The sequence below is a fragment of the Caenimonas soli genome, from assembly GCF_013155545.1.
GTDB lineage: Bacteria > Pseudomonadota > Gammaproteobacteria > Burkholderiales > Burkholderiaceae_C > Ramlibacter > Ramlibacter soli.
This window is the reverse complement of the sequence record NZ_JABJVV010000007.1, coordinates 226,668-316,226: the sequence shown is the minus strand read 5'-3', so window position 1 is coordinate 316,226 and position 89,559 is coordinate 226,668. Positions and strand designations below refer to the sequence as shown.

The window sequence follows — 89,559 nt, the reverse complement described above, 5'->3', positions numbered from 1 at the left end:
GGACAACGGCAGCGCCTACCGCTCCAGGCTGTTTGCCAAGACCTGCCAGGCCCTGGGCATCAAGCACACCTTCACCAGGCCGTATAGACCGCAGACCAACGGCAAGGCCGAACGGTTCATCCAGACCTGCCTTCGTGAATGGGCCTACGGGCGCACCTGGAGCAACAGCGCTGAACGCACTGGCTGGTTGCCCGCGTTCCTGGCCTACTACAACGCCCGCAGGCCCCACTCGGCCCTGGGCTATAAGCCTCCAGCTTCCCGTCTCGGCGGGAACAACCTATTGCAACTCAACAACTAGCCGGCGCCGGACGCGGCGTCACAGCTTGCCGAATTTCTTCTTGGCGTCGGCGACGCAGGTGTCCTTGGCCGCGCCCGTCATGGTGTCGCAGCGCTCTTTCGCGGCCGCATACTGGGCATCGGCCTTGTCGTCGCGAGCGTCCTTGGCCTTGGCTGCGGCCTTTTCAGAGCCGGCGCCCTTTTCGCTCACCGCCTTGCTGACCTTTGCGTCACCCTTGGCGCTTTCGAAAGCCGCCTTGGCGTCCTTCTTGCACACGTCCTTGGCGTTGCCAGTCAGGTCGTCGCATTTTTCCTTGGCCACATCGTAGGTGGCATCGGCCTTGGCCATCTTTACTTTCTCGTCCGCACGCGGACTGGGCTTGCTGGAAGCCTCGAGTTCCGCCTTGGCGACCTTCTGCTTGCCCTTGGCTTCGGCCTTGCAGATGTCCTGCGCGTTGGCCTTCAAGGCCTTGCAGGTGTCGCTGGCTGCCTTGTAATCAGCCTCGATCTTGTCCTTCTGGGACTTGTATTCGTCCTTGGTGAGGGCGGCACCGGCGCTGCCAGCGAAGGCCAGGCAGGTGGTAACAGCGAGTGCTATGAGCGTTCGACGCATGCGTTACTCCTTGTCAAACCGGTACTCCGGGTTGCGCTTTTCGAAAGTCTCGATCTGGCGCTCGGCCTCGTCCTTGGCGATACCGTGCCGTTCCTGGATGCGTCCCAACAATTGATCGCGCTTGCCGGCAATCACATCCAGGTCGTCGTCGGTTAGCTTGCCCCACTGCTCCTTGATCTTGCCCTTGACTTGCTTCCAGTTTCCCTTGAGACGGTCCTCATTCATGGTGCTCTCCAGTTGGTTGATTGGCTACAAAAACTTTAGGATTCGCGCAATTCCAGCTGGGTAGGACGGCCGGGGTAACAACAGTAGGGACATGCCTACACCTTTTTGGGGCGCGGCGATTCGTTATGCTCGGCAGCACAGGAGACAAGAACGATGAAACTGATACGTTGGGCCCTGGCTTCGGCTCTGCCGCTCGCCTGGCCACAGCTGGCTGCTGCAGCCGAACTGGACGGCAAGCAACTCTCGGCCCTGTGGGGCCTGCCGTTCGCAGGCATCCTGCTGTCGATTGCCGTGTTGCCGCTGCTGGCTCCGCGGTTCTGGCATCACCATTTCGGCAAGGTGTCCGCTGCCTGGGCGTTGGCGTTCCTCATCCCGTTTGGGCTGATGTTCGGCCTGCCCACAGCCGGCATCAGCTTCGCGCATGCCCTCGTGGCTGAGTACATTCCTTTCGTCATCCTGCTGACGGCGCTGTTTGCGGTATCCGGCGGCATCTACATCCGGGGCAATCTGCATGGCAGCCCCGGGCTCAACACGGCGATCCTGGCGATCGGGGCGGTGCTGGCCAGCCTGATGGGGACCACCGGCGCGTCCATGTTGCTGATCCGGCCGTTGATCCGCGCCAACGACAACCGCCGGCACAAGGCGCACGTGGTCGTGTTTTTCATCTTCATCGTTTCCAACGCCGGCGGCTCGCTGACGCCGCTGGGCGATCCGCCACTGTTCCTGGGCTTCCTGAAGGGCGTGGACTTCTTCTGGACCGTGAAGCAGATCTTTCCAGAAACGCTTTTCCTGGTCGGCGTATTGCTGGCAATCTTCTACGCCCTGGACTCGTGGTTCTATCACCGCCGGGAAGAGTTGTTGCCCGTTGATCCCACGCCCGATTCGCGCGCGATCGGCTTCGACGGCGCGCGCAATTTCTGGCTCTTGGCAGTCATCATGGGACTGGTGTTGCTCAGCGGTGTCTGGAAGTCGCCTGTGGCTTTCAACATCGCCGGCACCGAGGTCGGCCTGCCGGGCCTGGTCCGCGACCTGGGGCTGATCGTCGTGGCGTGGCTGTCGATCCGGATCACGCCGGCCGCAGTGCACGAGGACAACCAGTTTTCGTGGGGTCCCATGCTGGAAGTGGCCAAGCTGTTCGCGGGTATCTTCCTGACCATCATTCCTGTCATCGCCATGTTGCGCGCGGGCGTGGATGGACCATTTGGGGCGGTGGTTTCGGCCGTGACCCGGCCGGACGGATCACCCGACCCGGCCATGTATTTCTGGGCGACGGGAGCGCTGAGCTCTTTTCTGGACAACGCGCCCACTTACCTGGTGTTCTTCAATACCGCGGGGGGTGACCCCCAGGCGCTCATGACAACCTTTGCGCCTACCCTGGCCGCCATCTCGGCCGGTGCCGTGTTCATGGGTGCCAACACTTACATCGGCAACGCCCCCAACCTCATGGTCAAGGCCATCGCCGAGGAGCGCGGTGTCAAAATGCCCAGCTTCTTCGGCTACATGGCGTGGTCGGGCGCGGTGCTGATCCCGCTGTTCATCGCCATCACTTTTATCTGGTTCCGCTAGCATGACCAAACCCCGCATTCTCATGGCCCGCGCAGTTTTCCCCGAGCTGATCACCCGGCTCGAGCAGCACTTCGAGGTGGAGCACAACCAGGCCGACGAGGCGTGGACCACGCAGCAACTGGCCGCGAAGTTGCACGACAAGGTGGGGCTCTTCACGACCGGCAGCGAACGGATCGACGAGCAGGTGCTCGCAGCCGCGCCCAAGCTGAAGATCTGCGCCAACATGGCTGTGGGCTACAACAACTTCGACCTGCCGGCAATGACGGCACGCAAAGTCCTGGCCACCAACTCGCCCGATGTCCTGACCGAAACCACGGCCGACTTCGGCTTCGCCCTGCTGATGGCCACGGCTCGCCGCGTGACCGAGAGCGAGCATTACCTGCGCGCCGGCAAGTGGCAGCGCTGGAGCTACGACATGTTTTCCGGCTCGGACGTCCACGGCAGCACGCTCGGCATCCTGGGCATGGGCCGCATCGGGCAGGGCATTGCCCGGCGCGGGGCGCACGGCTTCGGCATGGACGTGATCTACCACAACCGCTCGCGCCTGGCGCCCGAGCTCGAAGCGGAATGCAAGGCGCGCTATGTCGGCAAGGAGGAATTGCTCCGCACGGCGGATCACCTCGTCCTGGTGTTGCCGTACTCACCCTCGTCGCATCATGCGATCGGCGCGGCGGAGCTGGCGCTGATGAAGCCTACGGCGAACCTGATCAACATCGCCCGCGGCGGTATCGTGGACGATGCGGCGCTGGCTGCGGCCCTGCGGGACAAGCGGATCGCGGCGGCGGGTCTGGATGTGTTCGAGGGGGAACCCAAAATCCACCCCGACCTCCTGACGGTGCCCAATGTGGTGCTGACCCCGCATATCGCCAGCGCCACGGTTCCCACGCGCAAGGCGATGGCCAATCTTGCGGCTGACAACCTGATCGGTTTCCTGGTACACGGCAAGCCGCTGACGCCCCTGAATCCCGAAGTACTGAAGTAAGGCACGCGTGGAAATCTGGACTCTGGTTGCGTTGGCGATCGCCAACCTGGTGCTGCTCTTGATGCTGTTGCTGCGCAAGCCGCCGGCCAATGATGCGGCTCGCATGGAATTGCTGGCCGCGAACGAGCGCATGGAGCGTGAGCTGCGCCGCGAAATCAGCGAGTCGTCGCGCGGGGCGCGCACCGAACTGACGCACACGCTCGGCACCTTCCAGGACGCCATCGTCCGGCAGGGCGCCGAAACCACCCGCACCCAGAACATCCAGATCGACGCCTTCGCCCAGCAGCTCACGCTGCTGCAAAAGACGCTATCGGACACGCTGTCGCTGCAATTGCAGAACCTGGGCGAATCGAACGCCAGGCGCATGAACGAAGTGCGCGCCACTCTCGATTCGCAGCTCACCCAGCTGCAGCAGACCAACGCCGCGAAGCTCGACGAGATGCGCAAGACGGTGGACGAGAAGTTGCAGACCACGCTGGAGACACGCCTGGGCGAAAGCTTCAAGCAGGTGGCCGACCGGCTGGAGCAGGTCCACAAGGGCCTGGGCGAGATGCAGACGCTGGCTCAGGGCGTGGGCGATCTGCAGCGCGTGCTGACCAACGTCAAGACCCGCGGCATGTTCGGCGAGGTGCAGCTGGAAGCATTGCTCGAACAGGTGCTGACGCACGAGCAGTACGCCAAGCAGGTGGAAACCAAGCCGCGCAGCAACCAGCGGGTGGACTTCGCCATCCGCTTTCCCGGCCGCAGCGCCGACGGCACGCCGGTTTGGTTGCCGATCGACGCCAAGTTCCCGCGCGACGACTACGAGAGATTGCTCGACGCGCAGGATCGGGCCGACCCGGCAGCGGCCGACATCGCCGCGCGCGCCCTGGAAGCGCGCATCCGCACCGAAGCCAAGTCCATCAGCGAAAGCTATTTGTGCCCGCCGCAGACCACGGATTTTGCCATCCTGTTCCTGCCCATCGAGAGCCTCTATGCCGAGGTGCTGCGCCGGCCAGGCCTGATGGACAGCTTGCAGCGCGACTACCGGGTGACCTTGGCCGGGCCGACGACGCTGCTGGCGATGCTCAACAGCCTGCACATGGGCTTCCGGACGCTGGCGCTGGAGCAGCAAGCGTCCGAGGTCTGGAAGGTTTTGGGCGCGGTCAAGACCGAGTTCGAGCGCTACGGCGAATGGGTAGCCCGCATCAAGGAGCAGGTGCAAAAAGCCTCCGACACCTTGGACAAGGCGGACAGCCGAACGAAGATGATGCGGCGAGCTCTCAAGGTGGTGGAGGCCTTGCCTGAAGCGCAGGCCCAGGCGCTGCTGCCCCAGGTGGCGGAAGGGGACGACGCAGCCGAATGACCGGTGGTGGCCTCAGCCCCGCGCTTGCCCGACTCATCGCCGGCCATATCTTCCTGCATGCGTGCATGGCCGGCACCCGCATGGCCGCGCCGCTGCTGGCACTGCGGCAGGGCCACAGCGAGGCCGCCGTCGGCGTGCTACTGGCGTTGTTCGCGCTGACCCAGGTTTTCCTTGCGCTACCGGCCGGGCGTTACGCCGACCGGCACGGCCTCAGGCGGCCCATGGGGTTGAGCGTGGTGGCTGCGACCGTTGGGGCTGGCCTGGCCGTGGCCTTTCCGGTGTTTCCGGTGCTTTGCCTGAGCGCCTTGCTGACCGGAGGCGCGACCGGCGCGGCGTCGATTGCGCTGCAGCGCCATGTCGGCCGGGCGGCGGAGAACCCGACGCAACTCAAGCAGGTGTTCTCATGGCTGGCCATCGGCCCGGCCATCTCGAATTTCCTGGGGCCGTTCAGTGCCGGCCTGATGATCGACCACGCAGGCTTTCGGCCGGCCTTCCTGCTGATGGCTGCGTTGCCACTGGTGTCCTGGTTCTGGGTGAAGTCGGTGCAGGACTTGCCGCCCGTCATCCCGTCCGACAAGCACCGCGGGGGCAAGGCCTGGGACCTGGTGCGCGAGCCCATGTTTCGCAGGCTGCTGCTGGTCAACTGGTTCCTGTCTTCGTGCTGGGACGTTCACACCTTCGTGGTTCCGGTGCTGGGCCACGAGCGCGGCCTGTCGGCGTCGGTGATCGGCTCCATCCTGGGGGCGTTTGCCATCGCCGCGGCGCTGGTGCGCGTGGTGCTGCCGCTCATCGCCGCGCACCTGCGTGAGTGGACGGTGATCGCGGGTGCGATGATCGCAACGGCGCTGCTGTTCGGCATCTACCCCTTGGTGCATGCCCCCCTGGCCATGGGCATGTGTTCCATCCTGCTGGGGCTGGCCTTGGGTACGGTGCAGCCCATGATCATGAGCATGCTGCACCAGATAACGCCCGAGCACCGTCATGGCGAAGCGGTGGCCCTGCGGATGATGGCAATCAATGCCTCCAGCGTCACCATGCCCATGCTGTTCGGCCTGGCGGGCACCGCCATCGGAATTTCCGGCGTTTTCTGGATCACGGGCGCCATCGTCGCCGGGGGCTCCCGACTGGCCTTCAAGCTCGGCGAGGCCCGCGCGCCCTAGAGGCGATAGAACCCCTTGATGATGTCCCAGGCGGTCTCGGGGTCGTCGGCATACTGGAACAGGTCGAGATCGGCTGCGGAGATCACGCCTTCTTCGATGAGCACGTCGAAATTGATCAGCCGCTTCCAGTAGTCGGTTCCGAACAACACGATCGGCACCTGCTTGGCCTTGCGTGTCTGCACCAGGGTGATCACTTCGAACAGCTCGTCCAGCGTGCCGAAGCCGCCCGGAAACGCCACCAGAGCCTTGGCGCGCATCATGAAATGCATCTTGCGCAAGGCGAAGTAGTGGAACTTGAATGACAGTGCCGGCGTGACGTACGGATTGGCGCTTTCTTCCATCGGCAAGGCAATGGACAGGCCCACGCTGATGCCGTCGCCCTCATACGCGCCGCGATTCGCGCCCTGCATGATCCCGGGGCCGCCGCCAGTGCAGATGAAGAGCATGTCCTCGGGGTTCTTGCCGGCGCTGTAGTGCGCCACCAGCTTGCCGAAGGCGCGCGCCTTCTCGTAATAGTGGGCGTTGCGTGCGAGGGCCCGGGCGCGCCTGATCTGCACTTCGTCGCCCGAGCTTTCGGCTGCGACGACCAGCGCGGCCGATTCCTCGTCGCTGCGGAAGCGGGCGCTGCCGAACACGACGATGGTGTTCTCTATGCCGTGGGCCTGCTGCTCCAGGTCGGGCTTGAGCAGCTCGAGCTGGAAGCGGATGCCGCGCGTTTCGCGGCGCAGCAAAAACTCGGGATCGGCGAAGGCCAGCCGGCTGGCGTCGGGGTCCAGCGGCAGGCCCTCGCTGGAGTGGGCTTGGAGCGTGGCCCAGGCGTCGGCCAGGCGGCGGTCATGGATATTGCGGGTAGAAGGCATGGCGCCATTCTGCGGCAATCCGGGCCATTTCTCCGCTATCCTTGCGTCCAAAGAATCTGAGGGGACAGAGTTGGACCAGACGATCTATCACGTCCTGCTCGAGGGACGAACGGTGGGGCCCTACGATCGCAGAACCATCGTTGGCATGCGCATCAAGAAAGCGCTGACCAGCGATCACGTGCTCATCGGCACCGACGGTGGCCAACTGACGGTAGCGGACCTCATCCACCAACCCCGGCCGGCTTCCTTCAATCCCGAACGCAGCGGCAGCTTCTCCGTGGTGCAAGCCAGGTTTTCCGCAAGTGTGCTACAGGTCGAGGGGCGAGGACTGGACATCCCCCGGTTCAAGGGAGAGATCGAGGTACGGGTTCAAAACAACGTGCTGCGGCTGGCGGGCAGGTTCCGCCAGGGGTTGGGCTTGAAGGAAGGCCGCGTGAAGATTCCCATCAAGGACGTGGTCCACGCACGCGTTACGGGCTCGCAGGTCGAATTGGGGCTGCGTTGCGACCCGGCGAAGAAATTACAACGTGTCGCGCTCGAACTGTTCACGCCGGAGTCGGCGATGGAACTGGCGCAATGGCTGCCTGCCGCCACCCCGTTCACCGAACCCGCGCCGCTGGGGCCCGATCTGGTTGCGCCACGCGGTCCGTCGGCGCACTCTCTGTATATCGCGCTGGCCGGTGTGGCGCTGGTCATCGGCCTGATGCTGCTGCTGTACCGGCGCGTGTACTGAGCATCAGGCACGGGGTCCCAGCCAGCGCAGCAAGCGATCGCGCGCCTCGCCCAAATTCTTGTAGTCGAGAACCGCTTGCGACATCGAAGCCAGCGAATCGCGCAGGCGCGCCGCCGCGCCGGGGGCTTGCACGGCTTGCGCCAGGGGCTGGATCATCACTCGGATGGCGAAGACCGCCTGCCGCGTGCCCTGGCCCACGGGGAAGAACACCTGGCGCTCGGCGCGCAGCCAGCACTGGCCGGCAAAGACTTCCGGGTCCGTGGTGGCCGGCCAAGGCGTGCGCGCATGGCGGCGCGGATGCTGGTCATGGCGTGCAGAGGGACTGATGGTCCAGACAAAGCGTTCCCAGCAATCGCCCGAAGTGGCCAGTGCCACCAGTTGCTGCGAGGCCGCCACGAGCGCGGCGTTGTCGGCCACCGGACCATGCACGGCGGCAAAGTCCAGGCCCAGCTTGTCCTCGGGCACCCAATGCGAAGGCACGCAAACGCACAGCCAGGGCAGGGTGCCGGTCGCGCCATCGAGCACGGCGAAATCTTCCTCGAACGCCAGCTCCGGCGGCAGTTGGGCATGAGCAGGTCCTGCGGCCCGCGCCGCGATGGCTCGCAGAGCCGGGGCCGGATCGAAGCCCGGCAAGGCGTGCCGTGACTGCCCAGCCTCCAGCACAGCCCGCTTTTCCGCATACAGGGCGCTTCCAGTATCCAGGGGGGTCAGGCGGACCTCATCCCCAGCCACCCGCCGCAGGCCCGGCTGCATGCGGAAGGGCACGGCGATCTGGCTGAAGTCGAAGTTCATGGGCTGAAAAAACAAAGGCCCCTTGCGGAGCCTTGTCGTGGGTGTTGGTGTGGCGGCCGGCGCGGCGGGTTACACACGCCTTCTGTATTCGCCGGTGCGGGTGTCGATTTCGACCTTGTCGCCCTGGGCCACGAAGATCGGCACGCCGATCTCGAAACCGGTCGCGATCTTGGCGGGCTTGAGCACCTTGCCCGACGTGTCGCCCTTGACGGCCGGCTCGGTCCAGGTGATCTCGCGCTCCACGCTGGTGGGCAGCTCCACGGACAGGGCCTTGCCTTCGTAGAACACCACTTCGGCGGGCATGCCGTCTTCGAGGTAGTTCAGGGCGTCGCCCATGTTTTCGGCCTCGACTTCATACTGGTTGTAGTCGGCGTCCATGAACACGTACATCGGGTCGGCGAAGTAGGAGTAGGTGCAATCCTTCTTGTCCAGCACGATCTGGTCCATCTTGTCGTCGGCCTTCAGGACCACTTCGGTGTTGAAGTTGGCGATCAGGCTCTTGAGCTTCATGCGCACCGTCGCGGAATTGCGCCCGCCGCGGCTGTATTCGGTCTTCAGGACCACCATGGGGTCTTTGCCGTGCATGATCACGTTGCCGGCGCGGATTTCTTGAGCGATTTTCATAGCGATGTATTCAGGGTTGGGCCGGGCTGCTCTTTGCAAAGCCCCGGAGATAAGCATTGCGCTTGGGTTGTGCACCCGCAGAACTGCGCAAAGCCTTGGATTTTAACGGTTTTTCCGTACCCCTCAAAGAGGCATGGCCTGCGGGCCGCGTGCGGTGAAGCCCATGAGCTGTGTAACCAGGTCGTCCTGGCCCTGCAGCCGCGTGCGGCTCTGCTGTACGCAGGTAGCCCATGCCGGTGCATCAACAGGAGGCAGTAGCTCGCCGATACCGTTCCAGGCCCCGTAAAACGCCCGCAAGTCCGCGGGCGCGCCCAGCCAGTCCAGGAAGGCTGCGAGCTTGGCGTGGTGCGCCTCGTCGTGCTGCGGGTAGATCTGCCAGACCATGGGCTTGCCGGCCCACAAGGCGCGTATCAGCGAATCCTCGCCGCGCACGAAATTGAGGTCGCAGGCCCACAGCAGGTGGTCGAAATCGGGCTGGCTGAGCAGTGGCAGCCAGGTGATCGACAGCAGCGACGCGCTGTTCCAGGAAAGATCGGCGTGCTGCTTTTTTTCTACCGCGGCGCGCACCGCCGCCGTGGCGCGCCCCGCAGTCACCAGCACATGGGTAGGAGCGGGGCCCGCGGCCCATTGCGTGAGCATCTGGTCGAGCGCCGGGGGCTCGTAACAGAACAGGCTGACCAGTTGGGCCTCGCCGCGATGGGCGATGCGGTGTTCATGCAGCCACGCCGCCCGATCGAATGCCGCCTGGCGCTGCTCGAGGTCGGGCTCCCGCAGCAAGCCGCCGGTGCGCGGTGTGAAACCCGGGTAGAAGAAATGCTTGGTCAGGCCCGCCGCCGGGCCTGACAGCACGGGCGAGGGCAGGCCATGGCTGCGCTCGGCAAAGGTTTCGGCCGTCAGGTACTCCAGGTTGATCCATGCCGGCTGCCGGCCCCGGACCTGGGCTTTTGCGGCAATGGCGGCCTGGAAGCGCAGCGTGAGGTCGCAGCCGAAGGCCTCGATCACGACCTCGCCGGGCTCGATGGTGGCCGAACCCTCCCAGCCCGACACCTGCACCCGCGGATGGCCTTGCGGGGCCATCCAGGCCAGCGCCGAAGCATCATCCACCCACAGGCGCACCGACTCGCCCCGCTCGGCGAGCTGAACCGACAGGCGCCAGCACACGCCGATATCGCCGTGGTTGTCGATGACCTTGCAGAAGATGTCCCAGAGCATGAGGTGGCGATGGCCTTTTACGGATTGTCCACAATAGCGGTTGTATGTCCGAGGTCCATTCCGATCAATTGCTGGCGCAAGTCGCCGCGCTGCCCCCGTTGCCGGGCGTCTATCGCTATTTCGACGCCGACGATGGCGTGCTCTACGTGGGCAAGGCGCGCAACCTGAAAAAGCGAGTCTCCAGCTATTTCCAGAAGAACCACGGCGGCACGCGCATCGGCCACATGATCGGCAAGATCGCGCGGCTGGAAACCACGGTGGTGCGCTCCGAGGCCGAGGCCCTGCTGCTCGAAAACAACCTGATCAAGACGCTCAACCCGCGCTACAACATCCTGTTTCGCGACGACAAGAGCTATCCATACCTGAAGATCGCCGGTTCGGACAAGGTCGGAACCAGCGAAGTTGCGCCGCTCACGGCCTCGACCTTCCCGCGCGTCGCCTACTACCGTGGCTCGGTCGATCGCAAGCACCGCTATTTCGGCCCGTACCCCAGCGCCTGGGCCGTGAAGGAATCGATCCAGCTGCTGCAGAAGGTGTTCCGGCTGCGCACCTGCGAAGACACGGTGTTCGCCAACCGCACCCGGCCCTGCCTGCTCTACCAGATCAAGCGCTGCTCGGGACCCTGCGTGAACTTCATATCGCCGCAGGACTACGCGCAGGACGTGCACAACGCAGAGGCTTTTTTGCGCGGCGAAACCCAGGCCGTACTGGCAGCGCTGGAGGCGCGGATGATGCAGCACGCCGACAAGCTGGAGTTCGAGCAGGCCGCCGAACTGCGCAACCAGATGAGTGCGCTGTCGAAGGTGCTGCACCAGCAGTCGGTGGAGACCATTTCGGACAAGGACGTGGACATCCTGGCGGTAAAGGTACAGGGCGGCAAGGCTTGCGTGAATCTGGCCATGGTGCGCGGCGGCCGCCACCTGGGCGATCGGGCCTACTTCCCCACCCATGTGGAAGATGCAGCCGCCGTGCAGGACTTCGACAACATCGCGGACGAAGGCGCCGCCGCCGCCCCGCCGCAGCCGGTCGAGGTGCACGTGCTGGAGGCCTTCATCGCGCAGCATTACATCGGCGTGCCGGTCCCGCCCGCACTCATCACCAGCCACGCAGTGAGCCGCGAGCTGATCGATGCATTGTGCGAACAGAGCGGCATCAAGATCAGTGCCGTGCACAACCCTCGGGAACAGCGCCGCCTGTGGCTGGAGATGGCGCAGAAAAACGCAGACATCCAGCTCGCTCGGTTGCTGGCCGAGGAAGGCTCGCAGCAGGCCCGCACCCGGGCCCTGGTGGACGCGCTCGACCTGGCGCCGGACAACCTGGACACCTTCCGCATCGAGTGCTTCGACATCTCGCACACGGCCGGCGAGGCCACCCAGGCGTCCTGCGTGGTGTTCCACCATCACAAGATGCAGAACTCGGAATATCGCCGCTACAACATCGACGGCATCACCCCGGGCGACGACTACGCCGCCATGCGGCAGGTCCTGATGCGCCGTTACAGCAAGCTGGCGGAGGCGGGCCGCGATCCGCCGGACGCCACGCCCGCGCGCGCAAGCGGTGGCGGCGCCGGCCGGCTGCCGGACCTGGTACTGGTGGACGGCGGCAAGGGGCAGGTGAGCATGGCGCGCGAGGTGTTCGCCGAGCTGGGGCTGGACCTGGCTGTCATCGTAGGGGTGGAAAAAGGCGAGGGCCGCAAAGTCGGCCTGGAAGAACTGGTGTTTGCCGACGGACGCGACAAGGTGTACCTGGGCAAGGATTCGGCCGCGCTCATGCTGGTGGCCCAGATCCGCGACGAGGCGCACCGCTTCGCCATCACGGGCATGCGGGCGCGCCGCGCCAAAGTCCGGGTGGGCGGCAGCAGCCTCGAGGAGATTCCGGGCATAGGCGCCAAGAAGCGCGCGCGCCTGTTGCAGCGCTTCGGCGGCGTGCGGGGCGTGGCGGCCGCCGGCGTGGACGACATCGCCAGCGTGGAAGGCATTTCGCGCGAACTGGCAGAAGAGATTTATCGGGCGCTGCATTAGAAGCTTGGGCCATGCCAGAATCGGGGCAATGTTCTTCACCATCCCCACGATATTGACCTGGACACGCATCGTCGCGATTCCGCTGATCGTGGGCGTGTTCTACCTGGGGTTGGCGCATCCGGTGCAGAACCTGATCGCCACGGCGATGTTCATCACGTTCGCCCTTACGGACTGGCTGGACGGCTACCTGGCCCGCAAGCTCAATCAAACGTCGTCATTCGGGGCCTTCCTGGACCCGGTGGCGGACAAGTTCCTGGTCTGCGCTTCCTTGCTGGTGCTGGTGCACCTGCAGCGCGCGGATGTCTTCGTGGCGTTGATCATCATTGGCCGGGAGATCGCGATTTCGGCGTTGCGCGAATGGATGGCGCAGATCGGTGCGTCCAAGAGCGTGGCGGTGCACATGCTGGGCAAGGTCAAGACCACGGTCCAGATGATCGCCATCCCTTTCCTGCTGTTCGACGGCAGCATCCTCGGCCTGATAGACACCGGCTTGTGGGGCACTTGGCTGATCTGGCTGTCGGCCATCCTCACGGTCTGGTCCATGGTGTACTACCTGCAAAAGGCCCTGCCGGAAATCAGAAAACGAGTGAAGTAGGGCAGGAATGACCTCAGTCTCGCGGCAGGACCGCCTGGTGGCGGCGATGCCCGTCGTCTTCGTGTTGATCTGGAGCACCGGCTTCATCGTGGCACGCTACGGCATGCCGCATGCACCGCCGATGAAGTTCCTGGCGGTGCGCTACCTTCTTTCCGTCGCCTGCTTCGCCGTGTGGGCATTCGCCGCGCGGGCCCCGATGCCGGCCAACCGCACCCAGGTCAAGCACCTGGCGGTCACCGGAATCCTGATGCACGCCGGGTACCTCGGTGGGGTGTGGGCCGCGGTCAAATTGGGCATGGGCGCCGGCCTGGTGGCGTTGCTGGTGGGCCTGCAGCCTGTACTCACCGCCGTCTGGGTGTCTTCGCGCGGCGGGGCGGTATCGCCCCGGCAATGGGCCGGTTTGGCGCTTGGCTTTGGCGGGCTGGCCCTGGTGGTGTGGCAGAAGCTGGGGATAGGCGAGATTCATGGCCTGAACTTCCTGCTGGCGCTGGGGGCCTTGCTCAGCATCACTGCCGGCACCCTCTATCAGAAGCGCTTCCTCGCGCCTTGCGATGTGCGCACCGCGAGCCTGGCGCAGTTGTGCGCTGCCTTCGTCGTGACCTTGCCGCTGGCCCTGCTGGAACCCGAAGCGATGAACTGGAACGGGCAGTTGGCAGGCTCGATGGCCTGGTCGGTGCTGGCGCTGACCTTGGGCGGCAGCTCGCTCTTGTATCTGTTGATCCAGCGCGGAGCGGCCACGGCCGTGACCAGCCTGCTGTACCTGGTGCCGCCCTGTACCGCGGTGATGGCCTGGCTGCTGTTCGGCGAAGCGATCACCGCTTTCACTGTCGCGGGCATGGCCCTCACGGCGGTCGGCGTGAGCCTCGTGGTGCGATCGCCTCCGGCGCCGCGTCCTTGAGCTTCCAGGGTTCGCCGCGAAAGCGTTCCGCCAGGAAGTCGATCAGCAGCCGCACCCGCTTGGGCGTTTGCGCGCGATGCGGTGCGAGCCAATGGATGTCGGCGTCGGGCATGGCGTAGCCCGGTAGCACCCGAACCAGCTCGCCAGAGGCCAGCCGGGGCGCGACGTCCCATAAACTGCGCAGCATGATGCCGTGGCCCCCCAGGCACCAGTCGCGCGCCAGTTCTCCGGAGTTGCCGGACAGCGGTCCCTTCACCCTGACCCGAATCTCGGCTTTCTGGCGCTCCTTGCGCAGCGCCCATGTGTCGAAGCGCTGTTCGTGTTCGCGCACCACCAGGCAGGCGTGCTGCGCCAGGTCCTCGGGCCTTTGCGGCGTACCGTGCCGCCGCAGGTACTCGGGGGCGGCCACCAGCACGCGCTGGTTGCGGGCAAGCCGCCGGCTCACCCATTCCGAGGCGCGGCGGCCCTGCACCGACCACAGCCATACCGCCCCGTCATAGCCTTCGACGGCGAGGTTGGGCAACTGCTCGGTCAGCTGTAGCTCGACCTGCAGCAGCGGATGTCGCGCCTGGAATTCCGCCAGCGCCGGACCCAGCCACAGGCGCCCGAAACCGAAGGTGGCGGCGATGCGGATCAGGCCGGACGGTTCGCTGCGGCGTTCCTGCAGATCGGCTTCGAGCTGCGCGAAAGCCTGCAGCAGTTCGCCGGCGCGGCCGCAAAGGGCTTCGCCTTCGGCGGTGGCAATGATGCGCCGGGTGGTGCGCTGGAACAGCTTGAAGCCGAGCCGTGCTTCCAGGGCCGCCAGCTTCTTGGTGATGACGGAGGGGACCACGCCCGCCTCGGCGGCGGTGGCCGCAAGGCTGGGGTGGGCGCGCACCGCCAGCAGCAGTTCCAGATCGGCACGGTCGAGCAGCTTGTCCAATTGTTGCCAGTACGGAAATAAAAGATTGCCGGATTATTGCTTGCTGCGCCGGGGGCGGCAATGCCAGAATGAGCGCCATGTTGGAGTCGTTCGAAACGTTCGTGGTCGTGCGCAACGGCGTGCGCCTGTACGGGCGGCGCGCCGGTCGGGGCCGTCCGTTGCTGCTGCTGCACGGGCACCCGCAGACGCATGCGATGTGGCATCGCGTGGCGCCTGCCCTGGCCGAGGAGTTTTCCGTCGTGATGATGGACTTGCGCGGCTACGGCGACTCCGCAAGGCCCGAGCCCGGCGAGGGCAGCTGCGCGTACAGCAAGCGCGAGATGGCGCTCGACGCATTGGCGGTGATGGAGGAACAGGGCTTCCAGCGCTTTGGCGTGCTGGCCCATGACCGAGGCGCGCGAGTGGCCCATCGGCTTGCCGCGGACCACGCCCACGCCGTCGATCGGCTGATGCTGCTGGACATCGCGCCGACGCTCGCCATGTACGAACAGACATCGCTGGCGTTCGCGCAGGCCTACTGGCACTGGTTCTTCCTGATCCAGCCGCCGCCGCTGCCCGAGGCGCTGATCGAGTCCGACCCGGTCCGCTACGTTCGCAGCGTCATGGGCAAGCGCCATGCCGGGCTGGCGGCCTTCGCGCCCGAAGCCCTGGCCGAGTACGAGCGCTGCGCCGGCGTGCCCGGCACCGCGCAAGGCATTTGCGCGGACTATCGCGCCAGCGCGGGAGTCGACTTGGAGCATGACCGCGCGGACATCGCCGGCGGACGCCGCCTCGAGATGCCGCTGCACGTGCTGTGGGGAGAGCACGGCGTGGTGGGGCAATGCTTCGACGTGCTGTCGCTCTGGCGCGAGCGCGCAAACCAGGTCACCGGCCGCAGCGTGCCTTGCGGCCACTACATCGCGGAAGAGGCGCCGCCTCTTCTGCTTCACGAAGCCTTTGAATTTTTGAGGAAACAACCATGAGCACCCAGAGAATCGCAGTGATCGCCGGCGACGGCATCGGCAAGGAAGTCATGCCCGAGGGCATCCGCGTGATGGAAGCGGCGGCCACGAAGTTCGGCATCGACCTGGCATTCGACCATTTCGATTTTTCCAGCTGGGACTACTGCGAGAAGCACGGCAAGATGCTGCCCGACGACTGGAAGGACCAGATCGGGGGCCACGATGCCATCTATTTCGGCGCCGTGGGCTGGCCCGACAAGATTCCGGATCACGTTTCGCTCTGGGGCTCGCTGCTGTTGTTCAGGCGCGAGTTCGACCAGTACGTGAACCTGCGGCCCGCGCGCCTGATGCCGGGCATCATCGCCCCGGTGGTGCGGCGCGACGGCAGCGCCCGCCAGCCCGGCGAGATCGACATGTACATCGTGCGCGAGAACACCGAAGGCGAGTACTCCAGCATCGGCGGGCGCATGTATCCGGGCACCGAGCGCGAGATTGTCATGCAGGAGACGGTGATGTCGCGCATCGGTGTGGACCGTGTATTGAAGTTCGCATTCGAACTCGCCCAGTCGCGGCCGAAGAAGCACCTGACCAGCGCAACCAAGTCCAACGGCATCGCGATCACCATGCCTTACTGGGATGAGCGGGTCGCCGAAATGGCGAAGGCCTACCCCGCCATCAAGCAGGACAAGTTCCATATCGACATCCTCACCGCGCATTTCGTGCAGCGCCCGGACTTCTTCGACGTGGTGGTCGCGAGCAACCTGTTCGGCGACATCCTCAGCGACCTGGGGCCGGCCTGCACCGGCACGATCGGCATCGCGCCGAGCGCCAACCTCAATCCGGATCGGAAGTTTCCGTCGCTGTTCGAGCCGGTGCACGGCTCCGCGCCGGACATTGCCGGGCGCAGCATCGCCAACCCGATCGGGCAGGTATGGTGCGGCGCAATGATGCTGGAGTTCCTGGGTCACAAGCAGGCGCACGATGCCGTGCTGGCCGCGATAGAAAAAGTGCTGCATCCGCAAAGCGGCGCGCCCCGCACCCCCGACATCGGCGGCACTGCGAGCACCGCCGACCTGGGCCGCGCGATCGCTTCCGCGCTTTGATGCGTGCGCACGATCGAGTGTCTGAAAATTGCGCAGTGCCGCATGGAAACCGGCCCGCAACCCGCATGGAACCTAGTCAAAACAGACTAGAATCCGCCTCCGCGCTGTTGTAAAGCCGCCCGTCGTATTGACACCGTGTTGCCGCGTGGCTTTAATCGGCCGGTGGCTTGAAGCCGCGAAAGAAGTGACCCGCATCTCGCTTCAACCCATCGCTCGGTGGCTGCAGGATGGGGGAACATAAATTCAATGACGAGACACTCCTGTCAACTCTTTCTCTCTACGAGGGGCCCTTGTGAACAAGACCGAACTGATTGAGCACATCGCAAAGCATGCCGATATTTCCAAGGCCGCGGCCACCCGCGCATTGGAATCGATGATCGGCGCCGTGAAGACAACCCTTAAAAAAGGCGGCGCGGTTTCGCTGGTGGGCTTCGGCACGTTCGCGGTAGGCAAAAGGGCTGCTCGCAGCGGCCGCAACCCCCGCACCGGCGCAGCGATTAAAATCAAGGCAGCCAAGGTTCCCAAGTTCCGTCCCGGCAAGGCGCTCAAGGATGCGCTGAACTGAGCGGCCAGTTATCGGTGGGGTGCTTAGCTCAGCTGGTAGAGCGGCGCCCTTACAAGGCGTAGGTCGGCGGTTCGATCCCGTCAGCACCCACCAACCCAAGCGAAGGCGAACAGTTGTTCGCCTTTCGTGTTTTTTGTCTATCGAGTTTGAGCATGTTTGATTTCGTTCGCAAGCACACCCGGGTCATGCAGTTCCTGCTGTTCCTGCTGATCTTCCCGTCGTTCGTCCTGTTCGGCCTGGAAGGCTACAACCGGTACAACGAAAAGGGCGAAGCGGTAGCCAAGGTCGACGGGGTCGAAATCATGCAGGGCGAGTGGGACGCCACGCACAAGCAGGAGGTGGAGCGCATTCGCCAGCAGATGCCCACGCTCGATGTCAAGCTGCTCGATTCGCCGGCCGCTCGCTACGGCACGCTGGAGCGGATGATTCGCGACCGCGTGGTTGCCGCCGCCGCTGCCAAGGCCAAGTTGATGACCAGCGACCAGCGTCTGGCTCGCGAGCTGCAGCAAAACGAAACGATCGCCTCCTTGCGCGGACCCGACGGCAAGCTGGACATGGCGCGCTATCGCCAGCTCGTGGCCGCACAGGGCATGACGCCCGAAATGTTCGAAGCCGGTGTCCGGGCCGACGTGTCCGCGCGCCAGGTACTGGCGGGCCTGGGCGGCACGACCTTCGCCACGCCCGCGCAGGCCGCGCTTGCGCTGAACGCCTACTTCGAGACCCGCGAGGTGCAGGTTGCGCGTTTTGCACCCGCAGCCCACGCAGGCAACGTCAATCCGACCGATGCCGAGATCGAGGCCTTCTACAAGAGCAACGCGGCGCTGTTCCAGGCGCCCGAACAGGCCAACATCGAATACACGGTGCTCGACCTCGACAGCGTCAAGAAGAGCATCACCGTCAATGAGCAGGACCTCAAGACCTACTTCGAGCAGAACGCCGCGCGCATCAGCGGAAAAGAGGAACGCCGGGCCAGCCATATCCTGATCACCGCAGCCAAGGACGCATCGGCGGCTGACCGCGCCAAGGCCAAAGCCAAGGCAGAGGAACTGCTCGCGGCGGTGAAAAAGGCGCCCGACACCTTCGCCGAGGTGGCGAAGAAGAACTCGCAGGACCCGGGGTCCGCGGCCAACGGGGGCGACCTCGATTTCTTCGCGCGCGGTGCGATGACCAAGGCATTCGAAGACGCGGCCTTCGCACTGGGCAAAGGCGAAATCAGCGGCGTGGTGGAGACGGAGTTCGGCTATCACATCATCAAGGTCACGGATGTGAAAGCCCCGAAGCAGCGCAGCTTCGAGGAAATGAAGCCCGAGCTCGAAGCCGAACTCAAGAAACAGCAGGCGCAGCGCAAGTTCGCCGAAAGCGCCGACGCGTTCAGCAACGGCGTTTACGAGCAGGCAGACAGCCTCAAGCCGGTCGCGGACCGCCTGAAGCTGGAAATCAAGACGGCGAGCAACGTGCGCCGCGCGCCCGCGCCGGGTGTCACCGGCCCGCTGGCCAATTCGAAGTTCCTCAACGCCCTGTTCTCGCCCGACAGCGTCGAGAAAAAGCGCAACACCGAAGCCGTGGAGATTGCGCCCAACACCCTAGCCGCCGGGCGCGTGGTGCAGTACGCACCGGCGCGCACCCTTCCGCTCAACGAAGTGAAAGACCGCGCGCGCGAGAGGCTGGTCGCAGCCCGCTCCGCCGAACTGGCCAAGAAAGAGGGCACGGAGAAGCTGGCTGCCTGGAAGGCCAATCCGGCGAGCGCCAGCCTGCCGCCGGCCGTCCCGGTGTCGCGGCAGGAGACGCAGAAGCTACCGGCGGCAGTGGTCGAGACGGCGCTGCGTGCCGACCCGGCGGCATTGCCGGCGTTGGTGGGCGTGGACCTCGGCGACCAAGGCTATGCCGTGGTGAAGGTCAACAAGGTGCTGCCGCGCGAGACGCAGCCACCGGAGGTAGCCAAGCAGGAGATCCAGCAATACGGCCAGTGGTGGGCCTCCGCGGAAAACCTGGCTTATTACGAGCTGCTGAAGGAGCGATTCAAAGTGCAGGTCAAGGTCCCCAAGCCGACCGGGACCGAGGCATCGCAGACTCAATAGTCGCTGGGCCGACAAAGCGCAGGCCCCATGCGCTTTGTCCTACAGGCTATCAACCTTGTCCTACAGACATCGGTGGTGTGGGCCCCTAAGGTGCGTGCCAAGCCGCATGTCCGGCAATCGACAAAGCCAGTCACGAGAGTTTGCGCCAGTGAAGAACCCACAAACCATCAGCAAGAAATCCGCAGGTTCGCCTGAAGATATCAACGAAGCCGAGGAAGGGACCGCAGAAGGGTCCGGCAGCGAAGGGCGTTCCGGTCAAGGATCAGAAAGCGCGCTGGCCCACCTGCGCGACTTCGAGAAGCGGCGCATAGATAAGCCCGAAAAGGCCACTAGCGCCGGCGATTCAGATGGGGAAAGAAAGAGTGGGGTGGCTGATGGGACTCGAACCCACGACGACAGGAATCACAATCCTGGACTCTACCAACTGAGCTACAGCCACCGTAGAGACTGCGATTATAGCGGGCGCGAACGCACCGTTAGGTGACCATCACCAGTTTTCCCTTGACGCCGCGTGAACCCATGTGGGCATAGGCTGCCTTGAGCTCGGCCATGGGCATGGTGCGGTCGATCACGGGTTTGATCTTGCCCTCGCCGTACCAACGGGCCAACTCCATCATCATTGCGGCGTTGGCCTTGGGCTCGCGCTTGGCGAAGTCGCCCCAGAACACGCCCACCAGCGAAGCGCCCTTGAGCAGCGGCAGGTTCAGCGGCAGCGCCGGGATAGGTCCGGAGGCAAAGCCGACGACGAGGTAGCGGCCGCGCCAGGCGATGGAGCGGAAGGCCGGCTCGGCGAAGTCGCCACCTACCGGGTCATAGATCACGTCAGGGCCCTTGCCGCCCGTGGCCGCCTTGATGGCATCGCGCAGGTTCTCGCGCGTGTAGTTGATGGTGGCGTCGGCGCCGATCGACTTGCACAGTTCGCATTTCTCGTCGGTGGAAGCCGCGGCGATGACACGCGCACCCATCGTCTTGGCGATCTGGATGGCCGAAGTGCCCACGCCGCCGGCTGCGCCCAGCACCAACACGGTTTCGCCCGCCTTGAGCTGGGCCCGGTCCACCAGCGCGTGGTGGGACGTGGCATAGATCATGATGAATGCGGCGGCATCCACATGCGGAAAGCCCGGAGGCAGCGGCATGCACAGCGCAGCGGGCGCGATCGTATGGGTGCCGAATCCGCCGGTGCCCGACAGGCAGGCGACGCTCTGGCCGACCTTGAGCTGCGTCACGCCTTCGCCGACGGCCTGGATCACGCCGGCGTACTCGGAGCCCGGCACGAAGGGCAGGGGAGGCTTGATCTGGTACTTGTTCTGCACGATCAGCAGATCGGGGAAGTTCAGGCTGGCCGCCTTGATCTCGATCAGCACTTCGCCGGCCTTGGGCTGGGGCGTGGGCATTTCCTTCCACTGCAGCGCCTCGACGCCCACAGGGTTCTCGCAAAGCCAGGCTTGCATGGGTGTTCCTTCAGTAAAAACTGACGCAATGATAGGCGGATGAAATAGGCACAAATGTCTCTGGGGTGACCCCTTGCCGCCCTACAATCTTTTGAATCCCTACGCCGATGAAAATACTGCTCTCCAACGACGACGGCTACCAGGCGCCCGGCATCGTCGCCCTCTACGAAGCGATCAAGGACCTCGGCGACGTCGAGGTCGTTGCGCCCGAACACAACAACAGCGCCAAGTCCAATGCGCTCACTTTGCACTCGCCGCTCTACGTGCACCAGGCGGGCAACGGCTTTCGCTATGTCAACGGCACGCCCGCCGATTGCGTCCACGTGGCCTTGACGGGGCTGCTCGGCTATCGGCCCGACCTCGTCGTGAGCGGCATCAACAACGGCGCCAACATGGGCGACGACACCATCTACTCGGGCACTGTCGGCGCGGCGATGGAAGGCTATCTGTTCGGCATTCCGGCCATCGCTTTCTCGCAGACGCAAAAGGGCTGGGCCCACCTGGACGATGCAGCACGCATGGCGCGCGAGCTGGTGCAGCGGATGCTCGCGAAGGCTGCGGCAGACAAGCCCTGGTTGCTCAACGTGAACATCCCGAACCTGCCCTACGGGGAGCTCAAGCCCTTCAAGGTCTGCCGCCTCGGCCGCCGCCATGCCGCCGAGAAAGTGATTTCGCAGACCAGTCCGCACGGCGAGACCATGTACTGGATCGGCGGCGCGGGGCCGGCCAAGGACGATGCCGACGGAACCGATTTCCACGCCACGGCCCAGGGCCATGTGTCGATCACGCCGCTGAAGGTCGACCTGACCGACCACGACGAGTTGGCCTCCTGGGCCGCGGCCATCCAGGCGGGGCGCTAATGTCGCGCCGTCCCAGTTTCCCGGCACGGCTGGGCCCCCCACCCGTGGCCAAGAAGCCGGTGAGTTTTTCGCCGGTCATGCCCGGCGGCATCGGCCTGGACTCCCAGGCGGTGCGCGCGCGCATGGTGCAAAAACTCGCCGCCCAAGGCATAGCCGACGCACAGGTGCTCGCCGCGATGGGGTCCGTGGAGCGGCATCGCTTCGTCGACAGCGCACTGGTGAACCAGGCCTACGAGGACACCAGCCTGCCGATCGGCCTGGGCCAGACGATCTCCAAGCCCAACGTGGTGGCCCGCATGATCGAATTGCTGCTGGGGGGCAAGCGCGATGCTTCCGGCAAGCTGGGCCGCGTGCTGGAGATCGGCACAGGCTGCGGCTACCAGGCCGCCGTGCTCGGCTTGGTGGCTTCCGAGGTGTACAGCATCGAACGGCTGCGTGGCCTGCACGACAAGGCCCGTGAGAACCTGCGGCCGTTCCGCCTTGCCAACGTCCACCTGCTTTTCGGCGACGGCATGGTCGGTTATGCCAAAGGTGCTCCTTATGCCGGAATCATCGCGGCCGCCGGTGGCGATGCGGTGCCGGCCGCCTGGATCGAGCAGTTGGCAGTGGGCGGACGCATCGTGGCGCCCACGGTCATGCCCACCGGACAGCAAGCATTGGTAGTTATGGAAAGAACCGCCCGCGAAATGAAACAAACTGTGCTTGAGGCTGTCCACTTTGTCCCCCTAAAATCGGGAATAGCTTGAAGGAAATTAACAAGATGCTCGAGTTGCGCGGTCAGGGGTGGAAGTGGGCGGGGTTGGTGCTGGCAGCGGCTTTGCTCGTCGGGTGTGCCTCGGGCTCACGCGCGCCGGCGCCGGTGGAGGACCGCGGCGCCGGGGCGCGTTCGCAGCCCGCGGTCGTAGCCGATCCCACCAAGATACTGCCCGGCGCTGAAAACGCCGGCAAGCCGGGTTACTACACCGTGCGTCAAGGCGATACGCTGATTCGCATTTCGCTGGACAGCGGCCAGAACTGGCGCGACATCGCGCGCTGGAACAATATCGACAATCCCAATGTCATCGAAGTCGGCCAGGTGCTGCGTGTGATTCCGCCGGTCGGCTCGGTCCCCGAGGTTGCCGGTGCCCGGCCGGTGACCCCCAGCGCCTCGGCACCCGTCGCCGGCACGCCGACCGCAGCTGCCAGCGCGCCCCGTGGCACGGCTTTGGCGCCTGTCGCCGTCGCGCCGCCCGCGAACAATGTGCCTGCCGTGTCGGCCGGGGAAGACGACCTCCCCTGGGGCTGGCCGACTTCGGGCGCTGCCATAGTGCTGGCCGGTTTCGACGAGCAACGCAATAAGGGTCTTGACCTGGCGGGCAAGCCGGGTGATCCTGTGCTCGCATCTGCCGACGGGCGCGTTGTATATGCAGGCGCCGGCCTTCGCGGCTATGGCAACCTGATCATCCTGAAACACAACAACACATTCCTTTCGGCATACGCTCATAACCAGGCCCTGTTGGTCAAGGAAGATCAGACCGTGCGCAAAGGACAGAAGATTGCCGAGATGGGAAGCAGCGACGCCGATCGCGTCAAGCTTCATTTCGAGATCAGGCGGCAGGGCAAGCCCGTCGATCCCGCCAAATATTTACCCTCGAGGTAGCATGAAAAAGCGCAACGGATACAGCAAGCCTGCCGTTCCGAGTGCGCCTCTGGACGACGGCGCGCCTGCGCCGGGCGCCATGGCCGAAGGCGGATCGAATGCCGCCCAGGATGTGCCGGAGATCAACCCCCGCGACATCCCGGCCGAGATCGCAGGCGAATCCAGCGACACGCTGACGCTCTACCTGCGCGACGTGCGCCGCACCCAGCTTTTCACGGCGCAGGAAGAGTTCGAGACCGCCACCCGCGCTCGCGGCGGCGACTTCGCCGCCCGGCAGTCCATGATCGAGCACAACCTGCGCCTGGTGGTGAGCATCGCCAAGGGCTACCTGGGACGAGGCGTGCCGCTGTCGGATTTGATCGAGGAAGGCAACCTCGGCCTGATGCATGCGATCGACAAGTTCGAGCCCGAGCGCGGCTTCCGCTTCTCGACCTATGCCACCTGGTGGATCCGCCAAGCGGTCGAGCGCGCGGTGATGAACCAGGGCCGCGTGATCCGGCTCCCGGTGCATGTGGTGCGCGAGCTGCAGCAGGTGCTGCGTGCCCGCCGTACGCTCGAGAACGATCCCGCCTTTGCCGCGACGCGCAACGGCTTCGAGGGTGAAGGCGTTCGTGTGGAGGACGTGGCAGCTTTGCTGGGCCGCGACGTCCAGGAAGTAGCGGAGTTGCTGGCCATGGCCGAGGCCCCGCGGTCCCTGGACGCAGCGATGGACCGCATGGACGACGAACACACCCTGGGCGATTCCATGGCCGACGAGCTGGCGATCGACCCCACAGGGGTCACGCAGAACCACGAGGTCGAGCGGCTCCTGAACAACTGGATCGAGGCGCTGTCCAACCGCGAAAAGGAAGTGCTCGAGGGCCGGTTCGGCCTGCATGACCGCGAGCCGGAAACGCTGGAAGTGCTCAGCGACCGGCTGGGACTCACGCGCGAACGCGTGCGCCAGATCCAGAACGAGGCCCTGCTCAAACTCAAGCGCCACATGGTGCGCAACGGCATCAGCAAGGAAGCGCTCTTCTAGCTGATAAAGTCGGGCGCATGAGCTGGCCTGTACTTGTTTTCGACATCGAATCGATCCCCGATGTGGCGGGCTTGCGCCTGCTGCGCAACGCTGTTCCCGAGACCTCCGACGAGCAGGTCTATGCGGGCTGGTGCCAGGAGCGCAAGGACAAGGGCCAGAACGACTTCATGCCGCTGCACCTGCAGCGCGTGCTCGTGATCAGCTGCGTGTTCCGCAACGCCGAGGGCCTTCGCGTGCATTCCTTCGTGGACCGCGACAATGCGAGCGAAGGCAAGGTCATCCAGACGTTCTTCAACACGCTGGAGAAACATGTGCCCCAGCTGGTCAGCTGGAACGGTGGCGGATTCGACCTCCCCGTTCTGCACTACCGGGGTTTGCGCCACGGCGTCGTCGCCGACAAGTACTGGTGCATGGGCGAGGAGGGCGGCTCGGATGCGCGCGAGTTCAAGTACAACAACTACATCAGCCGCTACCACACGCGCCATCTGGACCTGATGGATCTGCTCGCGATGTACCAGCCCAAGAACAACGCGCCGCTGGATGCCATGGCCAAACTTTGCGGCTTCCCCGGCAAGCTGGGCATGGATGGTTCGCAGGTCTATTCCGCGTTCCTCGAAGGCAAGCTCGAGGACATCCGCCGCTACTGCGAAACGGACGTCATGAACACCTACCTCCTGTACTGCCGCTTCCAGAAGATGCGCGGCGGCCTCACGGAGGCGGAATACGACCAGGAAATAGCGATGGTCAAGGCAACTCTGGGAAATCTCGCGCCCCAGGAGCAGCACTGGCAGGAATACCTAGCCGCCTGGGGACAGTAACTCGTCGTACCCGCGACCCCTGAACTCCAGCAGATCCAGGCCGTGGCCAAACGGATCGGCCAGGTTGGCCATCCGGCCCCATTTCCTCTCCTGGATCGGGCGCTCCAGCGTGGCGCCCTGGCTCACCAGCTTCTGCACGACGCCATCCAGTTCGGTCACTACGAAATCAAGATGGATCGGCGTCCAATGGCGCGCGTAATCGCGGCGTTGGGGATGGCTTTCTCCCAGGGGCGCCGTATCCGCGGCGTTGGCCAGCAGGTCGATGGTGCTGCCTGCGCCTAGCAGTTCGACCCAGTCATTGCCCAGCCGCCTGCCCATGCGCAGGCCCAGGCCCTGCGTGTAGAAGGCGATGCCGCGTTCCAGGTCGTCGACGTCGATGCAGATGCGGATCTCCATGCGTTTTCCCCTTCGGTTCGGGCAGAAAGTATGCACCTGAGAGAATCGGGGGATGACAGTAGAGATCGAGAAAAAGGCCGCCTTGCCCGAAGGCTGGTTACTAGTGGACGCGCTCGACATCGACGCGCAGGGCGTGGCACGTCGAGCGGACGGCAAGGTGGTGTTCATCGACGGCGCCCTGCCGTCCGAACTGGTGTCCGCCAACGTCAACCGCAAGAAGAACAACTGGGAGCAGGCGAGCCTGACGGCGATCCACCACGAGTCGTCCCAGAGGGTGCGCCCGCGCTGCCCGCACTTCGGATTGCACGAGGGCGCCTGCGGCGGCTGCAAGATGCAGCATCTGCACGTGGGTGCCCAGGTCGCGATCAAGCAACGGGTGCTCGAGGACAACCTCTGGCACCTGGGCAAGGTGAAGGCAGAAACCATCTTGCGGCCCATCGAAGGGCCGGCCTGGGGTTACCGCTGGCGGGCGCGGTTCTCGGTTCGCCACGTGCGCAAGAAGGGCACGGTGCTGGTCGGCTTTCATGAACGCAAGAGCCGGTACGTGGCGGACATCCGCGAATGCCACGTCGTGCCACCGCATGTGAGCGATCTGCTGCTGCCGTTGCGCGTGCTGATTGGCTCGCTGGAGGCCATCGAAACCTGCCCGCAGATCGAGTTGGCTTGCGGCGACGAGGTGACGGCACTGGTGCTGCGTCACCTGGAGCCCCTCAGCGACGGCGATCTGTCGAAACTGCGGGCATTCGCGGCAGATCACCCCGGCGTCCAGTGGTGGCTGCAGCCCAAAGGGCCGGACACCGTGAAGCTGCTGGACGAGGGCGGGCCCGCACTCAGCTACTCGCTGCCCGAATTCGGCATCACCATGCCTTTCAAGCCCACGGATTTCACCCAGGTCAACCCGTACATCAACCAGGTGCTGGTTTCGCGCGCCTTGCGGCTGCTCGACGCGCAGCAGGGTGAGCGTGTCATCGACTGGTTTTGCGGGCTCGGCAATTTCACGCTGCCCATTGCCACCCGGGTGCGCGAGGTACTGGGGATCGAGGGCAGTGAAACGCTGGTGGCGCGCTCCCGCGAAAACTATGAGCGCAACAAGTCGATGGTGCGGAAAGGGCCACCGCTGGGAACTGCCCTGTTCGCGGCACGCAACCTGTTCGAGATGACGCCGCAGCAGCTCGTCGCCGACGGGGTGGCGGAGCGCTGGCTGGTGGATCCGCCGCGGGAGGGCGCCTTCGCGCTGGCCAAGGCAATGGCGGACCTGCACCAGCAACCCGAACTGGGAGTCGGCTGGACGCCGCCTGCCCGCATCGTCTATGTCAGCTGCAACCCGGCGACCCTGGCGCGCGACGCCGGTCTGTTGGTGCACCAGGCGGGTTACCGCTGCACGGCGGCGGGCGTCGTCAACATGTTCCCGCACACGGCGCATGTTGAAAGCATGGCGGTTTTCGAGCGGGTATGAAAAAAGGGCCCGCAGGCCCTTTTTCCGTTTGGTGGCGTGACGCTTACTCGCGTTCGCCGCCGGCAAGCCCCAGCAGCGCCAGCAGGCTCTGGAACACGTTGAAGATGTCCAGGTACAGGGCCAGGGTGGCGCTGATGTAGTTGGTTTCGCCGCCGTCGATGATCTGCTTGAGGTCATACAGCATGTAGGCGCTGAAGATGCCGATTGCCATCACGCTGATCACCATCATGCCGACGGTGGAACCGACGAACACGTTGATGATGGCGCCGATCATGATCGCCAAGGCGCCCACGAACAGGAACTTGCCCATTCCCGACAGGTCGCGCTTGATCACCGTGGACAGGCTGGCCATCACGAAAAACACGCCAGCCGTACCGCCGAAGGCCGTCATGATGAGGCTGGGACCGTTCTTGAATCCCAGCATCACCGCGATAAGGCGCGAAAGCATCAGGCCCATGAAGAAGGTGAACGCCAGCAGGACCGGAACGCCGGCCGCGGAGTTCTTGGTCTTCTCGATGGCGAACATGAAGGCGAAGGCGCCGCCCAGGAAGACCATCAGGCCAATGCCGCCCGTCAAGCCCCGGGTGACGCCGGTGGCCACGCCGACCCAGGCGCCCAGCACCGTGGGCAGGAGGCTGAGTGCGAGTAGCCAGTAGGTATTGCGCAGGACTCTGTTGCGCTGCTCCGCCGGGAGGGCGTAGCCGTAATCTACGGTGCGAACTTGCTCATTCATATCCAACTCTCCTATAAGCCTGACGGCAGTTAGATGGGCGCATTCTAGGTTGGTTCAAGCCCAAGGCGCCAGGGGGAGTTCTTTTTTCTCAAGGCGGGGCAGCCGTTATGCTCGCAGTTTCCCTTTCGCAACCGACGCTCATGAAAAACAAAGCCACCCTCGAACTCGCCGATATAAAGGCCATCGCTGCCGCTGCCGAAGCTGAGGCGACCAAGAATCAATGGGCCGTGTCGATCGCCATCGTGGACGACGGCGGCCACCTCCTGTGGCTGCAGCGCCTGGACGGCGCGGCGCCCATTTCCGCGCATATCGCCCCCGCCAAGGCCAACACCGCCGCGCTGGGCCGGCGCGAAAGCCGGGTCTACGAAGAAATGGTCAATGGCGGCCGGGTATCTTTCCTGAGTGCGCCGGACCTGAAGGGCCTGCTCGAGGGCGGCGTGCCCATCATCAAGGACGGCCAATGCCTGGGCGCCGTGGGCGTGAGTGGCGTGAAGTCCACCGAAGATGCCCAGATCGCCCGCGCCGGAATTGCCGCCCTGGGCCTCTCTTAGTCAGTTTATTTGGTCAGGATGAGTTTGCCCAGCCGGGTGGCCTGGAGACGGTAGACCGCGCCGTTGTGGCTGATTTCGACGCTCTTGGCGCCGCGCAGGAGCTTGGAACTGTCCAGGGGCCCGCCCTGTGCCGGCTGCGGAGCCTGTGAAGATTGGGCCTGAGCCTGACCGACGACGCCGTTTGTTTCGCTCTGGGTCACGGCAGGCCTAGTTCGCTTTGGGCTCGGTGATGAACCCGATCTTGCGCAGGCCCGATTGCTGCGCGGCCGCCATTGCCTGGGCGACGCGCTCATAGCGCACTTCCTTGTCGCCGCGGATGTGCAGTTCGGGTTGGGGGTCCTTGGCCGCCTCCACTTTGAGCAGGCGCGGCAGGTCCTTGTCGTCGATGCGCGCTTCATTCAGGAAGTAGGCGCCCTGGGCATCCACGGACAGGCGCAGAGTTTGCGGCTTCGGGTCCTGCGGCTGGCTGCTGGCTTGCGGCAGATCCACGTTGACCGAGTGCTTCATCACCGGCACCGTGATGATGAAGATGATCAGCAGCACCAGCATGACGTCGACCAGGGGCGTCATGTTGATCTCGTTCATGACGTCGTCTGTTTCGTCTTGGGTTCCGAAGGCCATGTCAGCTCCGGTTCTTCATCGGGACGACCTTCGTGTCGCCGTTGGAAGACACCCGCGCGCCGGTCAAGAAGTAGGCATGCAGGTCGTGCGAGAAGCGATTCAGCTTGTTCAGGATGGCCTTGTTGCCGCGCACCAGGGCGTTGTAGCCGAGTACGGCGGGAATTGCTACCGCCAGGCCCAGTGCCGTCATGATCAGCGCCTCGCCAATCGGCCCGGCTACCTTGTCGATGGTGGCTTGCCCGGCCGCGCTGATGGACATCAGCGCATGGTAGATGCCCCACACGGTGCCGAACAGGCCGATGAATGGCGCGGTGGAACCCACCGAAGCCAGCACCGCCAGGCCGGCTTGCAGTCGAGCGGTGGACTCGTCGATGGAATTGCGCAGCGAGCGGCTGAGCCATTCACTGACGTCCAGCGAATCATGCAGCTGCTGCTGGGCATGGTGGTGTGCCGTGGCCTCGCGGCCCTCCACGGCCAGCGCGCGAAAGGGATTGGCCGGATCGGCGCCCAGCTTGTTCAGGCCGTCGGCAAAGTCGGCGGCGTGCCAGAAGCTTTCCGTGGCCCGGGCCTGGGCGGCGATCTTGCGCAGGTCCAGCGCCTTGATGATGATCACCATCCAGGTTGCAAGCGACATGGCCAGGAGCAGCAGGGCGACGCCCTTGGTGATGAGGTCGCCCTGGGTCCACAGGTTGATCAGGCCGAATTGAGTGTTCATGTTGTTGTTACTCGCAAGACTATTCAAGAACGAAATTGACCGGGGCTTCGTGCCACATGGCCTGCGGCACCCCTGCCACCTTGCCTGGCACGTAGCGGCATTTCATGACGTATTCGAGGGCCGCGCGGTCCAGGCGATCAAACCCGCTGGAGCGCTTGAGCTCCGCCTTCTGCGGCGTGCCATCCGCGCCGATAAGAACGCGCACCAGGACCTTGCCCTGCTCGCCCAGGCGCTTGCTCATGGGCGGGTAGCTGGGCGCCGGGTTGCGCAAGTAGTCGGCGTCGCTCGAGGGCAGTTCCACCTTGGCGGGGGCAGGGCTGGGCGCGGGTGACGCCGCGGTGACCGCGGGGGCGGCAGGAGCAACTGGGGCCTGTGTTTCCACGCCAGTAGGCGCCTGGGGCGCCGGGGCGGGGCTGGGGACGGCCACGGGCTGTGGAGTGGGCGGCTGGGCGCGTTCTACCTTGCGGACCACCGGCTTGACGGGCTCAGGCGGCTTGGGCACTGGCGGCTGCGGCACCGGCTCGGCTTTGGGCATGGGCGGCGTGACGATATCGCTCAGGATCGCGACCGGCACCACGATTTCCACGGCGCGGCGCAGCAGGCCGCTTTGCAAGGCCCACAGCGCGGCGACGTGGAACAGAACCACACTGCCGCCAATGACGATGTTGCGGTTGAGTTGTCGCACCGGCAGGTAGGAGGAAACGGGCAATGCCATAGTGTAGGAGGGCACAGGCTGCGCGCTAGCCGCGCAGAACCCACCGTGCAGCAATCACTACCAGGATCAGACTGGCCCCAAGGCCTGCTGCGAAGTCCATGCTCTGCCTTCCGTGATGGAGGAAGCGAGCTGGATGGCGGCCACCGGTGCGGCGGCGCTGCACTGGGCCACCACGTCGCGGGCGCAGCTTTCGCATTGGCCGCACTGCGTGGCCACGCCCAGCTCGAACTGGATGTCGTCGAAATCCATCCCGGCTCGAACATGGCGGGCAATTTCGCGGTCGGAAACGCGGTGGCAAACGCAGACGATCATGGCGGGAAAGGCTCTGGCTGGGCTAATTGATGAAGTGGGTAGAGTATAAATGCGAATCGATCGCATTTGCAATAACCCTGCTTGGGTTGCGGCCGCTCGGGCTCAGGTTTCGGCCCACATCCGCAGCAGGTTGTGATAGGTGCCGGTGAGAGCGACGGTGGTGTCGCTCTCGCCGTCCCGCCCCCTCAGGTCCGTCAACGCCAGATCGAACTCGTGCAGCAGGCGGCGCTGCGCATCGCTGCGCACCATGCTTTCGATCCAGAAAAAGGCGGCCAGGCGCTCACCTCGGGTGACCGGCGTGACCTCGTGGACATGCGTTCCCGAGTACAGCACCGCGTGGCCCGCCGGCAGCTTGATCTGGCGCGTGGTGCCGGCCTCGTAGACCGTGAGCTCCCCGCCGTCGTAGTCGTCCGGATCGGAGAGAAACACGGTACAGGAGATATCGGTACGCACCCGGACACCGCCCTCGGTGAAGCGGATGGCGCTGTCGACGTGCCGGCCGTAGTAGTTGGCGCCGCCGCTGTACCGATTGATGCGCGGCGGGAAGACCTTGCGGGGCAGGGCGGCCGCCAGGAATTGCGGCGAACGGTCGAGCGCGCCCAACACCAGCGCGCCCACCGCTCGCGCGGCATCGCAGCCGGCGGGCAGTTGCTCGTTGTTCTTCACCTGGGCGGCCTGCGGCCCGGCGCTGACGCGGCCGTCGGCCCAGGGAGCGGTGGCCAGGACGGCGCGGGCTTGCGCCAGTTCGCTGTCGCTGAGGAGTTGGGGAAGGATAAGAAGCATGGCGGCGGCTTTGCTGTGGATGGTTAGAACCTGGCGGTCAGGGCTACTTGCAGCAGCCGCCCCGCGCCCGGCACGTAATGGCCTCGGTAGAGCGATTCGGCATAGAGTTTGTCGGCCACGTTGCTGAGGTTGGCTTTGACGCTGAACTGCTGGTTGATCAAGTACTCGGCCATCAAATCGGCCGTCACGAAACCGGGTGCCTCCCAAGCCGGGGCGGTCACATCGGCGGGCGCCTGTTTGCCACGGAAGGTCAGGCCGCCGCCGACTCGCCATTGCGGCGTGAGCTGGTAGGTCGTCCACACCGTGCCGCTGTGCTTGGGGCTGAGGCCCGGGCGGTCGCCGACACGGTTGCCCGCGGTGGTAACGGTCGAAGCGGCCACATCGACGCGTGCGATTGGCATCCACGTGTACGAGCCGAAGACTTCCCATTGGGGCGTCAGCCGGCCGACGACATCGACCTCGAAGCCCGCGGTATGGCGCTTGCCGGAAAGCAGCAGGCGCGTGGCGGCGGTGTCGGGGTCGGTGTTGCGTTCGTTCTTCTTGGTTGCGCGGAAGATGGCGAAGCGGGTGGAGAAGCGCTTGTCGGCCGAATCTATCTTGGCGCCCAGCTCGATGTTCTCGCTTTGCTCCGGTGGCGTGTTGGCGCTCAGGGCGTTGTACGAATACGTGTCGCCCGATGTGTTGAACGACGTGCCGTAGGAGAGATGGAACGAATGCCGGTCGGAGGGCTGGAAAAGCAGGCCCAGGCGCTTGCTGACCTTGGAGATCTTCTGGCTGTAGCTCGTGGCCGTCACCGGGCCGGGCGCGGCCGTCGGGATGGCGAGCGAATCGTATTGGCCGTCGAGGTTGTCGTAGCGCAGACCGCCCAGCACTTTCCAGTGCGGCGCGACCTGCACCAGGTCCTGCGCGTAGACGCCCCAGCTCTTGGCCACGAACTGGTTGCCCACCCGCAGCACGCGTGTGGCCTCGTCGATCGCGGCGCCGTCATCCGGTGTTCCTGCCCGCGTGTCGGGCTTGACCAGGTTCACGCCCCCTTGGGCCGCCGTGCGCGCCAGGTGAACGGTCTTTTCTTCGCGGGCGAAGTCCACCCCGGTCTGCAAGTCGTGGTTCACGCCGAGGACCTGGAAGCGGGTGCTGAGATCGCTCTGTGCGTGGAGCGTATCCACGTCCTGGATCTTCAGCGGCGTGCCGCGGCGAAACGCCGTGTTTGGTCCAAAGTTCGTCAGATCGGTGGCCGCCGATGCGAAGCGAATGGTGCTGGCGCGCTGATCGCGTTCGAAGCGTCCCTTGCGCACCTGCGTTTTCAGCTCGCTGGCGAGCCCGAAGCGGTGCACGTGGCTGAAGGTCGCCATCGTCGCGCTGCCGGCGTTGTAATCGCTGGCCATGCCGTAGTAGGCCGTGGGATCCAGGCTGCCGATGATGGTGTTGGCTGCGCTGGTGTCGCTTGCGCGCGGCTTGATCCAGGGCAGGCCGTAGTTGATGCCGTTGTCGTTGTTCAGGTAGTAGAGGCTCGCCATGAACTCGTCGGCCGTTCCAATGCCGAAGCGGTACGCGGCGGCCAGGCCATTCTTGTCGATGCTGCTGCCGGCCCCGTTGTTGTCGGCCTTGGTGGCCATGGCATTCAGGCGCAGTGCCGCGTTTTCGCCGGTCTTGATGTTGAAGTCGCCCGTGACCCGGCGATACGAATGGCTGCCTAGCGTGGTCGTGACCTCGTGTTCCGTGATGAGGCGCGGCACCTTGCTCACCTGGTTCACGGCGCCGCCCGTGGAGCCGCGCCCGAACAGCATGGAGGCCGAACCGCGCAGCACCTCGATGCGGTCGTTGTTGAAGGTGTCGCGGTCGTAGAAGGCCGGGTCGCGCATGCCGTCGACGAAGATGTCGCCGGTGCCGGCCAGCGAGAAGCCGCGCAGGCGGATGTCCTCCTCGCCACCTTCGGCCGCCTGGAAGGTGATCCCCGCCGTGTTGCGCAGCACGTCCTTCATCGTGTCCAGGTTGCGGTCGTCGATCAGTTTCTCGGTGACGATGGTGATCGACTGCGGGATATTGCGCAGTTCCTGGTTGCCCTTGCCGATGGTCGTGGTGGTGGCGCGTAAGGCTTCCTTGCCCTCGGGCGCCTCGGCCTTTTCCCTGACGGTAACGGCCGGCAGCGTCCGGGCGTCGGAGGGAGTGGTCTGGGCCCAGCTGCTGACCGATGCGGCCAGCATGAGCGCGCCCAGGGGGAGGAGCGAAGAATCGGAAACGGAACGAGCAGGACTGTGCGCCAAGATGGCCTCCAAACGAAAGCCCGCGCGATGCGGGCTGGGTTCAACAAGAGGCTGGCTGGCGCACGAACCGTGCGAAATACTTGGCTGGCCGGGTCAGGCCGGATTCTACATTAAATGCGAATCAATCTTATTTGCATCCGAGTAGATCGAGCTGCGACGGGGAGTCGTGATCGTCGGGCGCGGGCCCGCTGGCGCTGCCCAATTGAGCTTCCAGCGACTCGATGAGGCCGTGCAACGGCAGCTCGAGTTCGACCAGCCGCATCTGCAAGGCCTCCAGCGGTTCGCCGCCGCGAATGGCCTCCTCCAGCACTGCGGCCTGCTGCTGGACATGCACGGCGCCGATATTGGCCGACAAGCCGTTGAGCGCGTGCGCGAGCTTGTGCGCGGTGGCGCGATTGCCCCTGCCGAGGGCGCGCCGCATCTGCGAGCCGATTTCGCGTTGGCCGTCGACATAGCGCCGAAGAATGGCCATGTACAAGCCCGTCTTGCCCGCCATGTTCGCCAAGCCCAGAGCCGTGTCCAGGCCGGCTATGTCCTCCGGCAGGTCGACACGCGGATACTGGGCGGCGGGCGAGGGGGCGGTCCGGCATGGGGGTATCTGCCGCCGCAGGTAGACGTCAAGGTCCTGCGTGCCGGGATGCCGGGCCGCACCCATGGCGCTCATGGTCGCGTCGAACAGCAGCGAGGGGCTGACCGGCTTGGTCAGGACGCTCGTAATCCCGTCCTGTGCCGCCTTCTCCAGCGTTTCCTCGCCGTAGGCAGGAACCATCAGCAGCAAGGGCGGCAACTTCAGGCCCAGGGCGCGGATTTGCCGCGCCGCCTCGATGCCGTCCATTCCGGGCATGCGCCAATCCATGTACACGATGTCGTAAGGCCGGCCTTCACCGGCGGCACGACGCACCGCGTCGACCGCCGCCGCCCCGTCGGCGCTTTCCGCGGTGGTGAACGTCATGGCTTGCAGCATCGCCGCGATAGACGCGCGCGCGTGTTCGTTGTCGTCCACCACCAGGGCACGCCGGCCGCGCAAGTCGGGGCTGGGAAGCAGCTCGCGCCCGGCAGCCTGGCCGATGCCCAGCCGCGCCGAAAACCAGAAAGTGCTGCCACTGCCATAGCCGCTTTCGACGCCCACTTCGCCTCCCATCAGGGCGGCCAGACGCTTGCAAATGGCCAGACCCAGCCCGGTGCCGCCGAACTTGCGGTTGGCGGACGCGTCGCCCTCGGTAAAGCTCTGGAACAGCCGCCCCTGCTGTTCGCCCGTGAGTCCGATCCCGGTGTCGCGCACTCGGAAGTGCAGCAGCACATCGCGCTCGGTGCGCTCGCTGGCACGCACCGAGACGAGAACTTCTCCCTTGCGCGTGAACTTGACGGCGTTGTTGGCGTAGTTCAGCAGAATCTGTCCCAGCCGCAGCGAATCGCCAACCAGGCGGCCCGGAACGTCCGGGGCGACGTCGAACACCAGTTCCAGTCCCTTGGCATGGCATTTTTCGCTGACCAAGCTAGCGGTGTGGCCCAGCAGCTGTTCCAGCTGGAAGTCCTCGTTCGCCAGGTCCAGTTTGCCCGCCTCGACCTTCGAGAAGTCCAGGATGTCGTCGACGATGCCGAGGAGGTACTGACCGGAAGCCCGCACCTTCTGGATGTAGTCGCGCTGGCGCGGGGCCAGCCCGGTCTTCAGGACAAGGTCTGACAGCCCGATGATCGCGTTCATAGGGCTGCGGATCTCATGGCTCATGTTGGCCAGGAGCTCCGACTTCATGCGCGTGGCTTCCTCCGCCATATCCCGGGCCCGGCGAATCTCCTGTTCATGGCGCCTTTGCTCGGTGATGTCGCGGAAGGTGACTACGCTTCCCACGCAACGACCAGCTATACGCTGCGGCAGGACATGACACTCCAACGCCCGGCTGTCCTTCAGCTCGACCACGCAGCGGTGTTCCTCGTCCGGGTTGTCGAGGCAATGCTGTGCACGCTGGAGCCAGCCCTGCGGGTCCTTCACCCGGGTCAGTTGGAAGTCCGCCAGCGCCTGCACGTCCATGTCGCTGAGCTTGTCCTCGGGGATGCCCCACAGCTCGACGAACCGGATGTTGTAGAAGAAGGCGTTGTCCGAATACTGGAGCGTGAGGATGCCGTTGCTGGCGGCATCCAGCGTGGACAGCAGCAGCGCTTGCGACTGACGCAGCGCCGCGAGCGCTTCATGCGCCCGGGCGAGTTCACCCTCGATCGCCGCCGTGTACGGCGAACTATCCGCAGCATGAGCCATGGCACCCTCCTTCCGGGGAAGGCAATGACACCACTATCGGCTCAGCTCGGCATTAGGCAGATTCCCTAGGTTAGCTGAAAGTGTTAACTCGCGCCGCCCATCTGCGACTGCAGGTAGTTCTGCAGTCCGACCTTGGCGAGCAGGTCGATCTGCGTTTCCAGGAAGTCGATGTGCTCCTCGGTGTCCTGCAGGATGTCCTCGAGGATTTCGCGAGAAACATAATCGCGCACGCTTTCGCAGTGGGCGATACCTTCCTTGACCGCCGCCTGGGCGCCGCGCTCGCTGCGCAGGTCGCAGTCGAGGATTTCCGGCACGTCCTCGCCGATCAGGAGTTTGCCCAGGTCCTGCAGATTGGGCAGGCCGTCCAGCATCAGGATGCGCTCCATCAGGCGGTCGGCGTGCTTCATCTCGCCGATGGATTCCTCGTACTCCTTCTTCGCCAGCTTTTCGAGCCCCCAGTGCTTGAGGATTCGATAGTGGAGGAAGTACTGGTTGGTCACCGTCAGCTCATTCCTGAGCTGGGCTTGAAGGTGCTGGATGACTTGAGGATCGCCTTGCATGGGAACTCCCGCGAATTATTCTCGCGGGAGATTGTGACCCATTCAGCTGCGCATGAGGTGATCGAATGCGCCCAGCGCCGCCTTGGCACCATCGCCCGCGGCGATGATGATCTGCTTGAACGGCACCGTGGTTGCGTCGCCCGCGGCGAACACACCCGGCAGCGAGGTCTGGCCCCTGGCATCCACGATGATCTCGCCGTGGCGCGAAAGCTCGACGGCGCCCTTGAGCCATTCGGTGTTGGGCACGAGCCCGATCTGCACGAAGACGCCCTCGAGTTCCACCCGCTTCGATTCGCCGGACGCACGGTCCTTGTAGACCAGGCCGTTGACCTTCTGGCCGTCGCCGGTGACTTCCGTGGTCTGCGCATTCAGGATGACCGTGACGTTGGGCAAGGTGGCCAGCTTGCGCTGCAGCACGGCGTCCGCGCGCAGCTGCGTGTCGAATTCGACCAGCGTCACATGCGCCACGAGGCCCGCCAGGTCGATGGCGGCTTCCACTCCGGAGTTACCGCCGCCAATCACCGCGACGCGTTTGCCCTTGAACAAGGGGCCGTCGCAGTGCGGGCAGTAGGCGACGCCCTTGTTGCGGTACTCCTTTTCGCCCGGCACGTTGATGTTGCGCCAGCGTGCGCCGGTGGTGATGATCACCGTGCGCGATTTGAGGGAAGCGCCGCTTTCCAGCTGCACCTCGATCAGGCCGGAAGCCGGCACCAGCGCCTTGGCGCGCTGCAGGTTCATGATGTCCACGTCGTAGTGGCGCACGTGTTCTTCCAGGGCGTGGGCGAACTTGGGCCCTTCGGTTTCCTTCACCGAGACGAAGTTCTCTATGCCCAGCGTGTCCAGCACCTGGCCGCCGAAGCGTTCCGAAGCGACGCCGGTGCGGATGCCTTTGCGCGCCGCATACACCGCGGCCGCTGCGCCGGCGGGACCGCCGCCGACGATCAGCACGTCGAAGGGTTCCTTGGCGGCGATCTTCTCCGCTTCACGGGCGGCTCCGCCGGTGTCGATCTTCGCCAGGATTTCCTCCAGGCTCATGCGACCCTGGCCGAAGTGCGTGCCGTTCAGGAACACGGTGGGGACCGCCATCACCTGGCGTTCCTTCACCTCGTCCTGGAACAGCGCGCCGTCGATCATTGTCGTCTTGATGCGCGGGTTCTGGATCGCCATCAGGTTCAGCGCCTGCACGACGTCCGGGCAGTTGTGGCAGGTGAGGGAGATGTAGATCTCGAACTCGAAGTCGCCCTCGAGCTCGCGTATCTGTTTCAGTATGGCTTCATCGACCTTCGGCGGATAACCGCCCACTTGCAGCAGTGCCAGTACCAGCGAGGTGAATTCGTGGCCCATGGGCAGGCCCGCGAAGCGCAGGCCGCCGGCCTCGCCCGGCCGGTTGACCGAGAACGAGGGCGTACGGTGCGGTCCACCGCGCGTTTCCACCACCTGGATCAGGGGCGACGCCTCGGCGATGTCCTTGATCAGATCGCGAAGCTTGGCCGATGCTTCCGTGTCGTCGAGGGAAGCGACGATCTCCACCGGATTTTCGATCCGCTGAAGGTAGGCGCCCAGTTGCGCTTTCAGGTTGGCGTCGAGCATGATGGACCGCTCCTTCTTTCTTCGGTTAGATCTTCCCGACCAGGTCCAGCGAGGGCGTCAGCGTCTCGGCGCCTTCGCTCCACTTGGCGGGGCACACTTCGCCGGGGTGGGCGGCGATGTACTGGGCTGCCTTCACGCGGCGCAGCGTTTCGGTGGCGTCGCGGCCGATGCCGTTGTCATGAACTTCAATGGTCTTGATGCGGCCCTTGGGGTCGATCACGAACGTGCCGCGCAGCGCCAGGCCGGCGTCTTCACCTTCGGTGATCAGGACCTGGAAGAAGCTCGCCAGTTGGTGGTTGGGGTCGCCGACCAGCGGGTAGTTGACCTTGCGGATGGTGTCGGAGGTGTCGTGCCAGGCCTTGTGGGTGAAGTGGGTGTCCGTGGACACGCCGTAGATTTCCACGCCCAGGCGCTTGAATTCGTCGTAGTGGTCGGCCAGGTCGCCCAGCTCGGTCGGGCAGACGAACGTGAAGTCAGCGGGGTAGAACACCACAACCGACCACTTGCCCTTGAAGTTCTCCTCGCTGACGGGGACGAACTTGCCGTTGTGATAGGCGGTCGCCTGGAAGGGAGTGATTTGGGTGTTGATCAGTGACATTAGTTTTCCTCTGTTGATTTAGATGAATTGATTGCAAACGCCTATGGATAGTACGGATGCTCCCCGCATCAGGCCAATTTATTGACCGAATGACGGGATTAGGAAATGCCTATGGGGCTCAGTACTCCAGCCGCTCGGGCCGGATTTCCTGCAGGATCGTGGTGGCGATCTCTTCGATGGACTTGGTGGTGGTGCTGAGCCAGCGGATGCCGGCCCGGCGCATCATAGCCTCCGCTTCGCCGACTTCCATGCGGCAGTTCTCCAGGGCCGCGTAGCGCGAGTTGGGGCGCCGCTCGTTGCGGATCTCGGCCAGGCGCTCGGGCTGGATGGTCAGGCCGAAGATCTTCTTGCGGTGCGGCACCAGCGCCGTAGGCAGCTGCTGGCGCTCGAAGTCCTCGGGAATGAGGGGGTAGTTGGCGGCCTTCAGGCCATATTGCATCGCCAGGTACAGCGAAGTGGGGGTCTTGCCGCTGCGGCTCACGCCCACCAGGATCACGTCGGCCTGCTCCAGGTCGCGATTGGACTGCCCGTCGTCGTGGGCCAGGCTGAAGTTGATGGCTTCGATACGGTCGTGATATTCCTTGCTCTTGCTCACGTCCGAGAATCGCCCGATGCGGTGGTTGGACTTGATCGCCAGCTCGATTTCCAGCGGCCGCACGAAGGTTCCGAACATGTCCAGCAGCATTCCCTTGCAGCCGTTTTCGATAACCTGCAGGATTTCCGCATTCACCAGCGTGGTGAAGACGATGGGTTTGCGGCCCTCGATCTCCGCGGTGTGGTTGACCTGCCGCACCACCTGGTGCGCCTTGTCCACGCTGTCGATGAAAGGCAGGCGAACGTGGCGGGGCTTGAACTCGAACTGCGCCAGGATGGCGTTTCCGAAGGTTTCTGCGGTGATGCCGGTGCCGTCGGAGATGTAGAAAACGGTGCGGGTGTGCATGTAATTCTTTCAGATTGCTGCAAGCCGCAAGATGGGCGGCGGCGCCTACAATGACGCCAATTATCCAATTCCTTCGCGCATGACCCGTCCCGGCCCATTCCAACAAGACCAAAGCCGTCCGCTTCGTCATGCCGCGCCGCTCCGCTGGAGCGCAGACCCCGTTTTTACTTTTGGAGTTTTCCCATGTCTGCACTTTTCAGCGCGACCGCCCTGGTCGTTCCGTTTGAAAACCTGAGAATGAGCGATGTCGAGGCGGTCGGCGGCAAGAACGCCAGCCTCGGCGAGATGATCTCCCAGCTACCCCAGGGCGTGCGCGTCCCAACGGGTTTTGCCACGACCGCGCACGCCTTCCGCCAGTTCCTCGCCCACGCCGGGCTGGCGCAACGAATCAGCGCGCGGCTGAGTACGCTCGACACCGAGGACGTTCGGGCCCTGGCCGTCGCTGGCGCGGAGATTCGCTCCTGGATCGAGGCCCAGCCGTTTCCGGCGGACCTGGAAAAAGCGATCCGCGAGGCGTTCGTCACATTGTCGGGCGAGAACAAGCAGGCGAGCTTCGCCGTCCGTTCATCGGCCACGGCGGAAGACCTTCCCGATGCCTCGTTCGCCGGCCAGCAGGAGACCTTCCTGAACGTGGTGGGCATCGAAGAAGTGCTGCACAAGATGAAGGAGGTGTTCGCCTCCCTGTACAACGACCGCGCCATCAGCTACCGCGTCCACAAGGGCTTCGCGCATTCCGACGTGGCCTTGTCGGCGGGCGTGCAGCGCATGGTGCGCAGCGACCTGGGCGCCGCGGGCGTGATGTTCACCATCGACACCGAATCGGGTTTCCAGGAAGTCGTGTTCATCACCTCCAGCTATGGCCTGGGCGAAACGGTGGTGCAGGGCGCGGTGAACCCCGACGAGTTCTATGTGCACAAGCCCATGCTGGCCGCGGGCAAGCGCGCAGTGATCCGCCGTAACCTGGGGTCCAAGCTGATCCAGATGGTGTTCGCCGGCGCCGACGAACGGGCCGCCACCGGCAAGCTCGTGAAGACCACCGACGTTCCGCTGGAGCAGCGCAACCGCTATTCGCTGACCGATACCGAGGTGGAAGAGCTGGCCCGCTACGCCTTGGTTATCGAGCGCCATTACGGCCGTCCTATGGACATCGAGTGGGGCAAGGACGGCACCGATGGCCACATCTACATCCTGCAGGCCCGTCCCGAAACGGTGAAGAGCCAGCAGCAGGGCAAGGCCGAGATGCGCTACAAGCTCAAGGGCCGCGGTAACGTACTGGCCGAAGGGCGGGCCATCGGCCAGAAGATCGGCACCGGCCCGGTGCGCCTGGTGCACAACATTTCGGAGATGGACAAGGTCCAGGCCGGTGATGTGCTGGTGACCGACATGACCGATCCCAATTGGGAGCCGGTGATGAAGCGCGCCAGCGCCATCGTCACCAACCGAGGCGGCCGCACCTGCCACGCCGCCATCATCGCCCGCGAGCTGGGCATCCCGGCGGTGGTCGGCTGCGGCGATGCGACCGAATTGCTGCGCGAGGGCACGCTGGTGACGGTGAGCTGCGCCGAGGGCGATACCGGCTTCATCTACGACGGCCTGCTGGAGACCGAGGTCAGCGAGGTGCAGCGCGGCGAGATGCCCAGCATCAAGACCAAGATCATGATGAACGTGGGCAATCCCCAGCTGGCCTTCGACTTCGCTCAGCTGCCCAACGAAGGCGTGGGCCTGGCGCGGCTGGAATTCATCATCAACAACAACATCGGGGTGCACCCCAAGGCCATCCTCGACTATCCCAACGTCGATGCCGACCTCAAGAAGGCGGTTGAATCCGTGGCCCGCGGCCACGCATCGCCCCGGGCCTTCTACGTGGACAAGGTGGCCGAAGGCGTGGCGACCATCGCCGCCGCCTTCTGGCCCAAGCCGGTGATCGTGCGCCTCTCGGACTTCAAGTCCAACGAGTACCGCAAGCTCATTGGCGGCTCGCGCTACGAGCCCGAGGAAGAGAATCCGATGCTCGGCTTCCGTGGCGCGGCGCGCTACATCAGCGGCGAATTCAAGGAGGCGTTCGCGATGGAATGCGAGGCGCTGCGCCGCGTGCGCAACGACATGGGCCTGACCAACGTGCAGGTCATGGTGCCGTTCGTGCGTACGTTGGGGCAGGCCGACAAGGTCACGCAACTGCTGGCCCAGCATGGCCTGAAGCGCGGCGAGGCCGACTTGAAGGTCATCATGATGTGCGAAGTGCCCAGCAACGCCATCCTGGCCGACGAGTTCCTGAAGTACTTCGACGGTTTCTCCATCGGCTCCAACGACCTGACCCAGCTCACGCTGGGCCTGGACCGCGACTCGGGGCTGGAACTGCTCGCTGCGGATTTCGACGAGCGCGATCCCGCCGTGAAGGCGCTGCTCACTCGCGCCATCTCGGCGTGCAAGGCCCAGGGCAAGTACGTCGGGATCTGTGGGCAGGGCCCCAGCGACCACCCGGACTTCGCGCAGTGGCTGGCGGATGAGGGTATTTCCTCGATCTCCCTCAATCCGGACAGCGTGATCACGACCTGGCAGCAACTCGCCGGCCGCTAGCGCATACCCTGTTGGCCGGCGGCGGCCTCGGTGCGATGATGCGCGCACCGAGGAGCTTCCACAGAATAATGGGCGATAACCGCGACTACGCCGCGTACAAGCAGCGGCTTGCACGCATTCTCACGCTGTACGTCGTGGGCCTGTGCGTTGTTCTGGGCCTCATGGCCTGGGCCGAGCGCAACGGACTTTCGCGCCACTGGTTGGGACCGATCTTCCTGTTTTCCACGGTGATGATCTACGCCGCCATCGGCATCTACGGCCGCACGACCGATCCCGAGGAGTACTACGTGGCCGGCCGGCGCATCCCGCCCATGTACAACGGCATGGCGGCGGCCGCCGACTGGATGAGTGCGGCCTCCTTCATCAGCCTCGCCGGCGGGCTCTACCTCCAGGGCTTCTCGGGCTCGGCAACGCATCCCGGTGGGCTGGCTTATGTGCTGGGCTGGACCGGCGGCTTCTGCCTGGTCGCGCTGCTGGTGGCGCCTTACCTGCGCCAGCTCGGCCTGTACACGGTGCCCGACTATTTCGCGGCCAGGTATGGCGGGCGCTGGCCCCGGCTGATCGCCGCTTTCTCCGCGATGTTGTGCTCGTTCACCTACGTCGTGGCCCAGATCTACGGCATCGGACTGATCGCTTCGCGCCTGACCGGCGTGCAGTTCGAGATCGGCATCCTGCTTGGTCTGGGCGGCGTGCTCCTTTGCTCCTTCCTCGGCGGCATGCGCGCCATCACCTGGACCCAGGTCGCCCAATACGTGATATTGCTGCTGGCGTTCCTGATCCCGGTGTCGTGGCTGGCCTACAAGCAGTTGGGCAACCCCCTGGCGCCGCTGGTCTATGGCAAGCAACTGCAGAAGATCACCGAGATCGAGAAGACCTTGATGGATTCTCCGGCCGAGAAGCAGGTGCAGGCGGAGTACAAGCGAAGGGCGGCCGAATACCAGGCGCGCCTGTCGGACATCGAAGGCTCGCTTCAACGCGAGCGCGCGGCCGCCCAGCAACGGATCCGCCAGCTCAAGGCGCAGAACGCCGACTCGGCCCACATCGTTGCGGCCAACCGCGAACTGGCTGCGCTGCCGCGCACGGAAACGGGAGCGCGCGAACTCTGGACCCGAGCCATGCACGAAAGCCATGAGCGGGCCAAGCCCCTGGGCGGGCTGCTGCCGCACGGACAGGCCTTTGCCGGTGACCCCGACGGCACTCCCGAGCAGCAGGAGCTTTTCGATCTGTCGCGCCGCAACTACCTGGCGTTGATTTTCTGCCTGATGGTCGGGACGGCGGGCCTGCCCCACCTGTTGACGCGCTTCTATACCACCCCCACCGTGGCCGAGGCCCGGTCCTCGGTCGGCTGGGCCCTGTTCTTCATCGCCTTGCTGTACCTGAGCGTGCCCGCCCTAGCCGTGCTGGTGAAGTACGAAGTGATGCAAAGCCTGGTGGGCAGCAGCTTCGATGCGCTGCCGTCCTGGATCCTTCAATGGGGCAAGGTGGATGCTTCCCTCATCTCGGTGAGCGACGTCAATGGCGACGGGATCGTCCAGTTCGGCGAAATCCGGCTGGGCGCCGACATCATCATGCTGGCGACACCCGAGATCGGCGGCATGCCTTACGTGGTGTCCGGCCTCGTGGCGGCGGGAGGGCTGGCGGCGGCCCTGTCCACGGCGGACGGCTTGCTGCTCACCATCAGCAATGCGATGGTCCGTGACGTGTATTCCCAGGAAATCAGCCACCACGTCACGCCCGAACAGCGGGTGATCCTGTCCAAGTTTGCCCTGCTGGCGGTGGCGTTGGTGGCCGCGATGGTGGCCTCGCTCAAGCCCGCCGACATCCTGCCGCTGGTTTCCGCTTCATTCTCGTTGGCAGCCTCGGCCTTCGTGCCCGCCATGGTGCTGGGCATTTTCTGGAAGGGCGCCACACGCGCCGGAGCGGTTGCCGGCATGCTGTCCGGGCTGGGGATCACGATCTACTACATGCTGGTCAACTCGCCGACGATCAGGGCTTTTCTCAAGCTGTCGCCGGATCCCCAGCTATGGTTTGGCATCGTGCCGCTGTCGGCGGGCGTTTTCGGCGTCGCAGCGGGCTTCGCGGTCGCCTTCATCGTGAGCTTGCTGACCTTGCGCGCCGACTAGGAGGCCGCGGGCATGTGGGCCTGGATGTCGGCCATGAACTGCGCCGCGGTGTGCGAATTGACGAATTGGCGCAATGTGCCTTCAGCCCTTGCCACGGCCACCTGCAAATCATGGACGTTACGCGCCGCCTCTATTCGCAGGCAAAGCTCCTCGGCGTTCGGTCCCATGACGTCCGTCAGCCGGCGCACCGCGAAGCGCTGAGCTTCCGTCAGGCTGGTCGCGCGCTGCCCGGTGGCGGCCGCAAGCGGGGCGGGGGCGGACGAGACGGGAGCAATGGGCACCGCGGCTGCCCCAGGTTCGATGAAGCCCTGATCAAGCAAGTGGCCCAACAACTGCTCGGTGTCGTTCAGCTGGGAAAGTTTGGCCAGATCCTCTAAGCTCCGCTTGCCGTCGACCAGTATCAGCATCGAGCGCAGTTTGGGAGTCAACCCGTGCTGGCGCGTCGAGATGGCTTCCGTGCCTTTGGCCGACTTGTGATAGACGAGGTTCTTCTGCATCACGTTGCCCCCGAATGTTTTGTCAGTTCAGTGTAAGTAGATGACCTGCAGCCGTCGAGTGGGAGTCTCACCTCAGTCATAGGCTGCAGTGCAAACGCGCAACGATCCCTCGCCCGCCGCAGACGGGTAATCCCTGAGGGGGTTTACGTCCGAGCCGGCTCCGTTGTAAGGAATGAGTAAGCCATGATTTGAACCATGCATGAACGCAAAAAAGTGGAGACAGGTTGCTAACGCTGGTCAGCATCGTCAAGCTCTTGGCCGAAATCGCGCTTCTGGCCATGGCTGGTCAGTGGCTGCTTGGCCTGCTCGCCGGGGCCAAGAAAGAGCAGAATCTGTTCTACCAGCTGCTTCAAGTGCTAACCCGCCCGTTCGTGACGGCGACGCGCCTGGTCACTCCCAAGATCGTCATCGACCGCCACGTGCCTCTCGTGGCGTTCCTGCTCATGTCCTTCGTCTGGATCGCAGCTACGGTGGCGAAGATCAACATCTGCGTCCGGATCGGGGTGGAGCTGTGCAAATAATGCAAAGCCTGCGCCGTCGCGGCGTGAAGTGGACCGCCCTGGCGTTGCTGGTGGCCGGCCGGCGTGAATCCGCGCTTGCCCTGTTCGAGTCCGCGCTGGCTGAATTCCCGAGCGATCCCTATTTTCTGGCGAGTAAGGGGCATCTCCAGGCGCAGCTCGGAAAACGGCGCGCCGCGGCCCAGACCCTAAAGCAGCTCCTCGAGATCGAGCCGACCGACGGCAAGCATTGGTTCAACTACGGTTTCGTCCTCGAGGAACTGGGCGACTACGAACAGTCCGAAGCCGCTTTGCGGCGCGCTACAGAACTGGCCCCCGAACTGGACCGCGCCTGGTATGGGCTGGGCCTGGCCTTGATCAGGCTGGAGCGCTTCGATGAAGCCGTCGTGGCCCTCAAGAAGAACACCCAATTGCAACCCATGAGCCCGTACGGCTGGTATCAGCTTGCCCGGGTCCATGTGGACCGGCACGAACCCGATGAGGCCCGGAAAATCATCCGGCACCTCAAGAAGTTCGAGCCCAAAGTGGCCGCCCAGCTGGAACGCGAGACGGGTATTTTTGTCTCGCCCGCCAGCTGAGAGGGTACTTTGCGAGGTGTGACCCGTTGCAGGCCACTGCATTCGTGGTGGAGGGTCGCTGAGTGGCAGCTAACCAGGACCGCTAAAGGGTTCAAAGGAGACAATGGCATGCAACTAACTGAAAGGCACCGCCTGTACTGGCGGAAAAACCTGACCATCACGGCCATCCTGATGGCTATATGGTTCGTGGTGACCTATGTGGTGGGCTACATGGCCCGCGACCTGAACTTCCGCTTTTTCGGTTGGCCCTTCAGCTTCTGGATGGGCGCTCAGGGTGCACTGATCATCTATGTACTGATCATCTGGTACTACGCTCGCTACATGAACAAGCTGGACCAGGAATTCGGCGTCGCCGAGGAGGAATAACCATGGCCATGCTCTCACCTTCCACCAATGCCACCGGCACCGCCGCCAATGCGGCGTTTCGCAAACAACTCAACAAGGTCTACGCGTTCTACACGGGCGGATTCATCGCCTTCGTGATCGTGCTGGCCATCCTGGAGCAATTCGGGCTGAAACGCGAGTGGATCGGTTTCATCTTCCTGCTTGCCACCATCGGCTTGTATGCCGGCATCGGCATCATGAGCCGGACCACGGACGCCGCCGAATACTACGTCGCCGGTCGCCGCGTCCCTGCCGTCTACAACGGCATGGCCACGGGGGCGGACTGGATGTCGGCCGCGTCGTTCATCGGCATGGCGGGCACTTTGTACCTCACTGGCTACAGCGGCCTGGCCTTCATCATGGGCTGGACCGGCGGCTACTGCCTGGTCGCGCTTTTCCTCGCGCCCTACCTGCGCAAATTCGGGCAGTTCACCATCCCCGACTTCTTGGGCGAGCGCTACGGCGGCAACCTGCCGCGCTTCATAGGCATCGTGGCGGCCATCCTGTGTTCCTTCACCTATGTGGTGGCGCAGATCTACGGCGTGGGCATCATCACCACCCGGCTGACGGGCGTGGCCTTCGAGATCGGGATTTTCCTGGGCCTCGGCGGCATCTTGGTGTGTTCGTTCCTCGGCGGGATGCGCGCTGTAACCTGGACTCAGGTTGCGCAATACATCATCCTGATCATTGCTTACATGATCCCGGTGATCTGGTTGGGCATGAAGCAAAGCAACGTCCCGGTTCCGCAAGTGGTTTACGGGTACAAGCTAGAGCAGGTCACCGCGCGAGAAGCCGTGCTGATGAAGGATCCGAAGGAGCTGGAAGTCATCAAGGTCTATTCGGATCGCGCTGCGGCGCTGGGTGAAAAGCTGAAGGACCCGAAGACGGCCCTCGCTGCCGACCGGGCTGCCGCAGAGAAGAAGGTTGCCGACCTCAAGGCCAACAACGCCTTGGCGTCGCAGCTGACGGCGGCCGAGAAGGAACTTGCGGCGGTGCCGAAGGACGAGGCCGCGGCAAGGAAGACCTGGACCGCGGCCAAGACCGCCGCAGAAAACCGGGCCAAGCCGTTGGGCGGCATGCCGCGCCACGCGCAGCAGTTCGCCGGCGACCCGAACGGCGACCCCAAGGCCAAGGACGCCTTCGACACCTCCCGGCGAAACTTCCTGGCCCTGATCTTCTGCCTGATGGTGGGCACCGCGGCGTTGCCGCACATCCTGATGCGGTACTACACGACCCCCAGCGTGAAAGAAGCGCGGGACTCGGTGACCTGGTCGCTGTTTTTCATCTTCCTGCTGTATTTCACGGCCCCGACCCTGGCCGTGCTGGTGAAGTACGAGGTGTTCAACGTCCTGGTGGGAACACCATTCGACAAGCTACCGGCGTGGATCGCCAGCTGGCAGCGCGTAGACCCGACCCTGCTGAACGTGGTGGACCTCAACAAGGACGGCATCCTGCAGATCGGCGAAATCACCATCGGCGGCGACATCGTCGTGCTGGCCACCCCGGAAATCGGTGGGCTGCCCTATGTGATCTCCGGCCTGGTGGCCGCCGGCGGCCTGGCAGCCGCGCTGTCAACTGCCGACGGCCTGCTGCTGACCATCGCCAACGCCCTCAGCCACGATCTGTACTACAAGATGATCGACCCGAATGCCTCCACGGCACGGCGGGTGACGCTGTCCAAGATGCTGCTGCTGGTAGTGGCCCTCGCGGCTGCGGCGGTTGCGGCGCAAAAACCGGCGGACATCTTGTTCCTGGTGTCGGCGGCGTTCTCCTTCGCGGCGGCGTCGTTCTTCCCGGCACTGGTCCTGGGTATCTTCTGGAAACGAGCCACGGGCATCGCCGCGTCGCTGGGCATGATGGCCGGCCTAGGAGTCACGCTCTACTACATGGTGATGACGCAGCCCTGGCTGCGCGGGGTGTTCGGCGTGACTTCGCCCATCGAACTCTGGTGGGGCATCCAGCCCATCTCGGCAGGGGTGTTCGGCGTGCCGCTAGGCTTCGCGGTCATCATCCTGGTCAGCCTGGTGACGCCCGCCCCCAACGCCCGGATCCAGGACTTGGTGGAGCACGTGCGCTATCCCAGCCTGAAAGGCACCGCCAAGAGCAAGATCCACGGCTTGGCCACGTAAGATAGCAAAAGGCGCCGTTCCGACGAGCTGAAACAGCCTTCTTCCAGCTTCCAGCCGCCTCGGCCTTCGGCCCAGGCGGCTTTTTCACGTCGCGGTTCAGTCGATGACGCTGATCGTCCACCGATGGGAACACTTGCGGCAGCGAACTTCGGTTTCGGCACGGCTTCTGTCTTCCCCTACGACCGTGAAGCGCCCATACTCGCCACAGGCTGAGCAATTGGCCTGGTTCGCCACTTCTTCAGCACGCATTAGAAGGAAAAGATAACGGCGCAATGACCAGGCGCCCACCACGGCGCAAACGACGATGGACACGACATTCGTGACCTTGTCGTAGTTGGAACCCAAGCCGAAAGCTTCCATGCTACCGATCAGGCCGATCACGCTCAGAAAGGCCAGCACCAGATAAGCGTGACTGGACAGCAGTTCCCGCTCATACCACTTCCGGAAACCGACCCGTCCCACGCCCTCGGCCATCCTGGAATTCATCGGATTCGGGCGAAGGAGGCTCATGCGACATCATCGCAAAAGCCACCATGGGACGCCAGCGAGCCAGCGGACCTTGGCCCGGCCGTCTCGGCGCCCTCTGCTATAATCGCGGGCTTTCCTTGCCACACCACGTCCGACGCCGTGGGTGGCTGCAATTCCACCCTCAAGGAGCCATATGCGTCATTACGAAATCATCTTGCTGATCCACCCGGACCAGAGCGAACAGGTTCCGGCCATGCTGGAGCGCTACAAGGGCATGATCACCGCCGGCGGCGGTAAAGTGCACCGTGTCGAAGACTGGGGGCGCCGCCAGCTGGCCTACCAGATCAACAAGCTCGCCAAGGCCCACTACCTGTGCGTGAACATCGAGGCCGACCAGCCCGTGATGGCCGAACTGGAGCATGCATTCCGCTTCAACGACGCCGTGCTGCGCCACCTGACGGTCGTCAGGAAGAAGGCCGACACCGGCCCGTCTTCTATGATGAAGACCGTCGAACGCGAAGAGGCCCGCAAGGCCCAGCAGGCGGAGTACGCCAACAGCTGATGGTGACCGCCGGCAAGCAGTGAACCAGCTTGTCTTGAGCGCCTGTATCGCGCAGGCCAGCGCCTTGCGATACACACCTGCCGGACTTCCGGCCCTGGATTTCAGTCTCGAACACGAGTCCGAGATCACCGAAGCAGGGCAGGTGAGGCAAGTCAAGGCGGCGATCAAGGCAGTGGCCTTTGGCAGCGTGGCCGAAACCCTCGGCAAGCAGGCCCTAGGCAGCAGCTGGAAGTTCACCGGATTCCTGGCGACACCCCGCAACGGCAAGCACCCCGTGCTCCATATCCAGTCATTCGTTCAGATCAGTTAATCGAAAGAGGTCCCACATGGCCACGTTCAAGAAATTCAACAAGGACAAGCGTCCGAAGCGCAACACCCAGTCGCTGCTGTTCAAGCGCAAGCGCTTCTGCCGCTTCACCGTCGCCGGCGTCGAGGAAATCGACTACAAGGACGTCGACACCCTGCGCGATTTCATCGCTGAAAACGGCAAGATCATCCCGGCCCGCCTCACCGGCACCCGCGCGATCTACCAGCGCCAGCTCAACACCGCCATCAAGCGCGCGCGCTTCCTGGCCCTGGTCCCGTACAGCGACCAGCACCGCATCTAAGGGGCGAACAACATGCAAGTCATTCTGCTCGACAAGGTCGTCAACCTCGGTAACCTCGGCGAAATCGTCAAGGTCAAGGACGGCTACGCCCGCAACTTCCTGATCCCGCAAGGCCGCGCTCGCCGCGCCACGGAAGCCAACAAGGCCGAATTCGAAGCCAAGCGCGTCGAACTCGAAAAGGCTGCCGCCGCCAAGCTTGCAGAAATGCAGAAGCAGGGCGAAAAGCTCGCCGGCACCACCGTCAAGCTGACCCAGAAGGCCGGCGTGGACGGCCGCCTGTTCGGCTCGGTCACCAACTTCGATATTTCCGAAGAGCTTAACAAGCAAGGCTACAAGGTCGCCAAGGCCCAGGTGCGCATGCCCAATGGCCCGATCAAGACCGTTGGCGACAGCAGCGTCAGCGTTGCACTGCATACGGACGTCGTTGTTGAAATCAACGTCACCGTGCTCGGCGAAACGACGTAAAGCTACGCCAGCCAGCAGAGGCCGCCTCCGGGCGGCTTTTCTTTTTGACCACAGGCTTCCGGGGCTCTCCCACCGGAAACCCACGTCTTATCCACAGGTTTATCCAATGACGCCCGGCCGAGCTCGGCGTAGCATCCGTGGCTATCCCCAAGGAATCAATGTCCGCAGTTCTCACTTCCGTCGGCGACGATTTTTCTCGCGACCATCAGATCGCGCAGCTGCGCGTCCCGCCACACTCGATCGAAGCCGAATCCAGCGTGCTGGGCGGCCTGCTGCTGGACAACGGCGCCTGGGACCGCGTCGGCGACCTGCTCACCGACAGCGATTTCTACCGCTACGAGCACCGGCTGATCTATGCGTCGATCGGCGGGCTCATCAACGCTACCAAACCGGCCGACGTCATCACCGTCTATGAGCAGCTGCAGGGTCTCGGCAAGGCGGAAGAGATCGGGGGGCTGGCTTACCTCAATTCGCTGGCGCAGTACGTGCCCAGTGCGAGCAATATTCGCCGATACGCGGAGATCGTGCGTGAGCGCTCGATCCTGCGCAAGCTGGTGAGTGCGAGCGACGAGATCGCTACCGCCGCCTTCAACACGCAAGGCAAGCCGGTCGACAAGATCCTCGACGAAGCCGAACAGAAGATCTTCAACATCGGCGAGGAAGGCTCGCGCATGAAGCAGGGCTTCCAGGGGATGGACAGCCTGGTCGTGCAGCTGCTGGACCGCGTGCAGGAGATGGCGGACAACCCGAACGACATCACGGGTGTGCCCACCGGCTTCTACGACCTGGATCGCATGACCTCGGGCATGCAGGCCGGCGACATGATCATCCTGGCGGCGCGCCCATCCATGGGCAAGACCGCGCTGGCGATCAACATCGCCGAGCACGTGGCGCTGAACGAAGGCCTGCCGGTGGCCGTGTTCTCCATGGAAATGGGCGCCAGCCAGCTGGCCGTGCGTATCGTCGGCTCGATTGGCCGCATCGACCAGGGCCACCTGCGCACCGGCAAGCTCACCGACGCCGAGTGGCCGCGCCTGACGGAGGCGATCGAGAAGCTGCGCAATATCTCGCTGCACATCGACGAGACCCCGGGCCTGACCACCAGCGAGCTGCGCGCCAACGCGCGCCGACTGTCACGCCAGTGCGGCAAGCTGGGCCTGATCGTGGTGGACTACCTGCAGCTCATGAGCGTGTCCAGCAGCATGAACGATGAGAACCGCGCGACCGCGGTCGGTGAAATCTCGCGCGGCCTCAAGATGCTGGCCAAGGAACTGCAGTGCCCGGTGATTGCGCTGTCGCAGCTCAGCCGAGGCGTGGAGTCGCGCACCGACAAACGGCCCATGATGAGCGATCTGCGCGAATCGGGCGCGATCGAGCAGGATGCCGACGTCATCATGTTCATCTACCGTGACGACTATTACAACAAGGACTCCAAGGAACCCGGCGTCACCGAGATCATCATCAGCAAGCAGCGTAACGGGCCAACCGGTACCGTGAAGCTGGCGTTCCTGAAGGAAATGACGCGCTTCGAAAGCCTGGCGTCCGGCGGGGGTGACTTCTAGACTTCTAGGGTTTAGCCTGCTGAACCGCTGCCCCCGGAAAGCGCGCCGTTATGTTAGATTTTGCGCATGGTCCGGGTGAATCAATCTCTGGTTTTGCTGATCATGGCGGGCGCCATCGCAGCCGGCTTGACGCTGTGGCGCCTGGGGCTGCTCCCGGGGCCGGGAACGGAAACGCCCAGCGCGTGGGTGCCTGAGCCCGCCGCGGTTACCGACAATGAAGCCGCGCCCCCTCAGCCATCGGTCAGGCATCCGGTCGACACTCCCTGGACGGCGCGGCTGAGCGCCAACGAAGTCGGGCGGGCCTTGACCGATCTGCTCGGCGCGAAGGCCGTTCATACGTTCGTGCAGATCGATGAATTCCCGCGCCGCTTGGTCACGACGGTGGACAACCTGGCGAGATCGCATGCACCCGCCGCGCTCTGGCCCGTCCATCCCACACCCGATCGCTTCATGGTCGCCCAACTTGACGGTGCCACGGTCATTAGCGCAGACAACGGCAACCGATACACGCCGCTCGTGCTGCTGATCGAGGAGGTCGACTCGGTCCGCATGGTCGGTCTCTACATTCGCATGTACCCCTTGTTGCAGCGAGCGTACGAGGAGTTGGGCTTTCCCAATCGCTACTTCAACGACCGGCTGGTCGACGTGATCGACCTGCTGCTTGCTACGCCGGAGGTCGAGTACCCGGTGAAGCTTCAGTTGACCGAGGTGAAGGGGCCCATCACACCGCTGCGGCCGTGGGTGCGCTATGAGTTCGCCGACCCCGAGCTCGAATCCCTTTCCGCCGGGCAAAAAATCCTCGTGCGGGTAGGGCCGGTGAACCAGCGGAGGCTCAAGGGAAAACTGGCGGAAATCCGGCAGGAGCTTATCAAGCGCGCCCCGATGCGTTGAGCCTGGATGTCGTCAGGGCGCGCGGTCAGCGGCCCGCACCACCAGGACCGGAATGGGCGCCTGCCGGATGATCTGCTCGGCGCCGCTTCCCATCAGCAAGCGCCCGATGCCACGCCGTCCGTGCGTGCCGACCACGATGAGATCGGCGGGCCAGTGCTTGGCGGCGCTTGCGACGGATTCCCCGAGGCGCTGGCCCAATTGGTCGAAAAGCATCGTGTCCACCGCAACACCCGCGGCCTGGACCGCAGTCATACCTTCCTGCAGGATCTTCTCGCCGCTTTCGCGCATGATCCTGATCAGATCACCCGCGTAGCCGCCAAACGGGTCATAGCCCGCCAGGTAGGCTGTTTCCTCCATGATATGGATCAGCCGCAGGCGAGCGCCGAATGCCTGGGCCATCTGGATGGCGGCAGCCAGGGCCTTGTCGGAGGTGGGGCTGCCGTCGATCGGTACGAGAATCCGCTGGTACACGGCGTTTCTCCTTCAGGCGTGGGGACGCCTATGCAGTGGTCACGATCTTGCCGCATTCCTCGGCGCAGCGCCGGCAGGCTTCGGCACATTGCTGGCAATGGTCCATGTCGTGCTTCGCGCATTCATCGCCGCAGGCCCGGCAGACTTCCTCGCACAACCTGCACGCGGCCGCGACATGTTCGCTGCCGCCCGCCATGAAGGCGATCGCCAACTGGCATGCCTGGGCGCAGTCCGTGTCGAGCCCGATGCAGCGGACCATTTGTTTGACGTCCGCTTCCTGCAGGCAGCAGGCCGCGCAATGGTTGCACGCCACCACGCACGCATGGCACGCGGCGATGCAGTCCTGGTATTCCTCGTATTTCTCGTGCGACATGCTCACCAGTTTAGGAACTGGAAAGGAGCTTGAGGCCGCGCGGCGCAGTCTTTTACACTGGGCGCGATTGTTTACGGGCGCTTGATGAGCAAGCTGTTCCTTTGCGGCGACGTCATGACTGGCCGGGGCATCGATCAGGTGCTTCCGCATGCGGGCAAGCCCGACCTGTTCGAATCGTACATCCGCTCGGCCGTTGGATATGTCCAGCTGGCCGAACGTGCCTCCGGCTCGATCGGGCGCGGGCTCGACTTTGCCTACCCCTGGGGCGAGGCGCTCGCGGTATTGGCGGAGCGCAGGCCCGACGCTCGCATCATCAATCTCGAAACCGCGGTCACGGCCAGCGACGACGCCCAGCCCGGCAAAGGGATTCACTACCGCATGCACCCCGACAATTTGCCATGCATCACGAGCGCACGCATCGATTGCTGTGCTCTCGCCAACAACCATGTCCTGGACTGGGGCCGCGCGGGGCTTGCCGAGACGCTCATGCTCTTGTATGCGGCGGGCTTGCGCACCGCCGGCGCTGGACGCGATGCGCAGGAAGCAGAGGCGCCCGCGGTAGTGGAACTGCCCGCCGCTGGGGCCAGGGTCCTCGTTTTTGCATACGCCACGCCGACCAGTGGTACTCCGGCCGACTGGGCCGCAACGAGGCAGCGCGGCGGGGTCAACTTCCTCGGCGAGTTGTCCGGCCGTAGCGCGGAGCGTGCGGCCGAGACGATGCTCCAGCACCGGCGGGCCGGCGACATCGTCGTCGCGTCGGTGCATTGGGGCGATAACTGGGGCTTCGACATCCCACGCGAGGAGCGGACGTTTGCGCATGGTCTCATCGATGCCGGCGGAGCCGATGTCGTCTACGGCCATTCCTCGCACCACGTCAAGGGCATCGAGGTCCACCGGGGCAAGCTCGTTCTCTATGGCTGCGGCGATTTCCTGAACGACTACGAAGGCATTTCAGGGCATGAGGAATACCGGCCCGATCTTTCGCTCATGTACTTTCCCGCACTCGATGCAGCCACCGGCGAGTTGCGTGCTCTGGACGCGGTGCCGATGCGCATCCGCCGTTTCCGGCTGGAACGTGCGGCTGCGGACGATGTGTCGTGGTTGCGCGGCACCCTCGAGAGGGAAGGCCGCGCATTGGGTACGCGCGTGACGGCGGACGCGCAGGGCGCGCTGTCACTGGCATGGTGACGGACGCCGGATCTAAAGCACTTCGCTCGCGAAATCGGCCAGCCGCGAGCGCTCGCCGCGCGCCAGCGTGATGTGCCCGCTGTGCGGCCAGCCCTTGAACTTGTCCACCGCGAAGGTGAGGCCCGACGAGCCCTCGGTGAGGTAGGGCGTATCGATCTGCGCGAGGTTGCCCATGCAGATGATCTTCGTGCCCGGCCCCGCGCGGGTGATGAGGGTCTTCATCTGCTTGGGCGTGAGGTTCTGTGCCTCGTCGATGATCACGTACTTGTTCAGGAAGGTGCGGCCGCGCATGAAGTTCATGCTCTTGATCTTGATGCGGCTGCGTATCAGCTCGTTGGTGGCGGCGCGGCCCCATTCGCCGGCAGCCGTTTCCGTCTTGGCCAGCACTTCCAGGTTGTCGTCGAGGGCGCCCATCCACGGGCCCATCTTTTCTTCCTCGGTGCCGGGGAGGAAACCGATGTCCTCGCCCACGCTAACCGTGGCGCGGGTCATGATGATCTCGGTATAGCGGCGATCGTCCAGCACCTGGGTGAGGCCGGAGGCCAACGCCATCAGTGTCTTGCCGGTGCCGGCGGTGCCGGTGAGCGTGACGAAGTCCACTTCCGGGTCCATCAGCAGGTTCATCGCGAAGTTCTGCTCGCGATTGCGTGTGGTCACGCCCCAGATCGAATTCTTCAGGTGGCCGTAATCCTTCAGCGTCTTGAGCACCGCGGTCTTGGCGCGGATCTCGGTCACGCGTGCGTACAGGCTGGGCTCGCCGGGCGACTCGAAGTAGACAAACTGGTTGATCAGCAGGCTGGGGACGACGGGGCCGGTGATGCGATAGAAGGTGTGCTGGCCGCTTTGCCAGCTCTCGATGGTCTTGCCGTGCTTGGCCCAGAAGTCGGACGGCAGCGCGAGGGCGCCGGCATACAGCAGTTCCAGGTCGTCCAGCACCTTGTCGTTCTGGTAGTCGTCGGTGGCTAGGCCCAGCGCCCGGGCCTTGACTCGCATGTTGATGTCCTTGGACACCAGCACCACTTCGCGCGGCGCGTGCTGCTCGCGCAGAGACTGCACCACGCCCAGGATCTGGTTGTCGGCCTTCCCTTGCGGCAGGCTGGCCGGCAGGTTGTTGGCCAGTGCCTGGGTCTGGAAGAACAGGCAGCCGCCGGCCTCGGGATGGCCCGTGGTACTGAGCTTCAGGCCGCTGGCGATGTCCGCGCCCTGGGCGCCCGCCAGGGCGTCGAGCGTTCGGCTGGCCTGGCGCGCATTGCGGGCGACTTCCGTCATGCCCTTCTTGTGGCCATCCAGTTCTTCCAGCACGATCATCGGCAGGAAGATGTCGTGTTCCTCGAAGCGGAACAGGCTCATCGGGTCGTGCATGAGCACGTTGGTGTCCAGCACGAACAGCTTGGCCGGTCCGGTGGGCTTGGCTTTACGGGCCGGGCGCGGCGCGGGCTCGACGGCCACACGCTTCTTGTAGGCCGCAGGCTCAGGCAGCTCCACGTGGATGCCCGCGTCGTCGCGGTACGCTTCCGGATGAAGTTCGCCGCCGCCCCTGGGGTCGAAATCCAGGGCCTGGGGCTTTTCAGCCAGCGGGCTATCGGATTGAACCGCCTCCGATTTTCGCGAAGCCTTGTGCGAGGAACGGGCCGGAGCATCGTAGGCTTCCGGCGGTAGCAGGGCGGCGCGCTTGGTGGGGGCGGGGGGCAATGGCATAGGGCGTCAGGTTCCCGGTAGAGATCAAGAAGTGAAAAAGCCGCCTGGCGAGCCGGGCGGCTTTGACTGGTTTAGCGGTGATGACGCGTGGCGTCGGGATCAACTGCATGAATTCATTATGCACAACTCGGATGGCACTACAACGGCGCCATGCCGCTTGTTGCTACAAAACGTCAAGCAGCTTTCTTCAACAGCTTGACGGCCTTGAGCACTTCGTCCACGTGGCCGGGAACCTTCAGGCCGCGCCATTCCTGCTTGAGGACGCCGTCGGCGCCGATGAGGAAGGTGCTGCGCTCGATGCCCTTGACCTTCTTGCCGTACATGATCTTGTTCTTGACCACGCCGAACATATGGCACATCTTCTCTTCGGTGTCGGCGATTAGCTCGAATGGCAGCTCGAGCTTGGCCTTGAAGTCGTCGTGCGACTTCATGTTGTCGCGCGAAACGCCGAACACGGTCGCGCCGGCCTTCACGAAGTCCTTGTACTTATCGCGGAACTGCATCGCCTCGGTCGTGCAGCCGGGGGTGTTGTCCTTCGGGTAGAAGTACAACACCAGGACATGGCCGTTGTGGGAGGTATTGGTGACTTTGAGCCCGCCCGTGGCGACAGCTTCAAATTCGGGGATAGGTTTGTTGACAACGATCGCCATGAATTTGTTTCTCGTGTGACAGGATTGCTCGTTGCTACTTCTGGGGATAGTTGGGATATCCCGTTGCAACCTGCAATTTTACCCTGAATCGGCCCTGCCGGGCCCGAGGCGGTCAGGCCGCCTGCTCAAGCAGAAGGGCTACTGCCACGCTGCGCCCTTCCTGGGCGAGGATGTTGTACGTCCGGCAGGCGGCTGCCGTGTCCATGGTCTCGATCCCGATGCGCCGGGCCATGAGGGGCGTGAGCCAGGCGGCTTGGGGGAAGCGGATGCGGGAACCGCTGCCGAAAATGACGACTTCCGCCTCCACCTCGGCCAACTGGGCGAAATGCTCGGGCCCCAGGTCCTCGAAACGTTGGGAGGGCCAGGCGATGCGCTCCCCCCGGGAGCTCAATATGACGCTATGCGTGATCTTCTCGCCGTCAACGCCCACCCATCCCGGGCCATACCCGCTGATGGATTGCACGTCGGATTTGTCGGGTTGCAGCTTCATGGGGCGAGGGGCATTGGTACGCTGCACTAAAAGTATGCAGAACTATGGTCAAATTATAGGTTTTCACCTTAGAAAACGGTCCGGAGGGGCTTTTTTGAAAACCGTCCAGAAGTCAGCCAAACTCGCCAATGTGCTCTACGACATCCGCGGCCCCATCATGGATGCGGCCCGGCAGATGGAAGAAGAGGGCCACAAGATCATCAAGCTCAACATTGGCAACCTTGCCGTGTTCGGCTTCGATGCGCCGGAGGAAATCCAGCAGGATATGGCGCGCAATCTGCCCAACTCGGCGGGCTACTCGGACAGCAAGGGCATATTCGCGGCGCGCAAGGCCGTGATGCATGAAACCCAGAAGCAGGGTATCCAGGGCGTGACCCTGGATGACATCTACCTCGGCAATGGGGCGAGTGAGCTGATTGCCATGTCCACCAATGCCCTGCTGGACGATGGCGACGAACTGCTGCTGCCCGCCCCGGACTACCCGCTCTGGACCGCCGCCGCGAGCCTGTCCGGTGGTACACCCGTGCACTACCTGTGCGAGGAAGCCAACGGCTGGATGCCGGACCTGGCGGACATCCGCGGCAAGATCACGCCGAGGACCAAGGGCATCGTGGTCATCAACCCCAACAACCCGACTGGAGCGCTCTATTCCGATGAGCTGCTCAAGGGAATCGTGGAAATCGCCCGCGCGAACAACCTGGTGATCTTCGCGGACGAGGTCTACGACAAGGTGCTCTACGACGGGGCGAAGCACACCGCCATCGCCAGCCTCTCTGACGACGTTCTGACGCTGACCTTCAATTCGCTGTCCAAGAGCTACCGTTCCTGCGGCTATCGCGCCGGCTGGCTGGTGGTGTCGGGGGACAAGAAGCCCGCGGCCGACTACATCGAGGGCCTGAACATGCTCTCGAACATGCGGCTGTGCGCCAACGTTCCGGGGCAGTACGCCATCCAGACCGCGCTGGGCGGCTACCAGAGCATCAATGAGCTGGTGGGCGAGGGCGGGCGCCTGCGCCGCCAGCGCGACATGGCTTACGACCTTATCACCGCCATCCCCGGCGTCAGCTGCGTCAAGCCTTCGGCCGCGCTCTACATGTTCCCCCGGCTCGACCCCAAGGTCTACCCGATCGCCGATGATCGCCAGTTCTTCCTGGAACTGCTGCAGGAAACCCGCGTGATGCTGGTGCAGGGCACGGGCTTCAACTGGGCGACGCCGGATCACTTCCGCATTGTCTTCCTGCCACACGAAGACGACCTGCGCGAAGCCGTCGGCCGTATCGCGAAATTCCTCGAACACTACAGAAAACGTCATTCGTCATGAAAGCCATCCAAGTAGGCCTGCTGGGCATAGGTACCGTCGGCAGCGGCGTCTTCAATGTGTTGAAGCGCAACCAGGAAGAGATCAAGCGCCGCGCGGGCCGCGGCATCGAAATCACGATGGTCGCCGACCTCGACACGGCGCGGGCCCAGAAGATCGTGGGCGACACGGTCAAGGTCGTGAACGACGCACGCACGATCATCGCCAATCCAGAGATCGACATCGTCGTCGAGTTGATCGGCGGCTACGGGATCGCCAAGGCCCTGGTCATGGAGGCCATCGAGGCGGGCAAGCACGTGGTCACGGCGAACAAGGCGCTGCTCGCCGTGCACGGCACGGAAATCTTCGCCGCGGCCCATCGCCGGGGCGTGATGGTGGCGTTCGAGGCCGCGGTCGCGGGCGGCATTCCCATCATCAAGGCGCTGCGCGAGGGTCTCACAGCCAACCGCATCGAGTGGATCGCCGGCATCATCAACGGCACCACCAATTTCATCCTGTCCGAGATGCGCGACAAGGGGCTGGACTTCGACGTCGCCCTCAAGGAGGCTCAGCGCCTGGGCTATGCCGAGGCCGACCCCACCTTCGACATCGAGGGGGTGGACGCCGCGCACAAGGCCACCATCATGTCGGCGATCGCCTTCGGCATCCCGGTGCAGTTCGACAAGGCTTATGTCGAGGGCATCACCAAGCTGGGCGCCCAGGACATCCGCTACGCCGAGCAGCTGGGCTACCGCATCAAGCTTCTGGGCATCACCAAGCGCACGGCCAAGGGCATCGAGTTGCGGGTACACCCGGCCCTGGTTCCGGCCAAGCGGTTGATCGCCAATGTCGAAGGCGCCATGAACGCGGTGATGGTGCAGGCCGACGCCGTCGGCACCACGCTCTACTACGGCAAGGGCGCGGGCAGCGAGCCCACTGCCAGCGCCGTGATCGCCGACCTGGTGGACATCACCCGACTGCACACCGCCGATGCCGCGCATCGCGTGCCGCACCTGGCCTTCCAGCCCGATTCGATGAGCGATGCGACGGTGCTGCCGATGAGCGAGGTCGTGACCAGCTACTACCTGCGCCTGCGCGTCGCCGACCAGGCGGGCGTGCTGGCCAAGGTCACCGGGCAGCTCGCGGAAGCGGGCATCAGCATCGACGCCATGTTGCAACGCGAGGCCGGCGAAGGCGAGAAGCAGACCGACCTGATCATCCTGACCCATAGCGTGCGCGAAGGCACGATGAACGAAGTGATCGCGCAGATGCAGGGCCTGCCCACCGTGCTGGCGCCGATCACGCGGATCCGCAAGGAAGAACTGGCCTGATGCAGTACCTATCCACCCGCGGCCACGCGGACCGCAAGCATTTCTGCGAAATCCTGCTCGAGGGCCTGGCGCCGGACGGCGGCCTGTACCTGCCGGAACGGTACCCGCAGGTCGACGCCGCAACCCTCGCCAAGTGGCGCGGGTTGCCGTACCCAGAGCTGGCGTTCGAAATCCTGTCGCTGTATATCGACGACATTCCGGCCGCGGACCTGAAGGCCATCTGCCGCAAGACCTACACCGAAGAGGTGTTCGGCACACAGGCCATCGTTCCGCTGAAGAAGCTGGAGGATGGCTTGTACCTCGAGGCCCTCTCCAACGGCCCGACCCTGGCCTTCAAGGACATGGCCATGCAGTTGCTGGGCAACCTGTTCGAGTACGAACTGGCCCGCCGCGGCGAAGAGCTGAACATCCTGGGGGCGACTTCGGGCGATACGGGCAGTGCGGCCGAGTACGCGATGCGCGGCAAGAAGGGCGTGCGTGTCTTCATGACTTCGCCCCATGGCAGGATGAGCCCCTTCCAGCAGGCGCAGATGTTCAGCCTGCAGGACGCGAACATCCACAACCTGGCGATCGAGGGCGTCTTCGACGACTGCCAGGACATCGTCAAGGCCGTGTCGAACGACCTGGAATTCAAGCGCAGGTACAAGATCGGCACCGTCAACTCGATCAACTGGGCGCGCCTGGTGGCGCAGGTGGTTTACTACTTCGCGGGCTATTTCCAGGCAACGAAGAGCAATGCCCAGAAGGTGAGCTTCACCGTCCCTTCGGGCAACTTCGGCAACATCTGCGCCGGCCACGTCGCGCGCATGATGGGCCTGCCGATCGAGCGCCTGGTGGCGGCGACCAACGAGAACGACGTGCTCGACGAATTCTTCCGCACGGGTGTGTACCGCGTGCGTTCGAGCGCCGACACCCACGAAACGTCCAGCCCTTCGATGGACATCAGCAAGGCGAGCAACTTCGAGCGCTTCGTTTTCGATCTGCTGGGGCGCGACGGCGCCAAAGTCAAGCAGTTGTTCGGCGCCGAGCTGTCCGCCAAGGGCCAGTTCGACCTGAGCGCCGAGCCGGCTTTCAAGCAGGCTGCGCAGCGCTACGGCTTCGTCAGCGGCAAGAGCACGCATGCCGACCGCCTCGCCACCATCCGCGACACCTACGAACGCTTCAAGCTCGTGATCGATACGCACACCGCCGACGGCCTGAAGGTGGCGCGCCAATACCCGCAGCCCGGCGTGCCGATGATCGTGCTGGAAACCGCGCTGCCGATCAAGTTCGCGGCGACCATCGTCGAAGCGCTGGGCCGCGAACCGGACCGTCCTGCCAAGTTCCAAGGGATCGAGGCGCTGCCCAAGCGCGTCACGCTCCTGCGCTCGGACGCGCAGGCGGTCAAGGAGTTCATCGCGGGCCATTGCGCCTGAAGCCGGGATGAAAGTCGTCGGCTTCGCCGGTTTCTCGGGGTCGGGCAAGACCACGCTGGTCGAGCGCCTGATTCCCGCCCTCAAGCTGCGGGGCTTGCGTGTTTCGGTGGTGAAGCACGCGCACCACAAGTTCGATATCGATCACCCCGGCAAGGACACCTACCGGCATCGCGAAGCCGGCGCCTTCGAAGTGGTCGTGGCATCCGACCAGCGGCTGGCCCTCATCCGCGAATTCGAGCGGCCCGCGCAGCTTACGGTGCACCACCTGATCGCGGAACTCTACGAGGGCGTCGATTGGGTCCTGGTCGAGGGCTTCAAGGAAAGCAACCTGCAGAAGGTCGAGGTGTGGCGCGGCGCCTCGGGCAAGCCGGCGCTCTATCCCGATGACGATTTCATCGTGGCGATCGCCACGGATTCGCCGGACCAGCTGCCCCAGGCCACCCTGCGCCCCGTGCTGGATTTGAACGATCCGGAGGCGCTGGCCCAGTGGCTGACGGACAATCAGGACCGCTTCGACTACAAATCGGAGATGTTTGCATGAACGCTCCCCGTCCCGCGCTGCGGCCGCTCGACGAAGCACTGGCCGAGTTGCTGGGCCATGCGCGGCCGCTGGAGGGCACCGAGTCGGTGTCGACCTTCGACGCGGACGGGCGCGTGATGGCCCAGGACCTGGTGTCGGCGCTGCAGGTTCCGCCGCAGGACAACAGCTCCATGGACGGCTACGCGGTCCGCAGCCGCGAGATCGCCGACGAGGGCGTGTCGCTGCCCGTCAGCCAACGCATTCCCGCCGGCAGCGCCGCCGAGCCCCTGGTGCCGGGCAGCGCAGCCCGCATCTTCACGGGTGCGTCCATCCCCGATGGCGCCGATGCGGTCGTGATGCAGGAAGAGACCGAACCCGCCGGCGAGCAGATCGTGCGCATCCTGCGCGTGCCCAAGCCCGGCCAGTGGATCCGCAAGAGTGGCGAGGACATCCAGCGTGGCGCCACGGTGCTGGCCAAGGGCGAGCGCCTGTCGCCCGCCGGCCTCGGCCTGGCGGCCAGCATCGGCATGGACCAGCTGGTAGTGGCACGCCGTCCCCGGGTGGCGCTTTTTTCCACCGGCGACGAACTGGTGATGCCGGGCCAGGTGGCGCCCGAGAACATGAAGCCCGGCGCCATCTACAACTCGAACCGCTTCTTTTTGAGGGCGCTGCTGAAGCGCCTGGGGTGCGACGTCACCGACTACGGAGTCGTGCCGGATAGGCTGGACGCGACCCAGCAGGCTTTGCGCGTGGCGGCCGAGGCGCACGACCTCATCCTCACGAGCGGTGGGGTGTCGGTGGGCGAAGAAGACCACATCAAGCCCGCCGTCCAGTCCCTGGGCTCCCTCGATCTCTGGCAGATCGCCATCAAGCCCGGCAAGCCCTTCGCGTATGGCAAGGTCGGCGCCGCGCATTTCATCGGCCTGCCCGGCAATCCGGTTTCCAGTTTCGTCACTTTCCTCTTGCTGGTGCGCCCCTTCCTGCTGAGGCTGCAAGGCGCCACCCAGGTCGCGCCCAAGGCCGTACCCTTGCCTGCGCATTTCACCTGGCCACGCGCCGACAAGCGCCGCGAGTTCCTGCGTGCGCGCCGCAACGCCGAGGGTGGCCTGGACCTGTTCCCCAACCAGAGCTCCGGCGTGCTGACTTCGGTTGCCTGGGGCGACGGACTGGTGGATAACCCGCCGGGGCAGTCCATTGCGCGCGGTGACCCGGTGTCTTTCGTTTCTTTCGCGGAACTGCTGTCATGAGACTCACCGTCAAGTACTTCGCGTCGATCCGCGAGGCGCTGGGGCAGGGCAGCGAAGCCGTGGACACATCGGCCGCCGACCTGCAGGCGCTGCGCGATGAGCTGGTCGCGCGCGGCGGCGCCTATGCCCAGGCCCTGGCACGCGGTAAATCCGTGCGCATGGCGCTGAACCAGGTGATGAGCGACGAGGCTGCCGCGTTGAGCGAGGGCTGCGAGGTCGCTTTCTTTCCCCCGGTGACCGGAGGCTGAAATGCCGGCCCGCGTTTCCATCCAGACCGAGGACTTCAACCTCGCCGACGAAATAGCGGCCCTGCGCCGGCAGGACGCGCGAGTGGGTGCGGTGTGCAGTTTTGTCGGGACCGTGCGCGATGGTCACGAGGGCAACAAAGGGCCTCCGGTGCTCAGCATGGAGCTCGAGCACTATCCGGGCATGACGGAGAAGGCCATAGAGGGCATGATCGACGAGGCGCAGCGCCGCTTCGACATCTACGCGGCCCGGGTGATCCATCGCGTCGGCCTGTTGCAGCCGCTGGACCAGATCGTGATGGTGGCCGTCACTTCCGCGCACAGGGGCGAAAGCTTCAAGGCCTGCGAGTTCCTGATGGACTACCTCAAGACCCAGGCGCCTTTCTGGAAGAAGGAACAAACGCCGCAGGGTGCGCAATGGGTCGATGCCCGCGCCAGCGATGACGCGGCATTGGCCAAATGGGGCATCGACGCGGACAACGCCTGAGCGTCAGCGCTGTCCAGGCGGCACGAACGCGGCCCTGGCGTCGTCTTCGAGTTCGCCGGTCAGCAGTTGGAGCAACTCGACCAACTGGGCTTGCTGATTCTTGTCGAGCGGGGCCAGCAGACGTTTGTAGGCCCGCTCCGCCGGCCTTTGCGCCTGCGACAACACCGCGATGCCCTCGGCCGTGAGAGCCACCGAGACGTTGCGTTTGTTGTCCGCAGCGGGCGCCCGGGCGACATAGCCGCGCGTTTCGAGCCCGCGCAGCACCCGCAGCACCGTGACCTTGTCGAAACCCAGCGCCCGCGCCAGGCTGGACTGGCCGAGGCCCGGGTGCGACCTGAGCACCGTGAGCACCCCGAACTGTGCCGGCGTCAGCGCCAGCTCGCGGCACTCGTCCTCGAATACGGCAGCCGATATCTGGTGCGCGCGCCGCAGCAGGAAGCCCGGGCGCGCATAGAGGCGGGATAAGCTGACGGGCGTTTTGGCGTTTAAGGACACGAATTGGCTGGTGTTTAGGGAATCCATGGATTGTGCCTTGGCGGCGCGCCGCCAATAATAGTTAGCATACACACTTAGGGGGAAAACATGGTCTCCTTCTGGCGGCAACCCGCCGTGCTGGCGCTGGGTGCACTGGCTGTTTTTAGCGCTGCCGCCCAGGCCCCCGCAACCCCTCCACAGGCCCCAGCCCAAGCACCGCTGCGCCTGATCGTTCCTTTCACACCCGGCACGGGCATCGACCTCATTGCCCGCACCGTCGGCCCGAAGCTGGGCGAACGGCTGGGCCGCCCGGTGGTGGTGGACAACCGTGCCGGCGCCTCGGGCAATATCGGCACCGAGGCGGTGGTGCGCGCGGCGCCCAATGGCTCGACGCTGCTGGTCAGTGTCAACACATTGGTGATGAACCGCAGCCTCTATCCCAAGCTGTCCTTCGATCCGGTGAAGGATCTCGTGCCCGTCTCGCTGACCAGCTGGGGCCAATTGCTGTTGATCGCCAGTCCAAAGGCGGGCTACAAGTCAGCCGGCGAGCTCATCGCCGCCGCCAAGAGCCGCCCCGGCTCGATCAACTACGCCAGCCCGGGTGTGGGCACGCCGCACCACCTGTCGATGGAACTGTTCAAGTCCACCGCGGGCATCTTCCTCACCCACATCCCCTATCGCGGCACGGCGCCGGCGGTCACGGATTTGCTGGGTGGCCAGGTCGAGGTGGGGTTCCTGCCCATCCACGTAGCGCTACCGCATGTGAAGGCGGGCAAGCTGGTGGCGCTGGGCATCGGCAGCGACAAGCGCCATCCGCTGCTGCCGGACGTGCCGACGCTGGCCGAAGCGAGGGCCGGGGATGTCAACGTGGCGATGTGGTACGGCATCTTTGCGCCCCCGGGTACGTCGCCGGAGTTCGTGAGCCGCCTCAACCGGGAGCTCAAGGACATCTTGGCGACATCGGAAGTTCGCTCCGCCTTCGAAACGCAGGGCATGGACCCGGCCACGAGCAGCCCCGAGGAGTTCCGTCGCCTGGTGGAGCAGGATGCCCAGCGGTGGGCCGAGCTGATCAAGGCCCGGAACATCACGGCCGAGTAGCGCACCGCAGACCATGAAGATCGCAATCGTCGGCGCCGGCATCGGGGGCCTCAGCTTGGCGCTGGCCTTGCACGAAAGGGGCCTCGCCTGCGATCTGTACGAAACCATTCCCGAGGTGCGCGAGATCGGCGTAGGCATCACCTTGCTGCCGCACGCGATGCGCGAACTGGCTGAGCTGGGCCTGCAGCTCCAACTCGAGGCCGCGGGCATCGAGAACCTGGAGAGCGTGTTCTTCAATCGCTTCGGGCAGTTCATCTACCGCGAGCCGCGGGGTCGCCACGCCGGCTACGAGTTGCCGGAAATCGGCATCCACCGCGGCAAACTGCATCGCGTGCTCTACGAAGCCGTGCTGCAACGCCTGGGTGCCCAGCATGTTCACCTCGACCATCGCTGTGTTGGGGTGGAGCAGGCGGCGGGCAGCGCGACCATCCATTTCCGCAGCAGCAGCGATGCCCCGCTTGCGCCGGTCCACGCCGACGTGGTGGTGGCCTGCGATGGCGTCAACTCCGCCGTGCGCCGCCAGTTCTATCCTCATGAAAAGCTCGCCTTTGGCGGCATCAACACCTGGCGCGGCGTCACAGTCCACCGGCCTATCCTCAGCGGCAAGAGCTACTTGCGTGTCGGCTCGATAGAGACCGGCAAGATGGTGATCTATCCCATCGCCGACAACGTGGACGGACAGGGCAACCAGCTGGTGAACTGGGTTGCCGAGATTCGCCGCGAAGGCGCGCCCATGAACGACTGGAACAAGCCCGGCCGCCCGCAGGACTTCGCCGAGATCTTCAAGGACTGGCGTTTTGACTGGCTCGACGTTCCGGCCCTGATCGAGGGGGCCGGGAACATCTTCGAGTACCCGATGGTGGACAGGGACCCCGTGCCGCAGTGGACCTTCGGCCGCGTCACGCTGCTGGGCGATGCCGCTCATCCCATGTACCCGCGCGGATCCAACGGGTCCGCCCAAGCCATCATCGACGCCCGCACGCTGGCGCAGCAACTGGCCACTGCGGCTGACGGGCCCGGCGCGCTGTCGGCCTATGAGGCCTTGCGCCTGGGGCCGACCTCGAAGATCGTCGAAACCAATCGCACCATGCCGCCGGATTTCATCAACATCAAGGTGGACGAACTCAGTGGCGGCAAACCGTTCAGGCACATCGACGACCTGATCAGCCAGGAAGAATTGCGCCGCATGTCGGAGGAATACAAGCGCATCGCCGGTTTTTCGTTGGACCCGTCCGGCAAATAGCTGTCAGTTCAGGTAACGAGGCTTGCGGATCGAAGAATCTTCCTCGACGGAACCGTCTTCCACCGCCACAGGGCCGGCGCCAAAGGCTTCCGGCCATTGCGAGCGGGTCAGCGCCTGCTCCAGCAGGTGCATCAGGCCCTGCATCAGTTTGGGTTCCATCTCCATCTGGAAGCTGCGGGGCTTCTCCACGCCCGGCGGGCGCTCGTTGAAGCTCAGCCGCAACCGGCCATTGGGCAGCGGCGATGCGTCCACGTCTGTCACCAGCAGGGGTTCCTCGCCCAAGGGAAGCTGCGCCTGATTCTCCTGGTAAGGGGTGTCGAAGTCCGCGTGCTTGAGAAACTCTTCCTTGCGAAATTCGGCCAGCATCTTCTTCAAGTCCTCGTCGGCGGATTCGAGAGAACTCCCGGCGGCTTCCAGCTTGAGCAGGTGCTTGGTCAGCAATTTGCTCAGCAGGGGCCACAGGCCCAGCATCAGGCGGCGGGTCAGCCACAGGCGCATCTCCTCGGCGGCCGCGGTATTGACCCGCATCAGGATGCGATCCTGCTCCGCAAGGTAGGTCACTGAAAGCTGGTGAATCTTCATGAGATGGATTCTAGTCACAGGCACCCGGGCGCCAGAAGCGTACATTGACCCTTGAAAAGCCGGGGTGAAGCCTAAGCTTCAGGCGAACGGAGTAATTGCCATGCGACTTGACAAACTGACGACCAAATTCCAGGAAGCGCTGGCCGAGGCGCAGACGCTTGCCCTCGGCAACGACCACGCCTACATCGAACCTGAGCACCTGCTCGTGGCCATGCTGCGCCAGGAAGATGGCCCACGGGCCTTGCTGCAGCGCGCCGGCGTCAATGTGCAGGGCCTGCTGGCTGCGGCCGAGGCGGCCATGCACAAGCGTCCAGCTGTCCAGGGCCAGGAGCAGGTCCAGGTCGGCCGCGACCTGGTGTCGCTGATGCAGGCGGCCGAGAAAGAGGCCCTCAAACGGGGCGACCAGTTCATCGCCAGCGAACTGTTCCTGCTGGCCCTGGCCGACACCAAGCAGGACATCGGCCGGATCGCCCGCGAGAACGGCCTGACCCGCAAATCGCTGGAAACGGCGGTGGAAACCGTGCGCGGCGGGGCGGGAGTCAATAGCGCCGAGTCCGAAGGCCAGCGCGAAGCTCTCAAGAAGTACTGCCTGGACCTGACCGAGCGGGCCCGCCAAGGCAAGCTCGACCCGGTGATCGGCCGCGACGACGAGATCCGCCGCGCCATCCAGGTGCTGCAGCGCCGTACCAAGAACAATCCTGTGCTGATAGGCGAGCCTGGCGTCGGCAAGACCGCCATCGTGGAAGGCCTGGCCCAGCGCATCATCGCTGGTGAAGTGCCTGAGTCGCTCAAGGGCAAACGGGTCCTGTCGCTCGACATGGCATCGCTGCTGGCGGGTGCCAAATACCGCGGTGAATTCGAGGAACGCCTGAAGAGCGTGCTGAACGAGTTGGCCAAGGACGAGGGCCAGACCATCGTCTTCATCGACGAGTTGCACACCATGGTGGGGGCTGGCAAGGCCGAAGGCGCGATCGACGCCGGCAACATGCTCAAGCCGGCCCTGGCGCGCGGCGAGCTGCACTGCGTCGGCGCAACCACGCTGGACGAATACCGCAAGTACATCGAGAAAGACGCCGCGCTCGAGCGCCGTTTCCAGAAGATCCTGGTGGACGAACCCAGCGTCGAAGCGACCATCGCGATCCTGCGCGGCCTGCAGGAAAAGTACGAGGTGCACCACGGGGTGGAGATCACCGACCCGGCCATCGTCGCCGCGGCCGAGCTTTCCCATCGCTACATCACCGACCGCTTCCTGCCCGACAAGGCCATCGACCTGATCGACGAGGCAGCCTCCAAGATCAAGATCGAGCTCGACTCCAAGCCCGAGGTGATGGACAAGCTCGACCGCCGCCTGATCCAGCTGCAGATCGAGCGCGAAGCCATCAAGCGCGAGAAGGACGAAGCGTCGAAGAAGCGCGCCGCGCTGATCGAGGAAGAGATCACCAGGCTGCAAAAGGAAATCGCCGACCTCGACGAGATCTGGAAAGCCGAGAAGGCGCAGGCCCAGGGCTCGGCCCAGGTGAAAGAGGAGATCGACAAGCTGCGCCGCGAGATCGAGGAATACACGCGCAAGGCCGACTTCAACAAGGTGGCCGAGCTGCAGTACGGCCGGCTGCCCGAGCTGGAAAAGCGCCTGAAAGAAGCGCAGGCCACCGAATCCGGCAAGGCCAAGACGGCCAAGGACGGCGGCCGCCCGCAATTGCTGCGCACGATGGTCGGCGCCGAAGAGATCGCCGAAGTGGTGGCGCGCGCGACCGGCATCCCTGTGTCCAAGCTGATGCAGGGCGAGCGCGAGAAACTGCTGCTGATGGAAGAGCGGCTGCACCAGCGCGTGATCGGCCAGGACGAGGCCATCAGCGCCGTGTCCAACGCCATCCGCCGTTCGCGGTCGGGCCTGTCCGACCCCAACCGGCCGACCGGGTCATTCCTGTTCCTTGGCCCCACGGGCGTCGGCAAGACGGAGCTGTGCAAGGCGCTGGCGAATTTCCTGTTCGACAGCGAAGAGCACTTGATCCGCGTCGACATGAGCGAGTTCATGGAGAAGCATTCGGTGGCCCGCCTGATCGGCGCGCCGCCGGGCTACGTCGGCTACGAGGAGGGAGGCTACCTCACGGAAGCCGTGCGCCGCAAACCCTATAGCGTGATCCTGCTCGACGAGATCGAGAAGGCGCACCACGACGTGTTCAACGTGCTGCTGCAGGTACTGGACGATGGCCGCCTGACCGACGGGCATGGCCGCACCGTGGACTTCAAGAACACGGTGATCGTGATGACCAGCAACATCGGTTCGCACCGGATACAGGCCATGGTGGGCCGGCCGTACGACGACGTGAAGGACGCGGTGTGGGACGAACTGAAGAACCACTTCAGGCCTGAGTTCCTGAACCGTATCGACGAGACGGTGGTGTTCCACGGCCTGGATGCCCAGCACATCGCCAAGATCGCCGAGATCCAGCTCAAGGTGCTTACGCTGCGCCTGGCCAAGATGGACCTCGCGCTGCAGGTGTCGCCCGCTGCGCTGGAGGAACTCGCCAAGGTCGGATTCGACCCGGTGTTCGGCGCCCGGCCGCTCAAGCGTGCCATACAGCAGCGCATCGAGAATCCGCTGTCCAAGCTGATCCTGGAAGGGCGCTTCCCGCCGAAGAGCGTGATCCCGGTGGACGTGGACCCGGTGCGCGAGCCGGGCGTGTTCCACTTCGGTGGGGCGCAGCCGGTGGCGGAAGAAGCCACCGCGTAAGGGGGTCCGCTCCCTCATCGTCACCTAATAGCCTGGGGTCATACTCGCGAGCATGCCTACATTCATGACTTTTTTTGTCCGGCTCTTCCTGCTGGCCGCCGGTCTTGTGTTCGCTGCCAGCTTGAGCGTGGCCGCCGCGTTGATGCTCGCAGTGTGGGGTGTCCGCGCCGCGTGGGCCAGGCTGACCGGCAAGTCCACCTTGCCCTTCGTCGTCCGCCCGCGAAGAGCAAATATCGTAAGGCCCGGGCGGGCCGCAGCCGATATCAGCGACGTCGAGCCGAAGACGCCGAAAGCCTGAGCGCTGCCAAGCCTCGCAACGGCGAAATTACTTTGTCACTCCGGCTGAGCGCAGGTGACGCTATTCTTTCGCTCCGCCCGGTCTTGCGGCCGCTAGCCGCCGCACATACGCAAGCGCGCACCAACCAACGTTTGGGTCGCGCACTCTCCACCCAGATGCTCTCAACCGGAACCAACCCATGGCCAAGGACCTCGACATACCTAATTCGTTCAATCCCGTGATGCTCTGGACCGACCTCGGCATGCGCACGCTGGAGATGACACTGTCGTCATCCCAAAACATCAGTGACGGCCTGGACCGGCTGGCCCGCGCAGGCGCCAGCCCGGAAGCAAGCGAGGTCGCCGTAGCTCCCAGCATTGCGGTCAGCCAGGCCCCCGTGGCCGCAACTCCCGGCCTGGGCCTGAACCTCGCCGCGCAAATGCAGCGCACCACTTTCGACCTGATGACCCAGGGGTGGCTGCAATGGATGGACACGGTGGGCGCGCTGGTTTCGCTGGGAGCCGGCCGCAGCTTTGGTGAGACGGCCCGTCAGAACCCCCTGCTGCACGCCATGCAGGAGGTCCTTCAATCGGGAAGTGCCGACGAGACAGCTGTCACGCGGGTGCGGCCGAACGGTCCCTCTCGAGCCAAGAAGGCTCGATCGCGCAACAGCTGAGTCGGCACGCGGGTCTTACTGCGCGTTGACGGGATGGCCGGCCAGGATCGGGCCGCTGCGGGTGCGTTGCGCAGAGGCCTGGGCCAGGTAGGCAGAGCCACTGTCTTCGCCGTTGATAGCCGCCACTTCGTTGCGGGCGCCCAGGTATTCAGCCACCACTTGCTGGCGGCTGGCGGTGCTCTTGAAGCCCGCCAACTGGTTGTACGACGTGGACCAGGGGTTCACGCCGGCCTGCTTGTAGGCGAACAGTTCGGCCTGCACCTCGGCGCGGCTCTTGGTAGAGACGAAAGGCTCCTTGACCACGGTGGGGGTCTCGGCGAAGGCGGTGCCGGCAACGGCGGCGACGAGGAGGGCGGAAGCGATCTTGAATTTCATGGTAATTTTCCTTTCAGGGCAAACAGAACTTGGGCTTCGGCCGGTACGCAGACCTTGCGCGTCAGCCGTGCAGTGACTGTAGATGGCGGCCTTTAGCTGGCACTTAGCGGCTTCTTAGCTGGGGATTACGCGGAGAGTGAAACATCATGTGTCGCAACATCAAGACCCTGTTCAATTTCGAGCCGCCGGCCACCGAGCTGGAGATACGGGATGCATCGCTGCAATTCGTTCGCAAACTGAGCGGGTTCAATGTGCCGTCCAAGGCCAACGAGGAAGCCTTCGATCGCGCCGTCGAAGAGATAGCCGCGGTGGCCCGCGACCTGATCGCGTCACTGGTCACCACGTCCGAGCCCAAGAATCGCGAGATCGAGGCCGCTAAGGCCAGGGCCCGGTTCGCCACGAGACTGGAACGCTAAGTGGCGCTAGGAACGCTAAGTGGGGTCAGATTCCAATTTCAGTTCGCTCGGCGAAGCGACGGCGTAGATGACCAGGTCTGCCGTGCGGCCGCGCACGGAAATCGTGTGTCGCGCCAGCCGCGATGCGTCCACCTTGGCACCCTGCAACACTTGCTGCGAAATCACCAGCCGTGCGCCATAGCCCTTGCACAGCTCCTGCAGGCGGGCGGCGGTGTTGACGGTCGGCGCTTGAAAGTTCCTGCCGAGCCATCAGCGTAATCCCCAGCATCGGGCCCGTTCATCCGCGCGTTGAACGGGCGTAGGGATTCGAAAGGTCTTCACATGCTGGTTCACCGTGCAGACATTTCCGCCACCGAGCGGCAAGACTTCGAGCAGGCCATCCGCGCCAGCGGCAGGGATCCGCTGGCATTCAAGGCCGAGCTGTTCGAGGCGACACTGGCTGGCTTGGGACGCACGCTGCGCCGTGTTCACGTGGCTACGCGCAGCGCCGCGGCGCAGTACGAGGCCAGCGCCGGGCGGTCATGGACCGAGAGTTTCGCGCGGCATCTGGCCAAGGGAGTTTTCGGCTGAGCTGAGTGCAGGACGGCCCCACGCAGGGCCCCGCTGGGTCATACTGCGGCCCACACAACAGGGAGATCCAGCATGAACCTCATTCCGCATATCGGTCCCGTCGCAGCACTCGTGGCCGGCATCCTGATCCTCCTCATGCCGCGGCTGCTCAACTACATCGTGGCGGTCTACCTGATCATCGTCGGTGCCGTCGGCCTGTTCGGGAAGTAAGGCGCTTGCTCAGGCGCCCTTGGCCGAGTGCATGGCATACAGCTTCTGCATGCCGCCGATCCAGCGGTCGTAGTCCTGGGCCTTGTTGAGGAAGTACTTGGCCACCGACGGATGGGGCAGGGCCAGGAATTTCTCGTCGCGCATCGTCGCCACGACTTCCTCGGCGACCTGCTCGGGCGTCAGGATGCCGTCATGGCCGGCCGAGCCGCCGTCGCCGGTGACCATATCGGTCTGCACCGACTGCGGGCAAAGGCACGACACCCGAACGCCACGGCGGCCGTAGGCAATTCGCAACCATTCGGCGAAGGCCAGCGCCGCGTGCTTAGTTACCCCATAGGGGGCGCTTTCCACGATGTTGAGCAGCCCCGCTGCCGAGGCCGTGACCACGAAGTAGCCTTCTCCCCGCGCCACCATTTCCGGCACCACGGCCCGTGCGGCCCACACATGGGCCATGCCGTGGATCTGCCACATCTTGTCCCACAGCGCATCCTCCAGCTCGATGCCGCCCTCCCGGCCCAGGATGCCGGCGTTGGACATGAAGATGTCCACCTGGCCGAAGCGCTCGCGTGTCGTCGCCACCAGGGCCTGGATGTCGGCCTCGCGGCTGACGTCGCACCGCACGGCGACCGCGCCGATCTCGCGGGCCACGCCCTCGGCGCGTTCCAGGTTGACGTCGGCAACGACGACGCCGCGCGCGCCCTCGGCCACGAATCGCTTTGCCAGCCCGGCACCGATGCCGCTTGCGCCACCGGTCACGATGGCGACTTTTCCACGAATGTCCATGAGTTTCTCCGGTTGCCCGGGAGTATCCGCGCAGGGGCGCGGCACGCCAGCCACGAAGGCGACAGCCCCTAGTTTTTGGCCGGTTTTGCCGGGGCTGGCGACTGGACGGCCGGCATGGCGACCGCGACGGCAACGCCGGGCACGAGCGTCTTGTAGAGCACCGTGCCGAAAGTGGCCAAGGCGAACGCCATCGTGGCAAACAGCAGGTACCACGGCCACGCGGCGGTCGGCACGTCGACAGGGGCCATGGCGCCGCGCTTCGCCCGGCTGGCATAGGCCTGCGCTTGCTGGATCCGCCGGTCGTAGCTGGCTCGCTGGCGCGGGTCGGACAGGACGGCGTACGCCTCGTTGAGCATGGCCATCACCCGGACGGCATCGGCATTGTTGGGCAATTTGTCCGGGTGGTATTTCTGCGCCAGCCGGCGATAGGCCGAGCGCACGCCGTCCGGATCGGCACCGCGGCCGACCCGAAGGATGTCGTAATACGTGGCAAGGCTCCGGCCCATTTGTCTGTCTCTTGGTGACGCTATTGAAAGTATAGCGGCTGGGCGGCCGGGCCCGGAATGCGGGATTTTCCCGGGTCCCAATATGCCTTTCTTCCGACACGCCTGCAGGCGTGCCGTCCTACGCGGCAGTGCCCGGGCGTGGCCGAGGATGGCCTCACAAATCTTCACGAGGAGACTGCCATGGCATCCACAGAGCACAGCTTCGACGATCAGGACACCATCGACCCGGCGGCCGCGGTCAGCCGGGTCAATGCGCAGGAAGAGGACGCCTACTGGCGCCGGTCCTTCTGGCGCGAGCGCTATTACAGCGCCGGGTTCGACTACGAAGACTATGCGCCTGCGTATTGCGTTGGCTACATTGGCTATGCCCAGTACGGCGGCGGCTACGACGATGCCGAGCGCTCGCTCTGGGCCAACTGGGAGCGCATCAAGGGGGACTCCCGGCTTTCCATGGATGAGGCCCGGCTGGCCATGCGAGCCGCTTGGGACAGGATGGCGGACCGCCGGACTCTGCACGTCGCCAAGCACGCGTTCGGCATCAGGCAACTCCAGCAACGCATGCGGATGCCGTCCTTCAAGCTCAGGCCGGCGCGTCTCTAGCAGCGACTGCCAGGCGCTCGAGCAGGGCGCATTGGGCCGGATTGATCTTGCGTTTCGCCGCGTCGAGCGCGAACCACTCGACGCGGTCTATCTCGGGAAAACTTTGCCTGCGCCCCGATCGCGGGGGCCATTCGACTTCGAAGGTATTGCTGCGCAACTGCGCGGGATCGCAGTCGCCGGCGAATGCCCACGCGAGGATCCGCTTGCCGCTTTTCTGCACGATCTCCCCCAGCGGCCGGAACGGCGGCGACACGGCAAAGCCGGTTTCCTCGCCGAACTCGCGTAGGGCTGCCGCCAGCGGGTCTTCAGGCTCGTCGTATTCCCCTTTGGGGATGGTCCAGGCGCCTTCGTCCTTGCCGCGCCAGAACGGCCCGCCCGGATGGGCGAGCAGAACCTCGACTTCCCCCGCGCCGGTGCGCCGGTACATCAGCAAGCCGGCGCTCTTCTTCATGCTTGCAGCGTGGCTTCCCCCGGCTCGAGCAGGCCCGCCGCCCGCTGTACCTCGATGCGGATTTCCTGGGTGAGCCGGGCCTTGAGATCCATGAACACCGGTGTCGTCTTCACCGAATAGTGCCGGGGGTGCTCCAGCGGTACCGGCAGGTCGCACTTGATGCGGCCGGGCCGGGCGCTCATGACCACCACGCGGTTGCCCATGAAGATGGCCTCGTCGATGTCGTGCGTGACGAACAGCACCGTCTTGCGCTCGGCTTCCCAGATGGCTTGCAGCAGCTCCTGCATCAGCTCGCGGGTCTGGTGATCGAGCGCGCCGAAGGGCTCGTCCATCAGGAGGATGCGCGGGTTGTTCGCCAAAGCGCGCGCCAGCGCGGTGCGCTGCTGCATGCCGCCGGAGAGCTGCTTGGGAAAGTGGTTCTCGAACCCCTTCAGCCCCACCTTGGCGATGAACTGCCAGGCCAGCGCATGCTGTTCAGACTGTGGCATGCCTTTTTCGCGCAAGCCGAAGCACACGTTCTGCAGTACGGTGAGCCAGGGAAAGAGCGTGTAGCTCTGGAACACCATGCCGCGGTCGGCGCCCGGGCCGATCACGGGCCGGCCATCCAGCTCGATGCTCCCGGTGGTGGGGGTATCCAGCCCGGCCACCATGCGCAGCAAGGTGCTCTTGCCGCAACCCGAAGGGCCGAGGATGGTGATGAAGTCGTTCTCTTCGACCTGCAGGTCGGTGGCCTGCAGCGCCAGCGTGCCGCCGTCGGCGCCGGGGAAGGTCTTGGAGACGCGGGTGATTTGGAGAATGCTCATCGGCCGATCTGTGCCCAGGGGAAGAGGTGGCAGTTAAAGGCCTTGAAAGCGAAATCGCTGGCCAGGCCGATCAGCCCGATCACGATGATGCCGAAGATGATCTGGTCGGTCGCCAGCAGCGCCTGGCTGTCGGTGATCATGTGGCCGATGCCGCTTGAGGCGCCGATCAGCTCCGCCACGATCACGTAGGTCCAGGCCCAGCCCAGCACCATGCGCAGCGTTTCGGCGATCTCGGGCGCGCTGCTGGGCAGGAGCACGCGGCTGACGACGCCGCGGTCGCCCGCGCCCAGCGTGTAGGCCGCCTCGACCAGGTCGCGCCGCGTATTGCCCACACTCACCGCGATCATCAGCACCAGCTGGAAGAACGAGCCGATGAAGATCACGGCCAGCTTCTGCGCCTCGCCGATGCCGGCCCACAGGATCAGGAGCGGGATGAAGGCGGAAGCGGGTAGGTAGCGCGCGAAGCTCACGAAGGGCTCGAAGAAGGCTTCCACGGGCTTGTAGGCACCCATCGCCACGCCCAAGGGCACGGCCAGCACGGCGGCGATGACGAAGCCGCCCAGCACCCGCCAGACGGTCATGCCGATGTCCTTGATGAAGCCCTGGTTCGCCAGCAGGTCGTAACCCGACCTCACCATGGTGATGGGATCGGCCAGGAAGGTCTTGGAAACGAAGCCCCCCAGCGTGGCCGCGGCCCAGACCAGGAAGAAAAGGACGAAAAAGGAGATGCCCAGCGCGACTCGCGCGCTGGGGTTCACGGCTTGTAGTGGGCGCACCGGAAGCGATCTACTTGAGGAAACGCGTGTCGGCCAGCTTGCTCATGTCCGGCAGCTGCTTGATGATGCCGGCTTCCATCAGCAACTCGGCCGCTTCCTTGCTGAAGGCGGCGTGTTCGGCCGAGAAGAACTTGACGTTGGCATCGCGATCCTGCCAGCGCAGGTAGGCCGCCGATTTCTCGAAGGCCTCGCCGCTTTGCTTGACGTCCGCGCCCATGATCTCGAAGCTCTTTTTCGGCTCGCGCTTGATCATGTCCACTGCTTCGAAGTAGCTGTCGGCCAGGGCCTTCGCTGCCTTCGGGTTCTCGGAGAGGAACTTGGGCGTGCAGCCGAAGGTGTCCATCACCATCGGGTAGTCCAGCGTGGTGGCGATGATCTTGCCGGCCTCCGGCTTGGCGCGCACGGCGCTGAGATACGGCTCGTAGGTCATGGCGGCATCAATGTCGCCGGTGCCCGCGATCATGGCGTTGGCGGCGGCCTGGGGCTCCAGGTTGACGACCTTCACGTCCTTGGTGGTGAGCCCGTTCTTCTTGAGCATCCAGGCCAGGGTGAAGTAGGGCGCGGTACCCGGTGCACTGGCGGCGACGGTCTTACCCTTCAAATCGCTGATCTTGGTGATGTTGGGTTTGACGACCATGCCGTCGGCGCCGTAGCTCTTGTCGAGCTGGAAGATCTGGGTGGTGGCGACGCCGTTGGCGTTCCAGACGATCCAGGTTTCAACGGTCGTTGCCGCGCACTGCACATCGCCCGAAGCGATGGCCAGGTGGCGATCCTTTTGCGGGATCTTCTTGATGCTGACGTCGAGGCCGTTCTTCTTGAAGATGCCGGCTTCCTTGGCGAGCGTCAGCGGCGCAAAGCCGGTCCAGCCCGAGATGCCGACCGCGACCTTGGTTTCCTGGGCCTGGGCCATGCCGCAGACCAGCAGCGCGAGTGAAAGGGCAAGCAGCTTTTTCATGATGGCGTCCTTCGTGGGTTGATGTGGGAAGAAACAAAAAAAGGGTTCATGCCAGTCGCAATGCTTGCAACTCGGGGATCTCGGCCTCGATCGCGCGGCCGATGTCACCGGCTGCCACCAGGTGGTGCACGGCCTCGATATCGCGCGCCAGGCTTCGGTCCTGCATCATCGCAGGCGACACGCTGCGCACCAGGCGCAGCGCGCCCTCCAGTGCGGGCGCGCTCTTCAAAGGCCTGAGAAACTCGATGCCTTGAGCGGCGGCGAGCAGCTCGATCGCCACGATGTGCGCCGTGTTCTTCAGCATCGCGCCCAGGCGCCGCGCCGCGAAGGTGGCCATGCTGACGTGGTCTTCCTGGTTGGCCGACGTGGGCAGGCTGTCGACGCTGGCCGGGTGGGCGAGCGACTTGTTCTCGGAGGCGAGTGCCGCGGCCGTGACATGCACGATCATGAAGCCCGAGTTCAGGCCCGGTTCCGGCGTGAGGAAGGGCGGCAGGCGCGAGACCGCCGTGTCCACCAGCATGGCGATGCGACGCTCGGTGATCGCGCCGATTTCCGCGATTGCCACCGCCAGCGCATCGGCGGCCAGGGCCACCGGCTCGGCGTGAAAATTCCCGCCAGACACCATATGGCCATCGGCGGCGAAGACCAAGGGGTTGTCGGTGACGGCGTTGGCCTCGCGCACCAGCACCTGCGTCGTATAACGCATCTGGTCGAGGCAGGCGCCCATGACCTGGGGCTGGCAGCGCAGGCTGTACGGGTCCTGCACGCGGTCATCGTTCTCCAGGTGGGAGCGGCGGATCTCGCTGCCGACCATCAATGCGCGATAAGCCGCAGCGCAAGCGATTTGCCCGGGCTGGCCGCGCACCGCATGGATGCGGGGATCGAAAGGCCCGTCGCTGCCGCGGGCTGCGTCCAGCGTGAGGGCGCCCGAAACCACCGTGGCTTCGAACAACCGGTCGGTCGCCAGCAGCGCGTCCAAAGCCAGGGCCGTGGACACCTGCGTACCGTTGATCAGCGCCAGGCCCTCCTTGGCTGAAAGCTGGATCGGGTGGATGCCGGCGCGTTCCAGTGCATGGGCCGCCGGCATGCGCTGGCCCTGATAGAAAACCTCCCCCTCGCCAACCAGCGGCAGGCACAGGTGCGCCAGCGGCGCCAGATCGCCCGAGGCGCCGACCGAACCCTGGCAGGGGATCACCGGCGTCACGCCCTTGTTGTGAAGGGCCAGGAGCGTGTCGATGACGTCCTCGCGCACGCCCGAAAAGCCACGCGCCAGGCTGGCGGCCTTGAGCAGCAGGATCAGCCGCACGACCGTTTCCGCCATAGGCTCTCCGACGCCGACGGCGTGCGATCGCAGCAGCTTGAGCTGCAGGACGGCCAGGTCATCGCGGGCGATGCGGGTGGTGGCCAGCTTGCCAAAGCCGGTATTGACGCCGTAGACCGGCGCATCGCCCTCGGTCGCTTTGCGTACCAGATCCGCACTCGCGCGCACGACAGCGCGGCAGGCCGGATCGAGCTCAACGATGACGCGCTCGGTGCCGCACAGGCGCTGCAACTGCGCGAGCGTCAGCCGGCCGGGGACGATGATTTCTTTTTCGGTCACGCTCATCCCAACATCGGTAGTTTGAGTTTGTTCTCGCGCGCTGATGCGACGGCGATGTCGTAACCTGCATCGGCGTGACGCATCACGCCGGTCGCCGGATCGTTGAACAGCACCCGTTCGATCTTGCCTGCGGCCTCCGCCGTGCCGTCGCAAACGATCACCACGCCGGCATGCTGCGAGTAACCCATGCCGACACCACCGCCGTGATGAATGCTGACCCAGGTCGCGCCACTGGCCGTATTGAGCAGGGCGTTGAGCAGCGGCCAGTCGCTCACCGCGTCGCTGCCGTCCTTCATGCTCTCGGTCTCGCGGTTGGGCGAAGCCACCGAGCCGCTGTCCAGGTGGTCGCGCCCGATCACGATGGGCGCCTTGAGCTCACCGCTCTTGACCATCTCGTTGAAGGCCAGGCCCGCCAGGTGCCGCTCGCCCAGGCCGATCCAGCAGATGCGCGCAGGCAGGCCCTGGTAGCTGATGCGCTGCTCGGCCATGTCCAGCCACCGGTGCAGGTGCTTGTTCTGCGGGAACAGCTCCTTCATTTTCGCGTCGGTCTTGCGGATGTCCTCGGGATCGCCGGACAGCGCGACCCAACGGAACGGGCCGACGCCGCGGCAGAACAGCGGACGGATGTAGGCCGGTACGAAACCCGGGTAGTCGAAAGCATCGGCCACGCCGAAATCCTTGGCGACCTGGCGCAGGTTGTTGCCGTAATCCACGGTGGGCACGCCCATTTCATGAAACTCGAGCATCGCCTGGACGTGCGTGGCGCAGGACTCACCCGCTGCCTGCGTGAGCCGGGCATGCTGGGACGGGTCCTTTTGCGCGGCCTGCCATTGGGTCACCGTCCAGCCGATGGGCAAGTAACCGTTGATGATGTCGTGGGCCGAAGTCTGGTCGGTGACGATGTCGGGCCGGATGCCGCCGGCCTTGGCGCGACGCGCCAGCTCCGGCACGATTTCAGCGGCGTTGCCGCAAAGGCCAATCGAGATGGCCTCTTTGCGTGCGGTGTGATGCCGGATCATCTCCAGCGCCTCGTCGAGGGTTTTGGCCTGCTTGTCGAGGTACTTGGTACGCAGCCGGAAATCGATGCGGGTCTGCTGGCATTCGATGTTCAGCGAACAGGCACCGGCGAAGGAGGCAGCCAGCGGTTGTGCGCCCCCCATGCCGCCCAGGCCGGCGGTGAGGACCCAGCGGCCCGACAGGTCGCCGTTGTAGTGCTGGCGCCCGGCTTCGACAAAGGTCTCGTACGTGCCCTGGACGATGCCTTGCGTGCCGATGTAGATCCAGCTGCCGGCCGTCATCTGGCCGAACATCATCAGGCCCGCCCGGTCCAGTTCGTTGAAGTGTTCCCAGGTGGCCCATTTGGGCACCAGGTTGGAGTTGGCGATCAACACGCGCGGCGCGCCGGCGTGGGTGCGAAACACGCCCACCGGTTTGCCGGATTGGACGAGGAGGGTTTCGTCGGGCTGGAGCTTGCGCAACGAGTCGAGGATGGCGTCGAAGCAAGGCCAATTGCGTGCCGCCTTGCCGATGCCGCCATAGACCACCAGTTCGTCGGGGTTTTCTGCCACGGCCGGATCCAGGTTGTTCTGGATCATGCGGTAGGCGGCTTCTATCTGCCAGTTGGCGCAGGACAGCTGCGAGCCAATGGGCGCCCGCACGGGCCGGGCTTTGCTGTCCAGGAAAGGCGTTTGCGAGAGGTCGGACATGAACTGCTCCTTCAATCCGGCGGATCGTAGTTGTCTATACAACTTGTGTCAACTGGGGTAAGCTCCCGCCATGGCAAAAAGCGATCTCCCTGCCTACGAGCAGGTGAAGGCCTTCATCAAGCAGCACATTGGCAGCGGCGAGTGGCGCCCGGGCGACCCGGTGCCCAGCGAGTCCGCGCTCATGCAGCAGTTCGGGATCAGCCGCATGACCGTCAATCGGGCGCTGCGCGAGCTGGCGGGCGAAGGCCTGGTGACGCGCGTGCAGGGCTCGGGTACAAAGGTGGCCCAGCTGCACCGCATCTCGTCCAAGCTCACCATTCGCGACATCCACGAGGAGGTGGCCGAGCGCGGCCATCTGCACACGTCGCGTGTCCTGCTCTCGGCCAAGGAGAAGGCGCGAGCCGAGCTCGCCGCATCGCTGGGCCTGCGCGCCGGGGGTGCGGTATTTCACACGGTGCTTTTGCATATGGAGAACGGAGTGCCCATCCAGTACGAGGATCGCTACGTCAACCCGGCAGCGGCGCCCAAGTACCTGGAGACCGACTTCACCCAGACTTCGCCGACCTTGCACCTGTTGCGGCATGCGCCACTGACCGAGGCCAGCTACTCCATAGAAGCCTGCCTGCCGACGGCCGAGGAGGCGAAGGAACTGGCCATCAAGCGCAGCGAGCCTTGCCTGATCATGATGCGGCGCACCGTCAGCGGCGCCCATGTCGCCAGCGTGGCGCGCCTGGTCTATCCAGGGACCCGCTACAGTTTTGCCGGGCAGTTCCAGGCATGAGCTGGGCTTTGATCACGTTGGATGAAGTGGCCGCGATGCCCTGGCGCAACGGCGGCGGCGTCACGCGGGAATTGTTGGCTTGGCCAAGCGCCAGCGATTGGGCCCTCCGCATTTCGGTGGCCGAGGTGGCGCGCGATGGCCCGTTTTCGCAGTTTCCCGGCGTTCAACGCTGGTTCGCCGTCCTGTCGGGAAGCGGGGTACGGTTGACGGTGGCTGGACAGGTTCGCGAACTGACGGCCGGGTCTCCACCTTTCATCTTCGATGGCGGCGCCGACACGGTCTGCCAACTGTTGGCAGGGCCTACGCGGGACTTCAACCTGATGCTGCAGCGAGGCACGGCCCGGATGCATCGGTTGAGCGGCTCGCATCGCGCTTCGTGCAAGGCCGGAGCCTTGGTGGCGGCGTACTCGCAACAGGGCAATACCGTCCTACGCTGCGGGGCGGAGCTGATAGAAATTCCGCCAAATACCTTGGCTTGGCGCATACTGGATTCGCAAGGACAGCTTGAGCTCTCAGGCGAGGACGCGCTCTGGATGGAGATAGCCCCATGACCGTGCAGCTGTGGACCCACTGCCGCGCAGCGACCATGCAAGCCGGTGCCGCGCAACCCTACGGGCTGGTCGAGGATGCGGCTATCGCCGTGGAAGGGGATCGCTTGGCCTGGGTAGGCCCCATGAGCGAGCTGCCCGAGACCTGGCGCGACCGCAGCGATGCGCTATATGACTGCGCGGGTGCGCTCATCACCCCGGGCCTGATCGATTGCCATACCCATCTTCTCTATGGCGGTGACCGCGCCAACGAGTTCGAGCTGCGCCTGGGGGGCGCCAGCTACGAGGACATCGCGCGCGCCGGCGGGGGCATCGCGTCCACCGTGCGCGCCACACGTGCCGCGACTGAATCCGAGTTGCTGGCGCAAGCCCTGCCGCGGTTGCTGGCCCTCATGAGCGAGGGCGTCACGACCATCGAGATCAAATCCGGCTACGGCCTGTCGCTGGAGCATGAGCGCAAGACCTTGCGGGCCGCCCGTGCATTCGGCACGCGCGAACCGGTGGACGTGCGAACCACCTTCCTGGGGGCCCATGCCCTGCCGCCGGAATTCAGCGGGCGGCCGGACGACTACATCGAAGAAGTGCTGCGCATGCTGCCGCTGTTGCACGAGCAAGGGCTGATCGATGCCGTGGATGCATTCTGCGAGCGCATCGCCTTCAGCCCGGCCCAGACCGAGCGGGTGTTCGAGGCCGCGCATCGGCTCGGCCTGCCGGTGAAGCTCCATGCCGAGCAACTCAGCGACAGTGGTGGCGCCGCGCTGGCGGCACGCTATGGCGCGCTCAGCTGCGACCATCTCGAGTGGCTGGGCGAGGAGGGCGCGGCTGCGATGGGCCGCGCAGGCTCCGTGGCGGTACTTCTGCCGGGCGCCTTCTACTTCCTGCGCGAAACCCGTCTGCCGCCCGTGGCGCTGCTGCGCGCACATGGCGTGCCGATGGCGGTGTCCACCGACTGCAATCCGGGCAGTTCGCCCTGCACTTCACTGCTCCTCATGCTCAATATGGCTTGCACCTTGTTCAGGCTCACACCGGAAGAGGCCCTTCTGGGCGTGACACGCCATGCGGCACAGGCGCTGGGCCTGCGGGACCGCGGCGCCCTGGCTGCCGGCCTGCGCGCGGACTTCGTGGTCTGGGACGTCGAGCGACCGGCCCAGCTCGCGTACGCAATCGGATTCAATCCCCATCGGCAGACCGTTTTTTGCGGACGCGTTCTATGACCTTCACTCTCAATCACGGTGCGGCACCGCTGCTGGTAAGCATGCCGCACATTGGCTCCGACATCCCGCAGGAACTGCGCGACGATTACATGCCGCGCGCCCTCGCCGCGGAAGACACGGACTGGCACCTGGATCGACTCTACAACTGCCTGCCGGCGCTGGGTGCCAACGTATTGCGACCGCGCTACTCGCGCTATGTGATCGACCTGAACCGCCCGCCGGACGACGCACCGATGTACCCCGGCGCCTCTAACACCGAGCTGTGCCCGACCCGTTTCTTCAGCGGCGACCCGCTTTACCGGCCGGGGCGGGAACCCTCGCCCGAGGAGCGGGCGCGTCGCCGGGCCACGTATTGGGAGCCTTATCACGAGGCCCTGAGGCAGGAAATCGACCGTATCAGGGCCGAGCATGGCTACGTGCTGCTATGGGATGCACACAGCATCCGCTCCGAGATCCCGTGGCTGTTCGAAGGCACGCTGCCCGACCTGAACATCGGCACTGCGGATGGGGCCAGCGCCGACCCGGCGATCGCGCAGGCTGTGGCCGGCGCGGCGGCCCGCTATGCCGATGTGAGCCATGTCGTCAACGGCCGGTTCAAGGGCGGCTACATCACGCGCAACTATGGCGATCCCAAGCAGCATGTGCATGCGGTGCAGCTGGAGATGTGCCAGAGCCTGTACATGGGCGAGTCGCCGCCATACGCCTACGACCAGGCGCTGGCCCAGGGCATACAGCCGGTCCTCAAGGACATGCTGGCCGCGGCGCTTTCCGCTTGCGAGGCTCTCCATGCCCGCTGACAAGCAGCGCTTTCTAGCGCCCGCAGCCTGGGTAGGCGGCGCCTGGGCCCATGACGTTCTGCTCACGGTGGCGCCCGACGGTCGCTGGAGCGAGATCACGCCCGATGCGCCGTCCGAAATGCGGCAGGGAGCGGTAACGCTCGCCGGCCCGGTGTTGCCCGGATTGGTCGACGGCCACAGCCATGCATTCCAGCGGGCCATCGCCGGCCTGACCGAACGCAGCCAGGACGGCGAAGAAGACTTCTGGAGCTGGCGCGACCGCATGTACAGCGCCGCGCATCGCGTGACGCCCGGGCAGCTGGAAGCTATCGCCGCCTTCCTGTACGCGGAGCTGCTGCAGGCCGGCTACACGCAAGTCTGCGAATTTCACTACCTGCACAACGACCCGCAAGGCCGGCCCTATGCCGAGCCGGGGGAAATGGCATTGGCGCTGGTCCGTGCCGCGCAGCGAGTGGGGATCGGCCTGACGCTTCTGCCGACCTTGTACATGCGATCGGGTTTCGGTGCGTCCGGCCTGCGCGAAGATCAGCGGCGGTTCGGGTCCACGCCCGATTCGGTGCTGCGCATCGCCAAGGAGACCATGCGGCAGGCCGGCGAGGGCAGTGGGATCACGGCCGGCATCGCGCTGCACTCGCTGCGCGCCGTCGACAAGGGCGCCCTGCGCGAAGCGGCGGCCGCCGCCGGCGCGGAGATGCCGATCCATATCCACATCGCCGAGCAGCGGCGCGAAGTGGAAGACTGCATCGCGCTGCATGGCCGCGGACCGGTCGAGTGGTTGTGCGAGCACGTCGATGTGGATGCCCGCTGGAACATGGTGCACGCCACCCATTGCACACCGGCCGAGCTGGAGGAACTGCGTAACCGGCGCGCCTCGATCGTGCTGTGTCCCAGCACCGAGGCCAACCTGGGCGACGGCATCTTCGATCTTCCGGCCTGGCTGGGCCAGAGCGGCAACTGGTCGATCGGCTCGGACAGCCATGTCACGCGCAGCTGGCAGGAAGAACTGCGGCTGCTCGAATACTCGCAGCGCCTGGGCCTGCGCCAGCGCAACGTCGCGGCGCGCGCCGCCTTGTGCGAGAGCACGGCCACGGCACTGTTCCAGGGTGCGCTGGAAGGGGGAACGGCGGCCGCAGGACTGCCGCTCGGCGGCTTGGCGCAGGGGCAGCGCGCCGACTTTCTGGTGGTCGATACCGAGTCGCCCTCGCTGCTGGCAGTCCCTGCCGACCATCTGCTCGATGCGCTGGTGTTTTCCAGTCCCGACGCGCGCTTCGCCCAGGTGTTCGTCGCGGGGCGTCGGGTTCTGGCGGAGGGGGCGCAGACTGGCCTGGCGCAGGGCATGCGGGAGGCGATGCAGGCCTTGTGGCGCTGACCGCGCGGCAAAGGCGTGTCCGGGCAGGCCGCGTCGCATCGACAAGGCGGTCGGTGCCTTCGCACCGACTTCCCTGGGTTTGCTCGATTTCGCGGCCCGTCGCAGAACTCGCTACGCGCCCTGGGGCCGCTACGCTCAAACAGCTGCGACAAGTCAGAGCACGAAGCGCTGCGCGCGGCCACGAAATCGAGCAAACCCAGGCGCCTCGCAACGATGCGCCACGGCCTGCCCGGACACGCCTTTGCAGGGAGGTGGTTGGTGTTCGTCGCACGCACGCCCACCACGTTGGCTCGCGGCAGGCGGTACCCGGCGGGGGCGATTTCTGTGGCGGCTGCGAGGCTCGGCCTGGGGGCGGGCGCGCAGCGCTTCGTGACTGACTCGTCGCGGCTGTTTGAACGCAGCGGCCTCAGGGCGCGTAGTGAGTTTCGCGACGCCGACCCCAGGCCGAGCCTCGCAGCGGAGTCGGCGCAGAAAGCGCCGACCGCCACAGTATGAGCCCCCGACGGGTACCGCCTGCCGCGACGTGAGGATGCGCGAGCGAGTCAGTCAGTTCCTGCCATGGAACTGGCTGGGTGGCTGTCCCATCGCTCCCTTGAACATCGCGGTAAAGGCGCTGTCGCTGGCATAGCCGCTGGAGGCGGCTACGTGGCTCACGGGAACGCCCCGGGCCAGCATCGGCAGGGCATGCGCGAGGATCGCCTGCTGGCGCCACTGCTGGTAACTCGTGCCCAATTCCTCGCGAAACAGTCTCGCCATCGTGCGTTCGCTGGCGCCGAATTCGGCCGCCCATTCCGCCAGGGTACTGCGCTGCGAGGGCGCGCGCAGCACCGCTTCGCACAGCGCGCGCAGCCGCTTGTCGCCCGCCTGGGCGTGGGGCAGCGGCACGCCGAGCGCCTGGATGTCGGCGTGAGTGATCTCGTCCAGCACCAGTTCGCTGAGCAGCGCTTCTCGCGCCTTCGGCAGCGGTGCTCCCGGCTGCGCATCGAGCGCCTGGACCAACTCGCGCAGCAGCGATGAAACCACGATCACGCGGCAGCCGCTCCAGCCGGGCGGCGTGACGGAGGCATCGATATAGAGCGTGCGGAACTGCGCGTCTTCCAGCACGTGTATGGCGTGCCGGGCACCCGGCGCGATCCACACCGCGCGCGAAGGCGGAATGATGTAGGTGACTTCGTCTCTCGCCGGCGCGCCTTGCTCGGCTCTCACTTGCACGATGCCGCTCGCGCAATAGGCCAGTTGCGACCAGGCGTGGCTGTGCGGTTCGAAATGGGTGTCGGCGGGCATGGCCCGGGCCCGCACCCGCACCGGGCGTTGGCGGCTGGGCTGAAACGGATCGGTATCGCCGAGCGGCGTGGTTCGCAAGGTGGCGCGGCGGGGCATTGGCCGATTTTCGCAGAAAGCTGTCTTTCTGTCGCATTTCAGAAGGTGGCGGCGCCACTACGATCAGGCCTATGAGCACCGTGACCGCGAACGCACTGCCAAGCCTGCGCCAGGACGCCGGCGTGATCGGCCTTGTCGGCTTGGCCCACATGATCAGCCACTACAGCCAGCTGTTGCTCGCTCCGCTCTTCCCCTGGCTGAAGGATGCCCTCAACGCCAGTTATACCGAGCTCGGCTTCCTGATGACGCTGTTCTTCGTCGTCTCCTGCGCGGTGCAGGCCGCCTCGGGGTTCCTGGTGGATCGCTACGGCCCGCGCCCCATCCTGTTTGCAGGCTTGGTGTTGCTGGGGATTGCCGCATTTGGTTTCGCATTCAGCCCCAGCTATTGGGTCATGGCGCTGTTTTCGCTGGTGGCGGGTGCGGGCAACGGCGTCTTCCACCCCGTGGACTACACATTGCTCAATCGCAAGGTCAGCTCGCCAAGGCTGGGCCATGCGTACAGCTTCCACGGCATCACCGGCAGCCTGGGCTGGGCGTTGGCACCGGCGATGCTCGTGCCTCTGGCAATCGCTTTCTCATGGCGCGTGGCCTTGATGGGTGCGGGCGCACTGGCTTTCGGGGTCCTGGCCGTGCTGTGGCTCCATCGAGAGCGCCTGGCATTGCCGACGCCGCCCGCCGCGCCGGTTTCCGCGTCCCACGCGGTGCAGGCCGAAGGCAGCTTCGATTTCCTGCGCATCCCCGCTGTGTGGATGTGCTTCGGCTTCTTTTTCTTCTACGCCGTCGTGCTCAGCGTGATTCAGGCGTTTGCGCCGGAAGCAGCTCGGCTTCTCCATGGGGTGCCGGTCGCGCTCGCGGCAATGTGCCTCACCTTTTACATGGTGTGCAGCGCCGGTGGCATGGTGTTGGGCGGGTTTCTGGCGTCGGACCCGGCGCGGTGCGAGCGGATCGTAGGCATCGGCTTCGGCATCGCAGCGCTGATCGCGCTTGTCGTTGCGCTGGGTTCTGTCCCAGCCTTGGCTGTGCCCGCTCTGTTCGGCGCCATGGGCTTCGCCAGCGGCATTGCCGGGCCATCGCGCGACCTGCTGGTGAAGAAGTCGACGCCGGACAATGCCACCGGCCGCGTCTACGGCGTCGTGTACTCGGGCTTGGACATCGGCCAGGCCGTGGCCCCGCTTTTCTTCGGCGCGCTGATGGACCACCAGCAGTACCAGGGGGTGTGGCTCGGCCTGGTTTGCATGCAGGCCGTGCTCATCACCAGCGCCTTCCAGGTGCGCCGGGTCCGCCGCACCGGGCTGGCTGCCGCCTGAGCTGCCGACAGCGCCGGCGCGCGAGGGGTCAGGGCCAGGGGTTATCCTAGTGGCATGTATGTCGCCTATTTCGGCCTGAAGCACGAGCCGTTCTCCATCGCGCCCGATCCGCGCTACCTCTTCATGAGCGAGCGGCATCGCGAGGCATTGGCGCACCTCGTGTACGGCGTGGGCGGGGGCGGGGGCTTCGTGCTGCTGTCCGGCGAGATCGGCACCGGCAAGACGACGGTATGCCGCCTGTTCCTGGAGCAGATTCCGGCCAACTGCAACGTCGCCTATATCTTCAACCCCAAGCTCACGGTGACCGAGCTGCTGCAATCGGTCTGCGAAGAGTTCCACGTCGCCGTTGCGCAAAAGGACTTGCTGCCGCCGACGGTCAAGGACTACCTGGACCCGCTCAACGAGTTCCTGCTCCAGGCCCACGCGGCCGGACGCAACAACGTGCTGATCATCGATGAGGCGCAGAATCTCTCGGCCGAGGTCCTGGAACAGCTGCGCCTGCTGACCAACCTGGAAACTTCCGAGCGCAAGCTGCTGCAGATCATCCTCATCGGGCAGCCCGAATTGCGCACCATGCTGGCCAAGCCCGAACTCGAGCAGCTGGCACAGCGCGTCATCGCGCGTTTTCACCTGGACGCCTTGACGCCGGAGGAAACAGACGACTACATCGCCCATCGCCTGGAGATCGCGGGGCTGGAGCGGCCCTCACCGTTCGAGCGCAAGGCATTGCAGCGGATTCACCAGCTGTCGCGCGGAGTGCCGCGCC

General features: G+C 64.8%; 98 protein-coding genes and 2 tRNA genes (1 of these 100 cut by a window edge). 57 read left to right on the top strand and 43 right to left on the bottom strand.

The window, feature by feature from the left end:
- The coding region (locus tag HNE04_RS13530; protein WP_172215579.1) for an integrase core domain-containing protein at positions 1–298 on the top strand (298 nt) is incomplete at its 5' end.
- Between the two features lie 18 nt (positions 299–316).
- Here the strand turns inward: HNE04_RS13530 and HNE04_RS13525 are convergent.
- Positions 317–889, bottom strand: a complete 573-nt coding sequence (locus HNE04_RS13525) for a hypothetical protein (RefSeq protein WP_172219680.1) — start codon at positions 887–889, stop codon at positions 317–319.
- Between the two features lie 3 nt (positions 890–892).
- Entirely contained in the window at positions 893–1,114 is a 222-nt protein-coding gene (locus HNE04_RS13520; RefSeq protein ID WP_172219678.1) for a CsbD family protein, read from the bottom strand.
- 153 nt (positions 1,115–1,267) lie between these two features.
- Here HNE04_RS13520 and HNE04_RS13515 point away from each other — a divergent pair, with 153 nt between their 5' ends.
- From HNE04_RS13515 to HNE04_RS13500, 4 genes are all read left to right on the top strand, one after another.
- On the top strand, positions 1,268–2,680 hold the full coding sequence (locus HNE04_RS13515) for a sodium:proton antiporter (protein WP_172219676.1): 1,413 nt from the start codon (positions 1,268–1,270) through the stop codon (positions 2,678–2,680).
- A gap of 1 nt (position 2,681) precedes the next feature.
- The gene (locus tag HNE04_RS13510) at positions 2,682–3,662 is read left to right on the top strand and encodes a 2-hydroxyacid dehydrogenase (protein ID WP_172219674.1); all 981 of its coding nucleotides are present in this window, start codon (positions 2,682–2,684) and stop codon (positions 3,660–3,662) included.
- A gap of 61 nt (positions 3,663–3,723) precedes the next feature.
- A complete protein-coding gene (locus tag HNE04_RS13505) occupies positions 3,724–5,007 on the top strand; it encodes a DNA recombination protein RmuC (RefSeq protein WP_172219719.1) in 1,284 nt (427 codons plus the stop codon).
- On the top strand, positions 5,004–6,167 hold the full coding sequence (locus HNE04_RS13500) for an MFS transporter (protein WP_172219672.1): 1,164 nt from the start codon (positions 5,004–5,006) through the stop codon (positions 6,165–6,167). The genes HNE04_RS13505 and HNE04_RS13500 overlap by 4 nt, the downstream gene beginning before the upstream one ends.
- On the opposite strand, the gene HNE04_RS13495 is transcribed toward HNE04_RS13500, so the two are convergent.
- Positions 6,164–7,027: an LOG family protein gene (locus HNE04_RS13495; protein WP_172219671.1), complete on the bottom strand. Its 864-nt coding sequence runs from the start codon at positions 7,025–7,027 to the stop codon at positions 6,164–6,166. The genes HNE04_RS13500 and HNE04_RS13495 overlap by 4 nt on opposite strands.
- A gap of 70 nt (positions 7,028–7,097) precedes the next feature.
- On the opposite strand from HNE04_RS13495, the gene HNE04_RS13490 reads away from it, so the two are divergent.
- Positions 7,098–7,760, top strand: coding sequence for a hypothetical protein (locus HNE04_RS13490; protein ID WP_172219670.1), 663 nt, complete (start codon positions 7,098–7,100; stop codon positions 7,758–7,760).
- Between the two features lie 3 nt (positions 7,761–7,763).
- Here HNE04_RS13490 and HNE04_RS13485 read toward each other — a convergent pair whose 3' ends face one another.
- The 3 genes from HNE04_RS13485 to earP form a co-directional block, all read right to left on the bottom strand.
- On the bottom strand, positions 7,764–8,552 hold the full coding sequence (locus tag HNE04_RS13485) for a heme-dependent oxidative N-demethylase subunit alpha family protein (protein ID WP_172219669.1): 789 nt from the start codon (positions 8,550–8,552) through the stop codon (positions 7,764–7,766).
- A 69-nt stretch (positions 8,553–8,621) separates the two neighbouring features.
- Positions 8,622–9,176, bottom strand: coding sequence for an elongation factor P (gene efp / locus HNE04_RS13480; RefSeq protein WP_172219668.1), 555 nt, complete (start codon positions 9,174–9,176; stop codon positions 8,622–8,624).
- Between the two features lie 123 nt (positions 9,177–9,299).
- Positions 9,300–10,388: an elongation factor P maturation arginine rhamnosyltransferase EarP gene (earP, locus tag HNE04_RS13475; RefSeq protein ID WP_172219667.1), complete on the bottom strand. Its 1,089-nt coding sequence runs from the start codon at positions 10,386–10,388 to the stop codon at positions 9,300–9,302.
- A gap of 44 nt (positions 10,389–10,432) precedes the next feature.
- Here earP and uvrC point away from each other — a divergent pair, with 44 nt between their 5' ends.
- Genes uvrC through HNE04_RS13460 form a run of 3 tightly spaced genes read left to right on the top strand, consistent with a single transcriptional unit; the run spans position 10,433 to position 13,902 of the window.
- Positions 10,433–12,409 (top strand): excinuclease ABC subunit UvrC, encoded by a 1,977-nt coding sequence (gene uvrC / locus HNE04_RS13470; protein WP_172219666.1) that lies wholly within the window; start codon positions 10,433–10,435, stop codon positions 12,407–12,409.
- 28 nt (positions 12,410–12,437) lie between these two features.
- Complete coding sequence (pgsA, locus tag HNE04_RS13465) at positions 12,438–13,004, top strand: CDP-diacylglycerol--glycerol-3-phosphate 3-phosphatidyltransferase (protein WP_172219665.1); 567 nt, start codon at positions 12,438–12,440, stop codon at positions 13,002–13,004.
- A gap of 7 nt (positions 13,005–13,011) precedes the next feature.
- A complete protein-coding gene (locus HNE04_RS13460) occupies positions 13,012–13,902 on the top strand; it encodes a DMT family transporter (RefSeq protein ID WP_235964975.1) in 891 nt (296 codons plus the stop codon).
- Here the strand turns inward: HNE04_RS13460 and HNE04_RS13455 are convergent.
- On the bottom strand, positions 13,847–14,824 hold the full coding sequence (locus tag HNE04_RS13455; protein WP_172219664.1) for a LysR family transcriptional regulator: 978 nt from the start codon (positions 14,822–14,824) through the stop codon (positions 13,847–13,849). The two genes, HNE04_RS13460 and HNE04_RS13455, sit on opposite strands and share 56 nt — an antisense overlap.
- 77 nt (positions 14,825–14,901) lie before the next feature.
- On the opposite strand from HNE04_RS13455, the gene HNE04_RS13450 reads away from it, so the two are divergent.
- From HNE04_RS13450 to HNE04_RS13430, 5 genes are all read left to right on the top strand, one after another.
- Positions 14,902–15,786 carry an alpha/beta fold hydrolase gene (locus HNE04_RS13450; protein WP_407926602.1) on the top strand — a complete coding sequence of 295 codons (885 nt, stop codon included), beginning with the start codon at positions 14,902–14,904 and terminating at the stop codon, positions 15,784–15,786.
- Entirely contained in the window at positions 15,783–16,868 is a 1,086-nt protein-coding gene (locus tag HNE04_RS13445; RefSeq protein WP_172219660.1) for a tartrate dehydrogenase, read from the top strand. Before HNE04_RS13450 ends, HNE04_RS13445 begins: the two co-directional genes overlap by 4 nt.
- Before the next feature lie 292 nt (positions 16,869–17,160).
- Positions 17,161–17,433, top strand: a complete 273-nt coding sequence (locus HNE04_RS13440) for an HU family DNA-binding protein (protein ID WP_172219658.1) — start codon at positions 17,161–17,163, stop codon at positions 17,431–17,433.
- A 17-nt stretch (positions 17,434–17,450) separates the two neighbouring features.
- A tRNA-Val gene (locus tag HNE04_RS13435) sits at positions 17,451–17,526 on the top strand.
- A 59-nt stretch (positions 17,527–17,585) separates the two neighbouring features.
- Positions 17,586–19,511 (top strand): SurA N-terminal domain-containing protein, encoded by a 1,926-nt coding sequence (locus HNE04_RS13430; RefSeq protein ID WP_172219656.1) that lies wholly within the window; start codon positions 17,586–17,588, stop codon positions 19,509–19,511.
- 363 nt (positions 19,512–19,874) lie between these two features.
- Here HNE04_RS13430 and HNE04_RS13425 read toward each other — a convergent pair.
- Positions 19,875–19,950, bottom strand: a tRNA-His gene (locus HNE04_RS13425).
- A gap of 37 nt (positions 19,951–19,987) precedes the next feature.
- Entirely contained in the window at positions 19,988–20,962 is a 975-nt protein-coding gene (locus HNE04_RS13420) for an NADPH:quinone oxidoreductase family protein (protein ID WP_172219654.1), read from the bottom strand.
- A gap of 107 nt (positions 20,963–21,069) precedes the next feature.
- On the opposite strand from HNE04_RS13420, the gene surE reads away from it, so the two are divergent.
- The 5 genes from surE to HNE04_RS13395 are packed head-to-tail and all read left to right on the top strand — an operon-like array spanning position 21,070 to position 25,300.
- Entirely contained in the window at positions 21,070–21,822 is a 753-nt protein-coding gene (gene surE, locus HNE04_RS13415; RefSeq protein WP_172219652.1) for a 5'/3'-nucleotidase SurE, read from the top strand.
- Positions 21,822–22,568, top strand: a complete 747-nt coding sequence (locus HNE04_RS13410; RefSeq protein ID WP_172219650.1) for a protein-L-isoaspartate(D-aspartate) O-methyltransferase — start codon at positions 21,822–21,824, stop codon at positions 22,566–22,568. The genes surE and HNE04_RS13410 overlap by 1 nt, the downstream gene beginning before the upstream one ends.
- A 14-nt stretch (positions 22,569–22,582) precedes the next feature.
- Positions 22,583–23,461: a peptidoglycan DD-metalloendopeptidase family protein gene (locus HNE04_RS13405; RefSeq protein WP_172219715.1), complete on the top strand. Its 879-nt coding sequence runs from the start codon at positions 22,583–22,585 to the stop codon at positions 23,459–23,461.
- Between the two features lies 1 nt (position 23,462).
- Positions 23,463–24,482 (top strand): RNA polymerase sigma factor RpoS, encoded by a 1,020-nt coding sequence (gene rpoS, locus HNE04_RS13400; protein ID WP_235964974.1) that lies wholly within the window; start codon positions 23,463–23,465, stop codon positions 24,480–24,482.
- A 17-nt stretch (positions 24,483–24,499) separates the two neighbouring features.
- Positions 24,500–25,300: a 3'-5' exonuclease gene (locus HNE04_RS13395; protein ID WP_172219648.1), complete on the top strand. Its 801-nt coding sequence runs from the start codon at positions 24,500–24,502 to the stop codon at positions 25,298–25,300.
- Here HNE04_RS13395 and HNE04_RS13390 read toward each other — a convergent pair.
- Entirely contained in the window at positions 25,280–25,696 is a 417-nt protein-coding gene (locus HNE04_RS13390) for a VOC family protein (protein ID WP_172219646.1), read from the bottom strand. The two genes, HNE04_RS13395 and HNE04_RS13390, sit on opposite strands and share 21 nt — an antisense overlap.
- 52 nt (positions 25,697–25,748) lie before the next feature.
- Between HNE04_RS13390 and rlmD the strand changes: the two genes are divergently transcribed.
- A complete protein-coding gene (gene rlmD / locus HNE04_RS13385; protein WP_172219644.1) occupies positions 25,749–27,152 on the top strand; it encodes a 23S rRNA (uracil(1939)-C(5))-methyltransferase RlmD in 1,404 nt (467 codons plus the stop codon).
- A gap of 43 nt (positions 27,153–27,195) precedes the next feature.
- On the opposite strand, the gene HNE04_RS13380 is transcribed toward rlmD, so the two are convergent.
- Positions 27,196–27,885, bottom strand: a complete 690-nt coding sequence (locus tag HNE04_RS13380; protein WP_172219642.1) for a Bax inhibitor-1 family protein — start codon at positions 27,883–27,885, stop codon at positions 27,196–27,198.
- Positions 27,886–28,025: 140 nt separating this feature from the next.
- Here HNE04_RS13380 and HNE04_RS13375 point away from each other — a divergent pair, with 140 nt between their 5' ends.
- On the top strand, positions 28,026–28,436 hold the full coding sequence (locus HNE04_RS13375; RefSeq protein WP_172219640.1) for a GlcG/HbpS family heme-binding protein: 411 nt from the start codon (positions 28,026–28,028) through the stop codon (positions 28,434–28,436).
- 5 nt (positions 28,437–28,441) lie between these two features.
- On the opposite strand, the gene hemP is transcribed toward HNE04_RS13375, so the two are convergent.
- The 12 genes from hemP to ppsR form a co-directional block, all read right to left on the bottom strand.
- On the bottom strand, positions 28,442–28,636 hold the full coding sequence (gene hemP / locus HNE04_RS28405) for a hemin uptake protein HemP (protein WP_172219638.1): 195 nt from the start codon (positions 28,634–28,636) through the stop codon (positions 28,442–28,444).
- Positions 28,637–28,643: 7 nt separating this feature from the next.
- Positions 28,644–29,057: an ExbD/TolR family protein gene (locus HNE04_RS13365; protein WP_172219636.1), complete on the bottom strand. Its 414-nt coding sequence runs from the start codon at positions 29,055–29,057 to the stop codon at positions 28,644–28,646.
- A 1-nt stretch (position 29,058) separates the two neighbouring features.
- Positions 29,059–29,772 carry a MotA/TolQ/ExbB proton channel family protein gene (locus HNE04_RS13360; RefSeq protein ID WP_172219634.1) on the bottom strand — a complete coding sequence of 238 codons (714 nt, stop codon included), beginning with the start codon at positions 29,770–29,772 and terminating at the stop codon, positions 29,059–29,061.
- Positions 29,773–29,791: 19 nt separating this feature from the next.
- Positions 29,792–30,487: an energy transducer TonB gene (locus tag HNE04_RS13355; RefSeq protein WP_172219632.1), complete on the bottom strand. Its 696-nt coding sequence runs from the start codon at positions 30,485–30,487 to the stop codon at positions 29,792–29,794.
- Positions 30,488–30,553: 66 nt separating this feature from the next.
- The gene (locus HNE04_RS13350; protein WP_172219630.1) at positions 30,554–30,799 is read right to left on the bottom strand and encodes a (2Fe-2S)-binding protein; all 246 of its coding nucleotides are present in this window, start codon (positions 30,797–30,799) and stop codon (positions 30,554–30,556) included.
- A gap of 102 nt (positions 30,800–30,901) precedes the next feature.
- On the bottom strand, positions 30,902–31,582 hold the full coding sequence (locus HNE04_RS13345) for a Fe2+-dependent dioxygenase (protein ID WP_172219628.1): 681 nt from the start codon (positions 31,580–31,582) through the stop codon (positions 30,902–30,904).
- Positions 31,583–31,605: 23 nt separating this feature from the next.
- On the bottom strand, positions 31,606–33,786 hold the full coding sequence (locus HNE04_RS13340; protein WP_172219627.1) for a TonB-dependent receptor: 2,181 nt from the start codon (positions 33,784–33,786) through the stop codon (positions 31,606–31,608).
- A 187-nt stretch (positions 33,787–33,973) separates the two neighbouring features.
- Complete coding sequence (locus tag HNE04_RS13335) at positions 33,974–36,100, bottom strand: ATP-binding protein (protein WP_172219625.1); 2,127 nt, start codon at positions 36,098–36,100, stop codon at positions 33,974–33,976.
- Positions 36,101–36,183: 83 nt separating this feature from the next.
- On the bottom strand, positions 36,184–36,660 hold the full coding sequence (bfr, locus tag HNE04_RS13330; protein ID WP_172219624.1) for a bacterioferritin: 477 nt from the start codon (positions 36,658–36,660) through the stop codon (positions 36,184–36,186).
- Between the two features lie 42 nt (positions 36,661–36,702).
- On the bottom strand, positions 36,703–38,250 hold the full coding sequence (gene ahpF, locus HNE04_RS13325; RefSeq protein ID WP_172219623.1) for an alkyl hydroperoxide reductase subunit F: 1,548 nt from the start codon (positions 38,248–38,250) through the stop codon (positions 36,703–36,705).
- A 25-nt stretch (positions 38,251–38,275) separates the two neighbouring features.
- Positions 38,276–38,848 (bottom strand): alkyl hydroperoxide reductase subunit C, encoded by a 573-nt coding sequence (gene ahpC / locus HNE04_RS13320; protein ID WP_172219622.1) that lies wholly within the window; start codon positions 38,846–38,848, stop codon positions 38,276–38,278.
- Between the two features lie 118 nt (positions 38,849–38,966).
- Positions 38,967–39,788, bottom strand: coding sequence for a posphoenolpyruvate synthetase regulatory kinase/phosphorylase PpsR (gene ppsR / locus HNE04_RS13315; RefSeq protein ID WP_172219621.1), 822 nt, complete (start codon positions 39,786–39,788; stop codon positions 38,967–38,969).
- Between the two features lie 183 nt (positions 39,789–39,971).
- Between ppsR and ppsA the strand changes: the two genes are divergently transcribed.
- A complete protein-coding gene (gene ppsA / locus HNE04_RS13310) occupies positions 39,972–42,365 on the top strand; it encodes a phosphoenolpyruvate synthase (protein ID WP_172219620.1) in 2,394 nt (797 codons plus the stop codon).
- A gap of 68 nt (positions 42,366–42,433) precedes the next feature.
- Complete coding sequence (locus HNE04_RS13305) at positions 42,434–44,488, top strand: VC_2705 family sodium/solute symporter (RefSeq protein ID WP_235964972.1); 2,055 nt, start codon at positions 42,434–42,436, stop codon at positions 44,486–44,488.
- Here the strand turns inward: HNE04_RS13305 and HNE04_RS13300 are convergent.
- On the bottom strand, positions 44,485–44,985 hold the full coding sequence (locus HNE04_RS13300; RefSeq protein WP_172219618.1) for a hypothetical protein: 501 nt from the start codon (positions 44,983–44,985) through the stop codon (positions 44,485–44,487). The two genes, HNE04_RS13305 and HNE04_RS13300, sit on opposite strands and share 4 nt — an antisense overlap.
- Before the next feature lie 224 nt (positions 44,986–45,209).
- Here HNE04_RS13300 and HNE04_RS13295 point away from each other — a divergent pair, with 224 nt between their 5' ends.
- The 4 genes from HNE04_RS13295 to HNE04_RS13280 all read left to right on the top strand — a co-directional run bounded on the left by HNE04_RS13295 (position 45,210) and on the right by HNE04_RS13280 (position 48,594).
- Positions 45,210–45,506: a hypothetical protein gene (locus tag HNE04_RS13295; RefSeq protein WP_172219616.1), complete on the top strand. Its 297-nt coding sequence runs from the start codon at positions 45,210–45,212 to the stop codon at positions 45,504–45,506.
- Positions 45,506–46,081, top strand: a complete 576-nt coding sequence (locus tag HNE04_RS13290; protein ID WP_172219614.1) for a tetratricopeptide repeat protein — start codon at positions 45,506–45,508, stop codon at positions 46,079–46,081. Before HNE04_RS13295 ends, HNE04_RS13290 begins: the two co-directional genes overlap by 1 nt.
- A 108-nt stretch (positions 46,082–46,189) precedes the next feature.
- The gene (locus HNE04_RS13285; RefSeq protein WP_172219612.1) at positions 46,190–46,447 is read left to right on the top strand and encodes a DUF4212 domain-containing protein; all 258 of its coding nucleotides are present in this window, start codon (positions 46,190–46,192) and stop codon (positions 46,445–46,447) included.
- A 2-nt stretch (positions 46,448–46,449) separates the two neighbouring features.
- Positions 46,450–48,594 (top strand): sodium:solute symporter family protein, encoded by a 2,145-nt coding sequence (locus HNE04_RS13280; protein ID WP_172219611.1) that lies wholly within the window; start codon positions 46,450–46,452, stop codon positions 48,592–48,594.
- A 96-nt stretch (positions 48,595–48,690) separates the two neighbouring features.
- On the opposite strand, the gene HNE04_RS13275 is transcribed toward HNE04_RS13280, so the two are convergent.
- Complete coding sequence (locus tag HNE04_RS13275; RefSeq protein WP_172219610.1) at positions 48,691–49,104, bottom strand: hypothetical protein; 414 nt, start codon at positions 49,102–49,104, stop codon at positions 48,691–48,693.
- Positions 49,105–49,255: 151 nt separating this feature from the next.
- On the opposite strand from HNE04_RS13275, the gene rpsF reads away from it, so the two are divergent.
- The 6 genes from rpsF (at position 49,256) to HNE04_RS13245 (ending at position 53,150) form a co-directional block, all read left to right on the top strand.
- Positions 49,256–49,624 (top strand): 30S ribosomal protein S6, encoded by a 369-nt coding sequence (gene rpsF, locus HNE04_RS13270; protein WP_172219609.1) that lies wholly within the window; start codon positions 49,256–49,258, stop codon positions 49,622–49,624.
- Positions 49,625–49,643: 19 nt separating this feature from the next.
- Positions 49,644–49,934, top strand: a complete 291-nt coding sequence (gene priB, locus HNE04_RS13265) for a primosomal replication protein N (protein WP_172219608.1) — start codon at positions 49,644–49,646, stop codon at positions 49,932–49,934.
- A 16-nt stretch (positions 49,935–49,950) separates the two neighbouring features.
- Entirely contained in the window at positions 49,951–50,232 is a 282-nt protein-coding gene (rpsR, locus tag HNE04_RS13260) for a 30S ribosomal protein S18 (protein ID WP_048438842.1), read from the top strand.
- 12 nt (positions 50,233–50,244) lie between these two features.
- Entirely contained in the window at positions 50,245–50,697 is a 453-nt protein-coding gene (gene rplI / locus HNE04_RS13255; RefSeq protein WP_172219607.1) for a 50S ribosomal protein L9, read from the top strand.
- Between the two features lie 158 nt (positions 50,698–50,855).
- Positions 50,856–52,259, top strand: coding sequence for a replicative DNA helicase (dnaB, locus tag HNE04_RS13250; RefSeq protein WP_172219606.1), 1,404 nt, complete (start codon positions 50,856–50,858; stop codon positions 52,257–52,259).
- A gap of 66 nt (positions 52,260–52,325) precedes the next feature.
- A complete protein-coding gene (locus HNE04_RS13245; protein WP_172219604.1) occupies positions 52,326–53,150 on the top strand; it encodes a DUF3014 domain-containing protein in 825 nt (274 codons plus the stop codon).
- A gap of 12 nt (positions 53,151–53,162) precedes the next feature.
- Here the strand turns inward: HNE04_RS13245 and HNE04_RS13240 are convergent, their stop codons facing one another.
- Together HNE04_RS13240 and HNE04_RS13235 are read right to left on the bottom strand one after the other, a co-directional pair.
- Entirely contained in the window at positions 53,163–53,621 is a 459-nt protein-coding gene (locus tag HNE04_RS13240; protein WP_172219602.1) for a universal stress protein, read from the bottom strand.
- A 28-nt stretch (positions 53,622–53,649) separates the two neighbouring features.
- Entirely contained in the window at positions 53,650–53,994 is a 345-nt protein-coding gene (locus HNE04_RS13235) for a four-helix bundle copper-binding protein (RefSeq protein WP_172219600.1), read from the bottom strand.
- Positions 53,995–54,078: 84 nt separating this feature from the next.
- Here HNE04_RS13235 and HNE04_RS13230 point away from each other — a divergent pair, with 84 nt between their 5' ends.
- Entirely contained in the window at positions 54,079–55,182 is a 1,104-nt protein-coding gene (locus HNE04_RS13230; RefSeq protein ID WP_172219598.1) for a CapA family protein, read from the top strand.
- 12 nt (positions 55,183–55,194) lie between these two features.
- On the opposite strand, the gene HNE04_RS13225 is transcribed toward HNE04_RS13230, so the two are convergent.
- From HNE04_RS13225 to HNE04_RS13215, 3 genes are all read right to left on the bottom strand, one after another.
- Positions 55,195–56,880, bottom strand: a complete 1,686-nt coding sequence (locus HNE04_RS13225; RefSeq protein WP_172219597.1) for a PhoH family protein — start codon at positions 56,878–56,880, stop codon at positions 55,195–55,197.
- A gap of 173 nt (positions 56,881–57,053) precedes the next feature.
- Entirely contained in the window at positions 57,054–57,530 is a 477-nt protein-coding gene (locus HNE04_RS13220; protein ID WP_172219596.1) for a peroxiredoxin, read from the bottom strand.
- Positions 57,531–57,642: 112 nt separating this feature from the next.
- The gene (locus tag HNE04_RS13215; protein ID WP_172219595.1) at positions 57,643–58,020 is read right to left on the bottom strand and encodes an Mth938-like domain-containing protein; all 378 of its coding nucleotides are present in this window, start codon (positions 58,018–58,020) and stop codon (positions 57,643–57,645) included.
- 94 nt (positions 58,021–58,114) lie between these two features.
- Here HNE04_RS13215 and HNE04_RS13210 point away from each other — a divergent pair, with 94 nt between their 5' ends.
- The 7 genes from HNE04_RS13210 to HNE04_RS13180 are packed head-to-tail and all read left to right on the top strand — an operon-like array spanning position 58,115 to position 64,562.
- Positions 58,115–59,341, top strand: a complete 1,227-nt coding sequence (locus HNE04_RS13210; RefSeq protein WP_172219594.1) for a pyridoxal phosphate-dependent aminotransferase — start codon at positions 58,115–58,117, stop codon at positions 59,339–59,341.
- Positions 59,338–60,648: a homoserine dehydrogenase gene (locus tag HNE04_RS13205; RefSeq protein WP_172219593.1), complete on the top strand. Its 1,311-nt coding sequence runs from the start codon at positions 59,338–59,340 to the stop codon at positions 60,646–60,648. Before HNE04_RS13210 ends, HNE04_RS13205 begins: the two co-directional genes overlap by 4 nt.
- Positions 60,648–62,063 carry a threonine synthase gene (thrC, locus tag HNE04_RS13200; protein WP_172219592.1) on the top strand — a complete coding sequence of 472 codons (1,416 nt, stop codon included), beginning with the start codon at positions 60,648–60,650 and terminating at the stop codon, positions 62,061–62,063. The genes HNE04_RS13205 and thrC overlap by 1 nt, the downstream gene beginning before the upstream one ends.
- 7 nt (positions 62,064–62,070) lie before the next feature.
- Positions 62,071–62,604: a molybdopterin-guanine dinucleotide biosynthesis protein B gene (mobB, locus tag HNE04_RS13195; protein ID WP_172219591.1), complete on the top strand. Its 534-nt coding sequence runs from the start codon at positions 62,071–62,073 to the stop codon at positions 62,602–62,604.
- Positions 62,601–63,830: a molybdopterin molybdotransferase MoeA gene (locus HNE04_RS13190; protein ID WP_172219590.1), complete on the top strand. Its 1,230-nt coding sequence runs from the start codon at positions 62,601–62,603 to the stop codon at positions 63,828–63,830. Before mobB ends, HNE04_RS13190 begins: the two co-directional genes overlap by 4 nt.
- Positions 63,827–64,078 (top strand): molybdopterin converting factor subunit 1, encoded by a 252-nt coding sequence (moaD, locus tag HNE04_RS13185; RefSeq protein WP_172219588.1) that lies wholly within the window; start codon positions 63,827–63,829, stop codon positions 64,076–64,078. Before HNE04_RS13190 ends, moaD begins: the two co-directional genes overlap by 4 nt.
- A 1-nt stretch (position 64,079) precedes the next feature.
- Positions 64,080–64,562, top strand: a complete 483-nt coding sequence (locus HNE04_RS13180; RefSeq protein ID WP_172219586.1) for a molybdenum cofactor biosynthesis protein MoaE — start codon at positions 64,080–64,082, stop codon at positions 64,560–64,562.
- Positions 64,563–64,565: 3 nt separating this feature from the next.
- Here HNE04_RS13180 and HNE04_RS13175 read toward each other — a convergent pair whose 3' ends face one another.
- Positions 64,566–65,084: a MarR family winged helix-turn-helix transcriptional regulator gene (locus HNE04_RS13175; protein WP_172219584.1), complete on the bottom strand. Its 519-nt coding sequence runs from the start codon at positions 65,082–65,084 to the stop codon at positions 64,566–64,568.
- Positions 65,085–65,144: 60 nt separating this feature from the next.
- Here HNE04_RS13175 and HNE04_RS13170 point away from each other — a divergent pair, with 60 nt between their 5' ends.
- Positions 65,145–66,134, top strand: a complete 990-nt coding sequence (locus tag HNE04_RS13170; RefSeq protein WP_172219582.1) for a tripartite tricarboxylate transporter substrate binding protein — start codon at positions 65,145–65,147, stop codon at positions 66,132–66,134.
- A 13-nt stretch (positions 66,135–66,147) separates the two neighbouring features.
- Positions 66,148–67,377: a flavin-dependent oxidoreductase gene (locus HNE04_RS13165; RefSeq protein ID WP_172219580.1), complete on the top strand. Its 1,230-nt coding sequence runs from the start codon at positions 66,148–66,150 to the stop codon at positions 67,375–67,377.
- Positions 67,378–67,380: 3 nt separating this feature from the next.
- Here the strand turns inward: HNE04_RS13165 and HNE04_RS13160 are convergent, their stop codons facing one another.
- On the bottom strand, positions 67,381–67,959 hold the full coding sequence (locus HNE04_RS13160) for a hypothetical protein (protein ID WP_172219578.1): 579 nt from the start codon (positions 67,957–67,959) through the stop codon (positions 67,381–67,383).
- A 100-nt stretch (positions 67,960–68,059) separates the two neighbouring features.
- Here HNE04_RS13160 and clpB point away from each other — a divergent pair, with 100 nt between their 5' ends.
- From clpB to HNE04_RS13145, 3 genes are all read left to right on the top strand, one after another.
- Entirely contained in the window at positions 68,060–70,693 is a 2,634-nt protein-coding gene (gene clpB / locus HNE04_RS13155; RefSeq protein WP_172219576.1) for an ATP-dependent chaperone ClpB, read from the top strand.
- Between the two features lie 64 nt (positions 70,694–70,757).
- Positions 70,758–70,991, top strand: a complete 234-nt coding sequence (locus tag HNE04_RS13150) for a hypothetical protein (protein ID WP_172219711.1) — start codon at positions 70,758–70,760, stop codon at positions 70,989–70,991.
- A 178-nt stretch (positions 70,992–71,169) separates the two neighbouring features.
- Positions 71,170–71,646, top strand: coding sequence for a hypothetical protein (locus HNE04_RS13145; RefSeq protein ID WP_172219574.1), 477 nt, complete (start codon positions 71,170–71,172; stop codon positions 71,644–71,646).
- A 15-nt stretch (positions 71,647–71,661) separates the two neighbouring features.
- Here HNE04_RS13145 and HNE04_RS13140 read toward each other — a convergent pair whose 3' ends face one another.
- Positions 71,662–72,021: a DUF4148 domain-containing protein gene (locus tag HNE04_RS13140; protein WP_172219571.1), complete on the bottom strand. Its 360-nt coding sequence runs from the start codon at positions 72,019–72,021 to the stop codon at positions 71,662–71,664.
- A gap of 146 nt (positions 72,022–72,167) precedes the next feature.
- On the opposite strand from HNE04_RS13140, the gene HNE04_RS13135 reads away from it, so the two are divergent.
- On the top strand, positions 72,168–72,437 hold the full coding sequence (locus HNE04_RS13135; RefSeq protein ID WP_172219569.1) for a DUF2277 domain-containing protein: 270 nt from the start codon (positions 72,168–72,170) through the stop codon (positions 72,435–72,437).
- 15 nt (positions 72,438–72,452) lie between these two features.
- On the opposite strand, the gene HNE04_RS13130 is transcribed toward HNE04_RS13135, so the two are convergent.
- Positions 72,453–72,602, bottom strand: a complete 150-nt coding sequence (locus HNE04_RS13130) for a hypothetical protein (protein ID WP_172219567.1) — start codon at positions 72,600–72,602, stop codon at positions 72,453–72,455.
- 156 nt (positions 72,603–72,758) lie between these two features.
- Between HNE04_RS13130 and HNE04_RS13125 the strand changes: the two genes are divergently transcribed.
- Both HNE04_RS13125 and HNE04_RS13120 read left to right on the top strand, forming a co-directional pair.
- Positions 72,759–73,007 (top strand): hypothetical protein, encoded by a 249-nt coding sequence (locus tag HNE04_RS13125; RefSeq protein WP_172219565.1) that lies wholly within the window; start codon positions 72,759–72,761, stop codon positions 73,005–73,007.
- Between the two features lie 72 nt (positions 73,008–73,079).
- On the top strand, positions 73,080–73,217 hold the full coding sequence (locus HNE04_RS13120; protein ID WP_172219563.1) for a DUF3096 domain-containing protein: 138 nt from the start codon (positions 73,080–73,082) through the stop codon (positions 73,215–73,217).
- A gap of 9 nt (positions 73,218–73,226) precedes the next feature.
- Here the strand turns inward: HNE04_RS13120 and HNE04_RS13115 are convergent, their stop codons facing one another.
- A complete protein-coding gene (locus HNE04_RS13115) occupies positions 73,227–74,000 on the bottom strand; it encodes an SDR family oxidoreductase (RefSeq protein ID WP_172219561.1) in 774 nt (257 codons plus the stop codon).
- 68 nt (positions 74,001–74,068) lie between these two features.
- On the bottom strand, positions 74,069–74,506 hold the full coding sequence (locus HNE04_RS13110) for a J domain-containing protein (protein ID WP_172219559.1): 438 nt from the start codon (positions 74,504–74,506) through the stop codon (positions 74,069–74,071).
- 180 nt (positions 74,507–74,686) lie between these two features.
- On the opposite strand from HNE04_RS13110, the gene HNE04_RS13105 reads away from it, so the two are divergent.
- Positions 74,687–75,106 carry a hypothetical protein gene (locus HNE04_RS13105; RefSeq protein ID WP_172219557.1) on the top strand — a complete coding sequence of 140 codons (420 nt, stop codon included), beginning with the start codon at positions 74,687–74,689 and terminating at the stop codon, positions 75,104–75,106.
- Here the strand turns inward: HNE04_RS13105 and HNE04_RS13100 are convergent.
- The 6 genes from HNE04_RS13100 to hutU are packed head-to-tail and all read right to left on the bottom strand — an operon-like array spanning position 75,087 to position 81,397.
- Positions 75,087–75,557 carry an NUDIX domain-containing protein gene (locus HNE04_RS13100; protein WP_172219555.1) on the bottom strand — a complete coding sequence of 157 codons (471 nt, stop codon included), beginning with the start codon at positions 75,555–75,557 and terminating at the stop codon, positions 75,087–75,089. The genes HNE04_RS13105 and HNE04_RS13100 overlap by 20 nt on opposite strands.
- Entirely contained in the window at positions 75,554–76,360 is an 807-nt protein-coding gene (locus tag HNE04_RS13095) for an ABC transporter ATP-binding protein (protein WP_172219553.1), read from the bottom strand. The genes HNE04_RS13100 and HNE04_RS13095 overlap by 4 nt, the downstream gene beginning before the upstream one ends.
- Positions 76,357–77,136 carry an ABC transporter permease gene (locus HNE04_RS13090; protein ID WP_172219551.1) on the bottom strand — a complete coding sequence of 260 codons (780 nt, stop codon included), beginning with the start codon at positions 77,134–77,136 and terminating at the stop codon, positions 76,357–76,359. The genes HNE04_RS13095 and HNE04_RS13090 overlap by 4 nt, the downstream gene beginning before the upstream one ends.
- Positions 77,137–77,146: 10 nt before the next feature.
- Positions 77,147–78,091, bottom strand: coding sequence for an ABC transporter substrate-binding protein (locus HNE04_RS13085; protein WP_172219549.1), 945 nt, complete (start codon positions 78,089–78,091; stop codon positions 77,147–77,149).
- Between the two features lie 46 nt (positions 78,092–78,137).
- On the bottom strand, positions 78,138–79,697 hold the full coding sequence (hutH, locus tag HNE04_RS13080) for a histidine ammonia-lyase (RefSeq protein ID WP_172219548.1): 1,560 nt from the start codon (positions 79,695–79,697) through the stop codon (positions 78,138–78,140).
- Positions 79,694–81,397 (bottom strand): urocanate hydratase, encoded by a 1,704-nt coding sequence (gene hutU, locus HNE04_RS13075; protein ID WP_172219547.1) that lies wholly within the window; start codon positions 81,395–81,397, stop codon positions 79,694–79,696. Before hutU ends, hutH begins: the two co-directional genes overlap by 4 nt.
- 70 nt (positions 81,398–81,467) lie before the next feature.
- Between hutU and hutC the strand changes: the two genes are divergently transcribed.
- From hutC to HNE04_RS13050, 5 genes are read left to right on the top strand one after another with little or no spacing between them, the layout of a single operon-like run.
- A complete protein-coding gene (hutC, locus tag HNE04_RS13070) occupies positions 81,468–82,178 on the top strand; it encodes a histidine utilization repressor (protein ID WP_172219546.1) in 711 nt (236 codons plus the stop codon).
- Positions 82,175–82,729 carry a HutD/Ves family protein gene (locus HNE04_RS13065; protein WP_172219545.1) on the top strand — a complete coding sequence of 185 codons (555 nt, stop codon included), beginning with the start codon at positions 82,175–82,177 and terminating at the stop codon, positions 82,727–82,729. The genes hutC and HNE04_RS13065 overlap by 4 nt, the downstream gene beginning before the upstream one ends.
- Positions 82,726–83,940 (top strand): imidazolonepropionase, encoded by a 1,215-nt coding sequence (gene hutI / locus HNE04_RS13060; protein ID WP_172219544.1) that lies wholly within the window; start codon positions 82,726–82,728, stop codon positions 83,938–83,940. Before HNE04_RS13065 ends, hutI begins: the two co-directional genes overlap by 4 nt.
- The gene (gene hutG / locus HNE04_RS13055; RefSeq protein ID WP_172219543.1) at positions 83,937–84,737 is read left to right on the top strand and encodes an N-formylglutamate deformylase; all 801 of its coding nucleotides are present in this window, start codon (positions 83,937–83,939) and stop codon (positions 84,735–84,737) included. The genes hutI and hutG overlap by 4 nt, the downstream gene beginning before the upstream one ends.
- On the top strand, positions 84,727–86,106 hold the full coding sequence (locus HNE04_RS13050; protein ID WP_172219542.1) for a formimidoylglutamate deiminase: 1,380 nt from the start codon (positions 84,727–84,729) through the stop codon (positions 86,104–86,106). Before hutG ends, HNE04_RS13050 begins: the two co-directional genes overlap by 11 nt.
- Before the next feature lie 546 nt (positions 86,107–86,652).
- Here HNE04_RS13050 and HNE04_RS13045 read toward each other — a convergent pair.
- Positions 86,653–87,486 carry an AraC family transcriptional regulator gene (locus tag HNE04_RS13045; protein WP_172219541.1) on the bottom strand — a complete coding sequence of 278 codons (834 nt, stop codon included), beginning with the start codon at positions 87,484–87,486 and terminating at the stop codon, positions 86,653–86,655.
- 71 nt (positions 87,487–87,557) lie between these two features.
- On the opposite strand from HNE04_RS13045, the gene HNE04_RS13040 reads away from it, so the two are divergent.
- Complete coding sequence (locus tag HNE04_RS13040; protein ID WP_172219539.1) at positions 87,558–88,793, top strand: MFS transporter; 1,236 nt, start codon at positions 87,558–87,560, stop codon at positions 88,791–88,793.
- A gap of 54 nt (positions 88,794–88,847) precedes the next feature.
- Positions 88,848–89,559: the 5' end (the start) of an ExeA family protein gene (locus HNE04_RS13035; RefSeq protein ID WP_172219537.1), read on the top strand. The gene runs 908 nt beyond the window's last position; only the first 712 of its 1,620 coding nucleotides appear in the window; it begins with the start codon at positions 88,848–88,850; its stop codon lies off the right edge, out of view.

What these genes read in the sequence shown, in the direction of transcription:
- rpsF (WP_172219609.1), top strand. Translation starts at nt 49,256, where the DNA reads ATGCGTCATTACGAAATCATCTTGCTGATCCACCCGGACCAGAGCGAA.
- hutH (WP_172219548.1), bottom strand. Translation starts at nt 79,697, where the DNA reads ATGAGCGTGACCGAAAAAGAAATCATCGTCCCCGGCCGGCTGACGCTC.
- HNE04_RS13375 (WP_172219640.1), top strand. Translation starts at nt 28,026, where the DNA reads ATGAAAAACAAAGCCACCCTCGAACTCGCCGATATAAAGGCCATCGCT.
- HNE04_RS13505 (WP_172219719.1), top strand. Translation starts at nt 3,724, where the DNA reads ATGCTGTTGCTGCGCAAGCCGCCGGCCAATGATGCGGCTCGCATGGAA.
- hutU (WP_172219547.1), bottom strand. Translation starts at nt 81,397, where the DNA reads ATGTCCGACCTCTCGCAAACGCCTTTCCTGGACAGCAAAGCCCGGCCC.
- HNE04_RS13120 (WP_172219563.1), top strand. Translation starts at nt 73,080, where the DNA reads ATGAACCTCATTCCGCATATCGGTCCCGTCGCAGCACTCGTGGCCGGC.
- HNE04_RS13525 (WP_172219680.1), bottom strand. Translation starts at nt 889, where the DNA reads ATGCGTCGAACGCTCATAGCACTCGCTGTTACCACCTGCCTGGCCTTC.
- HNE04_RS13150 (WP_172219711.1), top strand. Translation starts at nt 70,758, where the DNA reads ATGACTTTTTTTGTCCGGCTCTTCCTGCTGGCCGCCGGTCTTGTGTTC.
- thrC (WP_172219592.1), top strand. Translation starts at nt 60,648, where the DNA reads ATGCAGTACCTATCCACCCGCGGCCACGCGGACCGCAAGCATTTCTGC.
- rpsR (WP_048438842.1), top strand. Translation starts at nt 49,951, where the DNA reads ATGGCCACGTTCAAGAAATTCAACAAGGACAAGCGTCCGAAGCGCAAC.
- HNE04_RS13485 (WP_172219669.1), bottom strand. Translation starts at nt 8,552, where the DNA reads ATGAACTTCGACTTCAGCCAGATCGCCGTGCCCTTCCGCATGCAGCCG.
- HNE04_RS13500 (WP_172219672.1), top strand. Translation starts at nt 5,004, where the DNA reads ATGACCGGTGGTGGCCTCAGCCCCGCGCTTGCCCGACTCATCGCCGGC.
- HNE04_RS13165 (WP_172219580.1), top strand. Translation starts at nt 66,148, where the DNA reads ATGAAGATCGCAATCGTCGGCGCCGGCATCGGGGGCCTCAGCTTGGCG.
- uvrC (WP_172219666.1), top strand. Translation starts at nt 10,433, where the DNA reads ATGTCCGAGGTCCATTCCGATCAATTGCTGGCGCAAGTCGCCGCGCTG.
- HNE04_RS13050 (WP_172219542.1), top strand. Translation starts at nt 84,727, where the DNA reads ATGCCCGCTGACAAGCAGCGCTTTCTAGCGCCCGCAGCCTGGGTAGGC.
- HNE04_RS13215 (WP_172219595.1), bottom strand. Translation starts at nt 58,020, where the DNA reads ATGAAGCTGCAACCCGACAAATCCGACGTGCAATCCATCAGCGGGTAT.
- HNE04_RS13350 (WP_172219630.1), bottom strand. Translation starts at nt 30,799, where the DNA reads ATGATCGTCTGCGTTTGCCACCGCGTTTCCGACCGCGAAATTGCCCGC.
- surE (WP_172219652.1), top strand. Translation starts at nt 21,070, where the DNA reads ATGAAAATACTGCTCTCCAACGACGACGGCTACCAGGCGCCCGGCATC.
- HNE04_RS13190 (WP_172219590.1), top strand. Translation starts at nt 62,601, where the DNA reads ATGAACGCTCCCCGTCCCGCGCTGCGGCCGCTCGACGAAGCACTGGCC.
- HNE04_RS13095 (WP_172219553.1), bottom strand. Translation starts at nt 76,360, where the DNA reads ATGAGCATTCTCCAAATCACCCGCGTCTCCAAGACCTTCCCCGGCGCC.
- HNE04_RS13205 (WP_172219593.1), top strand. Translation starts at nt 59,338, where the DNA reads ATGAAAGCCATCCAAGTAGGCCTGCTGGGCATAGGTACCGTCGGCAGC.
- HNE04_RS13405 (WP_172219715.1), top strand. Translation starts at nt 22,583, where the DNA reads ATGCTCGAGTTGCGCGGTCAGGGGTGGAAGTGGGCGGGGTTGGTGCTG.
- HNE04_RS13140 (WP_172219571.1), bottom strand. Translation starts at nt 72,021, where the DNA reads ATGAAATTCAAGATCGCTTCCGCCCTCCTCGTCGCCGCCGTTGCCGGC.
- pgsA (WP_172219665.1), top strand. Translation starts at nt 12,438, where the DNA reads ATGTTCTTCACCATCCCCACGATATTGACCTGGACACGCATCGTCGCG.
- ahpF (WP_172219623.1), bottom strand. Translation starts at nt 38,250, where the DNA reads ATGCTCGACGCCAACCTGAAAGCGCAACTGGGCGCCTACCTTCAGCGG.
- HNE04_RS13340 (WP_172219627.1), bottom strand. Translation starts at nt 33,786, where the DNA reads ATGCTGGCCGCATCGGTCAGCAGCTGGGCCCAGACCACTCCCTCCGAC.
- moaD (WP_172219588.1), top strand. Translation starts at nt 63,827, where the DNA reads ATGAGACTCACCGTCAAGTACTTCGCGTCGATCCGCGAGGCGCTGGGG.
- clpB (WP_172219576.1), top strand. Translation starts at nt 68,060, where the DNA reads ATGCGACTTGACAAACTGACGACCAAATTCCAGGAAGCGCTGGCCGAG.
- HNE04_RS13245 (WP_172219604.1), top strand. Translation starts at nt 52,326, where the DNA reads ATGGTCCGGGTGAATCAATCTCTGGTTTTGCTGATCATGGCGGGCGCC.
- rpoS (WP_235964974.1), top strand. Translation starts at nt 23,463, where the DNA reads ATGAAAAAGCGCAACGGATACAGCAAGCCTGCCGTTCCGAGTGCGCCT.
- HNE04_RS13360 (WP_172219634.1), bottom strand. Translation starts at nt 29,772, where the DNA reads ATGAACACTCAATTCGGCCTGATCAACCTGTGGACCCAGGGCGACCTC.
- HNE04_RS13410 (WP_172219650.1), top strand. Translation starts at nt 21,822, where the DNA reads ATGTCGCGCCGTCCCAGTTTCCCGGCACGGCTGGGCCCCCCACCCGTG.
- HNE04_RS13225 (WP_172219597.1), bottom strand. Translation starts at nt 56,880, where the DNA reads ATGCCATTGCCCCCCGCCCCCACCAAGCGCGCCGCCCTGCTACCGCCG.
- hutI (WP_172219544.1), top strand. Translation starts at nt 82,726, where the DNA reads ATGACCGTGCAGCTGTGGACCCACTGCCGCGCAGCGACCATGCAAGCC.
- HNE04_RS13105 (WP_172219557.1), top strand. Translation starts at nt 74,687, where the DNA reads ATGGCATCCACAGAGCACAGCTTCGACGATCAGGACACCATCGACCCG.
- rlmD (WP_172219644.1), top strand. Translation starts at nt 25,749, where the DNA reads ATGACAGTAGAGATCGAGAAAAAGGCCGCCTTGCCCGAAGGCTGGTTA.
- HNE04_RS13305 (WP_235964972.1), top strand. Translation starts at nt 42,434, where the DNA reads ATGGGCGATAACCGCGACTACGCCGCGTACAAGCAGCGGCTTGCACGC.
- HNE04_RS13180 (WP_172219586.1), top strand. Translation starts at nt 64,080, where the DNA reads ATGCCGGCCCGCGTTTCCATCCAGACCGAGGACTTCAACCTCGCCGAC.
- HNE04_RS13065 (WP_172219545.1), top strand. Translation starts at nt 82,175, where the DNA reads ATGAGCTGGGCTTTGATCACGTTGGATGAAGTGGCCGCGATGCCCTGG.
- efp (WP_172219668.1), bottom strand. Translation starts at nt 9,176, where the DNA reads ATGAAAATCGCTCAAGAAATCCGCGCCGGCAACGTGATCATGCACGGC.
- HNE04_RS13335 (WP_172219625.1), bottom strand. Translation starts at nt 36,100, where the DNA reads ATGGCTCATGCTGCGGATAGTTCGCCGTACACGGCGGCGATCGAGGGT.
- HNE04_RS13045 (WP_172219541.1), bottom strand. Translation starts at nt 87,486, where the DNA reads ATGCCCCGCCGCGCCACCTTGCGAACCACGCCGCTCGGCGATACCGAT.
- HNE04_RS13390 (WP_172219646.1), bottom strand. Translation starts at nt 25,696, where the DNA reads ATGGAGATCCGCATCTGCATCGACGTCGACGACCTGGAACGCGGCATC.
- hutC (WP_172219546.1), top strand. Translation starts at nt 81,468, where the DNA reads ATGGCAAAAAGCGATCTCCCTGCCTACGAGCAGGTGAAGGCCTTCATC.
- bfr (WP_172219624.1), bottom strand. Translation starts at nt 36,660, where the DNA reads ATGCAAGGCGATCCTCAAGTCATCCAGCACCTTCAAGCCCAGCTCAGG.
- HNE04_RS13100 (WP_172219555.1), bottom strand. Translation starts at nt 75,557, where the DNA reads ATGAAGAAGAGCGCCGGCTTGCTGATGTACCGGCGCACCGGCGCGGGG.
- HNE04_RS13115 (WP_172219561.1), bottom strand. Translation starts at nt 74,000, where the DNA reads ATGGACATTCGTGGAAAAGTCGCCATCGTGACCGGTGGCGCAAGCGGC.
- HNE04_RS13380 (WP_172219642.1), bottom strand. Translation starts at nt 27,885, where the DNA reads ATGAATGAGCAAGTTCGCACCGTAGATTACGGCTACGCCCTCCCGGCG.
- HNE04_RS13460 (WP_235964975.1), top strand. Translation starts at nt 13,012, where the DNA reads ATGACCTCAGTCTCGCGGCAGGACCGCCTGGTGGCGGCGATGCCCGTC.
- dnaB (WP_172219606.1), top strand. Translation starts at nt 50,856, where the DNA reads ATGTCCGCAGTTCTCACTTCCGTCGGCGACGATTTTTCTCGCGACCAT.
- HNE04_RS13355 (WP_172219632.1), bottom strand. Translation starts at nt 30,487, where the DNA reads ATGGCATTGCCCGTTTCCTCCTACCTGCCGGTGCGACAACTCAACCGC.
- HNE04_RS13345 (WP_172219628.1), bottom strand. Translation starts at nt 31,582, where the DNA reads ATGCTTCTTATCCTTCCCCAACTCCTCAGCGACAGCGAACTGGCGCAA.
- HNE04_RS13495 (WP_172219671.1), bottom strand. Translation starts at nt 7,027, where the DNA reads ATGCCTTCTACCCGCAATATCCATGACCGCCGCCTGGCCGACGCCTGG.
- HNE04_RS13110 (WP_172219559.1), bottom strand. Translation starts at nt 74,506, where the DNA reads ATGGGCCGGAGCCTTGCCACGTATTACGACATCCTTCGGGTCGGCCGC.
- HNE04_RS13450 (WP_407926602.1), top strand. Translation starts at nt 14,902, where the DNA reads ATGTTGGAGTCGTTCGAAACGTTCGTGGTCGTGCGCAACGGCGTGCGC.
- HNE04_RS13175 (WP_172219584.1), bottom strand. Translation starts at nt 65,084, where the DNA reads ATGGATTCCCTAAACACCAGCCAATTCGTGTCCTTAAACGCCAAAACG.
- HNE04_RS13160 (WP_172219578.1), bottom strand. Translation starts at nt 67,959, where the DNA reads ATGAAGATTCACCAGCTTTCAGTGACCTACCTTGCGGAGCAGGATCGC.
- HNE04_RS13290 (WP_172219614.1), top strand. Translation starts at nt 45,506, where the DNA reads ATGCAAAGCCTGCGCCGTCGCGGCGTGAAGTGGACCGCCCTGGCGTTG.
- HNE04_RS13040 (WP_172219539.1), top strand. Translation starts at nt 87,558, where the DNA reads ATGAGCACCGTGACCGCGAACGCACTGCCAAGCCTGCGCCAGGACGCC.
- ahpC (WP_172219622.1), bottom strand. Translation starts at nt 38,848, where the DNA reads ATGTCACTGATCAACACCCAAATCACTCCCTTCCAGGCGACCGCCTAT.
- mobB (WP_172219591.1), top strand. Translation starts at nt 62,071, where the DNA reads ATGAAAGTCGTCGGCTTCGCCGGTTTCTCGGGGTCGGGCAAGACCACG.
- HNE04_RS13445 (WP_172219660.1), top strand. Translation starts at nt 15,783, where the DNA reads ATGAGCACCCAGAGAATCGCAGTGATCGCCGGCGACGGCATCGGCAAG.
- HNE04_RS13285 (WP_172219612.1), top strand. Translation starts at nt 46,190, where the DNA reads ATGCAACTAACTGAAAGGCACCGCCTGTACTGGCGGAAAAACCTGACC.
- HNE04_RS13230 (WP_172219598.1), top strand. Translation starts at nt 54,079, where the DNA reads ATGAGCAAGCTGTTCCTTTGCGGCGACGTCATGACTGGCCGGGGCATC.
- HNE04_RS13520 (WP_172219678.1), bottom strand. Translation starts at nt 1,114, where the DNA reads ATGAATGAGGACCGTCTCAAGGGAAACTGGAAGCAAGTCAAGGGCAAG.
- HNE04_RS13430 (WP_172219656.1), top strand. Translation starts at nt 17,586, where the DNA reads ATGTTTGATTTCGTTCGCAAGCACACCCGGGTCATGCAGTTCCTGCTG.
- ppsR (WP_172219621.1), bottom strand. Translation starts at nt 39,788, where the DNA reads ATGCACACCCGCACCGTTTTCTACATCTCCGACGGCACCGGCATCACC.
- HNE04_RS13280 (WP_172219611.1), top strand. Translation starts at nt 46,450, where the DNA reads ATGGCCATGCTCTCACCTTCCACCAATGCCACCGGCACCGCCGCCAAT.
- HNE04_RS13275 (WP_172219610.1), bottom strand. Translation starts at nt 49,104, where the DNA reads ATGAGCCTCCTTCGCCCGAATCCGATGAATTCCAGGATGGCCGAGGGC.
- HNE04_RS13420 (WP_172219654.1), bottom strand. Translation starts at nt 20,962, where the DNA reads ATGCAAGCCTGGCTTTGCGAGAACCCTGTGGGCGTCGAGGCGCTGCAG.
- ppsA (WP_172219620.1), top strand. Translation starts at nt 39,972, where the DNA reads ATGTCTGCACTTTTCAGCGCGACCGCCCTGGTCGTTCCGTTTGAAAAC.
- earP (WP_172219667.1), bottom strand. Translation starts at nt 10,388, where the DNA reads ATGCTCTGGGACATCTTCTGCAAGGTCATCGACAACCACGGCGATATC.
- HNE04_RS13085 (WP_172219549.1), bottom strand. Translation starts at nt 78,091, where the DNA reads ATGAAAAAGCTGCTTGCCCTTTCACTCGCGCTGCTGGTCTGCGGCATG.
- HNE04_RS13125 (WP_172219565.1), top strand. Translation starts at nt 72,759, where the DNA reads ATGCTGGTTCACCGTGCAGACATTTCCGCCACCGAGCGGCAAGACTTC.
- HNE04_RS13395 (WP_172219648.1), top strand. Translation starts at nt 24,500, where the DNA reads ATGAGCTGGCCTGTACTTGTTTTCGACATCGAATCGATCCCCGATGTG.
- HNE04_RS13300 (WP_172219618.1), bottom strand. Translation starts at nt 44,985, where the DNA reads ATGCAGAAGAACCTCGTCTATCACAAGTCGGCCAAAGGCACGGAAGCC.
- HNE04_RS13220 (WP_172219596.1), bottom strand. Translation starts at nt 57,530, where the DNA reads ATGGCGATCGTTGTCAACAAACCTATCCCCGAATTTGAAGCTGTCGCC.
- HNE04_RS13135 (WP_172219569.1), top strand. Translation starts at nt 72,168, where the DNA reads ATGTGTCGCAACATCAAGACCCTGTTCAATTTCGAGCCGCCGGCCACC.
- HNE04_RS13170 (WP_172219582.1), top strand. Translation starts at nt 65,145, where the DNA reads ATGGTCTCCTTCTGGCGGCAACCCGCCGTGCTGGCGCTGGGTGCACTG.
- HNE04_RS13515 (WP_172219676.1), top strand. Translation starts at nt 1,268, where the DNA reads ATGAAACTGATACGTTGGGCCCTGGCTTCGGCTCTGCCGCTCGCCTGG.
- HNE04_RS13145 (WP_172219574.1), top strand. Translation starts at nt 71,170, where the DNA reads ATGGCCAAGGACCTCGACATACCTAATTCGTTCAATCCCGTGATGCTC.
- HNE04_RS13365 (WP_172219636.1), bottom strand. Translation starts at nt 29,057, where the DNA reads ATGGCCTTCGGAACCCAAGACGAAACAGACGACGTCATGAACGAGATC.
- HNE04_RS13510 (WP_172219674.1), top strand. Translation starts at nt 2,682, where the DNA reads ATGACCAAACCCCGCATTCTCATGGCCCGCGCAGTTTTCCCCGAGCTG.
- rplI (WP_172219607.1), top strand. Translation starts at nt 50,245, where the DNA reads ATGCAAGTCATTCTGCTCGACAAGGTCGTCAACCTCGGTAACCTCGGC.
- HNE04_RS13235 (WP_172219600.1), bottom strand. Translation starts at nt 53,994, where the DNA reads ATGTCGCACGAGAAATACGAGGAATACCAGGACTGCATCGCCGCGTGC.
- hutG (WP_172219543.1), top strand. Translation starts at nt 83,937, where the DNA reads ATGACCTTCACTCTCAATCACGGTGCGGCACCGCTGCTGGTAAGCATG.